General features: G+C 66.2%; 82 protein-coding genes, 1 tRNA gene and 1 rRNA gene (1 of these 84 running past the window's edge). 36 read left to right on the plus strand and 48 right to left on the minus strand.

All coding sequences use genetic code 11. The features are described from left to right. Positions 1-206: 206 nt before the first annotated feature. The 7 genes from rrf (at position 207) to EDF57_RS10495 (ending at position 8,485) form a co-directional block, all read left to right on the plus strand. A 5S ribosomal RNA gene (rrf, locus tag EDF57_RS10465) occupies positions 207-321 on the plus strand. 206 nt (positions 322-527) lie between these two features. Then, positions 528-604, plus strand: a tRNA-Met gene (locus EDF57_RS10470). Between the two features lie 130 nt (positions 605-734). Next, complete coding sequence (locus EDF57_RS10475; RefSeq protein WP_134094191.1) at positions 735-1,064, plus strand: hypothetical protein; 330 nt, start codon at positions 735-737, stop codon at positions 1,062-1,064. A 70-nt stretch (positions 1,065-1,134) separates the two neighbouring features. After that, a complete protein-coding gene (locus tag EDF57_RS10480) occupies positions 1,135-2,421 on the plus strand; it encodes a TolC family protein (protein WP_134094192.1) in 1,287 nt (428 codons plus the stop codon). After that, entirely contained in the window at positions 2,418-3,575 is a 1,158-nt protein-coding gene (locus tag EDF57_RS10485; protein ID WP_134094193.1) for an efflux RND transporter periplasmic adaptor subunit, read from the plus strand. Before EDF57_RS10480 ends, EDF57_RS10485 begins: the two co-directional genes overlap by 4 nt. A 4-nt stretch (positions 3,576-3,579) precedes the next feature. After that, the gene (locus EDF57_RS10490; protein ID WP_134094194.1) at positions 3,580-6,810 is read left to right on the plus strand and encodes a CusA/CzcA family heavy metal efflux RND transporter; all 3,231 of its coding nucleotides are present in this window, start codon (positions 3,580-3,582) and stop codon (positions 6,808-6,810) included. A 343-nt stretch (positions 6,811-7,153) separates the two neighbouring features. After that, on the plus strand, positions 7,154-8,485 hold the full coding sequence (locus EDF57_RS10495) for a hypothetical protein (RefSeq protein ID WP_243840995.1): 1,332 nt from the start codon (positions 7,154-7,156) through the stop codon (positions 8,483-8,485). 36 nt (positions 8,486-8,521) lie between these two features. On the opposite strand, the gene EDF57_RS10500 is transcribed toward EDF57_RS10495, so the two are convergent. The 5 genes from EDF57_RS10500 to EDF57_RS10520 all read right to left on the minus strand — a co-directional run bounded on the left by EDF57_RS10500 (position 8,522) and on the right by EDF57_RS10520 (position 16,438). Then, on the minus strand, positions 8,522-10,618 hold the full coding sequence (locus EDF57_RS10500) for a glycoside hydrolase domain-containing protein (protein WP_243841041.1): 2,097 nt from the start codon (positions 10,616-10,618) through the stop codon (positions 8,522-8,524). A 2-nt stretch (positions 10,619-10,620) separates the two neighbouring features. Then, a complete protein-coding gene (locus EDF57_RS10505; RefSeq protein WP_134094195.1) occupies positions 10,621-11,850 on the minus strand; it encodes an SGNH/GDSL hydrolase family protein in 1,230 nt (409 codons plus the stop codon). 11 nt (positions 11,851-11,861) lie between these two features. Then, the gene (locus EDF57_RS10510) at positions 11,862-14,777 is read right to left on the minus strand and encodes a TonB-dependent receptor (protein ID WP_166675236.1); all 2,916 of its coding nucleotides are present in this window, start codon (positions 14,775-14,777) and stop codon (positions 11,862-11,864) included. An 85-nt stretch (positions 14,778-14,862) separates the two neighbouring features. Next, a complete protein-coding gene (locus tag EDF57_RS10515) occupies positions 14,863-15,846 on the minus strand; it encodes a FecR domain-containing protein (RefSeq protein ID WP_208324838.1) in 984 nt (327 codons plus the stop codon). Then, entirely contained in the window at positions 15,833-16,438 is a 606-nt protein-coding gene (locus tag EDF57_RS10520) for a sigma-70 family RNA polymerase sigma factor (protein ID WP_132267159.1), read from the minus strand. The genes EDF57_RS10515 and EDF57_RS10520 overlap by 14 nt, the downstream gene beginning before the upstream one ends. 224 nt (positions 16,439-16,662) lie before the next feature. Between EDF57_RS10520 and EDF57_RS10525 the strand changes: the two genes are divergently transcribed. Next, positions 16,663-17,535: a S1/P1 nuclease gene (locus tag EDF57_RS10525; RefSeq protein WP_166675238.1), complete on the plus strand. Its 873-nt coding sequence runs from the start codon at positions 16,663-16,665 to the stop codon at positions 17,533-17,535. A gap of 74 nt (positions 17,536-17,609) precedes the next feature. Here EDF57_RS10525 and EDF57_RS10530 read toward each other — a convergent pair whose 3' ends face one another. The 3 genes from EDF57_RS10530 to EDF57_RS10540 form a co-directional block, all read right to left on the minus strand. Next, positions 17,610-17,900: a hypothetical protein gene (locus EDF57_RS10530; protein WP_243840996.1), complete on the minus strand. Its 291-nt coding sequence runs from the start codon at positions 17,898-17,900 to the stop codon at positions 17,610-17,612. Between the two features lie 90 nt (positions 17,901-17,990). Then, positions 17,991-18,305 (minus strand): hypothetical protein, encoded by a 315-nt coding sequence (locus tag EDF57_RS10535; RefSeq protein ID WP_132267153.1) that lies wholly within the window; start codon positions 18,303-18,305, stop codon positions 17,991-17,993. Between the two features lie 218 nt (positions 18,306-18,523). After that, positions 18,524-21,100: a TonB-dependent receptor gene (locus EDF57_RS10540; RefSeq protein ID WP_208324839.1), complete on the minus strand. Its 2,577-nt coding sequence runs from the start codon at positions 21,098-21,100 to the stop codon at positions 18,524-18,526. Positions 21,101-21,525: 425 nt separating this feature from the next. Here EDF57_RS10540 and EDF57_RS10545 point away from each other — a divergent pair, with 425 nt between their 5' ends. The 3 genes from EDF57_RS10545 to EDF57_RS10555 all read left to right on the plus strand — a co-directional run bounded on the left by EDF57_RS10545 (position 21,526) and on the right by EDF57_RS10555 (position 25,819). Continuing rightward, on the plus strand, positions 21,526-21,711 hold the full coding sequence (locus tag EDF57_RS10545) for a DUF1289 domain-containing protein (RefSeq protein WP_134094199.1): 186 nt from the start codon (positions 21,526-21,528) through the stop codon (positions 21,709-21,711). Between the two features lie 135 nt (positions 21,712-21,846). Further along, complete coding sequence (locus EDF57_RS10550; protein WP_134094200.1) at positions 21,847-24,756, plus strand: PAS domain-containing protein; 2,910 nt, start codon at positions 21,847-21,849, stop codon at positions 24,754-24,756. 436 nt (positions 24,757-25,192) lie between these two features. Beyond that, positions 25,193-25,819: a carbonic anhydrase gene (locus EDF57_RS10555; RefSeq protein WP_132267147.1), complete on the plus strand. Its 627-nt coding sequence runs from the start codon at positions 25,193-25,195 to the stop codon at positions 25,817-25,819. Positions 25,820-25,969: 150 nt separating this feature from the next. On the opposite strand, the gene EDF57_RS10560 is transcribed toward EDF57_RS10555, so the two are convergent. The 4 genes from EDF57_RS10560 to EDF57_RS26215 all read right to left on the minus strand — a co-directional run bounded on the left by EDF57_RS10560 (position 25,970) and on the right by EDF57_RS26215 (position 31,758). Then, positions 25,970-26,719 carry a hypothetical protein gene (locus EDF57_RS10560; protein WP_132267145.1) on the minus strand — a complete coding sequence of 250 codons (750 nt, stop codon included), beginning with the start codon at positions 26,717-26,719 and terminating at the stop codon, positions 25,970-25,972. A gap of 2 nt (positions 26,720-26,721) precedes the next feature. Beyond that, positions 26,722-28,617 carry a TonB-dependent receptor gene (locus EDF57_RS10565; RefSeq protein WP_166675239.1) on the minus strand — a complete coding sequence of 632 codons (1,896 nt, stop codon included), beginning with the start codon at positions 28,615-28,617 and terminating at the stop codon, positions 26,722-26,724. A gap of 132 nt (positions 28,618-28,749) precedes the next feature. Further along, positions 28,750-30,780 (minus strand): RNA polymerase sigma factor RpoD, encoded by a 2,031-nt coding sequence (gene rpoD / locus EDF57_RS10570; protein ID WP_132267141.1) that lies wholly within the window; start codon positions 30,778-30,780, stop codon positions 28,750-28,752. 288 nt (positions 30,781-31,068) lie between these two features. Continuing rightward, positions 31,069-31,758: a cold-shock protein gene (locus tag EDF57_RS26215; RefSeq protein WP_132267139.1), complete on the minus strand. Its 690-nt coding sequence runs from the start codon at positions 31,756-31,758 to the stop codon at positions 31,069-31,071. Between the two features lie 644 nt (positions 31,759-32,402). Between EDF57_RS26215 and EDF57_RS10580 the strand changes: the two genes are divergently transcribed. Next, positions 32,403-34,280 (plus strand): ATP-binding protein, encoded by a 1,878-nt coding sequence (locus EDF57_RS10580; RefSeq protein ID WP_134094202.1) that lies wholly within the window; start codon positions 32,403-32,405, stop codon positions 34,278-34,280. On the opposite strand, the gene EDF57_RS10585 is transcribed toward EDF57_RS10580, so the two are convergent. From EDF57_RS10585 to EDF57_RS10630, 10 genes are all read right to left on the minus strand, one after another. Beyond that, positions 34,277-34,657 (minus strand): response regulator, encoded by a 381-nt coding sequence (locus tag EDF57_RS10585; RefSeq protein WP_134094203.1) that lies wholly within the window; start codon positions 34,655-34,657, stop codon positions 34,277-34,279. The genes EDF57_RS10580 and EDF57_RS10585 overlap by 4 nt on opposite strands. A 146-nt stretch (positions 34,658-34,803) precedes the next feature. Beyond that, entirely contained in the window at positions 34,804-35,463 is a 660-nt protein-coding gene (locus tag EDF57_RS10590; protein ID WP_134094204.1) for a cytochrome b/b6 domain-containing protein, read from the minus strand. Further along, positions 35,460-35,792, minus strand: coding sequence for a high-potential iron-sulfur protein (locus EDF57_RS10595; RefSeq protein ID WP_134094205.1), 333 nt, complete (start codon positions 35,790-35,792; stop codon positions 35,460-35,462). Before EDF57_RS10595 ends, EDF57_RS10590 begins: the two co-directional genes overlap by 4 nt. Next, positions 35,789-36,286, minus strand: coding sequence for a VOC family protein (locus EDF57_RS10600; RefSeq protein ID WP_166675240.1), 498 nt, complete (start codon positions 36,284-36,286; stop codon positions 35,789-35,791). The genes EDF57_RS10595 and EDF57_RS10600 overlap by 4 nt, the downstream gene beginning before the upstream one ends. Further along, positions 36,283-37,623, minus strand: a complete 1,341-nt coding sequence (locus EDF57_RS10605) for a DUF1552 domain-containing protein (RefSeq protein ID WP_134094207.1) — start codon at positions 37,621-37,623, stop codon at positions 36,283-36,285. Before EDF57_RS10605 ends, EDF57_RS10600 begins: the two co-directional genes overlap by 4 nt. A gap of 14 nt (positions 37,624-37,637) precedes the next feature. Next, positions 37,638-39,329, minus strand: coding sequence for a DUF1592 domain-containing protein (locus tag EDF57_RS10610; protein ID WP_134094208.1), 1,692 nt, complete (start codon positions 39,327-39,329; stop codon positions 37,638-37,640). After that, positions 39,326-40,552, minus strand: a complete 1,227-nt coding sequence (locus tag EDF57_RS10615) for a hypothetical protein (RefSeq protein ID WP_243840997.1) — start codon at positions 40,550-40,552, stop codon at positions 39,326-39,328. Before EDF57_RS10615 ends, EDF57_RS10610 begins: the two co-directional genes overlap by 4 nt. Positions 40,553-40,579: 27 nt before the next feature. Then, the gene (locus EDF57_RS10620; protein WP_134094209.1) at positions 40,580-41,404 is read right to left on the minus strand and encodes a hypothetical protein; all 825 of its coding nucleotides are present in this window, start codon (positions 41,402-41,404) and stop codon (positions 40,580-40,582) included. A 19-nt stretch (positions 41,405-41,423) separates the two neighbouring features. Continuing rightward, positions 41,424-41,882 (minus strand): cytochrome c, encoded by a 459-nt coding sequence (locus EDF57_RS10625; RefSeq protein WP_132267121.1) that lies wholly within the window; start codon positions 41,880-41,882, stop codon positions 41,424-41,426. A 70-nt stretch (positions 41,883-41,952) separates the two neighbouring features. Beyond that, positions 41,953-42,750: a sterol desaturase family protein gene (locus EDF57_RS10630; RefSeq protein WP_134094210.1), complete on the minus strand. Its 798-nt coding sequence runs from the start codon at positions 42,748-42,750 to the stop codon at positions 41,953-41,955. Positions 42,751-43,024: 274 nt separating this feature from the next. Here EDF57_RS10630 and EDF57_RS10635 point away from each other — a divergent pair, with 274 nt between their 5' ends. Beyond that, on the plus strand, positions 43,025-43,861 hold the full coding sequence (locus EDF57_RS10635; protein ID WP_243840998.1) for a LytTR family DNA-binding domain-containing protein: 837 nt from the start codon (positions 43,025-43,027) through the stop codon (positions 43,859-43,861). A gap of 120 nt (positions 43,862-43,981) precedes the next feature. On the opposite strand, the gene EDF57_RS10640 is transcribed toward EDF57_RS10635, so the two are convergent. The 4 genes from EDF57_RS10640 to EDF57_RS10655 all read right to left on the minus strand — a co-directional run bounded on the left by EDF57_RS10640 (position 43,982) and on the right by EDF57_RS10655 (position 50,003). Continuing rightward, the gene (locus EDF57_RS10640) at positions 43,982-45,604 is read right to left on the minus strand and encodes a family 43 glycosylhydrolase (RefSeq protein ID WP_134094211.1); all 1,623 of its coding nucleotides are present in this window, start codon (positions 45,602-45,604) and stop codon (positions 43,982-43,984) included. Positions 45,605-45,654: 50 nt separating this feature from the next. After that, positions 45,655-47,217 (minus strand): beta-xylosidase, encoded by a 1,563-nt coding sequence (locus EDF57_RS10645; RefSeq protein ID WP_134094212.1) that lies wholly within the window; start codon positions 47,215-47,217, stop codon positions 45,655-45,657. A gap of 111 nt (positions 47,218-47,328) precedes the next feature. Further along, positions 47,329-48,909, minus strand: a complete 1,581-nt coding sequence (locus EDF57_RS10650; protein WP_134094213.1) for a tryptophan halogenase family protein — start codon at positions 48,907-48,909, stop codon at positions 47,329-47,331. Positions 48,910-48,968: 59 nt separating this feature from the next. Beyond that, a complete protein-coding gene (locus tag EDF57_RS10655) occupies positions 48,969-50,003 on the minus strand; it encodes a TonB-dependent receptor (protein WP_134094214.1) in 1,035 nt (344 codons plus the stop codon). On the opposite strand from EDF57_RS10655, the gene EDF57_RS10660 reads away from it, so the two are divergent. The 8 genes from EDF57_RS10660 to EDF57_RS10695 all read left to right on the plus strand — a co-directional run bounded on the left by EDF57_RS10660 (position 49,993) and on the right by EDF57_RS10695 (position 65,144). Then, positions 49,993-50,775 carry a substrate-binding domain-containing protein gene (locus tag EDF57_RS10660; protein ID WP_243840999.1) on the plus strand — a complete coding sequence of 261 codons (783 nt, stop codon included), beginning with the start codon at positions 49,993-49,995 and terminating at the stop codon, positions 50,773-50,775. The genes EDF57_RS10655 and EDF57_RS10660 overlap by 11 nt on opposite strands. A gap of 246 nt (positions 50,776-51,021) precedes the next feature. Beyond that, positions 51,022-53,292: a hypothetical protein gene (locus EDF57_RS10665; protein ID WP_243841000.1), complete on the plus strand. Its 2,271-nt coding sequence runs from the start codon at positions 51,022-51,024 to the stop codon at positions 53,290-53,292. Between the two features lie 26 nt (positions 53,293-53,318). Then, positions 53,319-54,926, plus strand: coding sequence for a DUF5597 domain-containing protein (locus tag EDF57_RS10670; protein WP_243841042.1), 1,608 nt, complete (start codon positions 53,319-53,321; stop codon positions 54,924-54,926). A gap of 37 nt (positions 54,927-54,963) precedes the next feature. Beyond that, entirely contained in the window at positions 54,964-57,858 is a 2,895-nt protein-coding gene (locus tag EDF57_RS10675) for a TIM-barrel domain-containing protein (RefSeq protein ID WP_134094217.1), read from the plus strand. A 265-nt stretch (positions 57,859-58,123) separates the two neighbouring features. Then, on the plus strand, positions 58,124-60,268 hold the full coding sequence (locus tag EDF57_RS10680) for a TonB-dependent receptor (protein ID WP_166675241.1): 2,145 nt from the start codon (positions 58,124-58,126) through the stop codon (positions 60,266-60,268). Further along, complete coding sequence (locus EDF57_RS10685) at positions 60,268-61,347, plus strand: PepSY-associated TM helix domain-containing protein (RefSeq protein WP_134094219.1); 1,080 nt, start codon at positions 60,268-60,270, stop codon at positions 61,345-61,347. Before EDF57_RS10680 ends, EDF57_RS10685 begins: the two co-directional genes overlap by 1 nt. Positions 61,348-61,499: 152 nt before the next feature. After that, the gene (locus tag EDF57_RS10690) at positions 61,500-63,713 is read left to right on the plus strand and encodes a hypothetical protein (protein WP_208324840.1); all 2,214 of its coding nucleotides are present in this window, start codon (positions 61,500-61,502) and stop codon (positions 63,711-63,713) included. Between the two features lie 15 nt (positions 63,714-63,728). After that, complete coding sequence (locus EDF57_RS10695; protein WP_208324841.1) at positions 63,729-65,144, plus strand: glycoside hydrolase family 28 protein; 1,416 nt, start codon at positions 63,729-63,731, stop codon at positions 65,142-65,144. 46 nt (positions 65,145-65,190) lie between these two features. On the opposite strand, the gene EDF57_RS10700 is transcribed toward EDF57_RS10695, so the two are convergent. The 6 genes from EDF57_RS10700 to EDF57_RS10725 are packed head-to-tail and all read right to left on the minus strand — an operon-like array spanning position 65,191 to position 72,996. Then, positions 65,191-65,892 carry a response regulator transcription factor gene (locus tag EDF57_RS10700; protein WP_134094220.1) on the minus strand — a complete coding sequence of 234 codons (702 nt, stop codon included), beginning with the start codon at positions 65,890-65,892 and terminating at the stop codon, positions 65,191-65,193. Continuing rightward, positions 65,889-68,534, minus strand: a complete 2,646-nt coding sequence (locus EDF57_RS10705; RefSeq protein WP_134094221.1) for a DUF4118 domain-containing protein — start codon at positions 68,532-68,534, stop codon at positions 65,889-65,891. The genes EDF57_RS10700 and EDF57_RS10705 overlap by 4 nt, the downstream gene beginning before the upstream one ends. Beyond that, complete coding sequence (gene kdpC, locus EDF57_RS10710) at positions 68,531-69,121, minus strand: potassium-transporting ATPase subunit KdpC (RefSeq protein WP_134094222.1); 591 nt, start codon at positions 69,119-69,121, stop codon at positions 68,531-68,533. The genes EDF57_RS10705 and kdpC overlap by 4 nt, the downstream gene beginning before the upstream one ends. Before the next feature lie 11 nt (positions 69,122-69,132). After that, the gene (gene kdpB, locus EDF57_RS10715) at positions 69,133-71,181 is read right to left on the minus strand and encodes a potassium-transporting ATPase subunit KdpB (protein WP_134094223.1); all 2,049 of its coding nucleotides are present in this window, start codon (positions 71,179-71,181) and stop codon (positions 69,133-69,135) included. 10 nt (positions 71,182-71,191) lie between these two features. Then, positions 71,192-72,895 (minus strand): potassium-transporting ATPase subunit KdpA, encoded by a 1,704-nt coding sequence (gene kdpA / locus EDF57_RS10720; RefSeq protein ID WP_134094224.1) that lies wholly within the window; start codon positions 72,893-72,895, stop codon positions 71,192-71,194. Positions 72,896-72,906: 11 nt separating this feature from the next. After that, on the minus strand, positions 72,907-72,996 hold the full coding sequence (locus EDF57_RS10725) for a potassium-transporting ATPase subunit F (protein WP_132267089.1): 90 nt from the start codon (positions 72,994-72,996) through the stop codon (positions 72,907-72,909). Positions 72,997-73,375: 379 nt separating this feature from the next. Between EDF57_RS10725 and EDF57_RS10730 the strand changes: the two genes are divergently transcribed. After that, positions 73,376-74,803, plus strand: coding sequence for a dihydrolipoyl dehydrogenase (locus EDF57_RS10730; RefSeq protein ID WP_243841001.1), 1,428 nt, complete (start codon positions 73,376-73,378; stop codon positions 74,801-74,803). Between the two features lie 47 nt (positions 74,804-74,850). Here EDF57_RS10730 and gstA read toward each other — a convergent pair whose 3' ends face one another. The 4 genes from gstA to EDF57_RS10750 form a co-directional block, all read right to left on the minus strand. Then, entirely contained in the window at positions 74,851-75,447 is a 597-nt protein-coding gene (gstA, locus tag EDF57_RS10735) for a glutathione transferase GstA (protein WP_134094226.1), read from the minus strand. A 19-nt stretch (positions 75,448-75,466) separates the two neighbouring features. Further along, on the minus strand, positions 75,467-75,790 hold the full coding sequence (locus tag EDF57_RS10740) for a hypothetical protein (RefSeq protein ID WP_134094227.1): 324 nt from the start codon (positions 75,788-75,790) through the stop codon (positions 75,467-75,469). 109 nt (positions 75,791-75,899) lie between these two features. Beyond that, positions 75,900-76,448: an Lrp/AsnC family transcriptional regulator gene (locus tag EDF57_RS10745; RefSeq protein ID WP_243841002.1), complete on the minus strand. Its 549-nt coding sequence runs from the start codon at positions 76,446-76,448 to the stop codon at positions 75,900-75,902. Between the two features lie 85 nt (positions 76,449-76,533). After that, positions 76,534-78,987 (minus strand): zinc-dependent metalloprotease, encoded by a 2,454-nt coding sequence (locus EDF57_RS10750; protein ID WP_134094229.1) that lies wholly within the window; start codon positions 78,985-78,987, stop codon positions 76,534-76,536. A gap of 676 nt (positions 78,988-79,663) precedes the next feature. Between EDF57_RS10750 and EDF57_RS10755 the strand changes: the two genes are divergently transcribed. The 6 genes from EDF57_RS10755 to EDF57_RS10780 all read left to right on the plus strand — a co-directional run bounded on the left by EDF57_RS10755 (position 79,664) and on the right by EDF57_RS10780 (position 88,675). Beyond that, the gene (locus tag EDF57_RS10755; RefSeq protein WP_243841003.1) at positions 79,664-82,498 is read left to right on the plus strand and encodes a TonB-dependent receptor; all 2,835 of its coding nucleotides are present in this window, start codon (positions 79,664-79,666) and stop codon (positions 82,496-82,498) included. 75 nt (positions 82,499-82,573) lie between these two features. After that, the gene (locus EDF57_RS10760) at positions 82,574-84,178 is read left to right on the plus strand and encodes an amidohydrolase (protein ID WP_134094230.1); all 1,605 of its coding nucleotides are present in this window, start codon (positions 82,574-82,576) and stop codon (positions 84,176-84,178) included. Between the two features lie 5 nt (positions 84,179-84,183). Beyond that, positions 84,184-85,776: an amidohydrolase gene (locus EDF57_RS10765; RefSeq protein ID WP_134094231.1), complete on the plus strand. Its 1,593-nt coding sequence runs from the start codon at positions 84,184-84,186 to the stop codon at positions 85,774-85,776. Between the two features lie 230 nt (positions 85,777-86,006). Next, positions 86,007-86,330, plus strand: coding sequence for a DUF485 domain-containing protein (locus EDF57_RS10770; protein ID WP_132267076.1), 324 nt, complete (start codon positions 86,007-86,009; stop codon positions 86,328-86,330). A gap of 14 nt (positions 86,331-86,344) precedes the next feature. Then, complete coding sequence (locus tag EDF57_RS10775) at positions 86,345-88,045, plus strand: cation acetate symporter (protein WP_132267240.1); 1,701 nt, start codon at positions 86,345-86,347, stop codon at positions 88,043-88,045. A 111-nt stretch (positions 88,046-88,156) separates the two neighbouring features. Beyond that, entirely contained in the window at positions 88,157-88,675 is a 519-nt protein-coding gene (locus EDF57_RS10780; RefSeq protein WP_166675242.1) for a hypothetical protein, read from the plus strand. Positions 88,676-88,685: 10 nt separating this feature from the next. Here EDF57_RS10780 and EDF57_RS10785 read toward each other — a convergent pair whose 3' ends face one another. From EDF57_RS10785 to EDF57_RS10795, 3 genes are all read right to left on the minus strand, one after another. Beyond that, entirely contained in the window at positions 88,686-89,651 is a 966-nt protein-coding gene (locus EDF57_RS10785) for an enoyl-CoA hydratase/isomerase family protein (protein WP_134094233.1), read from the minus strand. A gap of 143 nt (positions 89,652-89,794) precedes the next feature. Continuing rightward, positions 89,795-90,580, minus strand: coding sequence for an enoyl-CoA hydratase-related protein (locus tag EDF57_RS10790; protein WP_134094234.1), 786 nt, complete (start codon positions 90,578-90,580; stop codon positions 89,795-89,797). A 28-nt stretch (positions 90,581-90,608) separates the two neighbouring features. After that, entirely contained in the window at positions 90,609-92,336 is a 1,728-nt protein-coding gene (locus EDF57_RS10795) for an FAD-dependent oxidoreductase (protein ID WP_134094235.1), read from the minus strand. Between the two features lie 177 nt (positions 92,337-92,513). Between EDF57_RS10795 and EDF57_RS25995 the strand changes: the two genes are divergently transcribed. Further along, entirely contained in the window at positions 92,514-94,889 is a 2,376-nt protein-coding gene (locus tag EDF57_RS25995) for a CoA transferase (RefSeq protein ID WP_134094236.1), read from the plus strand. A 38-nt stretch (positions 94,890-94,927) separates the two neighbouring features. On the opposite strand, the gene EDF57_RS10805 is transcribed toward EDF57_RS25995, so the two are convergent. From EDF57_RS10805 to EDF57_RS25455, 3 genes are read right to left on the minus strand one after another with little or no spacing between them, the layout of a single operon-like run. Further along, positions 94,928-97,012 (minus strand): hydantoinase/oxoprolinase family protein, encoded by a 2,085-nt coding sequence (locus tag EDF57_RS10805; protein ID WP_134094237.1) that lies wholly within the window; start codon positions 97,010-97,012, stop codon positions 94,928-94,930. Positions 97,013-97,022: 10 nt separating this feature from the next. Then, positions 97,023-98,837 carry a hydantoinase B/oxoprolinase family protein gene (locus EDF57_RS10810; protein ID WP_134094238.1) on the minus strand — a complete coding sequence of 605 codons (1,815 nt, stop codon included), beginning with the start codon at positions 98,835-98,837 and terminating at the stop codon, positions 97,023-97,025. Positions 98,838-98,866: 29 nt separating this feature from the next. After that, positions 98,867-99,007 carry a hypothetical protein gene (locus EDF57_RS25455; protein WP_165921434.1) on the minus strand — a complete coding sequence of 47 codons (141 nt, stop codon included), beginning with the start codon at positions 99,005-99,007 and terminating at the stop codon, positions 98,867-98,869. Between the two features lie 269 nt (positions 99,008-99,276). Between EDF57_RS25455 and EDF57_RS10815 the strand changes: the two genes are divergently transcribed. Beyond that, positions 99,277-99,594, plus strand: a complete 318-nt coding sequence (locus EDF57_RS10815; protein WP_134094239.1) for a non-heme iron oxygenase ferredoxin subunit — start codon at positions 99,277-99,279, stop codon at positions 99,592-99,594. 36 nt (positions 99,595-99,630) lie between these two features. On the opposite strand, the gene EDF57_RS10820 is transcribed toward EDF57_RS10815, so the two are convergent. Together EDF57_RS10820 and EDF57_RS10825 are read right to left on the minus strand one after the other, a co-directional pair. Then, on the minus strand, positions 99,631-100,602 hold the full coding sequence (locus tag EDF57_RS10820; protein WP_165921433.1) for an AraC family transcriptional regulator: 972 nt from the start codon (positions 100,600-100,602) through the stop codon (positions 99,631-99,633). Between the two features lie 105 nt (positions 100,603-100,707). Next, complete coding sequence (locus tag EDF57_RS10825) at positions 100,708-103,161, minus strand: TonB-dependent receptor plug domain-containing protein (RefSeq protein WP_134094240.1); 2,454 nt, start codon at positions 103,159-103,161, stop codon at positions 100,708-100,710. Between the two features lie 323 nt (positions 103,162-103,484). Between EDF57_RS10825 and EDF57_RS10830 the strand changes: the two genes are divergently transcribed. The 4 genes from EDF57_RS10830 to EDF57_RS10845 are packed head-to-tail and all read left to right on the plus strand — an operon-like array spanning position 103,485 to position 106,855. Beyond that, positions 103,485-104,318 (plus strand): SDR family oxidoreductase, encoded by an 834-nt coding sequence (locus tag EDF57_RS10830; RefSeq protein ID WP_243841004.1) that lies wholly within the window; start codon positions 103,485-103,487, stop codon positions 104,316-104,318. Positions 104,319-104,334: 16 nt separating this feature from the next. Next, positions 104,335-105,663 (plus strand): cytochrome P450, encoded by a 1,329-nt coding sequence (locus EDF57_RS10835; RefSeq protein ID WP_134094242.1) that lies wholly within the window; start codon positions 104,335-104,337, stop codon positions 105,661-105,663. Positions 105,664-105,674: 11 nt separating this feature from the next. Then, complete coding sequence (locus EDF57_RS10840; protein ID WP_134094243.1) at positions 105,675-106,520, plus strand: glucose 1-dehydrogenase; 846 nt, start codon at positions 105,675-105,677, stop codon at positions 106,518-106,520. A gap of 11 nt (positions 106,521-106,531) precedes the next feature. After that, positions 106,532-106,855: a 2Fe-2S iron-sulfur cluster-binding protein gene (locus EDF57_RS10845; protein WP_347876950.1), complete on the plus strand. Its 324-nt coding sequence runs from the start codon at positions 106,532-106,534 to the stop codon at positions 106,853-106,855. A 4-nt stretch (positions 106,856-106,859) separates the two neighbouring features. Here EDF57_RS10845 and EDF57_RS10850 read toward each other — a convergent pair whose 3' ends face one another. From EDF57_RS10850 to EDF57_RS10860, 3 genes are all read right to left on the minus strand, one after another. Continuing rightward, entirely contained in the window at positions 106,860-110,321 is a 3,462-nt protein-coding gene (locus EDF57_RS10850) for an indolepyruvate ferredoxin oxidoreductase family protein (protein WP_134094245.1), read from the minus strand. A gap of 64 nt (positions 110,322-110,385) precedes the next feature. Continuing rightward, positions 110,386-111,798, minus strand: a complete 1,413-nt coding sequence (locus EDF57_RS10855; RefSeq protein WP_134094246.1) for an aromatic ring-hydroxylating dioxygenase subunit alpha — start codon at positions 111,796-111,798, stop codon at positions 110,386-110,388. Continuing rightward, the gene (locus tag EDF57_RS10860; RefSeq protein WP_134094247.1) at positions 111,795-113,090 is read right to left on the minus strand and encodes an amidohydrolase family protein; all 1,296 of its coding nucleotides are present in this window, start codon (positions 113,088-113,090) and stop codon (positions 111,795-111,797) included. The genes EDF57_RS10855 and EDF57_RS10860 overlap by 4 nt, the downstream gene beginning before the upstream one ends. 174 nt (positions 113,091-113,264) lie before the next feature. Here EDF57_RS10860 and EDF57_RS10865 point away from each other — a divergent pair, with 174 nt between their 5' ends. Continuing rightward, entirely contained in the window at positions 113,265-113,738 is a 474-nt protein-coding gene (locus tag EDF57_RS10865; RefSeq protein WP_134094248.1) for a VOC family protein, read from the plus strand. A 4-nt stretch (positions 113,739-113,742) separates the two neighbouring features. Continuing rightward, the gene (locus EDF57_RS10870) at positions 113,743-115,110 is read left to right on the plus strand and encodes a hypothetical protein (protein ID WP_134094249.1); all 1,368 of its coding nucleotides are present in this window, start codon (positions 113,743-113,745) and stop codon (positions 115,108-115,110) included. Here the strand turns inward: EDF57_RS10870 and EDF57_RS10875 are convergent. Next, positions 115,076-115,343 carry the end of an alpha/beta hydrolase gene (locus EDF57_RS10875; protein WP_243841005.1) on the minus strand. It continues 599 nt past the right edge of the window, so 268 of the gene's 867 nt are visible here — the last part of the coding sequence; its start codon lies off the right edge, out of view; the stop codon is at positions 115,076-115,078. The genes EDF57_RS10870 and EDF57_RS10875 overlap by 35 nt on opposite strands.

Here is a 115,343-nt window from a genome sequence, read left to right on the forward strand (position 1 = left end):
TAGGCCGGGTGTGGAAGTGGGGTAACCCATGGAGCTAACCGGTCCTAATAACTCTGTTCATGCTTGATGAATCCCACCATCAATGACAATCCTGCTACCAAGCAGCACCGTCAAAGATGATCGGACGATCATCCAGCCAGATATACAGCTCCAAACCGGAGCAGCACGGGCATCATCGATTAAAAAACAGCACGCCGTCTCCATTGCTTGGTGACCATAGCGTCAGTGACCCACCCGATCCCATCTCGAACTCGGCCGTGAAACCTGACAGCGCCAATGGTACTAACGCTCAAGCGTTGGAAGAGTAGGACGTCGCCAGGCATTGAAGCCGGCGTGCTGTAAAAAACCCATCACAATGACAAAGGGCAAATGCCCTCAAACAGGGCCCCATAAGGGCCCTGTTCGCGTTCATGACGAACGCAGCCATCATCACGCGGGGAAGAAGCACCCCGCCGTCCACGCCGGCACCGCCCGGAACAGACAACAAAACACGCTTCAAGGCTGACACGCTCAGCCCTCAATGGTGACGCGGGGTGGAGCAGCCCGGTAGCTCGTCAGGCTCATAACCTGAAGGTCGCAGGTTCAAATCCTGCCCCCGCAACCATAACACATTCCCACACCCAACGGCCCAGGCAAGCGCGCTCGTATGCGCGCGCCGTGGCGCCGCACGCGCCACCGGTAACGATAGAGGCTTCGACATGACAAGCGCGGCAAAATCCCTTATGGGCGGGGGCATGTCGCGCTGGGGCCTCTCTCTGCTGCTGATGCTCTTGTCGTCGTTCCTGGCGGCTTCTGCCTTGCATGCTGCGGAGATGTCGGGCCCGGTCACGATGGAATGCTCGGGTTATGTCCACGATGAGGGGGACAACGACCAGTCGCAGGGGGACGCCGACAAGGGCGTGCCGCATCACCATGCCAGCTGCCACGGCGGCGCATCCTTCCTGCCATCCCGAGACCAGAATCCCCTGCTTCAGAGCGTTTTGAAGCAGCGCGTTCCCGCAACCCGCTCTCATGCCCTTGGCCGGTGGATCGCCGGCCCGGATCTGCGTCCTCCCATTGCCTGATTGAATCCGAACGGCCCTGGCGCGCCTGAGCGCGCCGGCGGTCTGTCATTCTTCAATCGGGAATATCTTCATGTACAGGTTCATAGCGGCTCTGCTGGCCGCCACGTCGTGCGTCGCCGCCGCACAAGCGCAGGGCTTTGCCGCGATGCGCGAGGCCCAGGTGCCGACGCCACTATTCACACTCGAGGATGCCGTTGCGGCGGCGGGCGGCAGCGCCCCTGCCATCGAGGCCGCCGATGCCGGTATCCGGGCGGCGGAAGCAAACCGGCGGATAGCGGGCTTCCGCCCCAACCCCGTGGCGCAGGCGCAAGTCGAGAATGTCGCCGGAACGGGCGCCTATAGCGGCCTCCGCAGTTCCGAAACGACTGTCGGCTTCCTGCAAACGCTCGAACGGGGCGGCAAGCGCCGTGCCCGCGTGGCGGTCGCCTCGGCCGAACTTTCCAGGACGGAGCTGCAGGCCGCGATCATGGCCGCAGACGTGCGGCTTCAGGCCACCCGGCTCTATATCGAGGCGATCTCGGCCATGCGCCGCCGGGAGACGGCACGCGATCAGGCGCGGATCGCCGGGGATGCCCTTCGCGCGGCCAGCCTGCGCGTCCAGGCCGGTCGAGCCTCTCCGCTCGAACGGCAGCGGGCCGATGTGACGCGGTTGTCGGCAGAGGCGAATGTCGAACGGCAGGATCGCCTTGCCCTTGCAGCCCGCGCCAATCTGGAGCGGCGCATGGGGCGATCGATCGATGGCGAACTCGACGTCGGCCTTCTCGACCGTTTGCCGCCCGATGGGTACGGCCCAGGTGTTCCGGTGGACCCACAGGGCACGCTGGCGCTTGCGGCGGCGGAGGCCAATCTGGCCATAGCCGATGCCAACCTCCGCCTTGCGCGTGCGAACCGGGTGCCGGACGTGGATGTCGGGCCTTCGGTCCGGCGCCTTGAGGCGACCAATGACGTCGCGGCCGTGTTCACCGTCTCGATTCCCTTGCAGGTCTTCAACAATGGCCGGGCCGCGTTCGACCAGGCCAATGCCCAGCGCAGCCAGGCGGAAGCCCAGCGCCGGGCCAGCGCGCTCGATATCGAACAGGCCATCACCAATGCCCAGGCCGAGGCGGACAATGCCGCCACGCTGGCACGGACCGCATCGGGACCGGCGCTGGTCGCAGCACAGGAAGCGGCCCGCATCGCGCGCATCGGATACCGCGAGGGCAAGTTCGGTCAGCTCGATCTGCTCGATGCCGAACGGACGCTTGCCGAAACCCGCGTCGCTGCGATCGACGCGCTTGCCGCCTATCAGAATGCCCGCGCGCAGATGGAGCGCCTGACCGCGCCCGCCGTCGCACCGCAAGTGGGGAACGGATTGTGAAGACCTTCAACAGATACGCCTACGCCGCATTTCCCTTCGCCTTGGCCTTGCCGCTCGCACTCGCTGCCTGCGGTGGTGGGGGTTCCCAGGACGCTGCGCCCACGCCGGAAAAGGTTGAAGCCGCCCACGCCGGGGAAGGCGAGATCACGTTGACACCGGCGCAGATCGCTTCGGCAGGCATCCAGATCGGCCGTCCGATGGTGGGAGGCTCCGGCACTCTCGAACTGCCCGCGACCATCGAGGCCGACCCGCAAGGCATGCAGGTCGTTTCCGCCGCGATCGGCGGCCGTGTCGTGGCGCTGGGCCAGAATCTCGGTCAGTCGGTCGGTCGCGGTGGGATCATGGCCGTGATCGAGAGCCGGGAAGCGGCCGTCCTCAAGGGCGAAGTCGAAGCCAGCCGCGCGCGTCTGGCCCTGGCAAACGCGAATCTTGCCCGCGAGCAGCGTCTGTTCAGCCAGCGCGTCACGCCGGAGCAGGATCTGATTGCCGCGCGCACCGCAGCAACCGAAGCGCGGATCGCCTACCGGCAGGCGCAGGGACAGGTATCCGCCGCCGGTGCCGGAGGCGGCGGGCTCAACCGCCTTGGCATTACCGCGCCGATCTCCGGGCAGGTGATCGCCCGTAGCGTCATCCTGGGCCAGACGGTCGACGCCAATGCCGAATTGTACCGGATCGCCGATCTTTCGAGCGTCTCGCTCGCACTGAGCCTGCAACCTGCCGACGCCGGCCGGGTGAAACCGGGTAGCCCGGTGACCGTCACGGCTTCCGGCCGCAGGGCCACTGGCAAAGTGACGTTCGTATCCCCCGCGCTCGACGTGCAGACGCGCCTCGTGCCGGTCATCGCCGCGCTGGACAACCGCGGCGGAGAATGGCGCGTGGGCGAACCCGTGACGGCTTCCGTCCAGCTTGGCGGCGAAAGCGGGGACGGCGCCGTGCGCGTTCCGAGCACCGCCGTGCAGACGGTGGAGGGCAAGAGCGTGGTCTTCGTGCGCACCGGAGCAGGCTTTAGGGCGGTGCCGGTGACGCCGGGCGACAATGCCGGGGGCACCGTGATCGTCCGTTCGGGCCTGACGGGCACCGAGCAGATCGCCACCACCAACAGCTTCACGCTCAAGGCCGAACTCGGCAAGGGCGAAGCGGCGCACGAGGACTGAGCCGATGATCGCTTCCATCGTCAATTGGGCGGTCGACAAGCGCTGGCTCGTCCTGCTGCTCACCGCCCTTGCCGCCGCCATCGGCGCGGCCGCCCTGTACCGTCTTCCCATCGACGCGGTGCCGGACATCACCAACAACCAGGTGCAGATCAATATCCGCGCCCCGGCCCTCTCACCCGAACTGGTCGAAAAGCAGGTATCCTTCCCGATCGAGACCGCGCTGGCCGGCATTCCCGGCCTCGATCACACCCGCTCGCTCAGCCGCAACGGTTTCTCGCAGATCACGGCGGTGTTCGACGAGAGCACCGACATCTACTTCGCGCGCCAGCAGGTGGGCGAACGCCTCAGCGGGGTGACGCAAGACCTTCCCCCTGGCGTCAACCCGGAGATGGGCCCGATCGCCACGGGCCTTGGCGAGGTCTATATGTGGACCGTCCGGCTCGAACACCGCAGGGATGACAAGCACTTGCCCGGCGAGCCGGGCATGCAGCCGGATGGCAGCTACATCACGCCGGAAGGCGAGCGCCTGACAAACGATACCGACAAGGCGACTTATCTGCGCACGGCGCAGGACTGGATCGTCGCGCCCTTGCTGAAGAACACCAGGGGGCTTGCCGGGGTCGATTCCATCGGCGGCTATGCCAAGCAGTTCCTGGTCGTGCCGGACGTCCAGCGCCTGGTGGCGATGAACATCACGCTCACCGATCTGGCCACGGCTTTGGAGCGCAACAACACCAGCGTCGGCGGCGGCTTCGTCGACCGTAACGGCGAAGGGCTGGCCGTGCGTTCCGACGCGCTGATCCAGAACGCCAGCGAGCTTGCGAAAGTCGTCATTGCCACGCGAGAGGGGGTTCCTGTCACTCTCGGGCAGGTTGCCGCCGTCAGGACCGGACAGGCGGTCCGCATGGGTTCGGCGTCCGAAAACGGTACTGAGGTCGTGGTCGGCACCGCAATCATGCGGATCGGCGAGAACAGCCGCACGGTCGCCACGGCGGTCGGCGATCGCCTTCGGGAGATCAATGCCTCGCTGCCGCCCGACGTGATCGTGCAGCCGGTCCTGGACCGCACCGAACTCGTCAATGCGACCATCAGGACTGTCGCCCGGAACCTGGGCGAAGGCGCCTTGCTGGTCATCGTCGTGCTGTTCGCGTTGCTCGGAAACTTCCGCGCCGCGCTGATCGCTGCCATGGTGATCCCGGTTTCCATGCTGCTGACCAGCTTCGGCATGCTCAGGACCGGCGTTTCGGCGAACCTGATGAGCCTTGGCGCGCTGGACTTCGGCCTGATCGTCGACGGCGCCGTCATCATCGTCGAGAACGCGCTGCGGCGCATTGCCGAGGCACAGCATCATGGCCGCCGCCTGCTCACCGTAGAGGAGCGCCTGGCCACGGTCGCCACGGCTGCGCGCGAGATGATCCGGCCCTCGGTCTATGGGCAGGCGATCATCATTCTCGTCTACGTTCCGCTGCTCACGCTCACCGGTGTCGAGGGCAAGACGTTCGTGCCGATGGCGCTGACGGTCATCATGGCGCTGGCCTTTGCCTTCGTGCTCTCGCTGACGGCGGTGCCTGCGGCGATCGCGATCTGGCTCTCCCGCCGCGTGGAGGAAAAGGAAGGCCGGATCATGACCTGGCTCAAGGCGCGCTACGAGCCGGGCCTCGACAAGGCGATGAAGCGGCCGACGATGACGGTGGGTGTCGGCGTGGCTGGCTTCGCCGTGGCCATCGCCGCGTTCATGGGGCTGGGACAAGTGTTCCTGCCGCAGCTCGATGAGGGCAACCTGCTGATCCAGGCGCTGCGCATTCCGGCCACCTCGGTGCAGCAGAGCCAGGCGATGCAGATACCGATCGAGCGGATGATGTCGCGGCAGCCGGAAGTGCAGTTCGTCTTTTCGAAGACGGGCACGGCCGAACTCGCATCCGATCCGATGCCGCCCAATGCCACCGACATGTTCGTGATCCTGAAACCGCGCGATCAGTGGCCGGACAAGCGCCTTGCCAAGGACGAACTCGTCGCTCGTCTCGAAAAGGCGCTGAACGAATTCCCCGGCAATGCCTACGAAGTCACGCAGCCCATCCAGATGCGCTTCAACGAACTGATCGCAGGCGTGCGCGGGGACATCGCGGTCAAGGTCTTCGGTGAAGACTTCGGCGCCATGAATGCCACGGCCGAGAAGATCGCCGGGGTGCTGCGCCGGACCCGGGGCGCCACTGACGTCAAGGTCGAGCAGACCACGGGCCTGCCCATGCTCGACATTCGCGTCGATCGCGATGCCATGTCCCGCCTCGGCGTGACCGCGCAGGACGTGCAGGACATCGTCACCGCCACGCTGGGCGGCCGCGAGGCTGGCATGATCTTCGAGGGCGATCGCCGTTTCCCGGTGGTGATCCGCCTGTCCGAAGCCCAGCGCGCCGATATCGGCCTGCTGCGGCAGGTGCCGGTGCCGGTGCCTGGCGGGCGGTTCGTGCCGCTTGCCAGCGTTGCCGATATCGGGATCGCGGAAGGCCCGAACCAGATCAGCCGCGAGAACGGCAAGCGCCGCGTGGTGGTCCAGGCCAATGTGCGTGGCCGCGATGTCGGCAGCGTGGTGGAAGATGCCCGGGCGGCGATTGCCGGCGAGGTCCGTCTTCCCCCGGGCAGCTATCTGGAATGGGGCGGCCAGTTCGAGAATCTCGCCTCCGCCAGGGAGCGTCTGCAACTGGTGATCCCCGCCTGCTTCGCCCTGATCCTGCTGCTGCTCTACGGGGCGCTTGGCTCGATCCGGGACGCGGCGATCGTGTTTACCGGGGTGCCGATGGCATTGGTCGGGGGAGTATTGCTCCTGTTTGCACGGGGTATGGATTTCTCCATAGCCGCGGCCGTGGGCTTCATCGCGCTGTCGGGGATCGCGGTGCTTAACGGCCTGGTCATGGTCTCGTCGATCCAGGACCTGATGCGCCAGGGCACGGAGCGCGCCGCGGCCGCGCGCATCGGCGCGCTCCAGCGCCTGCGACCCGTGGTCATGACCGCGCTCGTCGCCAGTCTCGGCTTCGTGCCGATGGCGCTGGGCAGCGGAGCGGGGGCGGAAGTGCAGAAGCCGCTGGCCACGGTCGTGATCGGCGGGTTGCTCTCGGCAACCCTGCTGACGCTTTTCGTGCTGCCCACGCTCTACGCCCGCTACGGCCGCAACGACCTTCCGGCCGAGGAAGGTCGCGGCGATCCGCCCGGTTCGGACGGATCGGCCCCATTCCCGTGAACGGTTTCGGCGCCGGTGTCGCAGCCGGCGATGCCACGGTGCATGGCGGACCTATCCGGCGACTTCCGATGGTCGTAGGACGTCGGTAGGACGTCTGGCGATCCGCCGATTCCAGCGCCGCGTCGGCCCTCGGGATTTTCCGATGTGCTGCTGCGGGAGGCCTTGCGCTAGGACAACCCGCCGGGCGACCAGGCATCCAGAAGTTCCCGCGCGCCCTTGCCGGGGCGCGGGAGCGGCGCAAGCTCACCGGCTCGGGACAAGGAACCTGAACGATGTACGCAGTCATCTTCGTTGGAGGCTCGAAAGCGTTCGCAGGCATGATCCCGGTCCGGGAACCGCAGCTATGCTGATCCTGGGCCATGCGCTTGTTCAGGCGGCGGCGCTGGCGGCTGTCATGCCCGCACTTCCCGCGGACGGGCAGCCGGAACCGTCCGGCGCGGAAGCCTCGGCCGGGCATGGCGATAGCGCGGCCTTGCCGGCCGATCCGCCCGCGCCCGCCGCCCCCGTGGCCTTGCCTGAAGAGGACGCAAAGCCCCCGGCGAAGGACGGGGTTCTCAAGTTCGGCGTGGGCATTCGCGGGCGGGTGGACGTGCGGTTCAACGATGTCGACGGGTCGGGCTCCCGGCGCACGTCGACTCACTTGTCGTTCGATACGGTGATCCTGAAGCTCGACTACGATTCGTCCACGTTCTTCGGGGCCGCCGAATATCGTTTCTACGGCGGCAGTTTCATCTACAGCCGCAAGAACGGCTATGACGGTTATCCCGGCGAAGTGAACTTTCCCGCCTACGCCTACATCGGCGCGAAGCTCTCCGCGACGGACAAAGTGACCCTGGGCCTGCAACCGGTGCCCTTCGACGACCGCTACTGGGGCAATTCCTGGTACAACAGCCTGGGCTTCGTCTACGGGCTTGAGGAAGTCTACGATGTCGGGATCAGCTACGGCCATTCGGGCGAAAAGCTCTCGTTTGCCGCCGGCCTCTTCCCCACGACGGGACCGGCCGTGATGGGCCAGGGCCGGGACAGTGCCCGCTACAGCGTCAACATCGTGCGCGGCGATTCCTATCTGCCCGATTCCTCGGACAATGCAGAGCGGAACATCGTTGCAGGCAGGGTGCAATATGCCCTTGCCGCCTCGGATCACGGGAAGCTGACGCTGACAGGGTCGGCGTGGCTTTCGGACGTGCACAACTTCGACACGGGCAAGGAAGGCTCGCGGCGCGCCTATGCCCTCAGCCTGACCGACGAAACCACGGCGCTGCGCAAGAAACTGCTGGTGGCCCGGCAAGCCATCAATCCCGCCAATGCCGGCCGCAGCGACCTGATCGCGGTGGGCGACTACGATTCCTCGTACAATATCGCCGCCAGGAGCACGATGGCCTTTGGCGAACTGAGCCATCCGATCGAGACGGGGCGCTTCCCGTTCAAGATCAATCTCTACGGCAGCTATGCCCGCGTCTTCAAGGATGCGAAGGGCTTCGCCGATACCCAGCGCTTCAATCTGGGCGCCTTCTGGACTGACAAGGCGAGCGGACGCATTCGCGTCTGGACGGAAATGCTGGTCGGCCGCAACGATCCCTATGTCGGCGCCGGCCAGTTCGTGTCCGGCGGCGCGCAAGGCGGGGACGACCGCTGGAAGACTTCCCTGCTGATCATGGCGGGATATTATTTCTGATCGGGCGAGGCAGTCTTTCCGGTCTCAGCCATCTCCCTATCGTTGCACCGGCGGAAGTGCGCCGCCGCCTGCCTGATCGGAGGCCACCTGCAGGCGGCCGCCTTCGGTAAGGGCACGGTGGTCGATCTTCATCGCCGGCAGCGAAGCACCGTTCCACGTCGCGGTCTGGCTCTTGCCGGTGCTGTGCCTTTGCTCGATCCTGAAGGGAGCGCCGCCTTGAGGATGCACGGTCGCCTCCGGAAACGCGGGGGTGGTGACGACGTACTCCGGCTTGCCGGGCGTCAGGGGGTAGAGCCCCAGGGATGCCCAGACATACCAGGCTGCCATGCCGCCGGCATCGTCGTCCATGCCGTCGGCATAGCCGACGGGATCGAGTGCGAAGCTGCGTCCGTGCCAGGGCCGGGGGCGTTTGCCGGCATTGGTGTACCAGTGGTCGATGGGGCTATCGAGGATCTCGCGGACCAGCGACGCGGTCCGGGCGGGCTGGCCCGCGGCGGAGAACAGGAACGGCGCCTGGATGTCGGGCTGGTTGGTCATGTTGAACAGCCCCTGGTCGAAGAAGCGGCCGAGTTCGCAGCCGAAACGGGCGCGCCCCAGTTCCTGGTCGATCATCCAGTCGAGATCGAACACGGGGGCCCAGCGATATTGCCACAAAGTGCCCTGATAGAGCCCTCGCGCCTTCACCACGTCGGAATCGGGCGCGACTTCCTTGAACACGCGCTGCCACATGGTCCGGTAGCGCAGCGACCGTTCGTGCAGGCTGGCCGCGAGCGGGCGGTTGCCGATGTCGCTTGCCAGTTCGGCGGCGGCCCAGATGTCGTAAGCCGTCTCGATCTGCTGGTCGGGCGCCTCGTTCGGAAGCGCGTCGAGTTCCTTTATCATCAGCGGAAGGATCTCCGCCGCGTCGAAGCCGCCGATTCCCTTGCGGCGGAAATCGAGCAGGGCGACACCGGCGTGTTCGGTACGCACGGTGATGAACGGTTCGTTCTGCGTGCTCCACTGCGCCTTGCCCGCCAGGTAGAGTTCCGCGAGCGACGCGGCGATGTCCTCGGACCTGACCGGATCGAGAAGCGCGATCAGCGGCAACTGCGTGCGATAGTTGTCCCAGATCGCCCAGCCCGAATAGCGATGATGGCCGCGCGGTGTGCGGTGCAGGGTGCCGTCCGATTGCCGGTAGCGGCCATCCGCGTCGTCGATCCTCGCGGGGGTCTGAAGGACGCGGAAAAGGTGAGTGTAGAACAGGCGTGCGCGCTCGCCGCTGCCCGGCACTTGCACCCGGGCGAGTTCGCGCGCCCACTCCGTCCGCGCCTCGCGCCTGACGTGTTCGAGGGACCGATGCGCCGCGCCTCTTTCCAGCACGCGCCGTGCGGAGCGCGAGTCCACGACCGACAGCCCGGTGCGCATTTCGACGCGATCGCCGGCCCTGACGGCAAAATCGTAGGCCTGCCGCTCGTCACCGAGTGAAATCGGGGCGACCTTTACCGCCTGGCCGTTACGGCTGAGCGCGCCGGCGAAGGACAAGTGATAGACGCCCTGGTCGCACACGGTTCCGGCGGACATGCTGCCGCGCATGTCGCCGGCCTTGCGCTTCTGCCATTGCGCGCTGTGGCGCTTGGTATAGCTGTGCCGCGGATCGAGCACGACGCGGATGGTTCCGGAACGCGGCATGGTGAAGCGCGAGATTCCCACCGCGCCTGCGGCGGCGAGATCGGCGCGAATGCCGCCGCCGTAGCGCACGCTGTACCAGCCCGGTCCGGCCTGTTCGGACGCCTTGTCCATGGCCCAGGGCGCCGTGTCCCCCGCGTAGCCGACCGAGACGAGCAGATCGCCCCCGCCGCCGCCGCAGCCCACCCCGACGGCGCGGGTATGGGAGAAGCCGAGGAGATGGTCCGCCTGGTAGTCGTAACCGGCATGCTGCGCCGGCACCGTATCGGGAGACAGCTGCACCATGCCGAACGGGCCGGTCGCGGCGGGCGTCAGCTGGCCGTGATCGCCTGACGTCCCGACGAAAGGATCGACCAGGTCCACCGGAGCGGGCGCTTCATCGGCCCAGGCCGGCGGGCAGAGCAGCCCGATCCCGAGGGGGCAGATCCAGAAGCGTAGCTGCACGGCAAGCCTGCCGGTCTTCATCATCGTCAAGGTGTGTTCCTGAACAGGGAAAGCGGGATCGCGCGGCCCATGACTTCATAGCCGCCGTTGCCGGGATGGAGGTGATCCCCGGAATCGTAACGCCGCTGGACCATGGGCGGGCTGGACGTGTCGCGCAAGGCTGCGTCGAAGTCGATCACGGCATCGAATTCGCCCGCGCCGCGGATCCAGGCATTGGCGCTCTGGCGGGTCTCTTCCATCTCGCGGGTGAAAGCCTTCCAGCCGAAGCCCGGCGTGATCGTGCCGCCGTAGATGCGGATGCCTTTCGCGTGGGCAGCCGCGATCAGCCTCCTGTACCCGGCGATGAGGTCGGACGCTCCGAGCGCCGGTTCGCCGGGCAGAGTGGCGCGCCAGATGTCGTTCACGCCTTCCAGCACGATCAGGTGGCTGACACCGGGCACCGAGGCGACGTCGCGCATGAAGCGGTCCACCGCGGCGGTCCCGCGGCCTTCGCGCAGCAGACGATTGCCGCTGATCCCCATGTTGACCACGCCGCACCGCGGCCCCGAGCGACTGTCGACTAACCTTCTGGACAGCACGCCGGGCCAGCCCCGCCAGTCCGGACGGGTGCCGCGCGCACCTTCGGTTATGGAATCGCCCAGCGTGACGATCGTGCAGGCCGCGGCGGGGTTATGGACGGCCAGCTGGGTGACCAGCGGGCGCAGCTTGGCGGGTTGCAGCGCGGTGCCTTGCGCATCGACGGTGCCGGGAGCGAACGCCGCCGGGAATGCCGCATTGCCGGCCACCGCGGTGCTGGGGCCGGATGTCACGATTTCCACCAGCAGGTCCTCGCCCGCCGTCACGGGGAAGTCGCTGGAGAGCGTCTCTGTCACCTGGCCGCCCGCTATGATCGCGCCGCCCCCCGCGGGAAAGGCCAGGGGCCTGCGGCTCGCGGCCGCGAGCGCGAAGCCTTCCGCTCCGGCTGCACGGGCAATCGAGATCGCTGCGATGTGCAGGCTTCGGGCGCCTTGCGGGTTGCTCAGCTCCAGCCGCACCGCGTCCCCCGTCTGGCTGGCGCGGATGCGATAGCGATAAGTGCCTTCCTGGTTCTCGGTCTTGACGCTGCCTGTCGCAGGAGAGGTGGCATAGCCCCAGGCCCCCGCCCAGCCTTCGTCGGCGGGCCGGGCGTGCTCCTGGCTCGTGGCCGCCGCGGCAGCCGCGGCGAGAGGGGCGGCAAGAGCCGGGACGAGCCAGGCGGCGGCCATCAGGCGCTTCATGTTCGGTCCCTTCAGAACTTGAATCGCAGGGCGGCGGAATAGACGCGGCCTTCGAAATAGACGCGGTCGGTGAAGGCCTTGGTGCCCCAATAGGCCCGCTGCGGGCGATTGAGCAGGTTGGTGCCGTCCACCGTCAGCGAGAGGTTGCGGTTGAAGTTGTAGGTTGCCGAGGCCGCCAGGCGTGAGATCGGGTACCAGTTCAGGCTCCTGGAGGGATCGGTCAGATTGTAGCTGAGCGTGAAGTCGCTGCGCCAGGACCAGGCGACTTTCGCGCGGAACCGGCCGTCATCGTAGAACAGGCTGGCATTGTAGCTGTGCTTCGAGATGCCGGCCGTCTGCCCCTTGAAGGCGGCGGTCACCTCCGTTGCCGGGAGGTTCTGGGCGGAATCGATATATGTGTAGTTCGCCGAGGCGCCGAAGTGCCGCAACAGGCCCGGTGCGAAGTCGAAGAAGGTGTTCGCGCCCACTTCCACGCCCTTGATATATCCGTCGCCCGCATTGACGTACTTGGTCACGTCGACGGTTCCCAAGGCGCCGGGGATCGCATCGTCTTCCACCGTCGTCTTGACGATGTAGCCCGTCACGTCCCGGTAGAATCCGGCAAGCGAGATGGAGCCCGTGCGGCCGAAGTAATATTCCAGCGACAAGTCCCAATTGGTCGAGCGCACCGGTTTCAGGTCCGGATTCCCCGAAGTGGCGATGCCGGTGTAGTCGCCCGACGCGCTCTGGACCTGCACGAGTGCCACGGTGGGATTGAGGTTGGCGAAGTCTGGCCGGCTGAATGTGCGCGTCCAGGCGCCTCGAAGCTGCAGTTCGGGCGTGAAATGCACGATCGCCGTGATCGCGGGGTCCACGTCCACGTAGTTCTGCCGGCCGTGGATCGGCGCGTATCGGGTAATGGTGCCGCCGGTCGTCGGGGTGTTTTCGCGAATGCTCTGGGTGCCGTCGATGGAGAGCCAGGTGTTCACCACGCGCAGGCCCGCCACGCCGTCGACCGGCATGCCCGCCAGTTCGAAGCCGTACTTGAACTGCCCATAGGCCGCGAAGCTCTGTTCCTTGCCGTCGAAGGCGGCAAGCGGATCGTAAGCCGGGCGGCCGTCGTCGGTGAAGTAGCCGGGCTTGAGCGTGCTCACGTAATCGTTGAGCGCGATCACGTTCGCTTCGCTGTTGAGATAAGTGGCGTCATAGCCGACCCAGCCCGGGGGGATGGCCGCATCGTCCCCGCCCGGGCGGCGCGACAGCACGGCGGGCGTCTCTCCGCCCGGAAAGGCGGACATCGGCAGCTTGAGCGCGTTCAGGTCCACCAGCCCGGTGCCCGAACGATATTCGGCGGTGCGGCGGGCATAGCGAAAGCCCGTCTTGAAGGCGCGAAAGAAGCCGGTGCCGGTATCGAGTTCCAGGTCCGTGCGCCATTGCAGGCCCTTGCCCTTTTCCCGCTGGCGCGTGTCCGAATAGGCGCGGACATGGAACTGGTCGATATCACCCAGTTCGGCAGTCGGGTAAGCATAGGACAGCCCGCCCCATTTGCCGTCGCTCTGGAAGGTCGCGTCGATGACCGGCGCCTGGTTGAACCCGAGCAGGAACAGCTGCTGGTCCGTCTCGATCCGCGATGTGGTATAGACCGCGCTGGTGGTCAGCGCGGCGATGCCCGACTTGAAGTCGGCGCCGAATTCGATCTGGGTCGTGTCCAGCAACTGGCGCGTGTGGTTGGAGCGGGCACCCGAGTTGGCCGTTGCGGTGAAGCGGGCGCTCTTGACGATCTGGGTGTCCTCTACCAGCTCGACATTGCCGAGAGCGGTGTTCGCCGCGATGTTCGTCTGGAAATCGGTATCGGTGTAAGTGTTGTCGTCCGTGACATTGGTGGCGCGCAAGTGCATGCCGAAGTTGTAGGCAGGGCGCCACTGGATCTCGCCGGTCAGGACCGGGCGCTCGTAGTGGCCCTTGGGGTTCTTGGCGAGGATGCCGGTCGGCAGGCTGTAGCCGGCGGGGGTAGTCTGCGGGCCCAGGCTTTCGCGATACGATTCGTAGTAGTCCCGCCGCGTATAGCTGGCGTTGACGAGCACGCCGATTTCGCCCGCCCCGGTATCCCAGTTCCCCGCGACGAGCACGTCGCCGTTGTACATCAGCTTGTCGGCCTGATCGTCGTAGCTGCCGCGCAGGGTGGCCGCGACGCTGATGCCCTTCCTGAAGTCCAGGGGCTGGCGCAGCTGGACGTCCACCGCGCCGCCGATGCCGCCTTCGATCAGGTCGGGCGTCAGGGCCTTGTAGACTTCCATCGAGCGGATCAGTCCGGCCGGATAGCTGTTGAGCAGAGTGCGCCGCGATACGCCCGTATAGGCTTCCTGGCCGTTGATGGTCGTCACCACGCTGGAGATCCCGCGAATGGTGATGGCCTGGCCTTCGCCGCGGTTGCGGAACACCTGCACGCCGGGCAGGCGGGCGAGCGCTTCGGTGGCGCTGTTGTCGGGCAACTGGCCGATATCTTCGGCGGCGATGGCATCGACGATCGCGTCGGACTTGCGCTTGATGTCGCGGGCGGTGCTCAGGCTGGCGCGAAAGCCGGTGACCACGATGTCATCCGCGGCGGCGGCATCGCTGGGAACCGGCGCGCGCGCCTCGCTCAGCTTCACGCGGCGCAGGACGATCCGCGCACCGTCGTCGGCGGCCACTTCCAGGCCGGTGCCCGCGATCAGCAGGCGCAGCGCGGCGCGGGCATCCATGGGGCCTTTCACGGCGCGGCTGCGCAATGCTTCCAGGCCCTCGCCCGGCGCCACGATCTGGATCTGCGCCTGCCTGCCCAGCGAGGCTATCGCGCTCGCCAGCGGCTGGGCGGGAATGTCGAACTGGCGCTGCTGGGCAAGCGCAGGCGTGGCAATGGCACAGGCGACGACAGCCATGCCGCAGCCGGAAAGAAGTCTCGAATGCATGAGTAACGATCCCCACCAGCGGCGCGTCTGCCGCTTTCGAGGGCTAGATGCGAGGCCGCCGACGATCCTCCATCCCCAGGCGATTTTATTTTCGCGACAGCACGACGGCATCGTCGCGCTCGGTCAGCCGCAGGCCGTGGGCGAGGGCGGCGGCCTGCGCGAAGCCCTTGGGATCGCTCGTGGAAAAGACGCCCGCCATTTTCAGGCCGGCCACCTGGGGATCGTCGATGACGATCCGGCGGTCCGAATAGAGGGCATATTGGCGCGCCGCGTCGCCCAGCGTCAGCCCGGTAAGGTCCATCTCGCCGCGTTGCCACAGGCCCAGGCGGTCGACTTCGCCCACCGAAAGCTGCTCCCGCGTGATCGCGCCTTGCGCAGGTACGGTCATGCGGTCGCCCGCAGCCAGCAAGGCCGGTGGCATGCCCTTCGCCTGCACTTCCACGCGGCCTTCGCGCACGATGACCGCCACTTCGCCAAGCTCCGAAAGGTGGACCAGGAAGCTCGTCCCGACCACCCGGATCCGCACCGGCCCCGCTTCGACGATGAAGGGGCGGGAAGTGTCCTTGGCCACGTCGAAATTCGCTTCCCCGGCCAGCATGCTGATCCGGCGTTCCAGCGGCTTCATCGCCACCGAAACTTCGGTTCCGGCATTGAGCGTGACGGCGGATCCATCCTCGAGCGCGGTGCGGCGCACGGTGCCCTTGTCTGCCGTTAGGCTGGTGCTTCCGGCCAGCCGGTCCAGGCCCAGGGCCACCAGGAGCGATGCCGCCATGGCACCGGCCGCGCCGCCCAGCCATAGCCTGCGGCTCATCACGCGCCGCTCGGAAACGCGCGGGGCTTCGGCCGAGACCTCGGGAATGCCGGTGGCCACCTCGGGAATGTCGCGGTCGACGCCGAGCGCCACGGCGCGCTCGAAATAGGCGTTTGCCGCCATCGCCCGTGCGAAGGCGCCGGCGTGGCGCGGGTCGGCGGCCAGCCAGGCGTCGAGTTCGGCCTGGTCCTGCGGATTCAGCGTGGCGGCATCGACGCGCAGCGCCCATTGCGCCGCGCGCTCGTCAAGCGCGTTCACGCGGTCGGGATCTGTCACTGGTCTCGCTGTCGTCTCGCTGTTCACGCACGCTAGATGACGCATTGCGGACATTTCCGCCACGCCCGATTGCATTTGTCAGGATCGCGAGCGCCTTCACCATGTGTTTCTCGACCGTGCTCTCGGCGATGCCGAGCGCTTCGGCCACCTGGCGCTGGCTCAGGCCCTGGATCTTGCGCATCGTGAAGACTTCGCGGCAGCGGTCGGGCAGGGCGGCGATGGCCGCGGAGACTTGCGACAGTTCCTGGCGGTCCGCAGCGACCCTTTCAGGCGTCGGGGCGTCTTCCGGGATCTCCAGGAACTGTGCGTTGGCTTGCACGTCGATGGTCACGATCCTGGCGCGGCGCAGCGATTGCAGCACGACGGACTTGGCCACTTCGAACATATAGGTTCGCGCATTGCGAATGTGGTCCACCCGCTCGATCGAGGCGAGGATCGCGTAGGTTTCCTGGACGACATCGTCCACTTCCAGCCCCGCGGACGCCGTGCGCGCGGACAGCCACTGCCGCAGGGCAGCTTCATGCGGGAAGACATTGCGTCCCAGCCAGACGGCGCGTTCACGGGAAAAGGACATCGACGCCGCGACTATCCGGGCTGCATGACAATTTGGATACAGCGGCGCCCAAGGATGAAAGTTCTCTCCGGCATGGCGGATAGATGGGCGCGCCGCATCTAGCAGGCGGCCCAGGCGCTCGCAGCCCCGATCCCTGCAGCGAAAGGCCGATGCTGACACCGTTCGGTCGGGACACCGGAGGACCAATGGCGAAATTCAGAATATGGCTGCAAGCGGCGCTGGGCATGGCGTCTGTTTCGCTTGTGGCGACCACGAGCGCTGCCCATGCCTGGACAAGGACCGGCCACGCCGCGATCGGCTTCGTCGCGGAAGCCAAGCTCAAGACCGACAACCGCGAGGTCTGGAACAAGCTGGCCGAGATTCTGGACGGCGCCGAATTCTACGATGAGGCGGTCGCGGGCTGGGCGGACGATGTCCGTACCGCGCACCCCGAGCTTATCCATACCGTGCGCATTCCCGTGCTGGGCGCCGTGCCCTCGGCCTCGGACCCGGCCTGCATCGCCGACCAGCCCGAGGTCAGCTGCGCCGACAAGGCCATCGCCCATTACGCCGCCGTTCTGAAGGATGCGAACAACCCCCGGCAGCAGCGGCTGGAGGCGCTGAAGTTCATCCTGCACCTGGTGGGAGACCTGCATCAGCCGCTCCATGGGTCGGAGCCCGGCGGCGCGCAGGACAAAGTGCTGATCCCCGGAGGAATACTCAACGTGGATGCCAATGGCGCGGCTCTGGCCAGCGACGTTCATGCGGTTTGGGACTACGCGATCATCAAGCGGCATGGCCTGACCGCGGTGCAACTGGGCCGGCAATTGTGGGACGATGCCACGCTGGCGCCGCCCACCGGCCTGACGCCGCGCGACTGGGCCGTGGAAAGCCGGAACCTGGCGAAGAAGTACATCTTCCTCGATCCCGTGACGCCCAGTGCCAACGACGCCTACAAGGTCCTGGCATGCGGCGGCCGCACGGGGATCGCGTGCCCGGCAGCGGCCAGGACGATGCCTGCCGACTACGAGACGAAGAACTATTACCTCGTCTCCTATCGGCTCAAGCAGGCAGGGCTGCGGCTGGCCGAATATCTGGTGAACTTGATGGGGACCTGACCGGCTGGCGCGAAAGACCTTCGGCCTCCCGATGGGGCCGGAGGTCTGTGCTCCGCCTGGAGCGGCCCGTCGCCTCAGGAAGCGGTGTTCGGCCCCGAACCCAGGCTTGCCGCGATCTCCTGTTCGGCCGCGGTCGCTTCGGCGATGAGCTGGCGCAGGGCCTTTGCGGTGTCTTCCAGAAGACCCGCGCCAAGCGGGCGCTCCCCGTTCACAAACCGCCGGATCGCGCGCTCGTCTATGCCGAGGCGGCGGGAGAAAGCGGTGGTGCCGCCGAACAGCTGGACGCAATAAGCAAAGTGTTCACGTTGCTCGTCGATCGAAGATTCTGCCATTTTACCTGCCTGTTGGTTCGCTGGTCTTGCCATAGGCGATCTTGCGCGCGAGGCAAATGGCGCCTGCTCGCGCGGCTTTCACCGGATGTCACCGCACTCTCGGGTGCCGGCATGGCAGCCCTTTCAGTTGCCGTCCGCATCGACGGTGAACACCATGGGCTTGCCGCGAGACGTGGGTTCCCAGCCGGCCTCAAGCGCGGCGCGGATGCCCCGCGAGACGATCGCGTCGCCGATCTGGAGGCGTCCGCGCTGCATGCCCTTCATCAGGCGTTTCGGCGGGGGGAACTCCAGCAAGGCGCCGCGCTGCGTGTTCTTGCGCTGCAATGCAACGGTCATGCCTCTCCAGCCGTCGAAGTCGTCCCACTGCGGCTCGCTGCGCAGCTCCCATTCATATTGAAGTCCATCGACCTCGACGATACCGGCTAGCTTGTTGGTCATGCCGGTACGCCTAGCAGGTCTCGGCCGGCAAACCACCTGCCGATCGGCGGTGGCGAACAACATTTCCGGACGAGGCCGCTATTCGCCGCAAGGCCCGGGCCGCTCGCCTGCGGGAGTTCGCGGCCGAGGGGGCGCGGCGCGCGATGTCCGCGAAAGCCCGGTCAGGCTCTCGCGGACATCGTATCATCGCCGCTTCCGCCCGGACGAGGCGCCTGGGCTCAATAGGCCGCCGACAAGGTCAGGAACCACTGGCGCGGTGCGATGGGATAGGCCGAATAGCTGTTCGTGGCCGATCCGATCGAGAGCGTCGACACGCCCTCCTTGTCCGTCAGGTTGGTGACGTTGAGCGCGAGTTCCACCTTCTTGAGCGGCAGGACACCGTCCGGAACCCGCCCGGCGACGCGCAGCGAGGTCAGGAAGTAGGAGGAAACGCTGGCGTCGTTGGTGAAGGTGGCGAAGCGGCGGCCGACAAAGTCCCCGATCGCCTGCACCTCGAACGGACCGACATTCAGCGTCGCCACCGTCTTGTTCATCCACTTGGGCGTGCCGGGCAGCTGCTTGCCGCAAGTCGGCACGATCCCGCCCGTGACGATGTAGCCGCCGATGCAGGTGTCAGTGGCCGCACCGATGCCCTGCGCGGTGGAAGTGTAGTCGTTCTGGTACTTGGACAGGTTGTACGAGATCGCATTGTAGAGCGAGAACACGTTCCCGATCCGCAGCGTGACGGCCGCGTCGACGCCGTCGGTCTTCACGTCGCCGACATTCACCAGGGTGGAGGTGCCGCCGGTGATGCCGCTGCCGGCGATCCCGCCCGGATTGGTCGGGATGGCGAGCAGGCGATTGCTGAAATCGACGTGATAGTAGTTGATCTGCGCCTGAAGCGCCCAGCCGTTGGAGAAGCTGCGGCTGGTGCGCAGGCCCGCTTCGTACGTCCAGCTGGTCTCGGGCTTGCCCTCGTCGGCGAAGGCGTCGAACGCGGCCTGGCTGCCGGTGAACCAGGGACCGCCGCCGCCGGCGAGATAGGCCTGATACTGGCGCAGGTTCTTCTGGACGTTGAAGTAGACTTGCTCGTGCCCGTTGAAGTCATAAGTCGCGCCGAAGGCCGGCAGGAACCAGTTCTTCGTATTGATCTTGCCTTCGGGCAGGGCGGTGGTCCCGCCCAGCGAGCCGAGGCGCGGCTGCACCGGGAAGCGGCCGCTGGCCCACTGCGCGCTGGTCTTGACGCCGCCCTGGACGAGCAGCGCGTCAGTCACCTGCCAGGTGTCCTGGAGGTGGAGCTGCAACTGCTTGATTCGCGCCTCGCCCTGATACTGAGTGAACAGCGGGTCCATGACATCGCGGGGGCGGACATAGGGCGTGCTCAGCGAGGGATCGGAAACCGGCACGGCGTACCAGCGGCGCCACTGGGTGGTGCTGTTGTGCTCGAACCAGCCGCCGAATTCGATCTTGTGGCTGCCGAGTTCGACGCTCGCTGCAGAGATCACGCCGAAGCGGTCGATGCGGTATTCGGTCGTGCGGGTAATCATGCCGGAGCCGCCGGTCGCGGCCAGCAGTGCGGCGCCGGATGCGGCCGCCTGGGCGGTGGTCAGCGCGGTGCAGGCGGTGGGGCGGATGCCGTTGCCATTGGCGCCGAAGCGGCAATTGGTGGGCAGGCTGGCATAGTTCGGATCGAGATAGGCCTGCGCCGTGGTGATCGACTGGCCGAGCGGGCCGGCCACCACGCCGGCGCCGTCGTTGTGGTGATAGTAACCCGTGGTCGACCAGGTGATCTTGTCCGAAAGGCGGGCATCGTAGCGCACATAGCCGAGATAGTCGGTGCGCTGGGCGTCCGAATAGTAATTGCGGTAATTGCTGCCCTCGGACGCCGGAGAGTTTCCGAGCGGGGTCAGGTAGCTTGTCCGATAACCGTCGAAATCGGGATAGAAGAAGGGCTTGGTATAAGGGGTATAGAGCTGGACCGGGGTGGCCGTGCCGCCTGCCGAAGGCTTGAAGAACACGGTCGCATCCTCGTTCGGCTGCGTCATGTCGTTGTAGTCGAAATAGAGCGTCAGCTTGCCGGCATCGCTGTCGTGCACGAACTTCGCATTGGCCTGCCAGCCCTTCTGGATGCCGTCGAAGTCCCAGGCCCGCGCCCTCTGGCGGACGCCCGAGATATAGCCCGAATTCCCGCCGCCGATGTCGCCGCTGTCGACCCGCAGATAGGTGCGCGAGGTGCCGTAGCTGCCAACGGTCTGCGCGCCGCGAATGCCGAATTCGGCCTGGGGATCGGAGGAGAAGGTCTCGACCGTACCGCCGAGGTTGCTGTTCGAGGGTGTTGCCAGGTCGCCCGCGCCGGTGGCCACGACCACCCGGCCGACGTTCTCGGAAATGACCGCGCGCTGCGGGGACAGGCCGTTGTAGTTGCCGTAGCTCTGGTCGCCCAGCGGGATGCCGTCCATGGTGTAGCCGAGCTGGTTGCCGGCAAATCCGTGGACGAAGATCTGCGCGTTCTGCTCGTTGTTCCCCCAGGGATCGGCGGTGATGTAGAGGACGCCGGGCAGGGTCTGGATCGCCTTCAGAGGCGAGACGCCGGGCAGGATCTTCTGGATTTCGACTTCGGAGATCGCCGTGGCGGAGCGGGTGGTCTTGGCGCCGGTGACGATGATCGCGCCGTTGCTCTCGCCCGCGTCGACGTCTGCGCTTGCCGAAGGGGCCTCGTCACGCGCCATCGCTTGCGCCGCGGAGCACAGAGCGAGCGCGGTACCGGCGAGCATTGCGCAGCGCACGGCCCTGGAGGCCGATGGAATTGCCGTCATCTGATTGTCTTCCCCAAACCTTGCTGCCGGTGCGTTCACCGAGCGACAGGTCGGTTAGCCAAGCGACGTGGCGGTTTGACTTACCTTTGGTGACAGTAAGGTTTCAGTACCGGGCGCGGCTATATCCGGTGAAGGCAAGGCGAATGGTGGGAATGGCGGCTTTGGATCAGAAAAGCCGCCTTAAGCCAGTGGGCCTATGCGCCGGGCTGGTGTGTAGATGGCCTGACCTGTTCAAAAATGAAGGAAAAATTGTTCCAGAACGAGCGGCCCTTTAATAGGTAGTACGCGACTTTCCTCTGGCAATTAAGTTGGCCTCTGTTTCGTCTCGCTCGGCCCTTGCGCGCGGGGGCCGCTGCCGCGATTTCCGGATTATACCTCGCAGGAACAGGGAAGCGGCGCTAAAGGCGGCGCATGGAAATGCGTCTGTGAGTGCCAAGGATCCCTGCATATCGGTGTGCCAGTTCGACGGTAAGTCGGGTTGGTGCCGTGGATGCGCCCGTACCCTCGAAGAAGTGCGCAAGTGGCGCAAGCTGCAGCCCCATGGCCGCAAGTCGATCGAGCGCGAACTTCCGCGCCGGTTGCAACGCCTTGCGGCGCGCGACCGTGGGTGAAGGCGTGCTTCGGCGCGGCGGTTTTTCGCAGAGGACAGGGAACGGCCTCTTCGCCGGAGCGCTTCCCCGTCACGCGCCGCGATTTGCAACCGTGCAGCGCCGGGCAGCCTGCGGAACGGATGAAGAGCCTTTTTGATGACCGAACCTTGTGATTTCGAAGCTGCCCGTCTCGAGGCCCTGGCGCGTTACGACGTGCTGGATTCGCCGCGCGAAAAGGCCTTCGACGAAATCGCGGAGCTGGCAGCTGCGATTTGCGGCACGCCTATCGCTGTCGTCAATTTCGTGGGCGAAGGGCGCCAGTTCTTCAAGGCGGAAGTGGGCCTTGGCCTTCGTGAAACGCCCATAGAGACCTCGTTCTGCATCAAGGCCCTGCTGGAAGAAGACTTCCTCCTCGTGACCGATGCCACGCAGGACGCGCGGTTTTCGGACAATCCGCTGGTCATGGCCGAACCGGGCCTGCGGTTCTATGCGGGCGCGCTGCTCAAGACGGAGGACGGCTACCCGGTCGGCACTCTCTGCGTGCTGGACTATGTCCCGCGCGAACTGGATGCCGTGCAGGAAAAGGCCCTGCGGGTCCTTGCCCGGCAGGCGCTGACGGCGCTGGACCTGCGCCGCGCGGCCGCCGTGGCCGAGATGGAGAAGAAACGCCTCCGGCACGCGCAGGAAGCGGGCAAAGTGGGCCTGTTCACGGTAGAGATCGCGCAGGACAGGGTCTACCCGACGCCCGAGCTTTGCCGGCTCTACGGGCTTCCGGTCAAGGCGAGCTACCAGACCTCGGACTTCGAGCAATGCGTCGTTCCCGAAGACCGGGCGCGGGTATCGAGCCTGCACGCCCGCTCTGCGGGGACCGGCGAACTCTCGGTCGACTACCGCGTGAAGGATGCGGCGACGGGAGAAATACGCTGGCTGTCGCGTACCGCCGAATACGAGCGGGATAGCTCCGGCACGCAGGTCGGCTTCGTGGGCGCCGTGCGCGACATCAGCGGGCACCGGGAAATCGTGGCCGCCCTGGCGCGGAGCGAGGAACGTTACCGGGCCTTGTTCGAGGCGCTCGACGACGGTTTCTGCATCATCGAATTCTTCGACGGCCCGCACGGTCCCCTGAGCGACTACGTCCATATCGAGGCGAATTCGGGTTACGAGCGCCAATCCGGCATTGCCAATATCGTCGGGCGCAGCTTGCGGGATCTGGAGCCGGAAGATGCGGAAGGCTGGGCCGAACTTTACGGCGAAGTGCTGCGCACCGGCAAGCCGATCCGTTTCGAGCGCTATTTCCTGGCCGCCGGGCGGCATATCGAAGTGTCCGCCTCCCGGGTCGAACCGGCATCGCTGCGCCAGGTCTCGGTCATGTTCCGCGACATCGAGGCACGGCGCCGGGCCGAAGACGCCCTGCGGGCCAGTGAGGCGATCGCCCGAGAGAACATCGATCGGGTGAATCTCGCCCTGTCCGCAGGCGCGATCATCGGCACCTGGTTCTGGGACATCCCGACGGACAGCTTCACGGTCGATGAAGGTTTCGCCCAGACTTTCGGTTTCGATCCGGGGCAGGACCGCGTGGGACTGAACCTCGCGCAGATCGTGCGTTCGGTACATCCCGACGATCAGGCGCGGCTTTCCGAGGCGATGAACAAGGCCATGGCGGAAGGCGGGGCCTATGCGCATCAGTACCGCGTGCTGCGGGCCGATGGCCGCTATTACTGGATCGAGGCGAACGGCCGCGTCGAAATGGGGCCGGACGGGACGGCGGTGAGTTCGCCGGGCGTGCTTCTCGATATCGAGCAGCGGCGCATGATCGAGGCGGAACGCGACAGCGCGGCCAGCGCGCTGCGTGCGCTCAACGAGACGCTGGAACAGCGCGTCGCCGAGCGTACCGCCGAACTGATGCATGCCGAAGCGCAATTGCGCCAGGCCCAGAAGATGGAAGCCGTGGGGCAGCTGACGGGCGGCCTGGCGCACGATTTCAACAATCTGCTTGCCGGCATATCCGGCGCCCTGGAAATGGTGGGCACCCGGCTCAAGCAAGGGCGGCTGACCGATGTCGACAAGTATCTGGTCGCGGCACAGGGCGCATCGCGCCGCGCCGCCGCCCTGACGCACCGACTGCTGGCGTTCTCGCGGCGGCAGACGCTCGATCCGCGGCCGACCAACGTGAATGCGCTGGTCAACGGCATGGCGGAGCTGATCCAGCGCACGGTCGGGCCGGCGATCCAGGTCGAGACCGTGGGCGCGGCCAGTCTCTGGCCCACGCTGGTCGATCCCGGCCAGCTGGAGAACGCGCTGCTCAACCTCTGCATCAATGCGCGCGACGCGATGCCGCAGGGCGGGCGCATCACCATCGAGACTGCGAACAAATGGCTCGACCGCACGGGCGCGCGCACGCATGACGTTCCCGAAGGGCAATACCTCTCGCTCTGCGTCACGGATACCGGAACCGGCATGACCGCCGACGTGATCGCCAAGGCCTTCGATCCCTTCTTCACGACCAAGCCCATCGGGCAGGGCACCGGGCTGGGGCTGTCGATGATCTATGGCTTTGCCAAGCAGTCGGGCGGGCAGGTCCGCATCTATTCCGAACTGGGCGAAGGCACGACGGTCTGCATCTACCTGCCGCGCCATTACGGCGAGGTCGGCAGCGACCTCGAACTTGCCACGCACACGGCCGATCTCGGCGCCGAAGTGGGGGAAACGGTGCTGGTCGTCGACGACGAGCCGAGCGTGCGGATGCTTGTCACCGATGTCCTCGAAGACCTGGGCTATGCCGTGATCGAAGCGGCGGACAGCGTTTCCGGCCTGCATGTGCTGCAGTCAGACGTTCGGATCGACCTGCTGATCAGCGATGTCGGTCTGCCCGGCGGCATGAACGGCCGCCAGATGGCCGATGCCGGCCGGCAGAGCCGCCCGGACCTGAAGGTGCTGTTCATCACCGGCTATGCGGAGAACTCGGTGATCGGCAACGGTCATCTCGAGCCGGGCATGCAAGTGCTGACCAAGCCTTTCGCGGTGGACACCCTGATATCCCGCGTGCGCGACATCACCGCGGAATGACCTGCGCGCGGGCGGTGAACGGACCTGCCCGCCGCACCATGAATAGAGGCCCCGTAGAGATGCATTCGGCTACGGGGCCTCAGTTTCAGCCTGGTGCGTCTGACCGACACAGACTGACGGCCACATAGCAATCCACCAAGCCGATCCGGACGCGCCTTCATCAGAGGGCGTGGGTCGCAATCGCCCGAAGTGACAGCCAAGCGTTTGTAAGGACTCGATGTTCCGCGGCCTCTCGGAATAGTCAGGGCCATCGGGCGCGCGATCCTTGCGGCGCTGCTTCCCCTGCGCATTTCGCCGCAGCCCCTGCCGATGCCTGCGCGAGCGGGCCGCAACCCATGCCGCGTGCCCGGAAACGATACGTAACCGGCGAGCTAAGCGCCTGAGACTTGCGAAGGCCATTTCCTGCCTCATCCGCATGTTCGAAGGAGATTGATTAGTGGCGACATCCAACACCCTGGCTACCGCGCAGCCGACACCGGACGAGGCTCTGCAGCGCCTGGTGGACGGGAACCGCGCATTCGTTGCCGACCAGCCGTCGCAGTCGGACATCTCGCGCGAGCGCCGTCTTGCGCTGGCCGAGGGGCAGCAGCCCTTCGCGACCCTGGTGGGATGCTCGGATTCGCGCGTCGGCCCCGAGCAGCTGTTCGGAGCGGGTCTTGGCGAGCTGTTCATCGTGCGAACGGCCGGAAACAACGTCGATGCGGCGGGAATGGGTTCCGTGGAGTATTCGGTCAGCGTGCTGAAAGTGCCGCTCATCGTGGTGCTCGGCCACGAGAAATGCGGCGCCGTCGCGGCTGCCGCGGACGTCGTGACCAAGGACGTGCGCTTCCCCGGCAGCATAGGCCGCATGATCGAGCCGATCATTCCGGCGGTGCTGGCAGCCCAGCGCAATGTCGGTGAGGAAAAGCTGGTGGACGTGGCCGTCGAGGAGAATGTCCGCCGCATGGTCGAGCGGCTCCAGACGTTCTCCGAACCGATGCTGATCGAGCCGCAGGAGCGGGGCGAACTCAAGGTCGTGGGCGCGGTGTACGAACTCGCCACCGGCCGGGTGCGCTGGCTCTAAGCCGCCGTCCACCCCGGCAGACGAGAGCCCGACCGCGAAAGTCGGACTCTCGCCGGCATCAAAGAGAGATACGACAGGTTGCCGGTTGAGGCCGATCGGCGGCCTTCCGGCAGCTTCCGGCCCTCGGCAAGGTCTACCTCCAAGCGGCCGTCACCGTTTCGCGCCGCAGGACTTGCGGCCGGCCCTGGCCCAGGCAATGGCGCTGTCGAACAGCTTGCGCCCGGTATCGGTCATGCGGGTGAAGCTGTTGTTTTCCATGCCGATGAACACCCGGCGGGCAGGGGCGAGGTGGTCGTGATCCATCGTCGCCCCGGCCTCGTAGCCGAAAAGGGTCGATTTCTCCGGCTCGCCCGGCCAGGTCATGATGACGTCGGCGCCCAGCCCCGGCTTGCCCCAGCCTGCCGGTGTTCGGGCTTCGGTCCAGGTCCCGAGCCCTGCGGGGATTCCCGCCGCCAGCGGATGAGGCGCGCGGACCAGCCAGAAATAGTGCCCCGTTTCCAGCTCGCCGAAGTCACTGTCGCGGCGCAGGCCCGTCATCCACAAGTCGTCGAGCAGGTCATTCTCCCAGGTCACCAGCGGGATGCCCATGTCTCGAAGGCGCGTGATGACCGAGCGTTCGGCGGTGAACTGGTTGGAGCGGACCGTGGAGGACATCACCACCAGATCGAACCCGCAAGGATCCGGCATGCCGGCACCGCCTTGACCCGCCAGCCCCTCGCTGACGGTCACGCTGTAGCCCAGTTGTTCCAGCCGCGCCTTGACTTGCGGATCGGCCGAACCTCCCGGCGGATCGGCGCGCATCAGGAACAGGATGCGGCCCGCATCCCCCGCGGGCGCGGGAAGGGGCGCCGCGGCGCTCGCCAGCAGCAGCACGACGATGGCGGCGAACGCCTTGCCCATCCTCAGAAGCTCCCGCTCAGGCCGACAAGGAAGCTGCGACCTTCGCCCGGCACGACTTGCGAGCGCGAAACCGAGGATTCCATGTAGTAGTCGTTGGTGATGTTCTTGACATTGAGCGACAGGCGGACCTTGTCTGCCAGCTTGTACCAGACACTGCTGTCCAGGCGCGTATAGCCGCCGATGCTGAAGCTGTTCTCAAGGTCGCCCTGGCGGTTGCTGGCCGAGAAGACGCCGCCGCCAAGGCCGAAGTTGCGAAGCGCCCCGTCGACCGGTTCCCAGGTCAGCCAGAAGCTGCCGCTCCATTTGGGCACGCCGATCAACTGGTTGCCGCGCGCGTAGTCTGTCGATTCCCGCACGGTCGCGTCGGTATAGGCGCCGTTGGCGATCACTTTCACGCTGGGGCTGATCGAGCCCGAGAGATCGAGTTCCACGCCGCGCGACCGCTGCACGCCGGCGTTGATATTGTAGCCGACGTTGTTGGGGTCCTGCTGCGTCACGTTTTCACGGGTGAGCTGGTACACGGCCAGGGTGCCGCCCAGACGGCCGCCGAACAGCTCCGCCTTGACGCCGGCCTCGTACTGCTTGCCCTTTTCGGGATCGATGGGCTTGCCGTCGATGGTCGGTTCGGGCTTCGACTGGAACGAACGGGTGAAGTCGGCAAAGAGCGAGATATTGGGCACCGGCTTGAAGACCAGTCCCACGCGGGGCGACCAGGCCTTGTCATCGGATTCGTACTGGGTCGTGCCGTGGTCGGACTGCCGTGCATGGTCGTAGCGCACACCGGCCAGCAGATTGATCTGATCGCCGATGTCGATCTGGTCCTGCAGGTAGCCGGACCAGGATTTGGCCTGGACCTTGCGGTCGGCGGCGGGAACGAAAGTTCCGGGCTCGGCGCCGTAGACCGGGTTGTCGATGTCGATCCGGGCCAGCGTGGCACGGGCGAACGTGCGGAAGCGGTAGGACTTCACATATTCGCCGCCGAACACGACGGTATGGCCGATGCCGCCGGTCTTGAAGCGGGCGACCATGTCGGCCTGCGCGTCGTAGTTGTGATTGTTCTCATGCTGCTCGACGGCGGTGCGGGTGATGGTGCGCGCGCCGGTCGCGGCGTTGACGGCCACGGTGTTGCCGTAGTTGATGCCGAACAGGTCGAGCTTGCCTTCGTCGTAGTGGCCGATCTGGCGGATCGTCAGCCAGTCGGTCAGCTCGTGCTCGATGCGGTAGTTGAATTCGTAGCGCTCGGATTCGGTGGTTGCCCAGCGCTCGCCAAGGAAACGGGTGCGCGGAAGGTCGACCACCAGGTCGCCATCGGCATCGGTCGTGGCGATGATGCCGCGGTCCGTCTGGTTGTGCTGATGCGCATAAGTGAGGCTGGCGATCACGCGGGTGCGGTCGTCCGGCTCCCACAGCACCGATCCGGAAAGGAACTGGCGGCGGTAGGGCACCAGTATGTCGCGGAACGTGTCTCCGGTCTGGGCCGCGCCGATGAAGCGCACGGCCAGGGTCTTGGCGGCATCGACCGGGCCGGTCACGTCGATCTGGCCGCGTGCGAAATCGTTGCTGCCGGCCTGGACCGAGAAGTTCATCGCGCGCTCGAAGCGCGGCTGCTTGGTGACGATGTTGATGAGGCCGCCCGGATCGCCGCGACCGTAGAGCACGGAAGCGGGGCCTTTAAGCACTTCGATGCGCTCGATATTGGCCATGTCGCGGTAGCTGTCGTTGGTTTCGATCGCCGGGCTCAGCATGATCGAATCGACGGCGTAGTACGATGAGCGGAAGCCGCGGATCGTGAAGCTTTCGGAGCGGTTGCCGGCATTGGTCCCAGCCTGGATGCCGCTGACGTTGCGCAAGGCGCTGGTGAGATCGAGGATCTGCTGGAATGCCGCTATCCCCTGCACGGGGACGGCATGGTGCCGGAGGTTAGGTGCGCGGCTGCGGATCGTAGGGGGCGTCTATCGGCGCGGGCAGGATCGGCGGAAGTGCATTGCCGTGGCAATGCACTTCCGCCGATCCATGCTCGGATTCGGTGTTTAGTCCAGGAACGCGCGCATGATGCGCGAGCGGCTCGGGTGCTTGAGCTTGCGCAGCGCCTTGGCCTCGATCTGGCGGATACGTTCGCGGGTAACCGAGAACTGCTGGCCGACTTCCTCAAGGGTGTGGTCGGTGTGCATGCCGATGCCGAAGCGCATGCGCAGCACGCGTTCCTCACGCGGGGTGAGGGACGACAAGGTGCGGGTGATCATTTCCTTGAGGTTCGCCTGGATCGCCGCATCGACCGGGATGACCGCATTGGCATCCTGGATGAAATCGCCGAGGCTGCTGTCTTCCTCGTCGCCGATCGGCGTTTCAAGGGAGATCGGCTCCTTGGCGATCTTGAGGACGCGCTTCACCTTTTCGAGCGGCATGGACAGGCGCTCGGCCATTTCCTCGGGCGTGGGCTCGCGGCCCTGCTCGTGGAGGAACTGGCGGCTGGTGCGGACCAGCTTGTTGATCGTCTCGATCATGTGCACCGGGATACGGATCGTGCGGGCCTGATCCGCGATCGAACGCGTGATCGCCTGACGGATCCACCAGGTGGCATAAGTCGAGAACTTGTAGCCGCGGCGGTACTCGAACTTGTCGACCGCCTTCATCAGGCCGATGTTGCCCTCCTGGATGAGATCCAGGAACTGAAGGCCGCGGTTCGTGTACTTCTTGGCGATCGAGATCACCAGGCGCAGGTTCGCCTCGACCATTTCCTTCTTGGCGATGCGCGCCTCGCGCTCGCCCTTCTGGACCATGTTGACGATGCGGCGGAACTCGGGAAGCGCCATGCCGGTGGCGGCGGCGATGTCCGAGACTTCCGCGCGGATGCGTTCGACCGGATCGACTTCGGCCTCGGCGAAGGCCGCCCACTTCTTGTCCTTCTTGGCCATGTCGGTGAGCCAGGTGTCGTCCAGCTCGCGGCCGACATAGGTTTCCAGGAAGTCGGCGCGCTTCACCTTGTGACGCTCCGCCAGGCGCAGCATCTGGCCGCCCAGCGTGGTGAGGCGGCGGTTGAAGGCGTAGAGGTTGTCGACGAGATATTCGATCTTCGTCGCGTGGAACTTCACCGATTCGACCTGCGCGGTCAGGTCTTCGCGCAGCTGCTGGTACTGGTCTTCCTTGGCGGCCGGGAAGTCGATGCCCAGCGCCAGCGCGTCGAGACGCTCCGACTGGAGGCGCTCGAAGGCCTGGAACAGCTCGGTGATGAGCATGAACTTCTCAAGCGCTTCGGGCTTGAGGGCCGCTTCCATCTGGGCGAGGCTGAGGGTGTTGTCCTCTTCCTCTTCCTCGGCTTCGCGCTTGGGGATCGGGTTGCCGTCCTCGTCGACTTCGTCGCCGGACTCTTCCTCGACTTCGTCCTCGTCCTTGAACGAGGGGCCGGCGGTCTTTTCGCTGATCTCGCCGTCGTCGTCGCCTTCACCGTCTTCGGACAGGCTTTCCGGCGCGGGCTCCTTCGAGAGCATGGCGTCGAGATCGAGGATCTCGCGCAGCTGCATCTCGCCGTTGTTGAGCGCTTCGGACCACTGGATGATGGCGTGGAACGTGATCGGGCTCTCGCAAAGGCCCAGGATCATCATGTCGCGGCCGGCTTCGATTCGCTTGGAAATCGCAGCTTCGCCTTCGCGGCTGAGCATTTCCGCGGCGCCCATTTCGCGCAAGTAGAGGCGTACGGGGTCGTCGCTGCGGCCGAGCGATTCGGTGCTCTTGCTGTCGGCGGTGCGGCGGCGGGTGCCTTCGCCGCTTTCTGCAAACGCGCCGTCGCCATCGCGATCGTCGTCGGCTTCCTGATCCGCCTCCGAATCGGACGAATCATCATCGTCTTCGTTCTCGACGATCTTGACCCCCATCTCCGAGATGGCGGCCATGACGTCTTCGATCTGCTCGGAAGACATCTCGTCCTGGGGCAGGGCAGCGTTCAACTCGCTGACCGAAATGACCCCAAGGCGCTTGGCGCGCGCGATCAATCGCTCGACCGAGCCTCGGCTGGAATCGATCAGCGGAGCGTCGTTCTCCGCGCCAAAATCTTCGTTACTCATTCGTTCGCCTTATATCCCATATGTCCCATCCGTGGCGGTTGCTCCGCCAGGACAGACACAGGGGTCTGTAAATGCCTTGCCTGACATGCCTGCAAAACGCCATGGGGCTGTCGCGCTACAGGGGTCATTACCTGAAGCCGGCAGGCTACAGATAATAACGCAGCGATGCACCTACAACCGTTCGCCTGGTTGCCGAGTTTCCTCGGTTAAACCAGGCAGAAGCGGGTCCAGTCAATATTCGACGTGCTGTCAAGGCCTTGGCCCGTAAAACGGGCCAAGGCCTGCAACTCAGCGAAGGACCAGATTGACGGCCGAGGACTTGCCGCGACGATCGATCTCGATTTCGAACTCGAGCTGATCGCCTTCGTGCAGGCCCGACAGGCCCGAACGCTCAACGGCACTGATATGCACGAATGCGTCGGGCTGGCCATCTTCGCGGCTGACGAAGCCGAAGCCCTTGGCAGCATTGAAGAACTTGACCGTGCCGCTGGCGCGTTCACCGGTCGACTGGCGCTGGGCCGGTGCCGATTCGCGGCGCGAGGCGGTGATCACTTCGCCCACGATCGAGAGATTGGTTGCGGAGACCTTGCCGCCGCGTTCCACCAGCTGGAATTCCAGCGTCTGGCCTTCGGCGAGCGTCGTCAGGCCGGCGTCCTGCACGGCACTGATGTGCACGAAAGCGTCGTCGCCGCCTTCGTCGCGCTGGATGAAGCCGAAGCCCTTATCCGTGTTGAAGAACTTCACCACGCCGCTGCCCTGGCCGATTACCTGTGCAGGTGCGCCGCCGCCGCGCGGGCCGCCGAAGCCGCCGCCGCGCTGTCCGCCGCCGCCGAAGCGGTCGTTTCCACCGCCGAAGCGATCATTACCGCCGCCGAAGCGATCGTTTCCGCCGAAACGGTCGTTGCCACCACCGAAACGGTCGTTACCACCGCCGAACCTGTCGCGACCGTTACCGCGATTTCCTCTGTCAAACGACATGACTAAATACGTACCTTCACTGCGTTCGGTGAGAATTCGCCCGTGCGCTTGAACGCGGCACGCCGGACGGAAGAACAATCAGCTTTGAATACGCGGTTTCCCTGTCGGGAACACGATGGCCGGGGACTGATCGTAAGATGCAAGGGGCATTGAAAATCAAAATCTAAGCGAACTATTCTAGTAACCCATACTCTGAAATTCAAAAATGCCAATTTGCGCTTTTGGGCGTTCTGAAAAACCTGTCCCCAAATCGAGCGTTTTGCCGTTATGAACACGGAAATCGCCTTCATTGATTGTATTAATGATATCAAAGGCGCACTTTATATCCGGAGCACCTCTTGGGACCGGAATCCCTGATCCGCCGGCCCATAGCACCGAATTATCCGGCAGGCCATCGGGGAGCCGATACCCGCAGCATTTTTTACGACGAGGGTGGATCTTTCGGGCAGAGCGCCTCCCGAAGGCCGAATTCCCGTGCGGTCTGCCTTCCCCGCCCTGCGACGAAAATCGTGCGGTGGCCGGCCATCAGGAAACTTCCATCCGGTCCGTCGCTTATGGGCAGAAGTGGACAGACTTCCGGGGCATATGGTTCTAGCATCGATCTGCCACGCCATCGCGCGGGAACGCTCTTGAGTGCCGAGAAAATGACCGATCTGCTCCGCTCCCCCCTGTCGGCGCCGGCCGAGGAAAACGCCGATCTGTCGGACATCGACCTGCTCCAGCGGATCAGCGTCGAGCTGATCGCCGAGCATGACCTGGTCGAACTCTACGGCAAGATCGTGGATGCGGCGGTGGCCATCACCGGCTCGCAGTTCGGGACCATGCAGCTGCTGTGCCCTTATGGCGACCCTTCCGGCAACGGCGGAAAACTGCAATTGCTGTGCCACCGCGGCTTGCCAGAAGAGGCGATCGCCTTCTGGCAATGGGTCAGCCCGAGCGCGCTGAGCAGTTGCACGATGGCGCTGCGGTTCGGGCAAAGGGCCATCATTCCCGATTTCGAGGAATGGAACGAGATCGCCGGCACGGATGACCTCATGGCTTTCCGCCGTGCCGGTATCCGCTCGGCGCAGACCACGCCGCTCCTGTCGCGTTCGGGCACGCTGCTCGGGATGATCTCGACTCACTGGACGAAGCCCCATCGCCCGTCCGAGCGCGACCTCAGGCTCCTGGACATTCTCGCCCGGCAGGCGGCCGACCTGCTGGAACGCACGATTGCCGAAGAAGCGCTGCGCGCCCGCGAGGCGGAGCTTCGCGATACTTGCGCGGCGCTGCGCGCGGCCGAGCAGCAGCAGGACCAGGTCCAGATCGCCCTGCGCCAGCTCAACGAGACTCTGGAAGAGCGGGTGGAGGCCCGGACGCGGGAGCTGGCGGAATCCGAAAGCCAGCTTCGGCACATGCAGAAGATGGATGCGATCGGCCAGTTGACGGGCGGCGTGGCGCACGATTTCAACAATCTGCTGACGATCATCCGATCTTCTGCCGATCTGCTCAGCCGCCGCGAGCTGACGCCGGAAAAGCGCCAGAAATACGTGAAGGCGATTTCCGACACCGCGGACAGGGCCGCCAAGCTCACTGGACAACTGCTGGCTTTCGCGCGCCGCCAGGCGCTGACGCCTGAAGTGTTCGAGGTCGGCGACAAGATCGGCACCATTTCGGATATGTTGCGCACGGTGGTCGGCTCGCGGGTGTCGGTGGACGTCACGTCCTTGCGCTCGCCCTGTTTCGTGGAAGTGGACGCCAGCCAGTTCGAGACGGCCTTCGTGAACATGGCCGTCAATGCGCGCGACGCGATGAACGGCGAAGGGCGTCTGGTCGTGGAGATCGACACGTTCGACGGCGTTCTGCCGATGCAGGGCATGACGGATCCGCGGGGATCTTTCGTGCGCATTTCGGTCACCGACGAAGGTTCGGGAATTGCCCTCGATCAGATCGACAGCATCTTCGAGCCGTTCTTCACCACCAAGGCGGTGGGCAAGGGAACCGGCCTGGGGCTCAGCCAGGTCTATGGGTTCACCAAGCAATCGGGCGGCGAGATCGAGGTCCGGAGCATGCTGGGGCAGGGCTCCACTTTCATCATGTACCTGCCGCAAGTCGAGGCTCCGGCTTCGTCGCAGGGGGGCGACGCCGAGCAGGGATCATGGCTTGCGGAAGGCCGGATTCTCATTGTCGAAGACAACGAGCAAGTGGGCGAGTTCGCGTCGGACCTGCTTCGGGACCTGGGATACGAGACCCTCGTCGCCAACGATGCCGCTTCGGCCATCGCCATCCTGGAGACGGCGAGCGAGCGAATCGACGCCGTGTTTTCCGATGTCGTGATGCCGGGCATCGACGGGGTGGAGTTGGGGCAGCGCGTTCGGGACCGGTGGCCCGGCGTTACCGTCGTGCTCACCAGCGGATACAGCCACGTTCTTGCCAATAACAACCAGCATGGTTTCGGGCTGCTCCACAAGCCATATTCGGTGGAAGAACTGTCCCTGGCCTTGTCCGACGCCGGGAAGCGCGCGCCTTCAGCGCTCTCCTAAGTCGTCGGGCTGCAGTTTCTGGTCATCTCGTCGATTTCACGGCGCAGCGTTTCCACGCGATAGGGCTTGGGAAGGAAGCGGCCGTCGTCGGGGATTTCATTTTCCGACGGCCAGGTGTCGCCGGAAGTCAGCAGGAGCTTCATCTTGGGCCATCGCTCGTGGACGATGCGGGCCAGTTCCAGTCCGTTCAGGCTTCCCGGCATGCGGATATCCGTGAACAGCACCAGGACCTCGCTGTAGGCTTCCAGGATCTCGAGCGCCTCGTCGGCGCTGCCTGCTTCCAGGACGTCGTACCCGGCTTCTTCGAGCGCGTCAGTGCCGATCACGCGGATCAGCGCCTCGTCCTCGACCAAAAGCACTTTCTTTTCCAATGTCATATCGAGTGGCGGTCCATGGTCATGAACCAACTATACGAACCGTGGGGCCGCCTCGTTCCCGGGCCTTGCGAATTGATCGGCAAGGTCTCGCGCGCATGGGGTGAAGCGTCGACAGGGGTGGGGCCTGCCGGATCGGTGGTGGGCGCCTAAAGCCCGAAGCCCTTGCTCGCCTGCCAGGCCAGGAGGGCGGCCAGTCCGGCGGCGATGACGAAAGCGCCGAACCGGGCCGGTTTCATGGGAACGATTTCCGCTCCAGCGCCGCGATCGCGCCCGGTCAGCATCGGGACAAGCAGATTGCGCCGGCGGAACAGGGCGTAGAAGGCGATCGCCGCCAGATGGAGCCCGATCAGGACCAGCAATGCGTCGAAACTGAAGGCATGGATCGTGGCGGCGAGACGGCCCTGATCGAACGACACCAGGAAGGACAGCGGCCCGGAGTCCAGACCGTCGACATCGGTGGCGAAGAGGCCGGTGCCCACTTGCAGGGACAGGAAGGCGAGCATGGCGAGCACGCTGTAACCGCCGAGCGGGTTATGCCCCGCCCGGGGCGTGCCTTGCCCGCCGAGATACCTTCCGACGGCGCGCGGGGAAGCGAACAGCGCGGCCAGCCGCGCGGTGCTCGATCCGAACAGCCCCCACAGCAGCCGAAACGCCAGGAGGCCGAGCAGGGTGATCCCGGAGAGATAGTGCCAGTCCATGTGGCGATTCTCCGCGCTCCACCAGGAGAACGCGAACAGCAGCACGAGTAGCCAGTGGAAGAGACGGGTGGGCAGGTCCCACACCCGGATGCCGGCCGCCGCGCTCACTTGGCGGCTTTCGGCGCGAAGGATTGGCACAGGCCGCCGGCCGCCACGGGGCCACCGGACAGCATCTGGCAATTCCCGCAGGCGGCCGACGTGCCGGTGAAGAACGCGCAGAGGCCGCAGCGCCGGGCGGGGTTCGTCGAGGCGTCGACATAGCCGAGCGCCCGCCTTCGGCTCTTCTGCATATAAGGCAGCGTGGCCGGGTCGTAGCAGGCGGGCTTGGCGGCCGCGTCATTCGCCTGGGCATTCAGGCGGCCCGCAAATGCGCTGCCGCCCAGCGCCATGCCGAGCCCGCAGGCCTGCGCGAGGATCTGTCTGCGCGAAATGCTCATCGCGGTGCTCCTAGGGCGCGCGTGCTCTGGATCACTTCGAGGGAATAGCCTTCGGGGTCCTCAAGCTGCAGGACGCGGTAGCCCTGAGCGACTTCGCGAGCCGGGGGATGGGCGATCCCGGCGGCGTCGAGGCGGGCCAGCAGGCCGTCCATGTCGGTGACGCGCAGGACGATGCGATCGAAGGCGTCGCCATGCGTGAGCCTTGCCGGGGCGCCGGGCGCGCTGTCGTGGACAAGGATCAGCCCGGCCTCGCCCGGATCGGCGGAAAACCGCAGCATGTATTCGCGGCGCTGGCCGTGATCGAGCGTCATGGCCAGCGTCATGCCGAAGGCCGTCCGGTAGAAGGCGAGTTCCCGGTCGATCGAGGCGGACTTGAGCACCGTGCCGACCAGGCGCGCGGGGGCCTCTCGGGGCGCAGCCTGTCCCTCGGCCGCGGCCGGGACGGGCAGCAGCGGGATCGCGGCCAGTGCCGCCAGCCATGCACGCGCCTTCATGCGACCAGCTCCCCGATCGACTTCCCGGTCTCCATGCTCTTCGCGCCCCATTTGTCGATGGGTACGCCCATGACCTGCTGGAGCGTCAGGCCCACGCGGCTGATCGGCGTGCCCAACCCGTCGACATAGATGCCGGTCTTGATCCGCCCTCCGGCGCTGCCGGCGGTCATCATGGGAATGTTGTCGATCGTGTGGAACTTGGCGAATTCGGTCTCGGAGTGGGCGAAGACCAGCGTATTGTCGAGCAAGGTCCGGTCGCCCTCCTGCACTTTGTCGAGCGCGGCGACGAAGTAGGTCCAGGCTTCGAAGATGCGGTTGAGGAAGTAGGTCGCCTCGGGCTGGTAGCCGAGCCGGTTGTCGAGCGCTTCCTCATGGGTAAGCTGGTGGTGCGTGATCGTGCTGCCGATCCGCGTGAGCGAGGAGGCGCCGTTGTTGAACATCATGTTGAACACCCGGGTCTGGTCGCAGGCCAGCGCCATGACGAGGAGATCGGTCATCAGCGCATGGTTGGCGACGACGTTCTCGATCTCGGCATTGACCGCGCGGTCGGCGACAGGCTGCGGCACCAGGCAGGCCTGGAGGGGCTGCGGCCGGGTGAGTTCGACATCGAGCTGGTTTTCGAGCTGGCGCACCGAGGTGAAGTACTGGTCCAGCTTCTGCCGGTCGGCCGCGCCCACCGCGCCCTCCAGCGCCTTGCGCTGATCGGTGACGGCGGAGAGCACGCTGCGCCGCGCCATGACTTCGGGGTCGGGGGTGAAATCGGCGCTGTTCGGATCCTTGAAGCCGGTGCCGAACAGGCGCTTGTACAGCCCGGCCGCAGAGCCTTCGGATGGATTGAGATTGCCGCCGCCGCGCCCGCTCAGCGAGTTGCGGGGATCGCCGGAGGCAGATGTTTCGAGACTGCGGAACCGGGTGCGGGTGCCGATGCGGTCGCCGATGGTGACGTCGAAGCTCTCGCCCGGCAGGCCGCCCTCGGCCGTGAGGGCGCGGCCGGTGCGGATCGCGGGGCCTCCGGACGTGTGGGGCAGGTTGGGGGCGCCGTCGAGCATGACGTTGAAGTTGCCCAGGATATTGATCTTGTGGGCATGGTCCTTGATCACTTCCAGTTCCGGCTTGAGGTCGTAGCCGGGTCCGGGATTGTCCGGGAACCAGCGGCTGGGGTTGACGCCCAGCCCCCAGAACCAGGTGCCGAACCGGACCGGCACGGGAGCGCCGGTCGCAGCCATCGCCACGCCGTTACCGTCCAGGAAGATGTCCAGCAGCGGTACGCCCACCGTGATGGCGGCGCCGTTCATCATGCCTTTCAGCGCCAGGCGCCGCGAGATGTCGAATGCCATGGATGGTTTCCTCTCTAGCGCCGCGTCGCCACCAGGGTGGTGCCGGCCTTGATGCTTTCGGTGGGAACTTCGTAAGTCTGCGGCAGGCTCGCGATCGTCTCGATCAACTGGCGCAACCGGTAGCCCTGGGCCGCAAAGCCGCCTTCGAGCCGTTCGATCAGTTCGCCGTCCTCGCTGGGGCGCCCGGTCGCATATTCGAGTGCGCGGGACGTGACGCAGAGCGTGGCGTCCTTGCTGGCGGCAATGGCCTTGCCCAGCCCGTCGCCGCCGGTGAAGCGGGTGTCGTCCATTTCGCCCGAGACGTCGATCGCGGCCTCGTTCTCGAACGTGCGGAAGCCGCCGATCCCGTCGAAGCGTTCCAGCGGGAGGCCGATGGGGTCGGTGATCTTGTGGCACCCGGCGCAGACCGGATCGGTGGTATGGGCATCCAGGCGGATGCGGGCCGTGGGCATCGCCTTGTTGCCCGTGTCCTGCACGGCGGTGAAGTTCACGTTTCCGGGGGGATTGGGCACCGGCTGGCAGAGCAGGAGTTCGCGGATCGCCCGGCCACGCAATGTCGGAGAGCTGCGTCCGGAATGGGAATACATCGCCAGGAACCCGGCGAGGCCCAGCAGTCCCGAACGATCGGATTCGGCCGTGAATTCGTAAGGCACCCAGCCTTGAGACTGGCTGACCGGCACCCGGTAGAGCGCGCCCAGCGCCCGGTTCATCCAGGTCTTGCGGGTGGTGAACAGCTCCCGGTAATCGCCGTCGCCGTCCAGCAATTGCGTGGTGATCGTGCGCAGCATCTGCTCGGGCAGGGCCTGGAGCACGTCCTGGTTGAAATAGGGATAGATCACCGGGTCCTTGGCCAGCTCGGCGAACTTCTCGAACAGCAGCATGTCCGCGAAGAAGGCCCGCAAACCCTGCTCGAAGCGGGGCGAGGCGACCATCCGGCGGACGGTGGCGGCAAGCTGCGGCTGATCGGTCAGCCTGCCCGCGGCCGCCGCATCGAGCAGGGCGGCATTCGGCGCCGAATTCCACAGCATGAAACTGAGCCGGGCGGCACGAGAATTGTCGTCCAGACGCATCACGCCGGGGCGCTCGGGATCGGGCTGGGCCGTCTCCACCACGTAGAGGAACAAGGGCGAGACGAGCATCGCGCCCAGCGCCAGTTCCAGCCCTTTCGCGAAGGACCTGGTGGGGCCGGCACCTTCCCCGGCGATGCGGACGTAAAGCGCCAGTTCCTGTTCGCTGAGGGGGCGGCGGAACAGCAGGCGGCCGAGCGGCGCCAAGGTGCGGCCCGCGCATGACGCATCGGCGCCCGCGGGATCGGCCGGGGCACAGGCGGTGAACTGCGCGCGGTGCTCCTCGTCGAAGACCTGCCGGGCGATCTCACGGGCCATGGCGTCGAACTGCTCCAGCCCGGAAGGCGTAATGGCGGAGCTGCGGGCGCCCGAGGCGATGAGCTGGTGCGCGGGGCGCACGATCGGCTCGAACCGGCCCGCCACGCGGATGTCGCTGCCGAAGATGTCGGCAATGCTGTTGCGGTATTGCGCCTCGGTCAGGCGCCGCATTCCGACGACCTGGGGATCCGTGAGCAGCGCCGGAGAGCCATTGGCCTCCGCATGGACGGGCGCGGAAGTCGATGCGGTGCCTGCCAGCCAGAGCGTGGCGGCAAGCGTGACCGCCGCGATGCCGAGTGGCACGGTGCGAAACGGGCTCATAGGGTCTTGTTCCCGGCATGTGCGGTCCCGGCGGGCGCGATCCTGGCAGATGGAGCCGGCACGTCGTTGATGAAGGCGGGGACGGCGTAGAGGTTCATGGCGCTGGATACGCCGGAGCATGTGCCGGTTTTCGGATCGCGAATGCCATCGGCATATTTGCGCAAGGTCGCCAGGGTGCCCGCGCAGTCGATGCCGGCAGCCAGAGCCGCACCGGCACCGCCGATCGCGGGGCTCTGGATCACGTCGAACACCGGCCGGTAGCCACCGACAAGGCCGCGCAGCGATCCGTCCGGCTGGAAGGCGAGCCTGAGCTTGCCATGCCGGAAATCGTAGGCGGTCCGCGCACCCCGGATGTCGCGGGCGCCGCCCTGGCCCCAGGTCTGCGCCAGCTTGATGTCCTGCGCATCGGTGACCAGCACGCCGCCCACGATGTGGCCGTGCAGGGCATTGCGATGGCGCGGCGGCTTGTCGGAGATCGTGAAGCTGTAGCCGGGCAGAAAGTTGCCGTGACTGTCCAGTTGCGGACGATCGGGCGTGTTGGCGTAGATCACTTCCACATCGTCGTCGTTTTCCAGGCTGTCGACGCCGCGCAGGAGGATGACCTGCGTCCACTCGCCCGAGGCGTGGAACTGCCGCATGCCGGTGAGGAGGTCGCCGCCGATCCCGTCCTTGCCGCGCCATTCGAGCGTGCAGCCCATCACGCGGTATTCCTGGTTGTCGATCCCGGTGCGCCCGTCGGGTGCGGTGAACTCTTCGTGCGAGCAGCTTTCGCCGGGCGCATCCACGTCCAGATCCAGCCCGCCCGCATGAGCGCTTTGCACGGTCGTGAGCAGCGGCCTGTCGAACTTGTCGGGCTGCGAACAGATGTTGGTGCCGTCTGCGCCGAACACGGTAGCCTGCCAGCGTTTGGTGAGTTCGGGTTCGTTTTCCTTGCGCTCCAGCCGCGCCCGTTCGTCGGCGGGAAGCGAGGCCAGATAGATGTCGCGAACCTTGGGGCTGGTGCCCTTGGGGCAGGCGTCCATGCCCTGGATCACCGGCGGCACGAAGTCCTGGACCACGAAGCCCATGACCCCGCCCGGCGGCGGGGCGGGCAGCGTGCGCGGCGGCGCCTCGGCGCGCGCCGGGGCCTCCATAGAGAGTGAGCCGGTCAGCGCCATGAGCGCTGCCACGCCAATGGCAGCCCCGCCGCACATCAGGCCCAGCCCTGTTTTTCCTCTGTCCAATTTGCCTCTCCCCGTTTGTCGTCGTTGTCAGGGTCGCAGTATCTGGCCTCCGGACGGGACAGTGCCCGAATCGCCGGCGGCGCCGACGAAGACGCGCTTGCCCTTGAAGGTCCATTCGGGCGCGTCACCGGCGAGACTGACTTTCCATTCGCCTAGGCCGCTGCTCGCCATGGGCGCCGGAAGCGGCCGCCAGGCGCATTCCCTCTCGCACTTGCCCGTGAACAGCACGCGGCCCTCCCGGTCGGCAAAGGCATAGGCGCCGTCGACGAAGGCCGTGGTGACGACGCCGGGAGCGGCCGGTTTCGGCGGCGGCGGCACGTATTTCAGCGTGTTCCAGCGTCTGTCGTCGGCGTCGGCGTCGTTCCCGGCGGCGCCATCCCCGTCGGCGGGGCGCGCCTTCGCGTCGGCGCGCGTGAACACGAGGTGCCAGCCCTTGTAGACCCATTGCTTGCCCTGCGCCCCATCGATCACGGTCCAGTCCGGGGCCTTGCGCGGGTCCATGAAGCGGTCATCGGCGGTCTTCTCGAAGCCGGCGGGATAGCGGATATTCGCGGCGGAGCCCGCGGGGGCAGCCAGTGCCGTCCAGCTTTGCGCGCAATCCGCATCGCAGAACCGGGCCGGATCAGGCGCCCAGCGCAGGAGCGTGCGCATGTCCAGGCCGTAAAGCACTTTGCCTTTCGCATCGGTATAGACGCTGGCGTTCCCGAGCTTGCGGACGCGCACGCCCGGGGGAAAGGGGGATCCGTCCGCTGCGGCGATCGGGAGATCCGCGGGCTGGGCCGAAGCGGGCAGCGATGCCGCGCCCAGTCCCGCCAGCGCTGCAAGAGCGGCCAGGGAAGCGTCCCGGGTCATGCCGGTGTCCAGCCGCATCTCAGTGCTCGGGCGCGCGGAAGGCGTCATGGCAGGCCTTGCAGGTCCCGCCGAGCTTCTGCGCGCTGAGGCGGATTGCGGCCACATCCTTGGCGGTCACGGCGCGTTGCAGATCGTCGGCGGCTTTCGCGAAAGCGTCCTGCGCGCCCTTGAACTTCGCGGGCTGGGACCAGATCTCGGCCTTCGCGCGGGTCTTGGCGCCGGACTGCGGGCCGGATCCTGCCGGAAACCACTCGTATTGCCCCCGCGAGGCGTTGCGGATCTGCCGAACGGACTGCGCGATCAGCACGGTCTGCACTTCGCTGCCGCGCAGGCCGTCGTTGACACCCTTGAAGGCGGCGCCGAGTTCCCGGTAGTTGTCCACGCGGGCGCGGACGGTGTCGGCCGGTGCGGCCAGCAGCGGGGTAGCCGCCAGCGCCGCCGCCAGGACCATGGCGCTCGTTCTTGCCCGAACGTTCATCTGTCACTCTCCCGTCTTCGTGGCCGTTTTCCGGCCGATCGTTGTGTCTTTTTGCGTGGTCCTGGGTCGGTCAGGCTTCTGCGCGCTCGGCGCTCAGCTCCGCGAGTGCGGGGGCGGCCGTGCGCCGAGCGGAGCGGGCCTTTACCGCATCGAAATCGGCTTCGTACTTCTTGCGCATGGTGCCGCAGAGGCGGTCCCAGATCGTGGTGTAGCCGCCGAAGTTGCCCGTGAAGTAGCGGTGGTGCTGGTCATGGAAGGTGGCCGTGATGAACCACTTCGTGGCCCATGTGCGGTTCCACCAGCGCGGCAGGAATTCGTAGCCCGAATGGACGTAGAGGCCCATGATGATATTGGTCGGCAGGATCAGCGCCATCGTGGCCGGGTGGACCGTGAAGACGGCCAGGAACAGCGGGACGAAGCCGCCGTTGATCATCGATTCCAGCGGATTGACCGACAGGGTGGTCAGCAGGTTCGGCGATGTTGACTTGTGGTGGAGCTTGTGGACCCAGCTATAGACCGGCTCCTTGTGCATCCAGCGGTGGAGCCAGTAGAAGTAAGTGTCGAACAGGAAGAAGTAGGCGCCGAATTCCAGCGCGATCATCCACCAGGGCGCTGCTCCGCTCTGGAACGTGATCCAGCCGTGCGTCTTGAGCCAGGCCGAGGCCGAGCCGATGATCTTGCCCGAGATTGCAAGCGTGATCACCGCCACGATGGCCTCGTTGCGCAGGATCTTCCACTTGAAGCCGCGCGGCTGGATTTTCCGGGCCTTGAAGAAGCCGCTGACGATCCCGGCGATCACGCCGGTCGCCACGAACGCCCAGAGCCAGACCGCCAGGGCCTGCTCGCCGGTGAAGAATGTGCCGATCATCGTGGCTGTTCAGGCAAGCGCCACGGCGAAGGCGACGACATGCGCCAGGACGGCAAGCGCTCCGGCAAGGACAAGGGGGCGATAGTGTTCGGTGACCATGATAGTATCCTGTGCTGCGATGCCGCGAGCCACTTGCCGGCGGCGTTGTCGAGGCTCAGGTGACAGGCGGCGATTGGCGGACAATCGGTTTTACGTTACGCAGGGGGATACGACGCCAAGCCGGCAGAAACACGGCGGTTTTCCAATTGGCGCGTCGCAGGCAGGGAGAGTTGGCGTGAACTGGTTGCGGCGAATCCTGATCGAATTCTGGGCCATGGCGATCGTCGCGGCGATAATCGGTTTCCTCGGCCCCTTCGGGACGTATTTGGAGGACGACTTCATGGGTCGGGTCTGGCGCTGGTGGATGCACCTCATGGGCGCCTACGTGCTGGTACGCCCCTCGATCCTGCTCTGGACCAGCATCGCCGATGCCACCGCGCTGCCGAAGAGGATGCTGGTCTATTCGGGCGTGTTCCTGTCCAGCTTCCCGCTCGCCATGCTGTGGTCCTGGAGCGCCGGGGCCTTTTTCCATGGGCTGGACGGGTTCGGCGGCATTCTGCCTTTCGCGATGCTGAGCGCGATCGGCGTTCTGGGGGTTGCCATCTGGGCGCGCGCCGTGGACCTGCACCTGGCGGCGGCCCTCGCGCGGAAGGATCGGCCGGTCGCCCTGGCTCCCGAGGCGGCGCCCGTCGCTCGGGCGGTACCTGGGAACATTTCGACGCCCGATGAAAAGGCCGAGCCGCGCCTTCTCCGCCGTCTTTCGCCCGGCTTCCATGGCCCCGTCATCGCCTTGCAAAGCGAGGACCACTACGTCCGCGTCCATGGCGTCCGCGGCTCGGAGCTGGTCTTCATGCGGCTTCGCGATGCCATCAGCGAGATGGACGATTGCCCTGGCGAGCAGGTCCATCGCAGCTGGTGGATGGCCCGCGGCGCCATCGCCTCTGTCGAGGCCGACGGCCGCAATCGCACCGTCACTCTGCTCAACGGCGCCAAGGCGCCCGTGGCCCGCGATTCGGTCTCGCGGCTCGAACGCAAGCAGTTCTTCGCGGAAAACGATGCTCGACTGACGTGAGGCCCGGAACGCGGGCGCGGGATCGGCGCATCGCATTTCCGCAACAGCTGCGACGCGGCCGTCTCGCGTCAGCCGATCAAGCGCAAATCAGGAACAGGGCCCAGCCACCATGGATTGCCGTCATGCCACCGCGTTGTTGGCGCGGTAGCGGAAGTCGCGCAGCCGGGCGGAGCCTTTGCCCGCCACGTAGATCCCCAAGCGCAGGCTGAGGAAGCCGCCGAAGGTGTTGTGATGGAGGCCGGAGACTTCCATGCGCGTGTCGTGGCGCTTCCAGGTGCGGCCTTCGTCGTGCGAATAGTGCCAGGTGACCACGTTCTCGTCGCTGGTCACCCGCAAACGGATGCTCTGCGCGTTCTGGGCGATCCCGGCCCAGGTCAGTTCCTGGGAATATTCGAAGAGCTTCAATACCTTGGATGTGAAGCCCAGGCCGGCATAGGCCTTGTGGTTGTAGAATAGCAAAAGGCCCGCCTCGGCCTCCTCCCCCAGCAGGTCCAGTGTCACTTCGGCCTGATAGCGACGGTCGCCGGCAATGCAGGTCAGCGGCGGCGAGTCATCGGGCGACGTGCCGCTGGCGGTGATTACCATGCCGCCTTCCCGATAGGCGGCGCGGGTTTCGTTGCCGGTCGGCGCGAAGAACGTCCATTGCCGGCCCATGCGGTCCTGCGAGAAATCGTCCGAGAGCGCGGGCGTGGAAGGCGACAGCTTTCCGCCGGCTGGCTTGGCCAGCGGCTGCGACAGGTCGCCGCCCTTTGCTCTGAACCAGCCATCAGGCGTCCATTCTATCGGCTCCAGCAGGGTTTGCCGGCCGAGAGTCCGCATGCCGTTTTCGTAGCCGTGGTAGACCATCCACCAGTCGCCCGCCGGGCCTTCGACCAGAGTGGCATGGCCGCGCGACCACCAGGGCTCCGCCGTGCTCTGCGTGCGCACGATCGGATTGTGCGGGCAATGCTCCCAGGGTCCATGGACGGACCGCGACCGTGCCACGATGACCATGTGTCCGGTTACCGGACCGGCCGTGCCGCCAATGGCGGTGACCAAGTAGAACCAGCCGTTGTGCCGCATGAGCTTGGGGCCTTCGGGCGCGAAGTTCTCGACGATCCAGTCATCGGGATAGCGCCAGGGATCGTAGGCTTTCTCGAGCGGGCCGTCAGTGGCCAGGCCATCGTCGGTGAGGCGCACCTTGCGAATGCCGTTGGTGAAAAGGTAGCGCCTGCCGTCCTCGCCCACGACGTGCCCGGGATCGATGCAGCCGGGAATGTCGAGATCGATGGGTTCGCTCCAGGGCCCGCGAATGTCATCCGTCCAGATCACGTAGATCGACCAGGGTTTGCCGTCCGGTGCGGCGGGCAGGTAGATGAAGTAACGGCCCTTGTGCCTGATCAGATCGACCGCCCAGACACTGCCCAGGTTGTTGCCCAGCGCCGGGCCGATCGGCGACCAGTTCACCAGGTCGCGCGATTCCCAGATCACCAGGCCGGGGTAGTAGTCGAAGGAAGAGAACGTCATGTAATAGACGTCCCCATCCTTCAGGATCGTGGGATCGGGATGGTCGCCCGAAAGGATCGGATTGCGATAGGTTCCATTGCCGAGGTCGGCCTTGCGCTGGCCTTCGGCTCCCGATCCCCATGTCGGAGGAGTCTGGGCGGCATGGGCGGTTTCCCCGGCGGCAAGCGCGTGCGGCAATGCGGGAAGCGCGGCGCCGGCGAGGGCGCCCTTGAAAATGGTGCGTCGCGTGAAGCTCACGAGAATTCCCTGGTCGTTGCGAAATGAGGTCTGCCGCGGAAAATGGCGATTCAGGCGGGGTTGATCGTGACCAGCACGACGTCGTTGGTCTGCATGGGCAGGGCAATCCGCGCTGTGCCGTCACGGCCGACCGAGATGGTTTTGTCCGTTTCCGGAAGATCGGCGGTGTCCTTCTGGAACAGCGCGATCTGGGCGGCGTCGATGGAGCCGGGCATGCCCATGTCGATGTAGCGCGAGAGCGGATCGTTGTGACGGTAGCCGGTGCGGCGGGTGACGATCCGGTATCTGCCGGGCGCGAGATGGTCGACGCGGAATTCCACCGGTTCGCTGGGCTGCGATGGTTGCAGGCGGGTGTAGAATGGCTTGTTGCTGAGTGCCTGGACCGGCTGATGCCAATCCCACACCACGGCGGCAATGGTCCTGCCGCTGCGCGATGCCAGTGCATATTCGTCGGCCACCGGAATCGAGCGGCCGCGCAGGGCATGGAGGTACTTGTAGGCGAACCAGGCCGGCTTGCGGATGCCTTCTCGGTTCATCAGCCCGAAGCCGCCGTGGAACGGGGTGGGCGGCGGGCCGGGTTCCTCGAACAAATCGGTGTAGGTCCAGTAGCTCATGCCTTGGGCCAGGCCGGCCGATTTCTTGAGCTTGGTGAGAATGTAGGGCGCGCTGATATAGCTGTCATGCACGAAGTCGCGCGGGGTGTAGCTGGTGCTCCACTCGGTGAAATAGAGCGGAATGCCGGGGAAGGCGGAGGCTTCGATCTGCGCACGCACACGGCGTACATCGCCGATGACGGCATCGGGTGAGGGCGAAAGTTTGGTATCCTGCTTGCCCTGCTCGTCCAGAAACCCGCCTTCGACGCCGTAGCTGTGGGTCGTCACGAAATCGACGGGAAGCTGGTTCTGCCGGGCGTAGTCGAGGAACTCGGGCACCCAGGCCGCCCCTGCGGTGGCAGGGCCGCCCACCCGAAGCCGGGGGTCGATCGCCTTGATGGTTCTGGCGGTATCGCGATAGAGGTCAAGATAGGCGCGCTGGTCGGCGCCTTCCCAGAAACCGTCCAGGTTCGGCTCGTTCCACAGCTCGAAGTACCAGCTGCGCACTTCGTCAGCGCCGTATCGTTCGCGCATGTGAGTCACGAACGTCCGGATCAGATCGCGCCACATCGCCGGGTCGGGGTGCGAGGTATTGCCCTTCCAGTAGAACAGCTGAAGGTCCGAGGTGCGCATCGCTGCCGGGGTCCATCCCAGTTCGACGAATGGCCGGATGTTCTTCGCCAGCAGCGCATCGTAAAGCGCGTCGATCTCGGTCCAGTCATAGACGATCCGCCCGTCCACCTTGCGCACGGTGCCCAGCACATCATGGAAGATGTCGTGGAAGCGGATGTAACGAAAGCCGAGTTCCTTCGACACCACTTGCAGCTGTGCCTGGCTGTCGGGACGCTTCAGCGTGCCGGGGTAGTCGGAACCGACCGAGAGATCGAAAAAGCGGTCGACCGGCCCCGCGTCTGCGGCGGCATCGATCCGAACCGAGCGCTGGGGGCCGTTCCCCTCGGCATGCGCCGGACTTGCCAGAACACAGGCGAGAGCGGAGAGTGACAGGGTAGTGGCTTTCATAAATCCTCTTCCAGCAGATCCCGATCCGCTATCGAACGGAATGGTAGCGCAAACAATTTCAGGCGCAGCGGCGCCGCATGGGCCTTCGCCGGTCAATGTGGGGATGCAGACCTATCCCGCCGCGCCGGCAAAGGCCTGCACCGTCGATCCCGCCGGCTCCGCGAGCATCCGGCGCAGAAGCGCGCGGTTATCCGGCAGGTTCTCCACGGCGAAGCCGCTCTGCCGCCGCACCTGCTCGAACGCCTCCCGCGCCTCGGCGCGAAGACGCATGACCCCGGCCTGGGCCGACAAGTCCGTTTTCCAGCCCATGCCGTACAACACGCATTGCCAGCTGGTGGCCGGAAACACGTCTATGTTGGGATTGAAGTCCTTCTCGTTGGGAGGACGATGGCGCCACCTGTCCAGCAGTTCGAGAAGGCTGTCCGGAATGGTTTCCTGGCGCACGTTGTCGATCCAGAAATCGGAATCGACGCGCCTCGTCAGGCTGTAGTGCAGTTTCAGAAAGTCCCGCGCGCGCTCGTACCGCTGCAGCATGATGGCGTTGAACTGACGGGCGGAGGTCTCATAGTCGCCGGCCCAGGGGAAGAGATTGGCAATGGCGCCGGCGGCAATTTCCGAGAAGACGATCCCGGTAGCTTCCAGCGGTTCGAAGAAGCCGCTGGAGAGACCCACGGCCACGCAGTTCTTGTGCCAGTTCACTTCGCGGTAGCCGGCGTCGAACCGCAAGCGGCGTGTCGTGACCGCCTCGCCTTGTGCACCGAGATAGCTGCGCAAGGTGCGCTCCGCTTCCTCGGGCTCGCAATGGGCGGAGGAATAGACGTATCCGGTGCCGCGGCGCGTCTGGAGGCCGATATCCCAGATCCAGCCCGCATCGCGGGCGGTGGACAGCGTCGCGGACTGGATCGGCGTGTCCGGCGCGTCATAAGGGACTTGTGCGGCGATCGCGCTGTCGCAGAACAGCACGTCCGTGCAGCTTTTCCACTTCTGGCCCAGCGCCTTGCCGATCAGTTCCGCGCGAAAGCCGGTGCAATCGATGTAGAGGTCAGCCTCCTGTACGCCGTGGTTCTGCGTGACGACGCCGGAGATGGCGCCTTCCTCGGTGCAGAAAACGTCCACCACGGTGTCGGATATGTGCCGCACGCCATTGGCGACACTTTGATCGCGCAGTAGCTCTGCCAGAGCGCCGGCATCGAAATGGAATGCGTAGTTCATTACGCCGGCATATTCGGGATGAGACGCCAGTTTAGGCCCGCGCAGGGCGTCCACCGTGCGCTTCTGGGGGGTGCTGGCCTCGTCCCAAGGCGTTTCGCCGGCCTCGCCCAGCAGCCAGTAGGGGAGATACTCCGGCCCGCCCTTGCGGTCGTCCGCTTCCTGAAATCCGTGGAGGTAATTGGCCTGAGCGCCTTGTCCCGCCGGGTGCAGCCAGTCGACGAATTTCACGCCTTGCTTGAATGTCGCTTCGCAGCGGCGGAGCAGTTCCTTTTCGGGGACGCCGATCCGCGCCAGGGTACGCCGGATGGTGGGGAAGGTGCCTTCCCCCACGCCGATGATGCCGATTTCCGGAGATTCGACGAGTGTGATGCGGGCGCCGCCGGGCAGGTCTGCACCCAGTGTCCTGGCAAGGTAGCCGGCGGTCAGCCAACCGGCCGTGCCGCCTCCGACTATGAGAACCTGCTTCGCCTCGGCACGCATCGCGCCAATCTCCCCAACGCAGATCGGGCGGACCGCCTGGTCCGCCCGACTTGTACTTATCAGAACGTGACGTTGATACCCATTCGGTAGCGACGATCGCTCTGGAACCAGCTGCGCCCGTAAAGTTCGCCTCCGGGGTTTCCGCCCATGAGCGTCTTCTGGGTTGCATTCAGGATGTTCTGCGCCTGGAGCTGGACGTTGAAGTGCTCGTTGACGCGCAATGTCAGGCCCGCGTCCAACGTCCCGTAGCTGGCGCCATAAACCGGAAGGTTGGTCGCCACGCTTTTGGATGTGCCGGATGCGTCCACATAAGTATAAGTATTGTTCGTGCCGCTTGCCGTGGTCGACTGCAGATATTTCGAACGCCAGCTATAGGCGATGCGCAGCGAGAACGGATCCTTTTCGTAGAGGAAGGCGGCGTTGAGATTGTGCTTCGAAAGCCCCTTCAACGGAACGTTGTTACGCTGGACGCCGTCGATATCGAAGTAGAGGTCGCCCGGATTCTTGCTGTCGATGAAGGTGTAGTTCGCCTCCACGCCGATCCCGGCGAGCCAGCCGGGAAGCTGATCGAGGAACGTTCGGCCGCCAAGTTCGATGCCCTTGACCGTGGCCGTCTCATCGGAGGTGTGCGCGTCGTTGGTGGTGGCGAGGGCCTGTTCCGAAGTGCCATCGGCGAATTGCACCGTGACTTGGCGCTGGGCGGCGCCGAATACGACAAGGTCCTTGATTCGCTTGTAGAAGCCGGCGACGTGCAGCGTCGTGCCGGCCTTGGGATACCACTCCAGCGAGAGGTCGAAATTGTTCGACATGGTGGGCTTGAGGGTCGGATCGCCACTGGTCGTCGTATAGTTCGCGAAAGTGTCGGGTGCTCCGTTGCCGGAGCCGGACAGGGTGTTCACGCCCAAGGTTCCCGATGCGCGCAAGTCGTAGAACGAGGCGTTGTCCATCGTGATGTTGTACGCTGCACGGATCTTGATGGCGTCGGCCGGGGCATAAGTCAGGTTAACCGCGGGCAGGACGCGGGTATATTCCGCCCCGTCGTCGCGAATTTCGGCGGCATTGGAGGAGGCGGGGCGCTCGGATGTGCAGATCATCGTCCAGAAAGTGGAGGACGGGGAGGACCTGGGTCTCGCCGCGAAGCGCATGGTGGCCGGCGGCATTCACGGCGTGATCCTGCCGCCGCCGCTGAACGAGGCGAACGAGGTGCTCCTGGTCCTGCGCCAGACGGACACGCCCACCGTGGCTGTGACGACGGCGGTTCCGCATGAAGGCATCGCCACTATCATGATCGACGATCGCAGCGCGGCGCGCGAGATGACCGCGCACCTGATCGAACTGGGTCACCGCAGGATCGGCTTCATCGTCGGCCATCCCGAACTTTCCGCCAGCGGCGCGCGGCTGGAAGGCTATCGCGAGGCGCTGGCCGAAGCGTCGATACCTTTTGACGAGGCTCTGGTGGCCCAGGGTTATTTTACGTACCGATCCGGGCTGGATGCAGCCGAGGAGCTGCTTTCGCTGGAGGATCAGCCTTCGGCGATCTTTGCCAGCAACGACGATATGGCGGCGGCGACGGTGGCGATCGCACATCGGCGCGGTCTGGACGTGCCGGGCGATCTTACCGTCTGCGGTTTCGACGACGTGGCACTGGCGACGACGATTTGGCCAGAGCTTACCACGATCCAGCAGCCGATCATGGAGATGAGCCGCCGCGCGGTGGAACTGCTGGTGACATTGCTGCGCAACGACCGCAAGGAGCAGATCGGCGACTTGCGGATCGAGGTGGATTACAAGCTGGTACGTCGCCAGTCCGATGCCGCACCAAGGCGCCGGCCGGCGATGCGCCCGCCAGTGCCCAGCTGGGGCTGAACGCAGCGGAAGCGTCCGTTCAGCTACGGGTATTAACTTGGTTCAGCATGGCCTGACAGCCATCTAAATTCCTTATCTTGTCGTGGCCTGCCCCCGTAATAGCCGCCGAACTATTTGCGTGACCGTCATTTTTCTTCTGTTATGTTAGCGTTATCGATATGAGCTGATGGATGTTACGGCGCGTCAACGAGCGCGTCGGCTTCTTGAAGCGAGAGGATGAATGGGGGCGTGGGCATCCGTAGGGCAATGAGCGCGCGATCGATTTCTTTCGCAATCGCAGCGGTTGGCGCGGTAGCGGCAGCGTGCGGACCGGTCGTTGCAAGGGACGCCGGCACCCATCTCTCGTCGGCGTCCTCCAACGCTGTTCCTTACGACTGGCGCAGCGTGCGCGTGGGCGGCGGCGGTTTTACCCCCGGCCTGGTGTTCAGCCCGGTGGAGCGGGGCCTTGCATGGCTGCGCAGCGACATGGGTGGCGCCTATCGCTGGGATGGGCGCGCCGGGACGTGGATTCCGCTTCAGGACGGCGTTGCCGAAGGCAGCTTCATGGGAATCGAGAGCATCGCCGCCGATCCTGTCGATGCCGGAACGGTCTATCTTGCCGCGGGCATGAACTGGTCCGCGCCGGCTGCGATCTTCCGCTCGGCCGACTATGGCAAGACCTGGCGCGAGACGCGCGTGCCTTTCGCGATGGGCGGCAACGAGAACGGGCGCGGGCTGGGCGAACGGCTCGCCATCGATCCGTTCGCGCACGATCGCCTGCTGTTCGGCTCACGTCATCAGGGGCTCTGGGCCAGCGACGACGCGGGCGCGAACTGGCGCAAGCTGGATGCCTTCCCGCTCGCGGTGCTGGGGCTGCCGACCAATCGGCGCGAGACGCACGGCGGACTTTCGTTCGTGGTGTTCGATGCCAAAGTGCGCGGCCGCGTCTTCGTGGGCAGCGCCGATCTGGGCGAGCGCCACCTGTTCCGGTCGGACGATGGCGGCAGGACGTGGCGCGCTGTTGCGGGCGGCCCGGCGAGTGATCTGCTGCCGGTAAAGGCGGTGATCGGGCGCGACGGACTACTGACGATCACCTATTGCGACGGGATCGGCCCCAACGGCATCACGCGCGGCGCGGTCTGGCGCTTCGATCCGGCGCTCGGGTCTTGGCGCGACGTGACGCCGATCAAGGGCCCGGACGCGCCCGTTGGTGGCTACATGGGCGTTGCGGTGGCCGCGTCCGACCCGCAGACCATCGCCGTCAGCACGGTGGACCGGGGCAAGCCGGTCGACACCGTCTGGCTCAGCCATGATGGGGGCGCGCATTGGGACGAATTGTGGAAGCGCTCGACCCGTGATGTGTCGGCAACGCCGTTCCTCGATTTCGGCGCCAAGGCGAACTTCGGGCACTGGATTGCGGGCCTTGCGATCGATCCGTTCGACGCCAACCACGCCGCCTATGTGACGGGCGCGACGGTCTATGCCACCGACGAATTGCAGAAGCCGGGCACGATGGCCTGGGCGCCGTGGACTCAGGGGATCGAGCAGACGGCGATCATCACATTCGTCAGCCCCACAGGCGGCGCGCATCTGGTTTCAGGCTTCGGCGATATCGGCGGCTTCCGGCACGACGACTTTGCCGTCTCGCCCGCCAGCCAGCACGTCAATCCGTTCCTGTCGAACACCAATACGCTGGACTTCGGCGGCCGTGTGCCGCTGGTGATGGTGCGCAGTGGCAATACGCATGCGCCGGTGGTGCCCGATACCTCGCTGGCATGGTCGGCGGATGGCGGCGCGACATGGACGCCGCTGCGCGTGCCGCAGGGTACGCCACATGCTGACGGTAGTCCGCTGCCGGAAGAGACGGGCAATGCCGCGATCACCGTCTCAGCCGATGGCGGCACTTTCCTGGTCGAGACCGACCAGCCCCGGATCACCCGTGATCGCGGCGCGACATGGCAACCCGTCACCGGCTTGCCGAGCCGCATGCGCGTGACGGCCGACAAGCAGGACGCCCGTCGCTTCTACGCGATCGACTTCGCGAACAATCGCGTGGTGCGCAGCAATGATGGCGGCGCGCAATTCCATGCCGTCGCGGGCAAGGGCCTGCCGGCCGACCTTTCCTCAGCGCGCAACGACAACCGCGAGGCGCCTGCGCCGATCCTGGCCGATGCCAACCGGGCGGGCGCGCTCTGGCTCAATCTGGGCGGCGCGCTCTATCGCTCGACCGACTTTGGGGAAAGCTGGACCCGGACTGGGCAAGCCATTGCCATCGAACGCTATGGCCTTGGTAAAGCCGCGCCGGGCCGCGATGTGGCGGCGCTCTATGCGCTGGGCGCGGTCGGTGGGCTGCGCGCGGTCTGGCGCTCCATCGACGGCGGCACAACGTGGCAGCGGATCAATGACGAGGCCCATCAGTGGGGCCTGCGCATCCGCGTGATTTCCGGCGACCCGCGCCAGTTCGGGCGCATCTACATTGGCACGGATGGCCGGGGCATCGTCTATGGCGATCCACGGTCTGCGGAGGGGACAGAATGAAAAGCAAAGACTTCATCGCATCGCTCATGCTGGCGACCGCCATCGGTGTGGCCGCACCTGCCTATGCCCAGGATGCCGCAACGCAGATCCCGCGCATGGAAAGCCGCGACGGCCGTCACGCGCTGATCGTGGACGGCAAGCCGTTCCTGATGCTGGGTGCGCAGGCCAACAATTCCAGCAACTATGCCGGATCGCTTGATGCCGTCTGGCCGGTTCTGGACGCGATCCACGCAAACACGCTGGAAATCCCGGTCGCCTGGGAACAGGTAGAACCGGTCGAGGGTAAGTTCGACTTCACGTACCTCCAGACCCTGCTCGATGCCGCGCGTGCGCATGACAAGCGCGTGGTGCTGCTGTGGTTCGGCACCTGGAAGAACACCAGCCCCAGCTACACACCTTCGTGGGTGAAGCTCGACAACAAGCGCTTCCCGCGCATGAAGGCGCCGGACGGTTCGGACCACTACGTGCTCAGCCCGCTATCGCAGAACACGCTTGCTGCGGACCGGCGCGCTTTCGTGAAGGTGATGGAATACCTGCGCGATCATGACCGGCAGAACACCGTGATCATGGTCCAGCCGGAGAATGAGACCGGATCCTACCGCGTGCCGCGCGATTTCTCGGCCGAAGCCAATGCGCTGTTCGCAAAGCCGATTCCGGCGGCGTTGGCCAAGAAGACCGGCAAGTCGGGCACCTGGGAAGCGGCCTTCGGCAAGCAGGCACCGCGCGCGTTCAACACCTGGTACGTCGCCCAGTTCGTCGATGCGCTGGCGCAGGCGGGCAAGGCGGTGAAGCCACTGCCGATGTACGTCAACGCCTCGCTCGCCGGGCCGTCCAACGTGCCCGATCCTACCGGTGTCGCCAGCGGCGGCCCGCAGTGGGACGTGCTGGACATCTGGAAGGCCGGCGCCCCCGCGATCGACTTCGCCGCGCCCGACATCTACGACCGCAACAGCGCCAACGTGACCCAGTACCTCGACAAATACACCCGTCCCGACAATGCACTGATGGTGCCGGAGATCGGCAACGCGAAGGAATTCGCGCGCTTCTTCTGGGCCACCATCGGGCGCGGCGGTATCGGTTTCGCGCCGTTCGGCATGGATGACACCGGCTATTTCAACTACCCGCTCGGCGCCGCCGCGCTGGACAAGGAAACGCTGGCCGCATTCGCGCTGCCCTATGGCACGCTGGCGCCGATCGCCAGCGACTGGGCCCGGATCGCTGCGTCGCATCCGACCTGGGGCGCTGCCAAGCCGGACGACAATTCGCCCCGCGAAACGGTGATGGGCAAGTGGAAGATCTCCGCCGACTGGGGCCAGTGGCAATTCGGCCAGAAAGACTGGACCTGGATCCCCACCAAGCCCGCACCCTGGGCCGATCAGCCGGTGGGCGGCATGGCCGTGGCCCAGCTTTCGGACACCGAATACCTGATCATGGGCGATCACGTGCGCGTCAACTTCTCGCCCGCCAAGGGCGAGAGCAACGGCGTGATCGTCGCGATCGAGGAAGGTACGTTCAAGGATGGCAAGTGGGTGACCACGCGCGTCTGGAACGGTGACCAGACCGACTACGGTATCAACCTTATCGACCGGCCGCAGGTGATCAAGGTCACCACCGGCTTCTATTCTTCCAAGTAAACGCAAGGAACCGCCGAAGGCGGCAGAGGATCACGACATGAAGCAATTCACGATGGCAACGCTGCTGGCAGGTTCCGCCCTGTCGCTGGTGCCGGCAGTCGCGCTGGCCGCCGAAGCGGGCGTGGAGAACATTCCCGGCGGCGTAGCGGTCACCCCGCAGAGCGGTCCTTCCGATCGCGTCGAAGTGACGCTGCACGGTGACGGCATCTTCCACGTCGTCGCCCATGCGCGCGGCATGCAGGCCCCGGCCGCCAGCGCCAGCCTGATGGCGCCGAACCCGCCGGCCGCCGGCCAGTACACCGTCAGCCAGAATGCCGGCCACGTTACCGTGAAGGCCGCGAAGGCCACCGCCGATATCGATCTTGCCAGCGGGCAGGTGCGCTTCCTCGACGCAGCGGGCAAGGACCTGCTGGGGGAATCGGCAGCCACGGTCTTCACCCAGACCAAGGCGGACGGCACCCCCTACGTCACCGTTTCGCAGCAGTTCAACCGCGGCACCGACGAAGGCCTCTACGGCCTTGGCCAGCACCAGCAGGCGGTGATGGACTACAATGGCGAGGACGTGGAACTCGCCCAGCACAACATGGACATCGGCGTGCCCTTCCTCGTTTCCAGCAAGGGCTATGGCCTGCTCTGGGATAACGAGAGCATCACCCGCTTCGGCAACCCCGCCGCCTATACCTTGGTTGGCGATAAGGGCGGCATGAAGGTGACAAGCGGCGGCAAGCCGGGCTTCTCCGCCAAGTACTACCTGGATGACAAGCTGGCGGTCGCCCGCCAGGAAGCCACGGTGGACTACCAGTTCCTGGACGATCAGGCGAAATGGCCGGAAGCCGGCAAGGCCAAGACGGTCGCGTCGGAGCAGGGCCAGAACACCGCCGGTAACGCCGTGCAGACGCAGAAAGTGGTGTGGGAGGGCGACCTCCAGCCCGACAAGACCGGCACGCACAAGTTCCAGCTCTACGGTTCCAGCTACTACAAGGTCTATATCGACGGTGAGCTGAAGCTGGACCGCTGGCGCCAGAACTGGAACCCCTGGTACGCCAATTTCGAAGTGCCGATGACGGCGGGCAAGCCCGCGCACATCCGCATCGAATGGGATCCCAACGCCGGCTACATGGCGCTGCTCCACAACGACCCGCTGCCCGAGGCGGACCGCCACTCGGTCTGGTTCACCAGCGAAGTCGCGCGGGACAAGGATTATTGGTTTATCGCGGGCGGCGATATGGATGGCGCGATCGCCGGCTATCGCCAGCTGACCGGCAAGTCGGAAATGATGCCTAAGTGGGTCTACGGCTTCTGGCAGTCGCGCCAGCGCTATGACACCGCGAAGGAACTGACCGGCGTTGTGGAGGAATACCGCAAGCGGCAGTATCCGCTGGACAATATCGTGCTCGATTGGCGCTACTGGACGGACGATTCCTGGGGTAGCCACAAGTTCGACCCCAGCCGCTTCCCCGATCCCGCCGCGATGGTCAGCACGGTGCACGGCGATCATGCCAACATCATGATCTCCGTCTGGCCGAAGTTCTATCCGACCACGGATACCTTCAAGGAACTGGACGCGGCCGGCGCGATCTACCACGGCAATTTGCGCCAGGGTAACAAGGACTGGGTCGGCCCGGGCTTTGCCAACACCTTCTACGATCCGTACTCTGCCAAGGGCCGCGAGATTTTCTGGCGCCAGGTGGAGGACCGCATCGCCAAGTTCGGTTTCGACGCCTGGTGGGCGGACGCCAGCGAACCCGACATGCATTCGAACCTGTCGATCGAGAAGCGCATAGATACGATGGGCCCGACGGCGATGGGTCCGGCAACGGAGTTCTTCAACTCCTACCCGCTGATGAACGCCCGTTCGTTCTTCGAAGGCTGGCGCGGCTTCAAGCCGGACGTGCGCCCGTTCCTGCTGACGCGTTCGGGCTTCGGCGGCCTGCAGCGCTACGGCGCGGCCGTCTGGTCGGGCGACGTGGCCACGCGCTGGTACGATCTGCACGCGCAGATCTCTGCCGGCGTGAACACCGGCATGTCGGGCCTTGCCAACTGGACGCACGACATCGGCGGCTTCTCGGTCGAACCGCGCTTCGCAGCGGAAAAGCCCAAGGCGGCGGACCTCGACGAATGGCGCGAATTGAACTTGCGCTGGTTCCAGTTCGGCGCGTTCAGCCCGCTGTTCCGCAGCCATGGCGAGCAGCCCTGGCGCGAGATCTACGAAATCTCGCCCGAAGGTTCGCCGATGCGCGCATCGATGGTCTGGTATGACGAGCTGCGCTACCGCCTGATGCCCTACATCTACACCTTAGGCGCCGACACGTACCAGAAGGACGGGTCGATCATGCGCGGCCTCGTCATGGACTTCCCGGAGGACGCGAAGGCCCGCAAGGCCAACGACGAGTACCTGTTCGGCAAGGCCTTCCTGGTCGCCCCGGTCACCACTTATCAGGCGCGCGAGCGGGAGGTCTACTTCCCCGGCACCGGCGTGACCTGGTACGAATTCGGCACCGGCAAGACCTATCAGGGCGGCTCCAGCGCCACCATCTCGGCCCCGGCCGAGCGCATGCCGCTGTTCGTCCGCGCCGGCTCCATCGTGCCGATGGGCCCGGTGATGCAGTACACCGACGAGAAGCCCGACGCGCCTATCACGCTGGTGGTCTATACCGGCGCCAACGGTACTTTCTCGGTCTACAACGACGATGGCCGTTCGCAGCAGTACCGCGACGGGGCGTGGGAACGCATGCCGGTGCGCTATGACGATGCCAGCGGCACCGTCTCCATCGGCGCGCGTGAGGGCAAGGGCTATGCCGGCATGCCGCAGAACCGCACGGTTCGCGTCAAGTGGATCGCCCCGGGCCAGAGCGTAGCCGAAGCCACCACGTTCGACGCCGAAGTGCGCTGGACCGGCAAGGCGCTGCAAGTGAAGCGCCCCAAGCGCTGAGCATGAACGGAGCAGCCTCGCTCTCGCCTTCGAGAGTCGGGGCCGCTCCGGCATGTCTTTCGGCCGCCGCGTGTGGCCGGCGACGACAGGCGCGGTATCGCGTAATCCGAGAGGAACCTGAAGCGACATGAACGAGCTTCGCGCAGCCCTTGCTGCTCTCGGGCCGCTTCCCGCTGTCACTTGGCAGCAGTCGCTAATGCGAGTGACTTGCATTCGAGGGGGGTGGCGTTAGAAGGCCGCCCGATAAGGGAGGCCTCAAAAAATCATGATCCGTCATTCGATGCTCGTCTTGCCGCTTGTGCTGACCGCGGCGCCCGTCGCTGCGCAGGAATTCAGACCGGACCAGGGGCTGGACGAAGGGATCGTGGTCACGGCGGCCCGCACCGCGCTGCCGATCAACACCCTGCCGATGACGGTCGACGTGATCGACAACGCCGCGCTCAGCCAGCAGGTGGCCATCGGCGGCTCCATCGTCGATGCGGTTTCGGCGCTTACGCCTTCGTTTTCGCCCACCCGGCAGAAGCTGTCCGGCGCGGGAGAGACGCTGCGCGGGCGCTCGCCGCTTTATGCCATCAACGGCATTCCGCAAACGGCACCTCTGCGTGACGGCGCGCGCGACGGGTTCTCCATAGATCCGTTCTTCGTCGACCGCGTGGAAGTGATCTACGGTTCCAACGCCCTGCAGGGAATCGGCGGCACCGGCGGCATCGTCAACCAGGTGACGGTGGGACCGCCGCGGCAGGACGGGATTTCCGGGCGCGTGCTGGTGCAGGGGAATTCGGACACGGGCTTCAGCGATGACGGCATGGGCGGCAAAGTCGCCGGCCTGGTCGGCTGGCGGCAGGGGCGCTTCGACGCCACGGTCGGCGGGGCTTTCGAAAAGCGCGGCGTGTTCTACGATGGGCACGGGGATCGCATCGGCACCGACCTGACCCAGGGCGAGACCCAGGACAGCCGCTCGTGGTCGGTGTTCGGCCGCTTCGGTTATGCGGTATCGGATACGGCGCGGTTGGATCTCATGGTCAACCGCTTCCAGCTCAAGGGCGAGGGCGACTACGTCGCCGCCAATGGGGACTACACGCGCAACCTGCCCACGACCTCGGTTCGAGGCACCCCGCCGGGCGTGCCGGCCACCAATCGCACGGAAAGTGCGGCGATGACCTATACGGATACCGCGCTCTGGGGTGGCAACCTGATGCTTCAGGGCTTCCTCAACCGTTCGCGCGACACGTACGGCGGTGAGATCGCCCCGATCGCCACGTTCCAGGATGCCGCGATCGCCCCGCTGGGAACCCTGTTCGACCAGTCCCAGAACCGCAGCCGCAAATTTGGCGGCAAGTTCTCCTACGAACGCAAGGTGCCCGGCCTGGAGGCGCTGACCGTCATCGTCGGTCTCGACGTGCTGTTCGACAAGACCGAGCAGCGCCTGATCGCCACGGATCGTTCGTGGGTGCCGCCGGCGGAATATCGCAGTCTGGCGCCTTTCGCGCAGTTCAACCTCGCCCTGCTGGACGACGTGCTGCACCTTGCGGCCGGCGTGCGCCATGAGGACGTACGGATCACCGTCGACGATTATCGCACGCTCGCCAGCTACGGCGGCGGCTTTGCGGTTTCGGGCGGCACGCCGAAGTTCAGCGACAACCTGCTCAACGGCGGCGTCATCCTGGAGCCGTGGAAGGGCATCCGCGCCTATGCCAGCTATGCCGAGGGCTATACGGTGCCCGACGTCGGCCGCATCGCGCGCGCTGTCAGCCGGCCCGGCGTCGACATCGACAACTACGTCAACATCAGCCCGATCGTGTCGAACAACCGCGAACTGGGCGTCGAGGTGAAGCGCGGTCCGCTGGATGCCAGCGCGGCCTATTTCTGGTCGACCAGCAAGAACGGCTCGCTGCTGGTGCAGAGCGGCGGCGTGTTCGAGGTGCAGCGCCAGCGCGTCGAGATCCAGGGGCTGGAGATCAACCTCTCGGCCCAGACCCCGGTGCCGGGGCTGACGCTTTCCACCGGCTATGCCCACCTCATCGGGCGCACCGACGGTTCGGACGACGGCATCGACAAAGTCGACCGCGATCTCGACGGGGCGAACATCTCGCCCGATCGCCTCAACCTGGCGGCCAGCTACCGCCAGGGCGCCGTCTCGGCACGGGTCCAGACCCAGTTCTTCCTTTCGAACAAGTTCGAACGGGCACCGGGCGACTACAACGAGACCTACAGCTTCGGCGGGTACGACGTGACCGACCTCAGCTTGCGCTACGATACGCGCTTCGGCGGCGTGACGCTGGCGGCGCAGAATATCTTCGACACCTTCTACATCGACTACTACACCCAGACGGTGCGCCCGACCGACAATGCCCATTTCTTCGCCGGTCGCGGCCGCAACTTCACGCTGAGTTGGGATTACCGCTTCTGATGAAGCTGCTGGACACCCTGCATCGCTGGACCGGGGGGCTGGTCGGCCTGCTGCTGGCGATCATGGGGCTGACGGGCGCAATCCTCGTCCATCGGGATGCCTGGGTCGCGCTGCCTCATGCCGGCGACGCGCAAGTGCAGAGCACGCAAGTTCTGGCGGCGACGGCCGCCCGGCTCATGGCCGATCCGGCCAGGCGGCCGCAGTCGATCACCTTCGCCAATGCGGACTTCGGGCTGGACCGGCTGGCCTACAAGGGCGGCGCCGGGGCCTATGTCACGCAGGCGGGCGATCCGGTGCTCGACTGGAGCAGCCAGTGGGCACGGCCCGAACTGTGGCTTTCCGATTTCCACCAGCACCTGCTCGCAGGCGAAGAGGGCGAAACCGTGATCGGGATCGCCGGTCTCTGCGGCCTGTTCTTCGTCATCAGCGGGACCATCCTGTGGTGGCGGACGCGCCGGACATTCGAATTCCGGCTCTGGCCTGCCCGCATGACGCGCCCGTCCATCGTGCGCCAGCACCGCGACCTGGGCATCGTCATCGCCCCCTTGCTGGCACTCTCGCTGGTGACCGGCACGGTGCTCGTGTTCCGGCCGCTGGCCGCCGTCATCCTCGGCCCCGGCGCGCCCGGCGAGATCGACCGGGCGCTGAAGCCGCCCACTGCACCGGCAGCCGCGCTGGCCGACGATCTCGACTGGGCAGCGATGATCCGCGCCGCGCGCGGGCGCTTCCCCGCTGCGGAAGTGCGCAGCCTTGCCCTGCCGCGCGCCGATGGCGGGCTGATAACCCTGCGGATGCGCGGTCCGGGGGAATGGTTGCCGAACGGCCGCACGACGGTATGGTTCGCGGCGGACACCGGCCGCATCGTCGCGGCCCGCGACGCCGCCGATCTCTCCGGCAGGGTGACGGCGTACAATGCGCTCTACCCGCTTCATGCCGGAAAAGTGGGCGGCTTGCCGTTTCGCCTGGTCATGACGCTCTCCGGCCTCGGCCTTGCCATGCTGGGTACTTTCACCCTGTGGTCGTTCTGGTTCAGACGGCCGCGGCGGCGCGCTTCGCCAAAGCCGCTCTCCAGCCGCTGATCCGCCTTTCGGCCGCTTTGCGGCGTTCCGCGGCACAAGAGCGATTGTGCAGCCCTTTCAATTGTGCCAGCCTTGGTTGTGCCAGCGTTGGCACAAACGATCCTGCGGACGCGGTCAGGGACTGCGTGACGTTGCGGCGGAGAGGGTAGAGGATGCGGAAATGGCTGCGGCAAGCAGACGGCACGGTCGATAGCGGCAGGCGCCGGCACCTCCTGGTCGGCGCCTTTGCCGCCCTGCATTATACCGCTTTGCGCAGCTTCCCCGCGATGGCACGCGAAAGCGTGGAGCCCGGCGAAACCCGGTTGAGGCTGCGGGGGGACCGGCCGGGCGAGCGCTTCGACGGGATCGGCGTGGTGAACGGCGGCGGTGCCACTTCCGTGCTGCTCAAGGACTATCCCGAGCCGCAGCGCAGCCAGATCCTCGACTTGCTTTTCAAGCCCAGGTTTGGCGCATCGGTCAGCGCCCTGCTCGTGGAAATCCCCGGCGACGGCAATGCCACCCAGGGGTCCATGCCCAGCCACATGCACGCGCGGGACGATCTGGATTACGGCCGCGGCTACACCTGGTGGATCATGAAGGAGGCGAAGGCGCGCAATCCCGGTCTCAGTCTCGATGCCACGGCCTGGAGCGCGCCCGGCTGGCTGGGGGACGCGGGCGGGCACTTCGACAGAATGCCGGGACAGGGCGACGCCAAGTTCTTCTCGGCCGATACCGTCGACTATTACCTCAAATGGCTGGAGGGCCTGCGCAGCGTTCACGGGCTCGAATTGGACGCGATCGGCGTCCGCAACGAAAAGGGCGTCTCCTTCGCTTTCGCCAAGGCTTTCAAGACGGCGCTGAGAACGCGCGGTTTCGGGCAGGTCAAATTGCATGCCTTCGACAACTGGCCCGAATGGAAGCTGGATTTCGTGCCGCAGATGCTGGCCGACAAGGAGCTGCGGGACTCGATCGACATCATCAGCGCTCACACGTTCCATTCCAACTTCAAGACCACGCCGGAGGTACGCGCGGCCGCCAGGGCGATGGGGAAGCCGATCTGGAACAGCGAGGACCACGTCTACAAGAAGGGTTTCGACTGCGCCCTGGGCATCGTCAAATGCTTCAATCGCAATTATATCGACAGCGGCGCGACCAAGATCGTCAACTGGTATGATATCGCCGCGCTCTATCCGCTGGAGCCTTACTCCGAAGACCCCGCAGCCCTGCTGGCGCACGAACCATGGAGCGGGCACTACCGGGTGCGCGAGGCGCTCTGGGGCTATGCGCATTACGGGCAGTTCACCGAGATCGGCTGGACTTACGTGCCGGGCGGCAGCGGGGTGCTGGCGAAAGGCGGCTCTTTCGTCACGCTGAAATCGCCGGACGGCAACTTCAGCACGATCATCGAGACGAAGGGCGCCCAAGGGCAGCAGCGGATCCGGCTGGACATCGGCCCGGGGCTTGCGCGCCGGCCGCTCTGCCTCTGGCGCAGCACCGCGCGCGAGCAGTTCGCCCGGCAGGGGGATCTCCACCCGCAAGGCGGCAGCGTCTCGGTCATGCTGGAGCCGGACGCGATCTACTCGCTGTCGACCACCACCGGCCAGCAGAAGGGCGCCTTCTCCGATATCCCGGCGCCGAAAGCCTTTCCCTTTCCCTATCACGACCGCTTCGGCGACTATTCCGCGCCGCAAGCGAGCGGGTACCTGCCGCGATATACGGCGGATATCGCCGGAGTCTTCGAACTCACCGACCGGCCCGACGGCCAAGGCCAGTGCCTGCGGCAGGTCGTGCCGGTGCCCACGATCTCCTGGGCGCCGGATTGGCGGCCCTATACGATCCTGGGCGACGCGGCCTGGTCCGATTACGAGATCGCGAGCCGGGTCTGGCTTGGCGCCGGGGACGTCGCGGGCATCATGGGGCGGATCAACCATGTCGGCACCGGCTATGGCTTCATCCCCAAGGGCTATTTCTTTGAAGTCGCCGACGGGGGCCATTGCCGTCTGGTCGCCATTCGCGGGAAGAAGGATCCCAAGGCCCCGGTCGGCGATGCCGAACAGCAGGCGCTTCTCGGCAAGGCGGCAGGCGCCGCGCAGGGCGGGGAGTTGCTGCTCGCCCATGCTGCCGTGCCGACGCTGCGTCCGGGCCGCTGGCATGACCTGAGCCTGCGCTTTCAGGGCGAAGAGATCACGGCCCTGCTGGACGGCAAGCCCGTGCTCACGGCGCGGGACGGGCTTTACGGAAAGGGCATGGCCGGCTTGCTGGTCGGGCAGACAGCCGACCGGGTCAGTCGTCCCTGGTTCGCGAACATCATCGTCAAGCCGCTGGGCGGGCCTGAGCCGGCGCCCTTCGTGCCGGGTGCTCGCCATGTGCCCATCTATCGAAGCTGATCAGGAGCCAGGCCGTTGAACCGCATCCTTTCCCGCCGCACATTGCTCCAGGCGGCGAGCGCCGCGCCGCTGCTGACCATGCCCGCCCTCGCTGCCGCTGGCGGAACGGCCCCGCGGCAGCAGCGTGTGCGCGTGAAAGCGCCTTTCGCCATGCCCGATATCGAGGTGCCCGATTTCTCCGCGAGCCGGATCTTCCCGATCACCGATTTCGGCGCGCGGCAGGACGACCAGCAGCGCACCGGCATGGCCATCGACAAGGCGGTGGCAGCGGCCAGCGCTGCGGGGGCCGGCACGGTGCTGGTCCCGCCGGGCCTGTGGCCGACCGGCAGGATCCACCTCCGCAGCAACGTCAATCTTCACCTCGCGAAAGGCGCGACGCTGCTCTTTTCCGACGATCCGCAGGACTATCTGCCAGCGGTGCAGACATCGTGGGAAGGGATCGAATGCTTCAACTATTCGCCGCTGATCTATGCTTATGGGTGCCACAACGTCGCGATCAGCGGGCCGGGGAAGCTTCAGGCGAAACTTGAGCTTTGGAGCCGGTGGTACGCCCGCCCCAAGGCGCATATGGACGCATTGGTCGCGCTCTATCAAATGGCGCGCAGCGACAGGCCGGTGGCCGAGCGGCAGATGGCGGTGGGTGAGAACAACCTGCGGCCGCATTTCATCCAGTTCAACCGCTGCCGCAACGTGCTGGTGGAGGACATCTCGATAGAGGGCAGCCCGTTCTGGACCCTGCATCCGCTGCTTTGCCGCGACGTGGTCATCCGCCGGGTCAGGATCCACGCGCATGGCCACAACAACGACGGCGTGGATCCGGAGATGAGCCAGAACGTGCTGATCGAGGATTGCCAGTTCGACCAGGGCGACGACGCAGTATCGGTGAAATCGGGGCGCGACATGGACGCCTGGAGACTGGGCGTGCCCGCGAAGAACATCGTCATGCGCAATTGCCGCATCGTGAACGGCCATCAACTGATGGCGATCGGCAGCGAGCTATCGGCAGGGATCGAGAACGTCTGGGTGGACAACTGCCACTTCGTGGGAGACGGGCAGAAGAAGGACGGCACGGCAGTGCCGATCGACAACCTGCTGTTCGTCAAGACCAACGAGCGCCGGGGCGGCTTCGTCCGCAACATCCACATGTCGAACGTCACGGCCACGACGCTGGCCGGTAGCGTTCTGGCCGTGGAGACGGACGTGCTCTACCAGTGGAAGACCCTGCTGCCCACGTATGTCCGCAAGCTGACCCCCATCGAAGGGCTTCACGTTCGGAACGTGCAAGTCGGCCATGCCCGCTCGGTCTGCGCGATCGCCGGGGAAAGCGAACTCCCCGTGCGCAACGTATCGCTGCAAGGCGTGGAGGTTCGCGCGCTCACCGGCCCCGCGGTCGTCACGAAGAACGTCGAAGGCTTCACGAACCGCGCCTGATCGGCCGGTGGCGAGCGGCCAGTGGCTAGGAACGCGGAACGCGGTATCAGAGGTCTTCCGCAAGGCGCAGGCGGTAGCCGATGCCTGCGTCGTTGCCGATGATCCGCGGGCGCTGGGGGTCGGTTTCCAGCTTCTGGCGCAAGGCCCGCACCAGGACGCGCAAGTATTCGACATGGCGTTCTGCGGCGTCGGGCCAGACATGTGCCATGATCCGGTCATGGGTGATGACCCGGCCGGGGAATTCCGCGAGCTGGGACAGCACGGCATATTCCTTGGGGGTCAGGCGGACTTCGCGGCCGCCCTTCACGATCCGGCGCGAGGCCAGGTCGATCGAGAGATCGCCTATCACGAGAACGCGGCCGTTCCCGCTGCCGCCGCGTGTCATTCTGCCCCGCAGCGCCGCGCGCGCGCGGGCGAGAAGTTCGGCGATGTCGAAGGGCTTGGTGAGATAGTCGTCGGCGCCAAGGTCGAGCGCTGCGACCTTTTCCTCTATCGCGTCGCGGGCCGAAATGACGATGAGCGCCTTGTCGCCATGCCGCTTGATCAGCGGCACCAGTTCCAGGCCATCGCGATCGGGCAGGCCGAGATCGAGCAGGACGAGGTCCGGCTCCTCCTGCGCCAGCAGTTCCAGCGCCTCGCGCGCGTTTTCCGCCGCCACCACGGCATAGTCCGCGTCCGCCATGGCCCTCTGCACGAGGGAGCGAATGTGCGGTTCGTCGTCGACGATGAGGACTTTCGGGGCCGTCATGGAAGGTCCTTGCTATCGAGAGGCACGCCGATCAGCGCTGCGGGAATGCGAATGGTGAAGCCGGGGCCCGGGGCCGCGTCATCGCCCGCCGCTTCCACCGACAGATCCATAGCCCGGGCGAAGGCTTTCACAATGCCCTGAACGCGCGCGGACCCGGTGGCGTGCTGGGGCGCGGCCCCGATTATCGAGAGCGTGATCGCGTCGGGCAGGCGGCGGCAGTGGATCAGGAGTTCCCGTTCCGCGGCGCTGCCGGCGCTGTCGAGCAGGATGACGAGGCAATGGCGCAGAAGCACCGGGTCGACCTGCACGGGGGGCATGCCGGGCGCGATATCTATGGTCACGCCGGAATCCTGCCGTGACCGGCGGGTTTCGTGCAAGGCATCCGCGACGGCGCCGAACAGGTCCGTCGCTTCGGCTTGCACGGGCAGGGCGCCGGTTTCCAGGCGGGCCAGATCGATGAGCGCCGCTGCCAGGCGGTCGAGCCGGGCGGCCTCGGTTTCGATGATGCCCGCCAGGTCTGCCGAGGGACGTCGCTTCATGTCCCGGGCCGCGGCGACGATTGCGGAGAGGGGGCTGCGCAGATCCTGGTCCAGCGCGGAAAGCAAGGCCGCGTTCAGCCCGTCCGGCGCGGCGATCCGGCGCGCCTGCGAATGCTCCGTTTCCAGCGCCATGCGGTCGAAGGCGATGGAGGCCTGGTCGAGCAGGCTCATCAACAGGGGCAGTCGGTCGGACCGGAGCGGGTCGCGGGCGTCGCTCCGGGCGATCCCGAGTACGCCAAGGACACCGCGCGCGGTGCGCAGCGGGTGAAACAGCCAGTCCGATGCGGTCAGCGTGGCGGAACCGCGTCCGGCGGGCAAACCCCTGTCCAGCGCCCACTGCGCGGCGGCGATCTCGATCTGCCCCAGTCGGTCCTCGGGCGGAAAGGCGGCGCGAAGCTCGGGGCCCTGGGGGGTGGGGAGCAGCAGCACCGTCTTCACGTCGAGCAGCCGGGCGACTTCCGCGCAGATCGCCTGGAGCAGCGCCTCCTGCGTCGCCGCGGCGGTGAGCTGGCGCGAGAAGCCGGCCAGCGCGGCGTTCTGGCGCGCGCTCGATCCGGCAAGTTCCGCCTGCGCGTGGACGCGGGCTGCGAACTGGCTGGTGGCAAAGGCCACGCCCAGGAGGACGAGGATGGAGACGACGTTCTCCGGGTTGCTGACCGTCAGTGTGCCGGTGGGCGGCAGGAAGAAGAAATTGTAGGCGAGGCTGGCCGCGAGCCCGGTGAACAGTCCGGCGCGCAGGCCGAATGTCGCGGCGGCGAACATGACCGGCACCAGGAACAGCAACGCGATATTGCCAAGATCGAGCACTTCGACGAGCACCCGCCCGGCCGCGGTCACTGCGGCGACCATCAGCAGGGACCAGAGATAGTGCGACGGCGGCCCCCAGCGCCGGCGCGGGCCACGTCCCCTCCGGCCTCGCGGGACGGGCTCCGCCGCGAACGGCAGGACATGGATCGCCACGTCGCCAATGCTGCCCAGCAGACGGTCCACCGCCGACCCGCGCCGCCGCACGCGCCAGTGGGAGCGGTGAGACGTTCCGGGCAGGATCTGGCCAGTCATGATCTGACCAGTCGCGATCTGGCCGATCACCAACTGGGTCGCCCGTTCCTGCCGGGCGAAGTCGCGCAGACCTTCGACTACACCGAAGGCCGGAATGCTGGCGGTGGATGCGCCGAGCCGGGAGGCCAGCGCCAGTGCTTCGGCCAACCGGCGTCGATCCTCCTCGCGGAAGTGATGGTCCCGCCGGGTTTCGATATGGACCGCGCTCCAGGGCGCCCTCAGCGCATCGGCCAGGCGCTTGCCCGCGCGAACCAGCCCGGCCGCGTGGGCATCCGCGCCGATGGCGACCATGATCCGGTCGCCCGCGGCGAAACTGCCTGCGAGGGCATGGGCGCGCAGGTGCTCCAGCATCTGCGCGTCGACCGCCTGAGCCGCGCGGCGCAGAGCCAGTTCGCGCAAGGCCGTGAGGTTGGATTTCGAGAAGAAGTGGCCGAGCGCCCGCGTCGCCTCATGCGGGATATAGACCTTGCCGTCCCGCAGCCGCTCGATCAGCTCGTCCGGGGGAATGTCCACCACTTCGATCTCGGCCTGTTCGAGGATCGAATCCGGCACCGTCTCGCGCACGCGGACGCGGGTGAAGGAGGCGACGACGTCGTTCAGGCTCTCGACGTGCTGGATGTTCAGTGTGGAATAGACGTCGATCCCGGCGTCGAGCAGTTCCACCACGTCCTGATAGCGCTTGGGATGGCGGCTGCCGGGCGCATTGCTGTGCGCCAGTTCGTCGACCAGCACCAGGCCGGGGCAGCGTTCGAGAATGGCGTCGAGGTCCATCTCGTCCAGCGCATGGCCCCGGTGATCGATCTGCCGCCGGGGGATGATCTCGTGGCCGCCCAGAAGTGCCTCGGTGTCCCGCCGGCCATGGGTTTCGGCCACGCCCACGATGACGTCGGCGCCGGCTTCCCGGCGCTGGCGGCCTTCGGTCAGCATTTCCCAGGTCTTGCCCACCCCCGGTGCGGCGCCGAGGAAGATCTTGAGACGGCCGCGTCCCTCCCGCGCGGCGGCGCGCAGGAGGGCTTCGGGTGAAGGCCGATCGGCTTCGGTCACGGCACGGGCTTGCGGCCAATGGCATCGAGCCGCCGATTGAGCATCAGGACGTTCACGCGCGGTTCGCCCAGAAAGCCCAGGATCGGCCGCTCCACGGACTGTTCGACCAGGGTCTCGACCGCCGCGCGATCGAGATTGCGGACACGGGCGACGCGGTCCACCTGGTACAAGGCCGCCTCGGGGCTGATGTCGGGATCGAGCCCCGAGGCGGAGGTGGTCACCAGGTCGGATGGAACGGGTCGACCGGGTGCCGCAGTCTGCAGCGCGTGAATGTCGCCCCCCACGCGCTCGGCCAGCACGCGCGAGGCGGGACCGAGGTTCGACCCGGAGGAGGCAAGGCCGTCGTAGCCCTTGCCCGCTGCCGAGGGGCGGGTGTGGAAGTAGCGTTCGGTAACGAAGGCCTGCCCCACCACGGAGGAGCCGACGATCCTGCCGCGTTCCGCGATGAGGCTGCCGCCCGCCTGGGCGGGGAACAGGAACTGCCCCAGTCCGGTGATGGCCAGCGGATAGGCGAGGCCCAGCAGCAGCGCGAAGAGCACCGTCATCACGAGGGCCGGACGCAGCGACGAAAGGATATCCCGGTTCATTCCATGTCTCCTCAGGCGAGGCCCAGGCCGTTCACGGCCATGTCGATGAGCTTGATGCCGATGAAGGGCGCGATCAGTCCGCCCAGCCCGTAGAGCGCCAGGTTGCGCGCCAGCAGCGGGCCGGCGCCCATCGGCCGGTACGTCACGCCCCGCAGCGCCAGCGGCACCAGGCAGGGGATGATCAGGGCGTTGAAGACGATCGCCGAAAGGATCGCGCTTTCCGGGGTGCCGAGGCGCATGACGTTGAGCACGCCGAGCCCTGGATAGAGCGCCACGAACATGGCGGGAATGATCGCGAAGTACTTGGCGACGTCGTTGGCGACCGAGAACGTCGTCAGGGCGCCGCGGGTCATCAGCAGCTGTTTGCCGAGGCCCACGACTTCGATCAGCTTGGTGGGATCGCTGTCGAGATCGACCATGTTGCCCGCCTCGCGCGCGGCCTGGGTACCGGTGTTCATGGCGACGCCCACGTCCGCCTGCGCCAGTGCCGGTGCGTCGTTGGTGCCGTCTCCGCACATGGCGACCAGGCGTCCACCTTGCTGTTCCTTGCGGATCAGTGCCAGCTTGTCCTCCGGCGTGGCCTCGGCCAGGAAATCGTCCACCCCGGCCTCGGCAGCGATCGCGGCGGCGGTCAGGGGATTGTCACCCGTTATCATGACGGTGCGGATGCCCATGGCGCGCAGTTCGCCGAAGCGTTCGCGGATGCCGGCCTTGACGATGTCCTTGAGGAAGATCGCGCCCAGCAGGCGGCCGTTCGAAGCGACGGCCAGCGGGGTGCCGCCAGCCCGGCCGATCTCGTCCGTCACGCGGCGCAATTCGGTGGCCGCAACGGTGGCGGCGGCCCCGGGATGGGCGCGCAGGATCGCCTGGACCGCGCCCTTGCGAACCATGCGTTCATCGGTGTCGATGCCGGAAATGCGGGTCTGCGCCGTGAAGGGTATGACGGTCGCACCTTCGGGCAGCGCGTCCGGGCCAGGTCCGCATGTCTCGCGGGCGAGCAGGACGATCGACCGCCCTTCCGGCGTCTCGTCGGCCAGGCTGGCGAGCAGCGCGGCTTCGGCCAGTTCGGCCGTGGTGGCGCCGCCGACCGGGCGGAACTCGCTGGCCTGGCGGTCTCCCACGGTGATCGTGCCCGTCTTGTCGAGCAGCAGCACGTCGACGTCTCCCGCCGCCTCGACCGCGCGGCCGGACTTGGCGAGCACGTTGAAGCGCACCAGACGGTCCATCCCCGCAATGCCGATGGCGGAAAGCAGCGCGGCGATGGTGGTGGGGATCAGGGTGATGAGCAGGGCGGCCAGGATCGCCACCGGCACTGTGCCGCCGGCATAGCTGGCAAAGCCCGGGATCGTGCCCACGGCGATCAGGAAGATGATGGTCAGGCCCACCAGCAGCAGGGTCAGCGCGATCTCGTTGGGGGTCTTCTGGCGTTCCGCGCCTTCGACCAGCGCGATCATGCGGTCGAGGAACCCCTGGCCGGGATGGACGGTGACACGCACGCGGATCTCGTCCGAGATCACGCGGGTGCCGGCGGTCACGGCCGAGCGGTCGCCGCCCGCCTCGCGGATGACGGGGGCGCTCTCGCCGGTGATGGCGGCTTCGTTGACCGAGGCGACGCCCGCGATCACTTCGCCGTCGGAGGGGATGAGGTCGCCGGTCCGGACCAGTACCACGTCGCCGCGCCGCAGGGCGCTGGCGGGCACTTCCTCGTAGCGGTCGTCCGCGCCGAGGCCGTCTCCCTTCAGCCGCCTGGCGGTCAGTTCGGCCTTGGCGGCGCGCAGGGACGCGGCCTGCGCCTTGCCGCGCCCTTCGGCCAGCGCTTCGGCAAACGTGCCGAACAGCACGGTCAGCCAGAGCCAGAGCACGAGCTGGATCTTGAAGCCGGCGGCCAGTCCGTCATGCCCGGCGATCAGCAGGATCGTGAGCAGGACGGCGACGACGGCAGTGGTGAACATCACCGGATTGCGGATCAGTTCGCGCGGGTCGAGCTTGCGGAACGCATCGCCGATCGCGGGGAGGATCAGGTCTGCGGTGAAAAGCGAAGTCTTGGCGGATCGAGCCATGGGTTGATCCTCAGAAAAGCTGGCCGCGGATCATCGCGAGATGATCGGCAACGGGGCCAAGGGCGAGGCCGGGCAGGAAGGTCAGGCCGCCGACGATCAGCACGATGCCGATCAGCAGGCCGGTCCAGAGCGGGCCGGTGGTGGGGAAGCTGCCCGCGGTGGGCGGGGTGTGCCTGCGGGCGGCGAGGCTGCCTGCCACGGCCAGCATCGGGATGATGATGAAGAAGCGGCCGATCCACATGGCGATGCCCAGCATGCCGTCATAGAAGGGCGTATTGGCCGTCAGCCCGGCGAAGGCGGAGCCGTTGTTGCCGACCGCGGAGGTGAAGGCATAGAGGATCTCGGAAAATCCGTGCGGTCCCTTGTTCAGCGGTCCGGCCAGCCCGGCGGGCAGGACCGAGGCGAGGGCGGTGAAGCCCAGGATGACGAGCGGCAGGACGGCAATGGCCAGCACCGCCAGCTTGACCTCGCGGCTTTCGATCTTCTTGCCGACATATTCCGGCGTGCGCCCGACCATCAGCCCCGCCACGAAAACGGCCAGGATCGCGAACAGCAGGAACCCGTAGATCCCCGCGCCCACGCCGCCGACCACGACTTCGCCCAGCTGGATGTTGAACAGCGGCACCAGCCCGCCGAGCGCGGTGAAACTGTCGTGCATGGCATTGACCGCGCCGCAGCTCGCCGCCGTCGTGACAACCGAGAACAGTGCGGAAGCGGCGATGCCGAAGCGGACTTCCTTGCCCTCCATGTTGCCGCCGCCGAGGCCGAGATGATGAAGCACCGGGTTGCCGGCGGCTTCCTGCCAGTACGTCACGGCCGTGCCCGCCAGGAACAGCGCCATCATCGCGGCCAGGATCGCCCAGCCTTGGCGCGCATCGCCCACGGCCTTGCCGAAAGCGTGAGTCAGCCCGGCCCCGATCGCGAAGATCGAGAGCATCTGCACCAGGTTCGTCAGTGCCGAGGGGTTCTCGAAGGGATGGGCCGAGTTGGCGTTGAAGAAGCCGCCGCCGTTGGTGCCCAGCATCTTGATCGCCTCCTGCGACGCCACGGGGCCGAGCGCCAGCGTCTGCTTCACGCCTTCCAGGGTCGTGATATCGACCGATCCCGCCAGGGTCTGCGGCACGCCGCTGGCGATGTAGAACAGCGCCAGCACGGTGCAGAGCGGCAGCAGCAGGTAAAGCGTCACCCGCGTCATGTCGGCCCAGAAATTGCCGATGCCCGCTGCGCTCCTTCGGGCAAAGCCGCGGAACAGCGCGAAGGCGAGCGCTATGCCGGTGGCGGCGGAAAGGAAGTTGTGCAGTGTCAGGCCCAGCATCTGGCTGAGGTTCGACATCGTCGATTCGCCTGCGTAGCTCTGCCAGTTGGTGTTGGTGGTGAAGCTCACCGCCGTGTTGAACGCGAGGTGCTCGCCCACGGCGGGAAGGCCGCGCGGGTTGAGCGGCAGCAGCGCCTGCATCCGCAGCACGAGATAAGTCAGCAGGAGCAGCACGGCGTTGAAGATCAGCATGTGCACGGCGTAGCGCCGCCAGGACTGGTCCTCCTGCGGATCGATGCCGGAGAGGCGGTAGAAACCGCTCTCGACCGGGCCGAGCACGGAGTGAAGCGGGGTGCGGCGGCCTTCGTAGAGCGCGAAGAGCCAGAGGCCCATCGGCCGGACGAGCGCCAGCAGCAGACAGACGAAAGCTGCGATCAGCAGCCATCCCTGATAAGTCATGGGATCGCCTCCTAGAAGCGTTCGGGCCGCGCGAGCACGGCAACGAGGTAGACGAGAAGACCGAGCGCGGTTCCCGCGCCCAGCCAGAGATCGATGGTCATGGCTGCCTGCTCCTCACGCCCTGTCGCACAGCGCCGCGTAGCCGAGGCTCGCCGCCAGCAAGGTCAGGAAGAGGCCGATCCAGAGGATGTCCTGCATGGTGATGCTCCTGCACGCCCATCGCCGCGCGGTGCGGCGGAAGCGATTGCAGCAGCCCCGCTAGCCCCATCCGCCGTAAACATTCGAGACGAGGCTGGGGCCGGTCGCATAGGATTTGCATATGATGGCCCGCACGGGGCCGCTGCCTTGGCCGCCTGCTTCATGAGCCGCAAGTCCCGGCGGAAGGCGCGAACACTTGGCGCCCTCGCGAGTTGTTCCAGGCAAAGGAGACAGCGATGACGAAGATACGGCAGCCGGGCGACAGGGCCCGCTGGAACAGCCATGGCGGTGCGGCCCGGCATGACTGACCGGACCTGCGATGTCGCCATCATCGGCGCGGGCACGGCGGGCCTTGCTGCCGAGCGTGCGGCCCGGACCAATGGCGCCTCCACGCTGCTGATCGATCCGGCCTTTGCCGGCACCACCTGCACCACGGTGGGGTGCATGCCTTCGAAACTTCTGATCGCCGCGGGCCAGGCGGCCCATGCGGCCCGTCACGCGCAAGTCTTCGGCGTCCGCGCGGAGCCTGTGGTGGATGGCGCCGCGGTCATGGCGCGGCTGCGGGCGCTGCGGGACGGGTTCGTGGCCGGCGTGAAGGCCGAGTTCGGGAAGCTGCCCAAGGGCACGATGCTAAAGGGACGCGCCCGGTTCGAAGGTGCGGGCAAGCTGGTCATCGACGACGGCACCAGCGTCACGGCGAAAGCCGTCGTGATCGCCGCGGGGGCCAGACCCTCGGTTCCCGATTTCCTCAGCGAAGTCGGTCATGCCGTGCTGACGAACGAGACATTGTTCGAGCTTGAGGCGCTGCCCGGCTCCGTCGGCGTGATCGGTGCGGGCCCCCTGGGCCTCGAACTGGCGCAGGCGCTGGCGCGGCTGGGAGTGGACGTTGCCGTGTTCGATGAAGGCGAAAGCCTGGCAGGACTGGAAGACGAGGCGATCGCGCAAAGCCTGCGCCAATGTCTGGAAGCCGAATTTGCCGTCCATCTCGGCGTGAAGCTCTCGGCGAAAGCCTCGGGCAAGCAGGTCCGCTTGTCCTGGACGGGAAAGTCCAGGGGGGATGCGACTTTCGACCATATCCTGGCCGCGGCGGGGCGCCCTCCGCAGCTTGCCGATCTGGGGCTGGAAACCACCGGCCTCGCTCTCGACAAGCATGGGGCGCCGAAGACCGACCCGCGGACGATGCAGTGCGGCGATCAGGCCATCTTCATCGCCGGTGACGCCGAGCATGGCCGGCCGGTGCTGCACGAGGCGCAGGCCGAAGGCGCCATCGCCGGTCGCAACGCCGCCCGCTTCCCCGAGGTGAAGCCGGGGCGCCGCATGCCGCCGCTCTCGATCATGTTCACTTCGCCCGCCATGGCTCGGGTCGGCGAAGTGCCGGAAGGCGCCGCAACGGTGCGCGGCGCCGCCTCCTACGAAGACCAGGGACGCGCCAAGGTCTTCGCCACGAACGCGGGCTGCGTGAAGATCGATGCCGATGCGAAAGGCGGCCGGCTGCTGGCGGTCCAGATGGTCGGGCCGGCCGTGGAACACAGCGCCCATTTGTTCGCGCTGGCCATCGACCAGGGGCTTACCGCCGACCAGATGCTCGCCATGCCGTTCTATCATCCCACTTACGAGGAAGGCCTGAAACCGGCGCTTCGGGCGATCTGCGATGCGATCAGCGCACCCACCGCCTCCGACCGGGACGATGGCTTCATGCCCGGGGGATGACGGCCCGGGCCAGGTCCTGACTCTGGGCCGCCTAGCCTTCTAGCCCCCTAGTCCCCTAGCCCCTCCTCTGCCAACGCCTGCTGGATCGCGGCGCGCTGCGAGAGACGCTCGTAGTAGGATGAGAGGTTGGGCGGCAGGTCGAGGCCGACTTTCTCCCTGGCCCAGAACAGCATGACGAAGAGGTAGCAGTCGGCGACGCCGAACTGATCGCCCAGCGCGAATTCCTGGCTGGCCAGCGCATCCTCGAACAGGCCGAAGCGCTTGCCCAGCTGGGTCTTCGCGGCGGACTTTGCCTCGTCCGAGGAGCCCGGCTTGAAGAAGGGCGCGAAGCTCTTGTGCAATTCGGTCGAGATATAGGCGAGGGCCTCGAGCGCCCGGAACCGGCCGAGCGGCCCCTGCGGCATGAGGTTTCCGGCCCGGTCGGCGATATAGCCGAGGATCGCCACGTTCTCCGTCAGGACACCCCCTGTGTCGAGACCGAGGGCCGGGACATAGCCCTTGGGATTGACGGCAGTATAGTCCTCGCCTTCGGCGGTGGTGCGGGCCTTGAGATCGACTTTGTCGATGGTGAAGGGCAGCTTGCTTTCGATCAGCGCGATATGGTCGGCAAGGCTGCAGGCGCCGGGTGCGTAATAGAGCTTCATGACGGTTCCTCTTCCTGGATCAGGCTTCAAGCGTCCGGGCCTTGCGATCGGCCCATTCCTTGCCGGCGTCCCCGCCCCACAGCAGCCAGGCGATGAACCCGGCCGAAGGGTCGCTGTTCGAATTCCATTTGTGGGTCGCGGTGTCCTTGTCCACGGCGTGACGGGCGAAGTAGCTGTGCATGGACTTCACGTCGCCTGCACGAAGATCGTGGCGCCTAGCCAGCTGGTGCGCGCGCTCGACGCCCACTTTGGTCCCGCCGCGGCCGAATTTTTCGCGCAGGCGGAGCCCGCGTCTCGCGGCTGCGGCCATCTTCATCGTGGGCCTGAAATGCGGCTCGGTCATCCATCGCTCTCCCGATCTGACGACAGGTCAACGTCGCCAGGCATCGGGCGGTTTCGCGGCGGACGCGCGCCTTGTCGGTTTTCCCGGCCGGAATACCGGCGCGGGGCGACTACTTCGCGGCGTGAAGCGGCCGGTTGAGAATGGCCGGCGCGATCTGGCGGCTGGCCACTTCCCGCAGCACGAAGCTCGATCGGATGCGGCGGACATGCGGCAGCACCGACAGTTCCTTGCGGTAGATCATGTCGTAGTCTTCCAGCGATTGGACATTGAGGATCATCAGGAAATCGGTATCGCCGGTGACGAAGGCGCAGAACTGCATCGAGGGGCTGTCGAGCACGGCCTTCTCGAAGTCCTGCAGCACGGATTCGGCCTGCGAGACAAGCTCGATCGAGACCATCACCAATGTTCCGTAACCCAGCGCGCGGACGTTGAGGTTGGCCGAGTAATGGGTGATGTAGCCCGCTTCCTCCAGGATCTTGCGGCGGCGGGCCACGGCGGTGCTGGACAATTGCACTTTTTCGCCCAGCCACACGTCCGATGCACGCCCGTCCGAAACGAGCGCGCGCATCAGGCGAAGGTCGGTGTCGTCCAGTTCGTGCTGCATTGGCTTGCCGCGTGCTGCCTCAAGCCAATGCAGCTTGCTGGATTGCATATCCATCCTGATGAGCGCCCCTCTTTTTTGTTTCGAAACCATAGTGCCGGGTTTCCCTTCGATTTCAAACAAAAGGTGCGGGTCTGAGGCGTTATTCGGACAGAATGTTGTCGAACCAGCCGGTTTCGCCCCCGATCGGCATGCCGGCGGGGATCGGCGGGCGCGGGCGGCTGAGCTTGCCGATTTCGGTTTCCAGCCGCTCGGGATCGCCGAGCAGGGCTGCCATGGAGACTTGCCACAGGCCGTCCTCGGAGCCGCTCCTGGCCCGGGCAAAGCCCTTGGCGGTATCCTTGAGATAGCCGTCCAGCAGCGCGGCGACGTCTGCGGGGGTGTCCGGATCGCGCCGGGCCGAGGCGATCGCCAGCAGGGCGGTCTGGGCGATCCGGCGCGAAACCGCATCGCCATGGGCGGCGATGACGGGCGACAGCTTGTCGAGCAGCGTGGCGACGCCGGGCTGGGCCGCATCGTAGCCATGCTGGATGTGCAGGCGCGTCAGGCGCGCGGGGGCAAGCAGGCTGTCGAGCGTCATCTGCGCGCCCACTTGCGCGGCGACGAGCGGATCGAACACTGCCGATCCGGCCCCGCGCAGCACTTCGGGCGCTGCCTCGGCATCGGTGCGGGCGCTTGTGCCGCTGGACAGCAGCATGGAGAGCGCCGCCGGAACCGTCAGTTCGCGGGGGGAGAGCGTGGCGATGAGCGCATCCATCGCCGCCATCTGGTCGGCGGCCGGGACAGGGCGGGGCGTGTCGCGTCCATCGCCGACGACCGCGTATTCGTAGTTCACCCCGCCTACCAGCTTGCCGGTGGCGTCGATGGAATAGCGATGGAACAGCCAGATCGGCACGAACTTGCGGCGCAAGTTGGAGAGCGGCTCACCCGCCAGCAGCACGTTCGGACCGAAGCCCGACAGCGCGAGCCGGCGTACCGCCATCGTATGCGCGAGATCGGCGGGGGTGTCCTGCCCTTCGGTCCACATGTTGACGCCGGGCACCGCGAGATCGGGGGCGCGGCCGTCGATGTCGGTGCCGTAGATCAGGCCGGCCTTGCGAATGGCATCGGCCTTGGCCGCTGCTTCGGCATCGCCGTCGACGCCGGGTGCGGGCTGGCCGTATAGCCAGTCTACCGTGAACTTGTCCCACTTGCCGATGCCTGTGGCATAGGCATCGCCGAGGTCCAGCCGGCCGTCGGCAATGCCCACTTTAGGCCCCGGATAGTCCATCACCGAGGCGCGGTCCTGCAGGCTGGCCTTGAAGTTGTGCACGAAGCCGATGGCATGGCCCACTTCGTGCGCGCCCAGTTGGCTGATCCGAGCGAGGGCCACGCGAACCGGGTCGTTGGCGCCGCCGGTATTGTTCTGCGCCGTGCCGACCAGGCCTTCGAACACGGTGATGTCCTGCCGCACGCGCAGCGCGCCCAGCACGACCACGCCCTTCACGATCTCGCCGGTGCGCGGATCGATCACGCCCCCGCCGTAGGACCAGCTGCGGTTCTGCCGGTCGGTCCAGTTGACCACGTTGTAGCGCACATCCTGCGGGTCGACGCCGGCGGGCAGGATGGCCACCTGGAAGGCGTCGATGAAGCCGGCTGCGTCGAAGGCATCGGCCCACCAGCGCACGCCGCTCGCCAGGGCGGAGCGGATCGGCTCGGGCGCGGCGCTGTCTATGTAGAAGACGATAGGCTTCTTCACCGGCGATCGGGCCGCGGTGGGGTCGGTCTTCTCCAGCCGGAAGCGGTTGGCATATTCCACCAGCATCGGGCTGCCCAGCGGCGTGCCGAAATCGTAGACCTGGGTGGCGTGGCTGCCGGAGCGAATGTCGAACTTGCGCGGCACGAAGCCGGGCTCGGGCAGGGCCACCAGCGAGGAATGGACGGTGACGCTCACGGCGCGGCCATCCGGGGCGAGCACGTCGAGTTCCTTGCCCGCGCTATCGGCGGTGAAGGTCTGGACGGTTTCGAACTCGACGTTCCGGGGAAAGACCTTGACCGACGCCGGGTCGAGGGCGCTGAGTTTCTCCGAGAGCTTGTAGCCCTTGGCGCTTTCGCCGATGGCGCCGGCAAGGTCCATGGCGTCGCTGGTGACGAGCGGCGTCGCATCCACCGTCACGCCGCCGCCCGCTTCACTCACCATTTCGAGCATGGCTACCGTGCTGAAGGGGAAGCTCGCGCGGGCGCCCTTGGCCACTTCGGCATCGCCGCTCGCCCGGTAGCGGGGGTTTTCAAACAGCACCGCGACTTTGCCGCCCATGCGGCGGAAGACCAGGATCTTGGTATCGCCCTGCATGCCGCGGTCGATGCGGATCGCCGCCGAGCCGAGGCCGGTCTTGATCGCCTGCGTGAACAGGTAGCGGCCCGACAGACCCTCCGCGTCGGCCGCGGGCAGGGAAAGCAGCAACCGCCCCTTGGCGGCGTCGACCAGAACCGGAAGCAGGGCCCCGTCCGGCGACGAGACCACCGCGGCCGGTGCCGCCGCCACGGCCATGGGCGTGAGGCAGGCTACGGCGCAACCGGCGGCGAGAATGGATTTCATGCGGGCGACGATGGACATCTTGGAAGGTTCCCCTGGAAGCGGACGTTCGAAGGACAACGAGACGGCGGCCCCTGTTCGCCGCGCTTGTCTCGCTCTTGCAGCAAGCCTAGCCGAAACCGGACGCAGCTTCCCCGAACTTATCGGGCCGGCCGCACCGCGCCGTGATGGAATCCTGCGCAAACGATCGCAAGGACGTGAAATTCCGGCGCGGGCGGGCTGCCTCTCGTGAAAGTCCCAGCCCTTAGGTGCGATGCTGCACTGCATTTCGCGAATCAGGCCATGGCTGATTTCAGGAACGTGCGTCTTCGCGAGAGCGGATGCATCTTTCTTGCGCGATATTGCTAATCGGTGATGAAATCCGTCGCGAGGGGGTGAAAATCTCCTGAACTTTCGTGGGATCGTTCGCACCCTTGCGGATAGTATCGCAGTAGTCAGGCAGCAGTCCGGGTCGGGAGCAACCGACATCGAAGCGGACATTGCCGGATGATGGAGTGCCCGCGGATTTGGCGGGTGCGGGGAACAGGGGTTCCGACACAGTTGGGCGTCGACAAGGCACCGTGAGGGCGGTGCGTGTTCGCCTGTCCGGGGCTGCCAGTTCTCCATCCATCGGGATGAGGGCGCCTGTGGCGAGAAACAGTCACAGGGAGTTTTCGCGATGCGCAATGCAGTCCAGACCTCGCGGCGCCGAGGCAATATGGATACCTTTTCAGCGCGCTCGATCCGTGCCCTGCTGCTGGCAGGCGTGGCGGCGCCCTTGCTGGTGGCGACGCCGGCGCTGGCCCAGAGCGCTGCGGTCGATGAGCAACCGGTCAACGATATCGTCGTCACCGGCTCGCGCATCGTCGGCGACGGCTACAGCGCGCCGACCCCCGTGGCGGTACTGGGAGAGGCGGATATCGCCGCCCAGGCGCCTGCGAACATCTCCGATTTCGTGAACCAGCTTCCCGCCATCGCCGGCAGCGGCACGTCCGGGAACAGCTCGGGCGGCCTGTCGAACGCGGGTGCGGGCATCAACTCGATCGGCCTGCGCGGCCTCGGCGTGGGCCGTACGCTGGTGCTGGTCGACGGGCAGCGCTCGGTGGCCTCGACCGTGGGCGGCACGGTGGACATCAACACGATCCCGCAGGACCTGGTGAAGCGCGTCGAAGTCATCACCGGCGGCGCCTCTGCCGCCTACGGTTCGGACGCGGTGGGCGGCGTGGTCAACTTCATCCTCGATACGGGATACGAAGGCGTCAAGCTGGGGGTCGATACCGGCCTCTCCACCTATGGCGACGCCTACAACTACCGTTTCACCGGCACCGCGGGCTTCTCGCTGCTGGATGACCGCCTGCACCTGCTGACCAACGTGTCCTACTTCAAGCAGACCCGCGAGGAAGGGATCAACCGCGACTGGAACGACAGCGGTTACTTCCAGATCAACAACCCCGCCTATGACGGCACCAACGGCGCGCCGCAGCGCCTGGTCGGCAGCGGCATCGGCCCGGCCGGCTACACGGCAGGCGGTCTGATCTCCAGCGGACCGCTGCGCGGCACGTATTTCCTGGGCGAGGGGCAGACCGCCCAGCTCACCTATGGAACCGTCTCCAGCCCCTGGATGATCGGCGGCGACTGGCAGACCACGCTGGACGGGCACCTCGGCACCAATACCCTGGTCCCCCTCGACGAGCGACTGAGCCTGTTCCAGCGCGCCGGCTTCGAGATCACGCCGGATATCGAGATCTTCGGGCAGTTCTCCTACAACCGCTCGGTCAGCGCCAGCTCGTACCAGCAGACGCCCAGCACCGGCGTTTCCATCGCGGCCGACAATGCCTACCTGCTCAGCCAGTATCCGGCCGTTGCCGCGGCGATGGCGGCGCAAGGGCTGTCCTCGATCACGGTGGGCACGTCGAATGCCGGCTTCCCGATCCCGGGCAGCAATATCAAGCGCGAGGTCTATCGCGGCGTCGTGGGCGCCAAGGGCCAGTTCGACATGTTCAAAAAGGCCATGAACTGGGATGTCTACTACCAGAAGGGCGTGACCAAGGCGCGCGAGGAGCTGACCAATACCTGGCTCAATTCCCGCATGGCCCTGGCGCAGGACGCCGTGTTCGACGGTACGGGCAATATCGTCTGCCGCTCCACCCTGACCAATCCGGGTAACGGCTGCGTGCCCATCGACAGGCTGGGTACCGACGGTCCCTCGCAGGAAGCGCTCAACTACATCTACAACGACGGCAACCAGCCGCTGCGCCACCAGACGATCAAGCAGGACGTTGCCGCCGCCACGATCTCGGGCAAGGCCTTTGCGCTGCCGGCCGGAGACCTGGCCTTCGCCACCGGCGTCGAATGGCGGCGCGAGCAGATCGACGGTTCGGTGGATCCGCAGTACAATTCCGGCTGGCTCTACGGCAACTTCCGCGTGAACCAGGGCAAGTACGACGTCTACGAGGGCTTCCTCGAACTCGACGTGCCCATCTTCGACGGCATGAACGTCAATGCCGCCGCGCGCGGCACGCATTACTCGACGTCGGGCTGGGTCGGCACGTGGAAGGTCGGCGCCAACTGGCAGGCCATCGACTCCCTGCGCCTGCGCGGCAACATCAGCCACGACATCCGCGCGCCCAACCTGGAGGAACTGTTCGCGGCCGGTACCGCGCGCACCAATTCGGTCATCATCCCGACCGGCGCCGATGCCCCGCAGACCGGATCGCTGCAATTCGTGCAGAACGCCTTCGGCAATCGCAACCTGAAGCCCGAAGTCGCCGACAGCTGGACTCTTGGCGCCGTGTTCGAACCGACGTTCCTGCCGGGCTTCTCGCTCTCGTTCGATTACTATTCCATCCGGATCAAGGACGCGATCGGTTCGATCACCGCCCAGCAGACCGTAGACTTGTGCTATGAGCAGGGGATCAGCTCTTATTGCCCGAACATTCATTTCGTGAACGGGCAGCTCAGCACGATCGACCTCACGCCGATCAACTTCGCGCGCCAGAAAACCAGCGGCTTCGATATCGAGGCCAGCTACGCGGTCCCGGTCGGCCCGGGCACCCTGCGCCTGCACGGGCAGACCACCCATTACATCAAGAACGTCGTCGACGACGGCATCAGCTTCCCGATCGACTATGCCGGCGTCCTGACCAGCGGCACGTATGCCTCGCCCAACTGGGTCTACCGACTGAGCGCCTTCTACGACATCGACCCGGTCAGCTTCAACCTGGTGGCGCGCGGCTTCACCGATGGGGTCTACGGCAACGACTGGATCGAATGCGACGGCGATTGCCCGGTCAGCACCGCGCAATACCGCACGATCAACGACAACTCGATCAAGGGCGCGACCTATTTCGACGCTTCGGTGGACTTCAAGTTCCCGGCGATGGGCGGGGTCGGGCACCTGACCTTCATCGTCAACAACCTGCTGAACAAGGATCCCGTGCTCGTGGGCAACGGGCCTGACGGCAACAACGTGCCGGCTTACGCCCAGACCAACCGCAGCCGCTACGACGTGATCGGCCGCACTTTCCGCATGTCCGCCAAGGTCGAGTTCTGAGTTTCCAATTGCCGCGTTTTTCCATCGGGCGGCGGTGCCCGGTGGAAAAACGCTCCATGAGAGGATGATCGTATCATGAAGACGTTCAAGCGCCCGGCGTTCGCGGCCGCCCTTGCAGCCGCTCTCCTATCCACCGGGCTGGGCAGCGTGCCAGCCCATGCCGCCGCGCCTCAGGCGCTGAAGGAAGAAGTTTCCGCCGAAGTGGAGGCCCAGCGCAAGCAGATCCAGGTCATGGTGGACCAGATCTTCAGCTATGCCGAACCCGGCTTCCAGGAGGTCCGGACGTCCGAATACCTCACCGGCATCCTGGAAAAGAACGGCTTCAAGGTGGAGCGCGGCGTTGCCGGCATTCCCACCGCCTTCACCGCCACATGGGGCAAGGGCGGCCCGAAGATCGCGCTGGGCAGCGACATCGACGACGTGCTCGGCGTCTCGCAGACCCCCGGCCTGCCTTACCTCAAGCCGCTGGTAGAAGGCGCGCCCGGGCACGGTGAGGGGCACAATGCCGGCATGCCGCTGATGGTGGCCGCGGCCATCGCGGTGAAGAAGGTCATGACCAGGCACGGGCTCGAAGGCCGCCTGATGCTCTGGCCGGGCGTTGCCGAGGAACTGCTGGCGACCAAGGCCTATTACGTGCGCGCCGGTCTGTTCAAGGATGTCGATGCCTCGATCTTCACGCATGTCAGCTCGGACTTCTCGACCGGCTACGGCGAGATGGGGGGCAACGGCATGGTCTCGGTGGAATATACCTTCCACGGCAAGACCGCGCACTCTGCGGGCATGCCGTGGGAAGGCCGCAGCGCGCTTGACGCGGTGGAGATCATGGATGTCGCCTGGAACTTCCGGCGCGAGCACCTGCCGCTGACCCAGCGCTCGCACATGATCATTACCAACGGCGGCGGACAGCCCAACGTGGTGCCGGACAAGGCCAGCATCTGGTACTTCTTCCGCGAACGCACCTTCGACGATATCCGCAAGCTCTACGAAACCGGCAACGACATCGCCAAGGCCGCTGCTCTGGCCACCGGCACGACGATGAGCCAGCAGACGCTCGGCTATGCGGCGCCCAACTTCGGCAACAAGCCGCTGGCAGAGGCGGCCTATGCCAATATCAAGGCGGTGGGCATGCCGAAATGGAGCGCCGACGACCAGGCTTTCGCCAAGGCCGCGCAGACCTTCAACGAGCGCAAGATGGAGCCGCTGAAGGACGAGGTCACCGAACTCTCCACGCCTGAAAACCGCAAGCCTTCCACGGGCGGCGGTTCCGACGACATCGGCGACATCATGTGGGCCGTGCCGACGATCACCATCCGCTTCCCGTCGAACATCCCGAACATGATCGGCCACAATTCCACTTCGGCCTTCGCGATGGCGACCCCGATCGCCCACAAGGGCGTGGAAGCGGGGGCCAAGGCCGTGGCGATGACCGTGCTCGACATCCTGACCACACCGCAGCTGGTCACTGACGCCAAGGCCTATTTCACCGACGTCCAGCTCAAGACGGACAATTACGCGCCTGTCCTCACGGACAAGGACGTGCCCGCGATCTGGCTGAACGAGCGCAACATGCAGCTCTACCGCCCGCTGATGGAGAAGTATTACTACAATCCCGCCAAGTACCCCTCGTACCTCGACCAGCTCGGGGTGAAGTATCCCACGCTGACGAAGCCGGCGGAGTGAGCCGAATGCGCAAGAAAGCCCTTGTCGCCGCCGCCCTTGCGGCAGCCTCGCTCCTCCCCGGCGCCGCACAGGCCGCCGCGGATCCGGCGCTGAAGCAGGAAGTCAGCGCCGCCGTGGAGGCGCAGCGCAAGCAGATCCAGGTCATGGTGGACGAGATCTACTCTTTCGCCGAACCCGGCTTCCAGGAAGTGAAGACCAGCGAATATCTCGCCGGGATCCTCGAAAGGAACGGTTTCAAGGTGGAGCGCGGCGTTGCCGGCGTGCCCACGGCCTTTACCGCGACATGGGGGACCGGCGGGCCGAAGATCGCGCTGGGCAGCGACATCGACGGGCTGCTCGGCGTGTCCCAGGTTCCCGGCGTGGCGGACGTGAAGCCGCTGGTCGAGGGCGCGCCGGGGCATGGCGAGGGGCACAATTCGGGCATGCCGCTGATGGTGGCCGCGGCCCTTGCCGCCAAGCAGGTCATGGCCAGGCACGGCATCCAGGGGCGGCTGATGCTCTGGCCGGGGGTTGCCGAGGAACTGCTGGCAACCAAGGCCTATTACGTGCGCGCCGGCCTGTTCAAGGATGTCGACGCGTCGATCTTCGCTCACGTCAACACCGGTTTCGGCACCGGCTGGGGCGATCTCGGGCTGACCGGGATGATCTCGGTCGAATACGAATGGAAGGGCAAGACTGCGCATTCCGCGGCCATGCCGTGGGAAGGCCGCAGCGCGCTGGACGGCGTGGAGCTGATGGACGTCATGTGGAACTTCCGGCGCGAGCATCTGCCGCTCACGCAGCGTTCGCACGATGTCATCACCAATGGCGGCGGCCAGCCCAATGTCGTGCCCGACAAGGCCAGCAGCTGGTACTATTTCCGCGAGAAGGACTTCGCCGCGCTGCGCGGTCTCTATGAGACCGGGAACCAGGTGGCCGAAGCCTCGGCGCTGGCTACGGGTACGACGGTGAGCCGCAAGGTCCTGGGCTTCGCCGCGCCGAACTACGGTAACAAGCCCCTGGCAGAGGCACTCTATGCCAATATCGAGGCGGTGGGTGTTCCGCAATGGTCCGCCGCGGACCAGGGCTTTGCCCGGGCCGTGCAGGTGAAGAACCACCTCAAGGTCGAGCCGCTGCCCGACAAGGTGGCGCCGCTTTCGACACCGGACACCCGCGGCAATGCCAGCTTCGGCGGCTCGGACGACATCGGCGACGTGATGTGGACGGTGCCCACCGTGACCATCGGCTATCCGGCGAACGTGCCGAACGTGATCTTCCACCACGCCACCGCCGCGATGGCGATGGCCACGCCGATCGCGCACAAGGGCACCGTCGTCGGCGCCAAGGCAGTGGCGATGACGATACTCGACCTCGTCACCACGCCGCAGCTCATCACCGATGCCAAGGGCTGGATGCGCGATGTCCAGCTGAAGGACCAGAAGTACGATCCGCTCATCGCCGCCGCCGACATGCCCGCGATAGACCGCAATGCGCGCACGATGGCGCAGATCCGGCCGGCGATGCAGCCCAAATACTACGATCCGGCCAAGTACGATTCCTACCTGCAGCAGCTCGGCATAGACTACGAAGCCGCGGGTCGCGAAAACTCCGGCGCTTAGCCTCAGGCGCGCCGACCGGCCGGGGCCAAGATCACCCTGACGAAAGCCAACTGCCCCGGCCGGCTTCTTTCCTCGTACTGCGCTTTCGGCGGCGGCATCGGCTTGCCGCGCAGCCCGGCTGCCGGGCGGACATGGCCCGGAAGGCCCGTCGCGGCTGCGCATTAAACATTAGATATTCCGGGAAATTCGGCATAGCATCCGCCGCAATATTGCGAGAGAGGGTGCGAAGCATGGATCCTGCAGAACCGGCAGGCGGCGCGTTGCAGCGTGTTGCCGAAGACCCGCGCTATCACGCGCTGGTGGCCCGAAGGTCGCGTTTCAGCTGGACACTGACAGGGGTGATGCTGGCGGTGTTCTTCGGCTACATCCTGGCCATAGCCTTCCGCAAGGACCTTCTGGCGACGCCGATCGGCAACCATGTGACGACCTGGGGGATCCCGGTGGGTCTGGGCGTGATCCTTGTGGGCATTGCGCTGACGGGGATCTACGTGTCCCGCGCCAATCGCGAATTCGATCCGCTGCTGCAGGCCATCAGGAAGGATGCCGAACAGTGATCGCGCCGTTCCGCATGACGCGCTGGGCCGCTGTCGTTTCCGCCTGTTGCCTGCCGCTGCCCGCCCTGGCCGATGCCTTGACGCAGGAAACCCGGCAGCAGGCCGTGAACTGGCCCGCCATCCTCATGTTCGGCGCCTTCGTGCTCTGCACGCTGATGATCACGCGCTGGGCGGCGGGTAAGACCCGGACCACCGCCGATTTCTACACGGCGGGCGGCGGCATCACCGGCTTCCAGAACGGCCTGGCGATCGCCGGCGACTACATGTCCGCCGCATCGTTCCTGGGCATCTCGGCGCAGATCTTCGCGGACGGCTATGACGGGCTGATCTACTCCACCGGCTTCCTGGTCGGCTGGCCGATCATCCTGTTCCTGCTGGCGGAGCGCCTGAGAAACCTGGGCCGCTACACTTTCGCCGATGTCGCCTCGTTCCGCTTCGCGCAGACCCCGGTTCGGCTTTTCGCGGCCTTCAGCACGCTGGCGGTCGTCCTGTTCTACCTGATCGCGCAGATGGTCGGCGCCGGGCAACTGATCAAGCTCCTGTTCGGCCTGCCCTACTCCTATGCCGTGGTCATCGTCGGCGTGCTCATGACGCTCTACGTGCTGTTCGGAGGCATGATCGCGACGACATGGGTGCAGATCATCAAGGCGGTGTTGCTGCTGGGCTGCGCCACCGTCATGGCCTTCGCCGTCATGGCCAGCTTCGGCTTTTCGCCGGACGCCCTGTTCGCCAAAGCGGTGGAAGTGAAGACGATGCTGGCCGGGCAGGCCGGGGCAGACCCGGCCTCGGCCGCAGCGAAGGGGCGCTCGATCATGGGGCCGGGCAATTTCATCAAGGACCCGATCTCGGCGATTTCCTTCGGCATGGCGCTCATGTTCGGTACGGCGGGGCTGCCGCACATCATGATGCGCTTCTTCACCGTGCCCGATGCCAAGGCGGCGCGGAAGTCGGTGCTCTGGGCCACGGGCTGGATCGGCTATTTCTATCTGCTCACGTTCATCATCGGCTTCGGCGCCATCGTCATGGTCGCTACCGAGCCCGCATTCCTGGACCCGCTGACGGGCGGCCTGCGCGGCGGGAGCAACATGGCGGCTCTCCACCTGGCCGACGCGATCGGCGGCAATCTGTTCCTCGGCTTCGTCTGCGCCGTGGCATTCGCGACGATCCTGGCCGTCGTCTCGGGGCTGACGCTGGCCGGTGCTTCGGCGGTGAGCCACGATCTCTACGCCTCGGTCCTGCGCAAGGGACAGGCCAGCTCGGCGGAAGAACTGCGCATTTCCAGGCGCACGGTGCTAGTTCTCGCCGCAATCGCGATCGTGCTGGGCATTCTCTTCGAGAAGCAGAACGTGGCCTTCATGGTCAGCCTGGCTTTCGCGCTGGCGGCTTCCGGCAATTTCCCCGTGCTGCTTCTGTCCGTGCTGTGGAAGGGCTGCACGACGCGCGGGGTCGTCTGGGGCGGTTCGCTCGGCCTGGCCCTCGCGCTCGTGCTTACGGTTCTTTCGCCCACGGTATGGGTGACGGTGCTGGGCAATGCAGAGCCGGTGTTCCCTTATTCCTCGCCCACGTTGTTCTCGATGCCGCTGGCCTTCTTCACCATCTGGATCGTCTCGCTGCTGGACCGGTCCGGGCGGGCGGCGGTGGACAGAAGCGGCTATCCGGCACAGCGCATACGGTCGGAAACCGGGATCGGCGCAGCAGGCGCGAGCGCGCACTAGGCGAATTGCAGCGGCCGAGGAACGGCCGGGCGCAAGCCGCGTTGAGAGGGAGGAGGGGGGCAAGCCGGAGCCGATGCTTTGCCCAGTTACGTTCTAGTCGCAGCGGGTGCCTTGGGTGCTGCCGCCCTCGGGTTCGCGGCGACCAGCGTGATTCCCACGCATATGAAGATGCCGGAGGAAGCCGCGCAACGGTCAGGTTCTTCGGATGCGCTGCCCGCCTACGATCCGGCTTATGGCGAATCGGGAAGCGGAGCCTCTTTCGTCAGCGATACCGGCTTCACCGGCCAGGGCATGCCGCGATGGCTGGAGAGCCAGGACGACCATGGCGCAGGCGCGGACGGCCAGCTCTGGCAGGCCGCGACATATGGCGCCGAAGGGCAGAGCTTCGATGAGGCCTATACCGCAGCGGAAGATCCGCTGTCCGACGATCCGGGATCGACATCACCGGACAAGGCCTCCGAAGCCGCGGCCGCCGCCGCGCGGGCAGCGGCTGAAGTAAAGGAAGCCGAAGTGGGCGATCTGGAAGCCCCCCGCGCGCCCGTGTCGATAGCCCCGGCAGCGAATGCCCCAACGCCGAACTCTTCGGCGCCGAACTCTTCAACCCTCGCCGCCGCAGCGGTTCCCTACTGACCGGCTCGTTTCATTCCGCCGCCTTGCGACCGCCTTTGCTCAGGCGCCATTCGGGCGGGTAGAGCGAATCGTTGTCCTTCACGGCATTGTTGAGACCCCGGTCGAACGTCTCCTTGTTGAGCGTGAATTCGTCGGCATCGTTCTTCACCTGGGCCAGCATCGATTCCAGCCATGCGGTCATGATCGAGCCCATGTATTCGCCCTGCTGCTGCTTGTAGGTCTCGAACAGGGTCTTCTGCATGAAGACGACATCGGTAGGCCGCGTGATCGAGCAGGCATGGGCATATTTCGCGACTTCCGCCTCGAGCCGGTCCCGCGGGACCACGCTGTTCAGGAAGTTGCAGTCCTGCATCTCCTTTGCGGTGAAGGGGCGTCCGGTGAAGACCATCTCCTGGAACTTGCGCAGGCCCATCATCTGGGCCCACTGCCACATGCGCGGGGCCCAGCCGACATAGCGGAACGAGGGGTGGCCGAAGAGCGCATCGTCGGACGAGATCACCAGGTCGGCATCGGCGGCCTGATAGAAGTGCCAGCCGTAGCAATAGCCCTTCACCTCCAGGATGCTGATCTTCTTGAAGTCCTGCAGCGTGCGGCACCCGAAGTTCGAATTGGCGTATAGCTGCGTCAGTTGCGCCAGATAGCGATAGCTGCCCTTGGGAGGATAGCGGACGTCTTCCCCCGGACCGATGCGGAATTCGTGCAGCAGCGAATATTCGCCTTCCGCGGCCAGCATCTCTTCCTGTTCGGGAAGGTCTGCGCCGCCGCCCAGGTTGTTGCCGGCGCCGCGGATCACCAGCACCTTGACGTCATCGTCCACGTTCGCGCGGTGGATGAGATCGGCATAGCGCAGCCGCGCCGCGGTGGTGGGTGCGTTCAGGAGGTCCGGACGATTGAGCGTGATCGTGGCGATCTTGGTGGCGGGATCCTTTTCGTAGAGGATGATGTCCTCCGGGTTCGGGCGATCCGCTTCAGCCATCGTCTTCTCCTTTTCGCGCAAGGACGCTCATTCGGCGGCCCGCCCGGATGTCGGGCCGACTTCGGCCCATCACTCGGCTTGCGGTCCTGCGGCGGCAATGACTGGCAGTGAACTGACACCACCCTCTTCGCGCCATCCCGCCGCTACCGGCCGGTGAAAACGGGCGCGCGCTTTTCGGCGAAGGCTCGGGCGGCCTCGGCGAAATCCTGGGTTAGCAACCCCAGGACCTGGACGTGGTTCTCCAGTTCCAGGGCGTTTTGGAGCGGGGCATCGAGATTGGCCCACATCACCTGCTTGGTGTGCTTGACGGCATAAGGCGCGTTGGCCGCGATCGTTCGTGCCACTTCCAGCGCACGGTCGAGCAGGCTACCGGGTTCTGCCAGATGGTTGACGAGGCCGATGGCCAGCGCTTCCTCGCCGTTTACGGGGCGGCCGGTCAGCATGATCTCGAAGGCCCGGCCGGCGCCGATCAGGCGGGGCAGGTGATAACTGATACCGCACTCGCCCGCGCTGAGGCCCAGTTTCACGGCTCCGACCAGAAACTGCGTAGACGGCGCGGCGATGCGCACGTCGCAGGCGAGCGCGATGCCCAGACCGGCGCCCACCGCCGCCCCCTGGATCGCCCCGATGACCGGCTGGCGCATCTTGCGGATTTGCTCGATCAGGCGCGAGAACACTTCCTGAAGCGCCATCCATTCCGGCGCGTTTTCCGGCCCTTCCGCAATCGCCGCCTTCAGGTCTAGGCCCGCGCAGAACGTCGCGCCGTCTCCCCCCAGCACGACGACCCGGCACGCATCGTCGGCGCTCACGCCGGCCAGCGTAGCGGTCAGCTCCTGCGCCATGGCGACGGTGAGCGCGTTGCGCGCCTCGGCGCGGGCCAGCCGTACCAAAGCCAGGTTCGCAATCCTTTCGACGGTGATAGAGGCCATGGGCCCTCCTGCAAGGCTGTGATCGCGCTCAGATTGTCGCCGGTTCCCGCACGTCCACGGCCTCAGGCATGGCGGCCCGCCGTGCGATGTCGTTCGCGGCGATGTAGCCGAACACCATGGCCGGGCCGATCGTCCCCCCGGCGCCGGGATAGTTGAGGCCGAATGGACTTCCGGCGGCGTTTCCGGCCGCATAGAGACCGGCGATGGGTGTGCCCCCGGTATCGACCACGCGCGCCTGGCGGTCCGCCTTCAGACCGCCCTTGGTGCCCAGGTCGCCCAGGTGGATCTGCACCGCGTAGAAGGGCGCCTCGCGGATCGCGCCGAGTGCGGGATTGGGCTTGCAGGTAGGGTCGCCGAAGGTCTTGTCATAGATCGTCGAGCCACGGCCAAATTCGGGGTCCTCGCCCTTGCGGGCATACTCGGTCATCCGGCGCGTCACGTTTTCCAGCTTGACCGGATCGACGTCGATCCTGCGCGCCAGTTCGCCCACGGTGTCTCCCTGGAAGATATAGTGATCCCACCAGTCGACCGGGATCGCGCGGTCCGGCATGATCGCGGCGGGCAGGATGCCGCCCGCCGTGAACTTCCTGCGGAAGGCGGCGTCGAACACCAGCCAGCACGGCGTGTTGGCACCGGTTGCGCGCTGATCGGCCACCATGGCCGCGCCGAAGCGATCGTAGGAGCAGGCTTCGTTGACGAACCGGTCCCCCTCGCGGTTGACGCAGACACTGTAGGGACGGCCCACGTCGAACACCGCCTGGTGCACTTCCTCGAAATTGGAGGCGGAGCGGCTGGGCAGGATCATCGTCGGTGCCCACCAGCCTTCGCCGGTATGTTCGGTGGCCGCGCCGATCGCTTCGGCGGCGATCAGCGCCTCGCCGGCATTCGCGCCCTGCGGCGTACTGCTCCACCAGATCGAGGTCCTGACCGGATAGAAGCGATCGCGCAGCGCCTGATTCCACTCGAACCCGCCCGCGCAGATCACCACGGCGTGGCGGGCCTCTATCTCATGGCGGCGGCCGCGATGGCTCACCGCGACGCCGGTGACTTTGCCGTCTGCGATGAGGAGCCGCTCCAGCCCGGTCTCCAGCTGGATCTCGACGCCCTTCTCGAAGAGCCTGGCGAGCAGCGGGCCGATCAGCGCCGCGCCGGAAACGAACAGCCGGTCGCGGCGAGTGATCCTGCGGGTGCTGCGATCCTTCCAGTACCGCCCGATAACCCTGGCGATCATGCGCTTCCAGCCGGCACTGCGGGCGGCGATGGTGAAGGTTTCCTCCAGATTCATCGCATAGCGGTTGAACAGCTTGAAGCGGGGATATTGCTCGCGCACCAGCGGGAACCTGTCTCCCAGCAGGCGACCGTCCCAGGGCGGCATCACCAGGCTGCGGTCGCTGCGCGATCCGGGCAGTTCGGCGAAGTAGTCCGGCCAGGGCATCGGCATCATCGCGATGCCCTCCCGCCCGAGCCAGTCCAGCATTTCGCGCCCGGTATCGACATAGGCTTCCAGCCGGTCGCGGTCGATCGGCCCGCCGATGACGGCGTCGAGGTAAGTCAGCGTCTCTTCGCGCGTGTCGCTGGTGCCGCCCAGCCCGTGATTGGGGATCCAGGCGACGCCGCCCGAGGTGGCGGACGTGCCCCCGTACTTGTGCGCCTTTTCCACCACCAATACCCGCAGGCCGAGATCGTGCGCGCGCAGGGCGGCAGTCAGCCCGGCCGCACCCGAACCGACGACGATCACGTCGAAAATGTCGCTCATCGCCATCCTCCCGTTCTGTTCCCTGCCTGGCCTAGCCATGATCGGCCGCGCCTTCGCTGCCCTTCTTCACTCACTGCGTTCTCGGGCTGGTGCGGCTGCAAATCAGGACAACTATGCCCGCCCGGCCCCGGCCTATACCGCAAGACGAGACAGCATCAGCGCGCAGGGGGAGCGGACGTGTCGGCTTTGAAGGGGCTAAGGATCGTCGAACTGGCCGAGCAGATCGCGGGGGAATATTGCGGCAAGCTGCTGGCCGATTTCGGCGCGGAAGTCATCAAGGTGGAGCGTCCCGCAGGCAGCCCGACCCGGCGCCTCGGCCCGTTCCTGCATGACCGCCCGGAAAGCGGATGCAGCGGGCTTTTCGCCTACCTCAACAGCAACAAGCAGTCGCTGGTGCTGGACCTGGCCACGCGTGCGGGGCGTCTGCGACTGGACCGGCTCCTGGCCGGCGCCGACGCGGTGATCGACGACCACGGCGGCGCTTGGCTGACCGCGCTCGGCCTCTCTCCCGCCACGTTCCGGGCGGATCATTCCGGCCTGATCCTATGCTCGGTGACGCCGTTCGGGCTGGACCCACCACCCGAGCGCGCCCATGCGACGGACCTCATCGTCACGCACGCCAGCGGCCTGGGCTATCATACGCCGAGCGCCGCCGATGCCGAGCGGCCGCCGCTGAAGGGACCGGGGCGCTTCCTGGCCAGCTACGAGGCGGGCCTCGAAAGCGCGCTCTGCCTTGCCGCGGCGCTGCACCGGCAGGGGCGAACGGGGCAGGGGACCTTCATCGATGTCTCGGCGCAGGAGGTGCTCGCGGGACGGCTCGATTACGTGCTCGGTCAGATGATCGCCGGGGACATGGACGTCAGCGAGAGCCGGCGGCAGTTCGATCTTGGCGGGCCGGGCGGCATCTTCCCGTGCCGCAATGGGTTCATCTACGTGTTCCTGACCACGCCGGGCCATTGGCATGCGCTGCGCGGCCTGATGGGAGACCCCGAGGAACTGCGCGACTTCCCGGCCGACTGGCTGGAGCGGGGCCTGTCGCCGGAGCGCATCGCGGCCTGCCGCAAGCACATGGTGGGCTGGCTGGCGGGGCTGGACAAGGACGAGGCGGCGGCATCGGCGCAGGCCAGCGGCATCACGCTGGTCCCGATCAACGATATGGGCGATCTCGGCCAATCGCCGCAAGTCCGCCACCGGAACTACTTCACCCGCGCCGAACTGCCGGGCGGGGCGGGAAGCGCGCTGTTCCCGACCGTCGGCTACCGGCTCGCGGCAACCCCTGCCAGGATCGCGGCGGCGGCTCCCGAGCTTGGGAGCGCCGCGCCGGACCACTGCCCGCCGCGACCGCCAGCCCGCAAGGTGGCCGGAAAGGGGCCGCTCGCCGGGGTCCGTGTGCTGGAACTGACCAAAGTCTGGGCCGGACCCTACGCCGGCAAGCTGCTGGCGTTCCTGGGCGCCGAGGTGATCCGGGTGGAGAGTCTGGGCTCGCTGGACGTGACGCGGAGCTACGGCGTCAGCGATGTGAACAAGGCGCCGGGGTTCATGGCGGTCAATCCGCAGAAGCTGTCGGTCCAGATCGACATGAAGAGCGAGGCGGGACGGGCGCTGCTCAAGCGGCTGGCGGGTACATGCGACATCGTGCTCGAAAACATGCGCCCCGGCGCGCTGGAGCGGCTGGGGCTGGGCTACGAGGCCCTGAGGGCGGTGCGTCCGGACATCATTCTCACATCGATGAGCATGTATGGGGCGGATGGGCCGCTTGCCTACCAGACCGGCTATGCGCCGTGCTTCGTGGCGCTCAGCGGGATGAGTTCGCTGGTCGGCTACGAAGGCGAGGCGCCTTCCGGCATGAATGTCCGCTATGCCGATTCCAGCTTCGGCGCGGCGGCGGCCTTCGCCTCGCTGGTTGCGCTGCGCCACCGCGAGGCGACCGGCGAAGGCCAGTTCGTGGACGTCTCCGCGGTGGAGACCCTGACCAGCCTGATCGGCGATACGGTCATGGATTTCAGCCTGAACGGCAGGGTGGCTGCCTGCGACGGCAATCGCCATGCGGACATGGCGCCGCACGGCCTCTATCGCTGCACCGGTGAGGACTGGATTGCGCTGGCCGTCCAGTCCGATGCGGAGTGGCGCGAGCTGGCTTCCCGCATCGGCGTGCCGGGATTGGCCGAGGACCGGCGTTTCGCCGCGCTTGCGGATCGCAAGGCCAACGAGGCCGCGCTGGACGGCCTGATCGCGCAGTGGACGCGCAAGCAGGATGCCGCCGTGCTCACCGCTGCGTTGCAGGCGGCGGGTTTGGCCGCCGCCAAGAGCGCCAATTCGGTGGACCTGATCGGCGACGGGCACCTCTGGGCGCGGGGGTTCTACCGTCATGTCGAGGATCAGGACGGTCAGCCGCGCGCGGTTCTCGGCCCGTCATGGCGCATGTCGGACCCGGCTGCCATCACGCTCGCGGCGCCGCGCCTCGGGGAGCACAATGGCTATGTGCTGGGCGAGATCATGGGGCTTTCGGCGGAAGAGCAGGCCCGCCTCCACGAAGCAGGCGCCTTGCGCTGAGAACCCGCGCGAAGGTCTGTCCCCAGCGCGGGATGGCGTCAGCCGCTTTCGCTCGTCTTGACCAGTTCGTAATCGCCCGCATCGTCGACCAGGCACTTCCAGCCGGCGTAGACGACGATGGTGGTGAAGGTTTCCTCGATGATCGCGGGGCCAAGGATCTCGTGCCCCGGCCCAAGCTCGGCACCCCGGTGGATCGGCGTTTCCTCGAAGCCCTGGCCCAGGTTGGCGCGGCGCATCAGGGCCGGCTGCGGGGCATGGGCGGCGACGCTGGTTCCCCTGCCTACCGCGGGAGAGGGCGTCTCCACCGAACTGGCGAGACGGACGCCGGTGATCTCGGGCAGTTCGTGCTCGCGAATGTGGCCGTATTCTTCCTGATGGCGCTGGTTGAACAGCGCGATGGCGCGGGCGGGCAGATCTTCATCGACGAAAGTCAGGTCGCCCAGCCGGTCTCCGGCGTGGATGTCGAAAGTCAGCGCGAAATTCTGCCCGGGATAGCGCATGTTCATCTGGTAGCGCGCGGTGATTCGTTCGGCGGCGAACTGCGCGGCTTCGAAATGGCGCTGCGCCCGATCGGAGAGTTCCCGCCACATCGCCCGCAGGCGGTCGTTGTCGGCGGCAAGCGCGGGCACGATATAGGATCGCTCCTCGTCTATGCTCGGATTGGCCACGAGCGTGCCGAGGGCGGAAAACGTCGGCGAGGCCTTGGGCACGAGCACGCGCGCGATGCCCAGATCTTCGGCCTGGATCGCCGCGAACACCGGGCCGTTGCCGCCATAGGCCAGCATGACCATTTCGGCGGGATCCATGCCCTTGCCCGCGGTGATCCGCCGCACGCCTTGCGACATCCTGGCATTGACCATGCGCCAGCAGTCGAAGGCGGCCTGCTCCGCGTCGTAGCCCAGTTCCCGCCCCAGCGCGGCAAAGGCTTCGTCCACGCCGGTGCGTGAGAGTGAGAAGCTGCCCCCGGCAAAACCCGCGTCGGTCGAGAGGATGCCCAGCATGACCAGGGCATCGGTAATCGTCGGTTCGCTGCCGCCGCGCCCGTAGCAGATCGGTCCCGGCTCGGACCCGGCCGAGGCAGGGCCGACCTGAAGCGCGCCGCCGCTGACGTGGCAGATCGAACCGCCGCCCGCGCCCAGGGTTTCCACTTTCACCATGGGCACGCCGATCAGGTAGCGGTGGTGCATGTTCCAGCCCGCCTCGGCCGGCGCGCCGCCATCCCGCACGACGGAGATGTCGTAGGAGGTTCCGCCCATGTCGACGCACAGGATATCGCGGTAACCCTTGGCGGATCCGACATGGGCCGAGCCGATCACGCCCCCCGCCGGCCCCGAGGCCAGCACGCGGATCGGCGCGCCTTCTATATAGTCGACGGTCATGACCCCGCCGCTCGCCTGCATGACCATGAGCTGCCGGGCATAGCCGGCGTCCCTGACGCGGTTCACCAGTTTTTCGAGATAGGAATAGACCCGCGGGGCGACATAGGCGTTGACGATCGTGGTGCTGGTCCGGTCGTATTCCGGTGCGCGGGGCAGCACTTCGTGGCTGGCGCAGACCTGCACGCCGGGCAGTTCCTCGGCCAGGATCGCCGCGATGCGCCTTTCGTGGGCGGGGTTCACGAAGGAAAACAGGAGCGAGATCGCCACCGATTCCACGCCTTGCTTCCGCAGCCGCGCGCAAGTCTCGCGCACGGCCGTTTCGTCGAGCGGCTTGTGCACCGTCCCGTCATGCAACATGCGTTCGGGCACCGTCAGGCGGCGGCGGCGCGGGGCGATCTGGATGGGCGGCTCCAGGCGGACGTCCCAGATGTCTTCCTTGAAACCCCGGCGGTACTCCACTTCGTCGCGGAACCCCTCGGTGGTGATGAGGCCGGTGACGGCGCCGTTCATCTCGATCAGGGTATTGTCCGCGACAGTGGTGCCGTGGACGATGGTATCGCAGGCGCCCAGAAAGTCCCCGAGCGCGAGGCCTTCCATGTCGGCCAGCTTCTGCAGCCCGGTCATGACGCCGAGCGAGCGGTCTTCCGGCGTGGAGAGGTTCTTGTGAAGGCGGACCTCCGTGCCCTTGAGCAGGGCGAAGTCGGTGAACGTTCCCCCGATGTCGATGCCGACGCGATAGCCCATCGTTTTCCCCTCAGGCGGCCGCAGCCATGGTCATGTTCCGGCGCAGCGCTGCCGTGGCATCGTGGTCCACTTCGAGGTCGTATTCCTCGATGCTTCCCTTGAGGATCACGCCGTAGCGGCTGCGCGCGGCCTCGATGCTGACGTATTCGTCCAGCACGTCCTCCTTGACCGCTTCGGGATCGCGCGCCAGCGGCGGGCCGAAACCCGCGCCGCCGCCATGCTGATAGGCGATCACCGCGCCTGCCGGGAGCATGGCCTGGGCGGTCTGCTCGATCCGGTATTCGTTCGGCGTGCCCACCTCGAACCGGTTGGAATAGGGAATGGCGTCCTCGCCGCCGCACATGCCGCGCAAGGGGTGGTCGGCCGAGACCATCCAGGCCATCGCCGTGACGGGTTGCAGCACCTGCTTGACGTTGAGGCTGCCCGGCGCGCCGCGCCACTGCCCGGCGCCGCCGGCGTCGGTCGTCATCTCGCGGCTGATGTTGAGGATGGGATAGCGCGTTTCGGCATCCTCGGCCTCGGACAGGATCAGGCTGCCCAGGCTGACCGGGCACGATCCCCAGCCGTCGATCCCCGGCACGGCGGATACGTCCATCGAGCGGCAATCGACGCCCTGGTCCATCCACATCGTGCCGGCTTCGTCGAAGCCGATCACGGCATTGGGCATGCCGATCTTGTAGAGCTGCGGGGCGGAGCGCTGCGGCGCGACGTTGCTGAGTGCGAGGCACACGGCTTCGGTGATCTCGCAGGCCGGATGGAAAGAGCCGAGCGCGGCAGGCTTGTTCGGCGGTGGCTGCGCTATCGAGCCTTCGGGGACGATCATCTCCACGGCATCGAAGAAGCCTTCGTTCTTGACGATGTCCGGCGCCATCGCCGCCACGACTTGCGTCATGATATAGCTGCGCGTGTTCGCGAAAGTGTTCCACACGCCCACCAGCTCGGGCCGCGCGTCGGTTCCGGTGAGGTCGATCGTCAGCCGGTCCCCCGCCACGCGGCAGGCGACCTGAACCCGGATGTCCTTGGTTCCCGCCGTGTCGTAGTCGATGAAGACGGTGGCCTCGTACGTGCCGTCTCGCCAACCGGACACTTCCTCGCGGCAACGCGCGGCGGTGTGAGCGATCGAGTGATTGATCGCCGCCTTCACCCGGTCCGAGCCATAGCGGGAGATCAGGCCCTGCAACCGCGCCGCCCCTTTCTGAACGCCGGTTATCATGGCGGCGAGATCGCCTGAGAACGAGGGAAAGCGGTTGTTGCGCTCCACCATGCGCAGCACGTCCTTGCGCGGCTCGCCGCGGTGCACGAGCTTCAGGCAGGGATAGGAGACGCCTTCGGTGAAGATGTCGGTGGCCTCCAGCGTGAAACCGCCGGGGTCCTTGCCGCCGGTGTCGCCCTGGTGGGCCTGAAGCGTCTGCACCACGATCAGCTCGCCCGCATCGTCGAAAACGGGCGCATAGATGCAGTAGTCGGGCAGATGGCCGCCGCCATGGTCGGGGTCGTTGGCGAGGAAGACATCGCCCGGTCCCCAGTCGAACGTCTCGAAGTTCATCAGGCCCCAGCGGACCATCATCGGATTGACGAAAGTCAGGTGCGGCGTGCCGATGGCGCCCATGGCAAGGCGGCCGTGGGCATCCACGATCGCGGCATTGCGCTCGTTCGATTGATTTATGATCGGCGAGGATGCCGCGCGGCCGAGATGGGTCGCGGCCTCGAAGCACACCGTCTCGAAGGCGCCCCGGATGATCTCGGCGGTGACGGCATCGATCCCGGCCCCCGTGGGCAGAGGAGCACGCCGGGCCGCGAGCTTGCGGTTGAGTTCAAAGGACACGGTGCCAGTTGCTCCTCATTGTTCGCTCGTCACTGTTCGGTCGGCCAGGTGCCGGCGGCGGATTGATGGGCCAGCGGCGAGGCGGGATCGCCGATTTCCACCAGCGAGCCGTCCTCCCGCTTGCCGTAGATGGAAAGCGCGAGGCCGAGATCGACTTCGCCGGCTACCACGGGGGGCTGCTTTGGCCTGGCGGCGCCGCGCTTCTCGCGACCGGATCCTGCGGATCTTGGGCTTCGCCGCATCCTGTCCCCCCTCCTGAGCATCGCGCGATCGCGCCGCCTCTGCATCCGGTCGCTACGGCCGCATTTCCGGCCCCGCAAGCAGTGCCGCAGCGGCTGCAACGTCCGGCAAGACAGAGTGCAACGTCAGCACAGCGGGCAAGGCCCGGCCCGTGCTAGCGCTGAGGCGACCCAGCCATGGCGAGCGAACCTGCGATCCTATGACCGAGCCCACATTCCTGCGCGCCCTGCACGAAAACGACCTGCCGCCGGGCGGGAAGAAAGCCGTCGACCTGGCAGGCAGGTCCATCCTGATCTGCCATGTCGGCGGCCGGTTCTTCGCGGTGTCCAACATCTGCTCCCACGCGGAGGAGCGGCTGGAGTGTGGCCGGATGGGCAATGGCTGGATCGCGTGTCCCATCCACGGCGCGCGCTTCGATCTGGCAAGCGGAAAGCCCAGAAACCCGCCGGCAAAACGCCCCATCGCTACTTATGCGGTTCGCCTTGTCGAAGGATGGATCGAGGTGGAAATGCCTTAGGCTCCATCCGGCGGAGGCTCGACTGGTCCGTTGCCGTTACGCCGGGATGGACGGATGGCCACGATACTCGCGCGGAGCGAGGCCGTAGCGTGACTTGAACATGCGGCTGAAATGCGCGCTGCTCTTGAACCCGGCCAGATAGGCGATCTCGCTGATGGCATAGTGCTGCATCTTCTCGTCGCCCAGCCAGTCGTGCGCGGTGGTCATGCGCTTGTCCCAGATCAGGTTGGAGAACGAAAGCGCGCTCTTCTTCAGCACATGGCACAAGTACCGGAGCGAAATGCCGCAGCTGTCCGCCACCATCCGGGCATTGAGATCGGGGTTGGCGAAGTTCTGGTTGATGTAGCGGGTGATGTCGCCGATCCGCTTGTCGCAGATTGTCTCGCGCGCGGGCGGGTTTCCTGAAAGCCGCGTGATCGTCTTGCTGATGCCGGTGAGCAGCGCCTGCACCAGTTGCTCCGCCATGTCCTGGTCGATCTGGTCGTCCTGTTCGAACACCAGTTCGAGTATGCGGTCGGTCAGGGCCAGTTCGCCGCTGGAGGCCGGGAAGGCCCGGCCCGCTTCGATGTTCTCGCTGAGGACCGCGTAGATCTTGTGGGAGGGGACGACGACGTGCATCACCTCCAGCTCGCTGTTCTCGGGCGGGACAAGCTCCATGTAGAACGGCCGCGTGGAGCGCGTGATCGCACATTCGCCGGCGTTCACGACGTGCCGGCCGCCGGCGTGGGAAATGGTCATCTGGCCCCGGCGCAGGAACCAGAAGATCACCAGGTTGGTCTTGTCGTTGCGGATATGGCCCCAGGAGCGCCGGAACGCGAGGCCCGAGCGCGAAACTTCCTTGCAGATCGTGTATTCGCCCGCGAGGCTCTTCTCGATCCGCACGTCGATATTGTGCGACGACAAGGGCACCAGATCGCCGTCGTAGTAGTCCGCCTTGTTCGTGCCTCGAAATTCGAACCGTCGGGATTCGTGGTTCGCCGTGGTCATGTCGAACGCGAGAACGGGCATCTGCTTATCCTTCTCCGAAATGCTCTTGCGGCATTGTGATCTACCATAGCTCATTCGTGGGCCCGGCGACAGTAGGCTGGTCGTGAAGCCCGGTCGTGGGCCCGGTCAGAATGCGTAGGACAGCTCCAGCCCGTAGGTACGCGGCTTGCCCACGACGGCGCCGTTGTGGCCCAGCGCGACGGCAAGCTGCATGCCGCCCACGAAATAGTCCTCTCCGAACAGGTTCTCGCCATAGAGCGCCGCGGAAAAGTCCGAACCCATGATCTTCTTCCAACTAAGGCGGCTGTTCACCAGGGCATAGCCGGGCAGCTTCGTGCGCGGCGAGACGCTGGCCGCGGCATTCGAGAAATACTGGCCGGTCTGCGCATAGACTTCGCCGCGCAGGCTGATCTCGCCGGCATCCTGCGCCACCGGCAGGATCACTTCCGCCCAGCCGGTGCCAGAGGCCTTGGGCGTGTCGCCAACCGGGCCGTAGAAGTAGGTGCTGCCGAACAGCTCCACCTGGTTGCGGGTGAAGTCCGCATCGGTCAGGGCCAGCTGGCCGCCGAGGCGCAGCCATTCCATGGGCATCACCGTACCCTCGGCCTCGATGCCGCGCACCCGCTCGGCCGGCACATTGGTGGTGAAGGCGATGGAGGCAAGGGGACCTGCAGGGCCGTCGGGATCCGGGAACTCCACGCGCTGGACGTGCTGGATCCACTGGTTGAACAGCGCCAGGCTCAGCGAGGCGGGCCGGCCGAAGGCGCGGCCGCCGTACTTGACGCCGGCCTCTATGTCCTGTGTCGTTTCGGAATCGAAGAAGTTGCTGCCGCCCAGCGTGACGATGCCAACCGGATCGAGCGTGCCGTTGTAGCCGCCGCTGCGGAAACTGCCGCGTGTCTTGAGATAGAGCAGCCAGTCGGCATCGGGCTTGTATTCCAGGCCGACCTCCCAGCTCGGATCCTGGTAGGTGCGCTTCTGCTGGGGCGGGCCGAAATTGTCCGATCCGGCAAGCTGCACCCCGTAGACCCGCTCGCGCGTGTAGCGCAGCCCGGCCGTCAGCCGGAAGCCCGGCGCACCGATGCGCCCGAGATCGTAAGTGCCCTGCGCGTAGAGCGCGTCGGTGTGGTTCTTGATGCGGAAATGGTTGACCGCATAAGTCGGGAAACCGGGATTGGGGGAGAGATCGAAATAGGTCTGCGGGTAGAGCGACCGGGTGTTCTGCCGCTGGAGATAGAGCCCGACGATGAATTCCAGCGCGCCGTCGGCGGCCTTGCCCTGTAGCTGCAGTTCCTCCGAATAGGAGCGCAGGTCCTCCACGTTTCCGAACTCGCCTGCGGGAGCATTGGCGGTCAGGATGGTGGCGAAGGGCGCGCCGAGCTGGGGTTGCTGCGAATCCGTGTAGGAATCCACCAGGCCGAAGATGTTGCGCAGCCGCAAGTCCCCGCCCAGCTCGATCTCCGTCGTGTTCGAGACGTTCCAGTTCTCGCCGAAATGATCGGCTCCGGCAGGGTGGTTGGTCTTGTAGAGGCCGAGACGTCTTTGCTCCTCGACATAGGCGATCAGGCCCGGAGCATAGGCGTTCGGATGCGCGGCAAGGTACCGTGCCCAGGCGCCCGGACCCAGCACGCCGTCCAGCGAAGGGCCGAACAGCAGGCCCGCGCTACACGACAGGGCAAAGCCGTTGTTCGTCTCTCCGCAGCCGTAGACGCTGTAGGTATAGGAGGCGCCGGTATTGTTCCCTCCGCTGCGCGCATATTGCACCACCGTCGTATTGACGAGGTCGGGCGTGGGCTTGAGCGTCAGGGAGATGCGGCCGCTTTCGCGATTGACCCTGCCGAGGTCCTCGCCTGTGTAGAGATCGCGGATATATCCGTCTGCATATGTCAGGTTGAAGGCGGCGCGCAGCAGCACCTTGTCCGCCACCAGCGGAATGTTGATCGCGCCTTCGACTTCGCGGCGGTCGTAATTGCCGTAGCGGCCGCGCAGATAGCCTTCGAACCTGTCGGTCGGCCGGGCCGAAGTGAACAGCACGGCGCCGCCCGTTGCGTTGCGGCCGAACAGCGTGCCTTGCGGCCCTTTCAGCACTTGCACCGATTGCAGGTCGAAGAAGGTGGCGGCGCCGCTCACCGGCATGGGCACTTCGTTCAGGTAGGTGACGACTGCCGAGGGCGAGCCGCTGAAGATGTCCGCGCTCTGCCCGCGCAGGGAGTAGGTCAGCGAATTGTTGCCCTGCGTCTGGCGGATCGTCAGGCCGGGTACCGTCCGCTGGAGATCGGCATCGGTTACCACCGCGCGCGAGACGAGATCCTCGGCTCCGATTGCCGTGATCGAGATCGGCACGTCGGCCAGGCTTTCTTCGCGCCGTCGCGCCGTGACGACGATGACGCCGCTTTCGTCGGGACCGATCGGGGCGGTGGCGGTCGACTGCTCCTCCTGCGCGAAGGCCGGCGCAGGCGTCAGCGCGGTGATTGCCATAGCCACGGCCATGGCCGTCGGCGAAGCGAGACCGGCCGTGCCTGTGCCGGAAACGTGCGAGCGGCTGCGATAGGTTTTCAGATGGTCCTCCCCGCTTGGCATTTTCCGCAAGTTGTCCTTGCCGGAACCTTCCCCAGTTCGGTTCGACTCTAAGTTGCCCCAGAGTGATCCGCTATGCCTGCATCAGCAACGGCAAGCGCCTGTGGGCGAGATACCGCCGCGCGATCGATGGGCCTTGCCGGAAACTGCCATGGCAATTGCTCAGGCCTGTCAGCGCTCTGCGAAGGCACGTTTTGCCTTGGCGATGTCTTCTTCCCTCGGGCTAAGTGGCGGCACCGGGGACGTGGCCCAAGCCCTTGCAGGCAGGCGCTGCGTCCGAAAACCGGAAGCACGGAGCAGGATGGCGGATGAGGGAGCAAGCGGGCTTGGGCAAGGGTTCGGGGCATCATCCGGCATCCGCGCCGGTCGTGTTGATCACCGGCGCCAGCGCCGGCATCGGCGAGGCGATTGCGCATCGTTTCGCGGCGGCGGGCTACCGGATCGTCGCCGTGGCGCGGCGGCAGGAAAAGCTGGATGCGCTGGCGCGCGGCCTGTCGCACCTGACGCAAGTGGAGGCCCTCTCGCTCGACGTGGCCGAGCCCGCTAGCGCCGCTCGTGCCGTCCGTTTCGCGCTCGACAGGTTCGGCCGGCTCGACTGCCTGGTCAACAACGCCGGTTCCGGCCGCTGGGCGCCGGTCCACCAGACCGACGACGCAGCGATGGACGAAGTGATCGACATCAGCCTCAAGGCCACGTTCCGTTTCTGCCGAGAGGCCGTGCCCGCCCTTGGGCGCGGCTCCTCGATCGTCACGGTGGGCTCGACCTTCGGCCTGATCGGCGGCTTGGACGGAGGCATCTACTGTGCCGTCAAGGCGGCGCTGGTGGGGCTGACGCAGACGCTGGCCGCCCAGTACGGACCGCAGGGCATCCGCTCGAACCTGGTGGCGCCCGGCGTCATCAAGACCGACATGACCCGCGACCACTGGGACCTGCAGGGATTCCGGCGCCTCAACCAGGAAATGACCCCGTTCGACCGCGAGGGCACGGTTCAGGACGTGGCGAATGCGGTGTTCTTCCTGGCCTCGCCGGAGGGCAGTTACATCAACGGGCAATCCATCGCCGTGGACGGCGGCTGGACGACCACCAAGTTCCTGGCAACCGAGGCGCTCGTCGCGGACCGCGTGCTTCCGCAGGCGGCCGGTGCCGCTGCAAGCCTCTGAAAAGCGGAGATACGACATGGCTGCTGCTGAAACTCAGGTCACCGGCCCCGCGCCCCGTGAGGCGGGACAATGCCCCGCGGCGCAGGGATCGGCGCTTCTCGGCAGTGCCTCGCTGACGGATCCGGCCATCTCGGCCCAGCCCACTGCCTATTACGATGCGATGCGGGCGCTCGATCCCGTCCATTACGACGAGAAGCTGCGGATGTACCTGGTCTCGCGCTATGAGGACATCCAGACCGTCCAGCGCGATCCGATCACTTATTCGGTCGAGCATGGCTACAAGGCGCAATATGCGGCCGGTTTCTTCGAGGAGTTCCAGCAGATCCTGGAACGCGACGGGCAGGGCTATTTCCCCGACGCCATCATGTCCGACCCGCCTTACCACACGCGCATCCGCAAGCTGATGGACAATGCCTTTTCGGCCCACCGCGTCCGGCAGCTGGAACCCCTGATCGAGACCATCGTGCGCGAGACGATCGAGGGCTTCATCGATCGGGGAGAGTGCGACGGTGTGAAGGACTTCGCAGTGCCGGTCACCATCCGCGTCATCTGCGAGCAGTTGGGCATCGACGTCTACGACGCGGACAAGATCCAGCGCTGGTCCATCGCCGTGACTCAGCAGATCGGCCGCATGCAGAACCGCGAGCAGATGATCGCCAATGCCAGGGACATCTGCGACCTCCAGAACTTCCTGATCGCCCATATGCGCGACCGTGAGGCGAACCCGGGCGAGGACATGATCTCCGATCTCGTCCACGCCCGGGCGGAAGGGGAGGACAACCCCACCCTTGCTTTCGGGGAAGCCGTCTCGCTGGTGCGCGCGTTGATGATCGCGGGCAACGAAACGACGGCGACGGCGATGTCGAACATGCTCTACATCCTGGCCACGCAGCCGCAGGTCGCGGAACTGCTGAAGGAATCGGCCGACGATGACCGGTTGCTCTCGCGCTTCGTCGAGGAGCTTCTGCGGATCGAGCCGCCCGTGCGCGGCCTTTCGCGCATGACCACGCGGCCGGTGGAGCTGGGCGGCAGGAGCCTGCCCGAAGGCGCGCATCTGCTGCTCATGTATGCCTCGGCCAATGACCAGCAGGACGTGTTCCCCTGTCCGCGCACGTTCGACATGGAGCGTTCCAACCTGGGCCGTCACGTTTCGTTCGGAGGCGGTCCCCACCGCTGCATCGGGCTGTCGCTGGCGCGCATGGAGATCCGGGTGGCGGCGCGCGAGGTGATCCGGCGCATGGAGGATTTCAGGCTGACCGTTCCGGCGGGGGACCTGAAGTACCTGCCCACGGTCGCCACGCATTCGATCGAGTGCCTGCCGATCGCCTTCTCCAAGCGGGCATGAGGGAGCGGCACTTGGGTCAGGAGCTGGCAGGAAAAGTCGCCGTGATCACCGGCGCGGCGCGGGGCATCGGCCGCGCGACCGCCGCGCTGTTCGTGGCCGAAGGCGCAAGGGTGGTGATCGGCGATATCGACGAGGAGGCCGGACAGGCCGCCGCCCTAGCTCTGGGGGAGGCCGCGATCTTCCGAAAGGCGGATGTCGGCCGGACTGAGGACATCGACGCGCTGGTGGCGGCGGCCGTCGACCGCTTCGGCGCCCTGGACGTGATGTTCAACAATGCCGGCGTCTCGTGCAGGCCGAGCGCCGATTTCCTCGACGACGATCTTGCGGATTTCGAACAGGTGATGCGCGTCAACGTGCTGGGGGTGATCCTGGGGACGCAGCGCGCCGCGCGGCACATGGCCAGGAACGGCGGCGGATCTATCATCAACAACACGTCCATCGCCGGGCTCATTCCGGGTCTGGCCATGCTCGCCTATCGCACCTCGAAAGTGGCCGCGATCCATGCCAGCAAGTCCATGGCGATCGATCTGGCGCAATATGGCATCCGGGTGAACTGCCTGGCCCCCGGTCATATTCCCACCGATCTCAATGCCTTCGCGCCCCCGGGCGCATCGCCAGAGGCGGCCGCGCGTATCCAGGTGGCCATGAAGCCGGTGTGGGATGCGAACAAGCCGCTGAAGCGCCAGGGTACGCCCGAAGACGTGGCGCAGGCGGTCCTGTTCCTCGCGGGCGGCCGATCGGCCCAGATCACCGGCACCGTGCTCGCCGTGGATGGCGGCATATCCGCAGGCGACCCGGTCAATCATTTCAGGGAGCTGATGGCAGCGCGTGCCGCGGCTCTGGGCGAAGGGGCGTGATGGCGATGGGCGTGACAGTGACATTCGTGGAGGAAGGCGGCGCGGAGCGGAAGTTCGAGGGCGTGGAGCCGTCCCAGTCCCTGATGGAAGTGGGCCGCACGCACGGCGTGAGCGGCATTCTGGCCGACTGCGGGGGCGCCTGCGCCTGCGCGACCTGTCATGTCTATGTCGACGATGCCTGGATGGAGAAAGTCGGCGGTGCCGATGCGATCGAGGCGGAAATGCTCGACCTCGTTTCGGAATTCCAGAAGCCGAACAGCCGGCTCTCCTGCCAGATCCGCTTGCGGGAAGAGCTGGACGGGCTGCGCGTCGAAGTGGCGCCTAACGGCTATTGAGCGGTCAGGCCGCCGCCTGTCTCGGCGCCGCGCCGGTGGCGATGGCATCGAACCGTTCCAGCAAGGGGCCGAGCTGTTCGCGATAGGCAGCGACACCGGCCATCTTCACCGGCCCGAACCCGCAGACGAGTGCTGCCGATGTGGCGATTTCGGTCGCGGCAGTGAGCCCGTCCTCGGTCATGCGATCGGCCAGCGAGCTAATCAGCGCGCGATATTCGCCGATCAGCGCCCGCTCCATGCGGCGCTCCGCAGTCATGCCGAAAGGGTCGAGCCGGGTGCCGCGCAGGCTTTTCATGCGGGCGAGCAGCGCGAAGAGGGGGAAGATCCAGCGCCCCATCGCGATCTTGCGCGGCCTTCCTGTTTTCGCATCCTTGCGAAAGGCGAGGAGGGGCGGGGCCAGGTTGACCTCTAGCCGGTAGTCGCCGTCGAACTGCGCGGCGAGGCCGGCCCGGAACGCCGGCGCGGTGTAGAGCCGTGCCACTTCGTACTCGTCCTTGTACGACATCAGGCGGGCAAGCTGCTCTCCCGCGGCCATGAGAAACGGCTGCGGATCGGCGATCCCGCGCGCCGCCAGCCGCCCGGCGATGTCATGCAGGAACGCGCGATAGTCTGCCGCCAGGGCCTCGTCCTGATAGGCGGCGAGGTGGCGGCTGCGGCTTTCCGTCAGGGTCTCCAGATCGGCGGGCATGGGCGAAACCGGATCGAGCCTGGCGACGGGTTCCAGTTCCTCGGGGAACGCCGCAGCGATCCGGCCCAGCGCCAGCGCGCGCAAGTTGGCCTCCACGGCGGTGCCGTTCAGCCGCACCGCCTCGGCAATGGCGCTCACGCTCACCGGCAGAAGCCCTTTCTGCGCGGCGAAGCCGACCATCAGCAGGTTGGTGAAGATCGTGTCGCCCATCAACCGGGCCGCAAGGGCGAGCGCGCGTACCGATGCGACGTTTCCCTCCCCGACCTGTGCGGCGATGGCAGGCAAGAAGGTGGCGGCGCGCAAGTCCATGTCCCTGCGGGTCTGGAATTCGCCGGTCGGCACGACATCCACATTCGCAACCACCCGACTGTCCGGTCGCAAGGTTCTGACGACATCGGGGGCAGAGGCGACCACGAGGTCGCAGGCGAGCAGCAGGTCGGCCTGGCCGGTGCCCAGTCGGGCGCTCGGAATGCGCGCAGGATCCGCGGCGAAGCGGATGTGGCTCATCACCCCGCCGCCTTTTTGCGCCATGCCCGTCATGTCGAGCACTTTGGCCGCCTTGCCCTCGATATGCGCGGCCATGCCCAGCACAGCGCCCACCGTCAGCACGCCGGTGCCGCCGATCCCCGTCACCAGCATGGCATAGCTATCCAAGACAGCGGCGAGCGCCGGTTCGGGCAGGCTTGCGATCAGCGGTTCCAGTGCGCCCATATCGGCGCCGCGCCGCGCGACCCGGGCGCCGCGCACGGAAACGAACGAGGGGCAGAAGCCTTTGACGCAGCTGTAGTCCTTGTTGCACCCGGACTGATCGATGGCGCGCTTGCGCCCGAAGGCGGTTTCAAGCGGGGTGATGCTGACGCAGTTGGACTGGCGCGAACAATCGCCGCAGCCTTCGCAGACGGCGGGGTTGATGTAGAGCCGCATGTCCGGATCGGGCGCATCGCCCCGCTTGCGGCGGCGGCGTTTCTCGTTGGCGCAGGTCTGTTCGTAGAGGATGGCGGAGACGCCGGGCACCGTGCGCAGGTCGCGCTGGACCGTGTCCAGCCGGTCGCGATCGAGCACGCGGACTTGCGCCGGGAGCTTGCCGCGCCAGTGCTCGGGCCGGTCCGAGACCAGGACCACCGGATCGACGCCTTCCGCGATCAATTCGGCGGCGATCTGCTCCGGCTGGATATTGCCTTCCAGCGGCTGGCCCCCGGTCATCGCCACGGCATCGTTGTAGAGGATCTTGAACGTCACGTTCGCCGAGGCGGACAGCGCTGCCCGGATCGCCAATATGCCCGAGTGCGTATAAGTGCCGTCGCCCATGTTCGAGAAGACATGCCCGGTCTCGGTGAAATGCTGGGCGCCCAGCCAGGGCAGTCCCTCGGCGCCCATGCCGACCACATTCATCGTGCGGCGCTCGGGCATAAAGGCGGCCAGGCCGTGACAGCCCGTTGCGCCCATCGCCAGGCTGCCCTCGGGCACATGGGTGCTGGTGTTATGGGGACAGCCCGAACAGAAGTAGGCCGGGCGAACCGCTCGGGCTGGCTCCGCCGCTGCCGCTTCCAGCGTGGCAAGCCGCTCGGCGGCGTCGCGGGCGGCCCCATCGAGAACGCCGAGCCCCGCCAGCCGCGAAACGAGGACGCGTCGCACCAGTCCCGCATCCAGGACATTGTCGAGCGGCAGCAGCGCGCGGCCATGCTCGTCCCGCTTGCCGAGAAGGAGGGGACGCGGGCCGGGCATGGCGAAGAGGGCGGCGGCCAGCTGCTCCTCAATCACCGGGCGCTTCTCTTCCACCACCAGGATCTCGCGCGCCCCGGCGCAGGCGCTGCGCAGGAACGCCTCGTCCATCGGCCAGGTCATGCCCAGCTTGACCAGCGCGATGCCGAGGGCCTGGCATCGGGCTGCGTCGAGGCCAAGCGCCAGCAAGGCTTCGCAGACGTCGAGATAGGGCTTGCCCGCGGTCAAAATCACCAGGTTGCGCCGCTCGGGCGCGATGAGCACCCGGTTGAGGCCGTTTGCGCGCGCAAACTGGACGGCCGCAGGCAGGCGCTCGTTCACCACCAGCGATTCCTGCGTCAGCGGCGGCAGGCTGCGGCGGATGTTGAGATCCACCCCTGCCGGACGGTCGGGACGCACGATCCGCAGATCGGGCAGGATGACCGAGGAGGTCAGGTCCAGCGTATCGGTGACGGCCTTGAGGCTGACGTAGAGGCCGCTGAACCGCGACATCTCCCAGCCGAGCAGGCCATAGGCGATGATCTCGTCGGTGGTGGAAGGGGCCAGGATCGGCAGGAATCCGGCGATCAGCGTGTGTTCGGACTGGTGTGCGGAAGCCGAGGACTTGGCCGCATGATCGTCCCCCGCAACCACCAGCACGCCGCCGTTTGCGTGGGTGCCTTCGAAGTTTGCCAGTTTCAGCGCTTCGCAGGCGCGGTCGACGCCAAGGCCCTTGGCGTACCAGAGGGCGAACACGCCATCGAAGCGCGGCTTGCCGAACCAGTCCACTTGCTGGGTTCCGCGCAGGCTGGTGGCGGCCAGTTCCTCGTTCAGGCCGGGCTCGAAGTGGATCCGGTGCGCGTCGAGCAAGGCCTTGGCCGACCACAATTGCGCGTCGAGCGTCGTGATCGGCGATCCGCGATAGCCGGTGACATAGCCTGCCGTGTCGCGCCCGGCCGCCCGGTCCCGCCGCGCCATGTCGAGCGGCAGGCGCACGAGCGCCTGCATCGATGTCAGGAACACTTGCCCCGAGGTCTGCTCGAACCGGTCCTGCAAGGCGGCGACGGACTTGGTCACACAGATTCCTTCGGGCAAGGCCCCGGTGTCTCGGTTCCCCTGGGCTGCTGCGCGCTTTCCTGCATTACCATTGGGGCCTGAACGGCTCCATCGCCATGTACCTGTCCACGGCGGCCTCGAAGTGACGGATGCGGATTTCCTGATAGTTGGCAAGCGTTATGCCGGGCTTGGCGCTGGCTTCCAGGCCCTCCTGCTGGGCATGGAGATTGTCGGTATCCTGGTCGAGGATGCGGCCGAAGCCGGGGTCCATCCCTTCGGCTTCGGCGAAGGACTGGTCGTCGTCCAGGATCTGCACTTCCGCGGTTTCCGGGCGGTGTCCGCCGCGGGGGATCGGCCGCATGAACATGACCTCGTAGATGCAGCGGCGATGGTCGCGGGCGTCGGGCCGGAAGCGGTAGAGCATGGGCAGGGAAATGCCGGGGAAGACGTAGAGGTTGGGGAACATCGTATAGGAATAAGTGTCGAGCAGCTCGGTGTCGGAAACCTGGCTGAGGTCGGCATCGGCGGCCTTTTCGAACATGGCGCGGAACATGTCCGCCATGACCTGCCGCGCGCGCTCGCCCGGGGCCAGCTGCGGCTTGCTGCCGCCCAGCGCGGAGCTGTCTCCCAGCGTGAAATTGTCGATGATGTCCTGTTCGCTGTACTTGCCGGCCAGGTTCGGGCTGACCACGCCGAGCGTGGAGATGAACCGGTTCACATGCTGCCCATAGACGTCGTACTGCGAATTCACGTCGCCGTTGGCCGGGGCGACCTGGGGATGGGTGTCGAGCACATGGTAAGCCTCCTGGAAGGCTTCCACCGTCAGCTTCCAGTTCGCCGGATAGCTCTTCTGGACGTGGAGATAGATGTACCGGTCTTCCAGCTTCCAGGCCTCGAAATGCTTCATGATTTCTGGGCCGAAATATGTCGCCAGCGTCGGCGCGTCGGGGTCCATGTTGATGAACACGAAGCCTCCCAGGCGCTCCACCCGGGCATCGGGCAGGCGCATCCGCTCCGGGTCGACATGGGCGAAGTCCCACTGGCAGGGGATGTGCCGGTTGGTGCCGTCGAGGTTCCAGCTCCAGCCGTGGAACGGGCACTTGATCTGGTTGCCGCTGCCCAGGGTGTTCGACGGTTTCAGCTTGGTGCCGCGATGAAGGCAGGCGTTGAAATGCGCCTTGATCTCGTTCTCGGCCACGCGGGTGACGATGAAGCTGTAGGGTCCGATGTCGTAGACGTAATAGTCGCCCACTTCGGGAATGTGCTCCTCGCGGCAGGCCATCTGCCAGGTGCGGGTCCAGAGCTTGTCGAATTCCTGTTTCTGGAACGCGGGATCGACGTAGCGATCCTTCGATATGTCCTGGCTGCCCAGGTATTCGTAGGATTGCGAGGTCGCCCAGTCCGGGGCGGGAACCCGGTCGCGGGCGATGATGTCCTGCGTGCTTTCCGCAGGGCAGCGCGCTTCGCCAAGCGCGAGAGTGTCTGGCTCAGGCTTCATCCCACTTTCTCCACCTTGCGGCCGGCGGGCGATGCTTTCGCGCGGGCGCCGCTGTCGTTCTTGTGCATCTGGCCGTCCTTCATGATCAGGACGAGCCTGGCGGTTTCCGTCAGCACGGAGACGTCCGCCAATGGATCGCCGTCGACCAGGATCAGGTCGGCCAGCGCCCCTTCGGTCAGGGTGCCGAGATCGCCTTGTGCCCTCATCGCCAGCCCGCCGTTGCGGGTGGCGCAGACCAGCGCAGCGGCGGGGCTATAGCCGTAGTATTCGACGAAGAACTGCAGGTCCCGCGCCTGTTCGCCCTGCTTGCTCCAGCCGAAGCCGTAATCGCCGCCGATCAGGTGGCGCACGCCGCGCTTGCGCAGTTCCGTGTGCGTGCGGATGGAGTTTTCCATCAGCTCGGGAATGTTCATATATCCGCCGACTTCGGGCGTGAGGCCGAATGCGGAGGCTTCGCCCTTGAGGATCTGGTGGAACAGCCCGACCGTGGGCACCACGAACATCCGGTCGCGGGCCTCCTCCATCATGTCCAGCAGTTCCTCGTCGGCATATTCGCAGTGGAACAGGGCATCGACCCCGGCGCGCAGGCAGGCCTTGGAGCCGGCGATCGAGCGCGTGTGGGCGTTGATCTTGCGGCCGTAGGCATGCGCCGTCTCCACCGCGACGCGGATCTCCTCGAACGTCATCGGCGTGGTGTGGGCGGGCGTGGAGGGATAGAAGGGATCGCCGGAGACATCGAGCTTCACATTGTCCACGCCCTCGCGGCAATGGAGGCGCACGGCGCGGCGCATTTCCTCTACACCGTCGACGATCGTGGCAGGGCCGATGCGGGGATCGTGTTCCTTGCCCTCGTCGCCCATTGCCCCGGTGACGCTGATCTCCAGTCCGCCCGCGCGGATGCGGGGGCCGGGAAGCCGCCCGGCCTCGACCTCGTCACGCACCGCCACGGCAAGCCGCAGCTTCGCTTCCGAAGCGCCATAGGCGCTGGTGAAACCCGCATCGATCAGGGCCTTGGCGCCGCGTGCGGCAGTGAAGACCTGCCGCTCCGGCGAGGGGGTGATGAGATCCTCCGTGCGCGTCACGTTCTCGAAGGAAAGATGCGTATGGCCCTCGGTCATGCCAGGCATGAGGAACAGGGCGGAAGCATCGACGATTTCCGCTCCCGGCGGGCACGGTCCGCCGCCGCGCAGGACGGCGCGGATACGGTTGCCTTCTATCAGCACGTCTCCGGTGAACGGATCGGCGCCGGTGCCATCCCAGATGCTGGCGCCCTGAATCACTGTGCTGCCCATTGGATGACCTTTCTCCATCGGCTTACCGGATCATCCTTTACCGGCTGGCGCCTCGCTGCCCGATGACGGGACATGCACCGCGACTTGTCTGCCCGCGCCAGCACGCGGCGACACGGTTGTTCCGGGGCGGGGGCTGGGGCAATCGACGGGACGCAGGACCCGCAAGAGGCAGCCATGATCCGAGGAATTCACCACGTTTCCGTCCACGTCCGCGATCTCGAACGGATGATCGCGTTCTACCGCGATGCCTTCGGTTTCGAACTCGTGGGCGAGCCCTTCGCCTGGAAGGAAGAGCCGGTGCTGGACGCTCTGATCGACGTGCCTGGCTCTGCGGCGCGAGGGGCCATGCTGCGGACGGGGAACTGCTATGTCGAGCTGTTCGAGTTCCAGGCGCCGCCGGGTCGCACCGAGCCGCTTTCCCCGCAGGACAGGGGCTATACGCATTTCTGCATCGACGTGACGCATGACATCGAAGGCGAATACGTTCGCCTGAAAGCGCTGGGCATGACGTTCGGCGCGCCCGCCCCGATCGACATGGGGCATGTCAAATCGGTCTATGGCCGCGACCCCGAGGGCAATGTGATCGAACTGCAGCAGACCGCCGCCCATTGCGACTTCCGCCTCGACCGTCTGCCGCCGACGGCCTGACCGCATGGGCGAAGCGGAAATTGGCGCCGTCAGCGGCGCGGTCGAGGCGACCGGCCATGCGCGGGGGGACGACACCGGCGTCCTCATGCCGGCGCACGAGGCGGCGCTGCGTCTTGGCGGCGCGGCGTTCCTCACGCGGGCCTTTCACGCCTTCGGTTCGATTTCTCCTGCCAACAGCGTCACCCGGATCACCCGGCTGGAGCCTTGTCCGGGTGGCAGCACCGGGCACAAGCTGTTCCTGTCAGTGGCCTATGCGCTGGAGGAGCCGGGGTTGCAGCGCGATCTCTTCGTGAAGTTCTCGCGCGATTTCACCGACAGTGGCCGCGATCATGCGCGCCACGAGATGGAAAGCGAGGCGCGCTTCGCATCCGTCTCGCGCACGCCGGGTTTTCCCATTCATGTGCCGAGGGCCTATTTCGGTGACTTCGACCATGCCAGCGGCACCGGCCTGCTCATCACCGCGCGCGTGGCTTTCGGCCGGGACGACATCGAGCCGCAGCGCGAGAAATGCCGGGATCACGAGATCGACGATCCGCTGCCCTATTATCGCGCCTTGATCGCCGCGCTCGCGCGCCTCGCCGCTGCGCACAAGGCCGGGCGGTTGACCGCGGATATGGAGCAGCGCTTCCCCTTCGATCCCGCTGGCGCCGGCGTCGAGCGCGTGACCGGCGACGCGGCAGCGCTGCGCAGGACAGTGGAGGGATGCCGCCAGTTCGCGGCGGACCTGCCGCAGCTTCTGCCGCCGGCGCTACGGGCGCCCGAATTCTACGACCGCGTCCTGCGCGATGTCCTGCGCATCGGGGAAAACCGCGAAAGGCTCGCGGCCTATCTGCTCGGCAACCGGGACCTGATCGCCCTCTGCCACTGGAATGCCCATATCGACAATGCCTGGTTCTGGCGCGACGATCGGCAGGTTCTTCATTGCGGGTTGTTGGATTGGGGCGGGGTCGCGCAGATCACCTTCGGATCCGCGTTATGGGGCTGTCTGAGCGCCACCCATGCGGGGATGTTGGAGAACGATCTCGACGCGCTGCTCATGCTGTTCCTGCAGGAATACCGCGCGCAGGGCGGCGCTGGGATCGACGCCGAGGAACTGAAGCGCCACTTCTTCGTCCACATCGGGGTCATGGGCGCGGCGCGGGTGCTGGCTCTCCACAAGGTGCTGCGGCGGCGGCTGCCCGGCGGGGCGCCGATCCTGGGCCCGCACGACCCCCTGGTGGCGGAAGAGGAGGGCCTCCGCACCGTCCTGCACATCTACACCGTGTTGCTGACGCTCTGGTCGAAGGCGGATCTGGGGACTGCGCTCGATCACGTATTGGGGGCGGAGGGCGGCCCGGTCAGTCCCGGAAGAATTCCGTCAGCATCGGTGTAAGCAGCGGCCAGCGTTCGAAGCGGCCGCGGCGCTTTGCGGTGTCGATCGGGAAGGTGGAGACGTCGTTCCACTCCTGATCGCTCCACGGTGGCTCCACCAGCGAAGAGCAAGGCAGCAGCTCGTGCACCCATTCGGAGGTGCGCCGCGTGTGGGCCATGTCGCTTTGCCCTGAGCGGAAGGTCATGACCGGCATCGTCAGCGCCGCGAAGTCCGCAGGCGCCATGCCCGGTATC

The organism is Novosphingobium sp. PhB55, from assembly GCF_004368805.1.
Classification (GTDB): Bacteria; Pseudomonadota; Alphaproteobacteria; order Sphingomonadales; family Sphingomonadaceae; genus Novosphingobium.

Bases quoted from the DNA above. Each gene is read 5' to 3' on its own strand.
- EDF57_RS10700 (WP_134094220.1), bottom strand. From the start codon at position 65,892: ATGACGGCCCCGAAAGTCCTCATCGTCGACGACGAACCGCACATTCGC.
- EDF57_RS10775 (WP_132267240.1), top strand. From the start codon at position 86,345: ATGACGCGCTGGGCCGCTGTCGTTTCCGCCTGTTGCCTGCCGCTGCCC.
- EDF57_RS10655 (WP_134094214.1), bottom strand. From the start codon at position 50,003: ATGATCTGCACATCCGAGCGCCCCGCCTCCTCCAATGCCGCCGAAATT.
- EDF57_RS10740 (WP_134094227.1), bottom strand. From the start codon at position 75,790: ATGACCGAGCCGCATTTCAGGCCCACGATGAAGATGGCCGCAGCCGCG.
- EDF57_RS10490 (WP_134094194.1), top strand. From the start codon at position 3,580: ATGATCGCTTCCATCGTCAATTGGGCGGTCGACAAGCGCTGGCTCGTC.
- kdpA (WP_134094224.1), bottom strand. From the start codon at position 72,895: ATGACTTATCAGGGATGGCTGCTGATCGCAGCTTTCGTCTGTCTGCTG.
- EDF57_RS10495 (WP_243840995.1), top strand. From the start codon at position 7,154: ATGCTGATCCTGGGCCATGCGCTTGTTCAGGCGGCGGCGCTGGCGGCT.
- EDF57_RS10520 (WP_132267159.1), bottom strand. From the start codon at position 16,438: ATGTCCTTTTCCCGTGAACGCGCCGTCTGGCTGGGACGCAATGTCTTC.
- EDF57_RS10680 (WP_166675241.1), top strand. From the start codon at position 58,124: ATGATCCGTCATTCGATGCTCGTCTTGCCGCTTGTGCTGACCGCGGCG.
- EDF57_RS10785 (WP_134094233.1), bottom strand. From the start codon at position 89,651: ATGGCTGAAGCGGATCGCCCGAACCCGGAGGACATCATCCTCTACGAA.
- EDF57_RS10685 (WP_134094219.1), top strand. From the start codon at position 60,268: ATGAAGCTGCTGGACACCCTGCATCGCTGGACCGGGGGGCTGGTCGGC.
- EDF57_RS10825 (WP_134094240.1), bottom strand. From the start codon at position 103,161: ATGCCAAGCGGGGAGGACCATCTGAAAACCTATCGCAGCCGCTCGCAC.
- EDF57_RS10505 (WP_134094195.1), bottom strand. From the start codon at position 11,850: ATGAAGCGCCTGATGGCCGCCGCCTGGCTCGTCCCGGCTCTTGCCGCC.
- EDF57_RS10730 (WP_243841001.1), top strand. From the start codon at position 73,376: ATGGCGGTGCGGCCCGGCATGACTGACCGGACCTGCGATGTCGCCATC.
- EDF57_RS10540 (WP_208324839.1), bottom strand. From the start codon at position 21,100: ATGACGGCAATTCCATCGGCCTCCAGGGCCGTGCGCTGCGCAATGCTC.
- EDF57_RS10630 (WP_134094210.1), bottom strand. From the start codon at position 42,750: ATGATCGGCACATTCTTCACCGGCGAGCAGGCCCTGGCGGTCTGGCTC.
- EDF57_RS10765 (WP_134094231.1), top strand. From the start codon at position 84,184: ATGCGCAAGAAAGCCCTTGTCGCCGCCGCCCTTGCGGCAGCCTCGCTC.
- EDF57_RS10600 (WP_166675240.1), bottom strand. From the start codon at position 36,286: ATGAAGGCGCGTGCATGGCTGGCGGCACTGGCCGCGATCCCGCTGCTG.
- kdpB (WP_134094223.1), bottom strand. From the start codon at position 71,181: ATGGCTCGATCCGCCAAGACTTCGCTTTTCACCGCAGACCTGATCCTC.
- EDF57_RS10750 (WP_134094229.1), bottom strand. From the start codon at position 78,987: ATGTCCATCGTCGCCCGCATGAAATCCATTCTCGCCGCCGGTTGCGCC.
- gstA (WP_134094226.1), bottom strand. From the start codon at position 75,447: ATGAAGCTCTATTACGCACCCGGCGCCTGCAGCCTTGCCGACCATATC.
- EDF57_RS10675 (WP_134094217.1), top strand. From the start codon at position 54,964: ATGAAGCAATTCACGATGGCAACGCTGCTGGCAGGTTCCGCCCTGTCG.
- EDF57_RS10770 (WP_132267076.1), top strand. From the start codon at position 86,007: ATGGATCCTGCAGAACCGGCAGGCGGCGCGTTGCAGCGTGTTGCCGAA.
- EDF57_RS10745 (WP_243841002.1), bottom strand. From the start codon at position 76,448: ATGGATATGCAATCCAGCAAGCTGCATTGGCTTGAGGCAGCACGCGGC.
- EDF57_RS10755 (WP_243841003.1), top strand. From the start codon at position 79,664: ATGGATACCTTTTCAGCGCGCTCGATCCGTGCCCTGCTGCTGGCAGGC.
- EDF57_RS10510 (WP_166675236.1), bottom strand. From the start codon at position 14,777: ATGCATTCGAGACTTCTTTCCGGCTGCGGCATGGCTGTCGTCGCCTGT.
- EDF57_RS10690 (WP_208324840.1), top strand. From the start codon at position 61,500: ATGCGGAAATGGCTGCGGCAAGCAGACGGCACGGTCGATAGCGGCAGG.
- EDF57_RS10665 (WP_243841000.1), top strand. From the start codon at position 51,022: ATGAGCGCGCGATCGATTTCTTTCGCAATCGCAGCGGTTGGCGCGGTA.
- EDF57_RS10560 (WP_132267145.1), bottom strand. From the start codon at position 26,719: ATGGGCAAGGCGTTCGCCGCCATCGTCGTGCTGCTGCTGGCGAGCGCC.
- EDF57_RS10815 (WP_134094239.1), top strand. From the start codon at position 99,277: ATGACCGAGCCCACATTCCTGCGCGCCCTGCACGAAAACGACCTGCCG.
- EDF57_RS10620 (WP_134094209.1), bottom strand. From the start codon at position 41,404: ATGACCCGGGACGCTTCCCTGGCCGCTCTTGCAGCGCTGGCGGGACTG.
- EDF57_RS10835 (WP_134094242.1), top strand. From the start codon at position 104,335: ATGGCTGCTGCTGAAACTCAGGTCACCGGCCCCGCGCCCCGTGAGGCG.
- EDF57_RS10595 (WP_134094205.1), bottom strand. From the start codon at position 35,792: ATGAGCATTTCGCGCAGACAGATCCTCGCGCAGGCCTGCGGGCTCGGC.
- EDF57_RS10550 (WP_134094200.1), top strand. From the start codon at position 21,847: ATGACCGAACCTTGTGATTTCGAAGCTGCCCGTCTCGAGGCCCTGGCG.
- kdpC (WP_134094222.1), bottom strand. From the start codon at position 69,121: ATGAACCGGGATATCCTTTCGTCGCTGCGTCCGGCCCTCGTGATGACG.
- EDF57_RS10645 (WP_134094212.1), bottom strand. From the start codon at position 47,217: ATGAAAGCCACTACCCTGTCACTCTCCGCTCTCGCCTGTGTTCTGGCA.
- EDF57_RS10580 (WP_134094202.1), top strand. From the start codon at position 32,403: ATGACCGATCTGCTCCGCTCCCCCCTGTCGGCGCCGGCCGAGGAAAAC.
- EDF57_RS10650 (WP_134094213.1), bottom strand. From the start codon at position 48,909: ATGCGTGCCGAGGCGAAGCAGGTTCTCATAGTCGGAGGCGGCACGGCC.
- EDF57_RS10535 (WP_132267153.1), bottom strand. From the start codon at position 18,305: ATGACCAACAAGCTAGCCGGTATCGTCGAGGTCGATGGACTTCAATAT.
- EDF57_RS10865 (WP_134094248.1), top strand. From the start codon at position 113,265: ATGATCCGAGGAATTCACCACGTTTCCGTCCACGTCCGCGATCTCGAA.
- EDF57_RS10860 (WP_134094247.1), bottom strand. From the start codon at position 113,090: ATGGGCAGCACAGTGATTCAGGGCGCCAGCATCTGGGATGGCACCGGC.
- EDF57_RS10625 (WP_132267121.1), bottom strand. From the start codon at position 41,882: ATGAACGTTCGGGCAAGAACGAGCGCCATGGTCCTGGCGGCGGCGCTG.
- EDF57_RS10855 (WP_134094246.1), bottom strand. From the start codon at position 111,798: ATGAAGCCTGAGCCAGACACTCTCGCGCTTGGCGAAGCGCGCTGCCCT.
- rpoD (WP_132267141.1), bottom strand. From the start codon at position 30,780: ATGAGTAACGAAGATTTTGGCGCGGAGAACGACGCTCCGCTGATCGAT.
- EDF57_RS10480 (WP_134094192.1), top strand. From the start codon at position 1,135: ATGTACAGGTTCATAGCGGCTCTGCTGGCCGCCACGTCGTGCGTCGCC.
- EDF57_RS10585 (WP_134094203.1), bottom strand. From the start codon at position 34,657: ATGACATTGGAAAAGAAAGTGCTTTTGGTCGAGGACGAGGCGCTGATC.
- EDF57_RS10530 (WP_243840996.1), bottom strand. From the start codon at position 17,900: ATGGCAAGACCAGCGAACCAACAGGCAGGTAAAATGGCAGAATCTTCG.
- EDF57_RS10790 (WP_134094234.1), bottom strand. From the start codon at position 90,580: ATGGCCTCTATCACCGTCGAAAGGATTGCGAACCTGGCTTTGGTACGG.
- EDF57_RS10820 (WP_165921433.1), bottom strand. From the start codon at position 100,602: ATGCCCGTTCTCGCGTTCGACATGACCACGGCGAACCACGAATCCCGA.
- EDF57_RS10475 (WP_134094191.1), top strand. From the start codon at position 735: ATGTCGCGCTGGGGCCTCTCTCTGCTGCTGATGCTCTTGTCGTCGTTC.
- EDF57_RS10725 (WP_132267089.1), bottom strand. From the start codon at position 72,996: ATGACCATCGATCTCTGGCTGGGCGCGGGAACCGCGCTCGGTCTTCTC.
- EDF57_RS10805 (WP_134094237.1), bottom strand. From the start codon at position 97,012: ATGGGCTATCGCGTCGGCATCGACATCGGGGGAACGTTCACCGACTTC.
- EDF57_RS10795 (WP_134094235.1), bottom strand. From the start codon at position 92,336: ATGAGCGACATTTTCGACGTGATCGTCGTCGGTTCGGGTGCGGCCGGG.
- EDF57_RS10605 (WP_134094207.1), bottom strand. From the start codon at position 37,623: ATGGCATTCGACATCTCGCGGCGCCTGGCGCTGAAAGGCATGATGAAC.
- EDF57_RS26215 (WP_132267139.1), bottom strand. From the start codon at position 31,758: ATGTCGTTTGACAGAGGAAATCGCGGTAACGGTCGCGACAGGTTCGGC.
- EDF57_RS10870 (WP_134094249.1), top strand. From the start codon at position 113,743: ATGGGCGAAGCGGAAATTGGCGCCGTCAGCGGCGCGGTCGAGGCGACC.
- EDF57_RS10525 (WP_166675238.1), top strand. From the start codon at position 16,663: ATGGCGTCTGTTTCGCTTGTGGCGACCACGAGCGCTGCCCATGCCTGG.
- EDF57_RS10760 (WP_134094230.1), top strand. From the start codon at position 82,574: ATGAAGACGTTCAAGCGCCCGGCGTTCGCGGCCGCCCTTGCAGCCGCT.
- EDF57_RS10610 (WP_134094208.1), bottom strand. From the start codon at position 39,329: ATGAGCCCGTTTCGCACCGTGCCACTCGGCATCGCGGCGGTCACGCTT.
- EDF57_RS10500 (WP_243841041.1), bottom strand. From the start codon at position 10,618: ATGATGAAGACCGGCAGGCTTGCCGTGCAGCTACGCTTCTGGATCTGC.
- EDF57_RS10670 (WP_243841042.1), top strand. From the start codon at position 53,319: ATGCTGGCGACCGCCATCGGTGTGGCCGCACCTGCCTATGCCCAGGAT.